107 protein-coding genes, 1 tRNA gene, 1 pseudogene and 1 riboswitch (1 of these 110 only partly in view) are annotated in these 114,213 nt (G+C 64.4%); of the genes and pseudogenes, 58 read left to right on the forward strand and 51 right to left on the reverse strand.

Annotated features, from left to right (window positions below):
* The 3 genes and pseudogenes from BKY27_RS19830 to BKY27_RS00010 form a co-directional block, all read left to right on the forward strand.
* Positions 1–113, forward strand: a pseudogene (locus BKY27_RS19830) (IS481 family transposase); the annotation flags it as partial.
* Positions 114–366: 253 nt separating this feature from the next.
* Positions 367–609, forward strand: coding sequence for a DUF3489 domain-containing protein (locus tag BKY27_RS00005; protein ID WP_071672373.1), 243 nt, complete (start codon positions 367–369; stop codon positions 607–609).
* Complete coding sequence (locus BKY27_RS00010; RefSeq protein ID WP_071672374.1) at positions 606–1,154, forward strand: hypothetical protein; 549 nt, start codon at positions 606–608, stop codon at positions 1,152–1,154. Before BKY27_RS00005 ends, BKY27_RS00010 begins: the two co-directional genes overlap by 4 nt.
* 378 nt (positions 1,155–1,532) lie before the next feature.
* Here the strand turns inward: BKY27_RS00010 and BKY27_RS00015 are convergent.
* Positions 1,533–1,622: transfer RNA gene (locus BKY27_RS00015), tRNA-Ser, on the reverse strand.
* Between the two features lie 224 nt (positions 1,623–1,846).
* Between BKY27_RS00015 and BKY27_RS00020 the strand changes: the two genes are divergently transcribed.
* From BKY27_RS00020 to BKY27_RS20315, 11 genes are all read left to right on the forward strand, one after another.
* Positions 1,847–2,701 carry an SPOR domain-containing protein gene (locus tag BKY27_RS00020; RefSeq protein WP_071672375.1) on the forward strand — a complete coding sequence of 285 codons (855 nt, stop codon included), beginning with the start codon at positions 1,847–1,849 and terminating at the stop codon, positions 2,699–2,701.
* Positions 2,702–2,717: 16 nt separating this feature from the next.
* Positions 2,718–3,884, forward strand: coding sequence for a D-alanyl-D-alanine carboxypeptidase family protein (locus tag BKY27_RS00025; protein ID WP_071672376.1), 1,167 nt, complete (start codon positions 2,718–2,720; stop codon positions 3,882–3,884).
* On the forward strand, positions 3,884–4,495 hold the full coding sequence (tmk, locus tag BKY27_RS00030) for a dTMP kinase (protein WP_071672377.1): 612 nt from the start codon (positions 3,884–3,886) through the stop codon (positions 4,493–4,495). Before BKY27_RS00025 ends, tmk begins: the two co-directional genes overlap by 1 nt.
* Positions 4,492–5,625, forward strand: coding sequence for a DNA polymerase III subunit delta' (locus BKY27_RS00035; protein ID WP_071672378.1), 1,134 nt, complete (start codon positions 4,492–4,494; stop codon positions 5,623–5,625). The genes tmk and BKY27_RS00035 overlap by 4 nt, the downstream gene beginning before the upstream one ends.
* A gap of 33 nt (positions 5,626–5,658) precedes the next feature.
* Positions 5,659–6,465, forward strand: coding sequence for a TatD family hydrolase (locus BKY27_RS00040; RefSeq protein ID WP_071672379.1), 807 nt, complete (start codon positions 5,659–5,661; stop codon positions 6,463–6,465).
* A complete protein-coding gene (locus BKY27_RS00045; protein ID WP_071672380.1) occupies positions 6,465–7,262 on the forward strand; it encodes an MBL fold metallo-hydrolase in 798 nt (265 codons plus the stop codon). The genes BKY27_RS00040 and BKY27_RS00045 overlap by 1 nt, the downstream gene beginning before the upstream one ends.
* A complete protein-coding gene (locus BKY27_RS00050; RefSeq protein ID WP_071672381.1) occupies positions 7,263–8,195 on the forward strand; it encodes an AEC family transporter in 933 nt (310 codons plus the stop codon).
* A 58-nt stretch (positions 8,196–8,253) separates the two neighbouring features.
* A complete protein-coding gene (locus tag BKY27_RS00055) occupies positions 8,254–8,964 on the forward strand; it encodes a tyrosine-protein phosphatase (protein WP_084667782.1) in 711 nt (236 codons plus the stop codon).
* A complete protein-coding gene (locus BKY27_RS00060) occupies positions 8,957–10,705 on the forward strand; it encodes an ABC transporter ATP-binding protein (RefSeq protein ID WP_233491742.1) in 1,749 nt (582 codons plus the stop codon). The genes BKY27_RS00055 and BKY27_RS00060 overlap by 8 nt, the downstream gene beginning before the upstream one ends.
* A gap of 99 nt (positions 10,706–10,804) precedes the next feature.
* On the forward strand, positions 10,805–11,746 hold the full coding sequence (locus tag BKY27_RS00065) for a DUF2927 domain-containing protein (protein ID WP_071672382.1): 942 nt from the start codon (positions 10,805–10,807) through the stop codon (positions 11,744–11,746).
* 398 nt (positions 11,747–12,144) lie between these two features.
* Entirely contained in the window at positions 12,145–14,526 is a 2,382-nt protein-coding gene (locus BKY27_RS20315) for a glycosyltransferase family 2 protein (RefSeq protein ID WP_233491743.1), read from the forward strand.
* Here the strand turns inward: BKY27_RS20315 and BKY27_RS00080 are convergent.
* The 3 genes from BKY27_RS00080 to BKY27_RS00090 are packed head-to-tail and all read right to left on the reverse strand — an operon-like array spanning position 14,520 to position 16,098.
* Positions 14,520–15,155, reverse strand: a complete 636-nt coding sequence (locus tag BKY27_RS00080; protein WP_071672383.1) for an SDR family NAD(P)-dependent oxidoreductase — start codon at positions 15,153–15,155, stop codon at positions 14,520–14,522. The two genes, BKY27_RS20315 and BKY27_RS00080, sit on opposite strands and share 7 nt — an antisense overlap.
* 3 nt (positions 15,156–15,158) lie before the next feature.
* Positions 15,159–15,599: a DUF1178 family protein gene (locus BKY27_RS00085; RefSeq protein ID WP_071672384.1), complete on the reverse strand. Its 441-nt coding sequence runs from the start codon at positions 15,597–15,599 to the stop codon at positions 15,159–15,161.
* A gap of 55 nt (positions 15,600–15,654) precedes the next feature.
* Entirely contained in the window at positions 15,655–16,098 is a 444-nt protein-coding gene (locus BKY27_RS00090) for an NUDIX hydrolase (protein WP_233491744.1), read from the reverse strand.
* Between the two features lie 178 nt (positions 16,099–16,276).
* Between BKY27_RS00090 and BKY27_RS00095 the strand changes: the two genes are divergently transcribed.
* Together BKY27_RS00095 and hemP are read left to right on the forward strand one after the other, a co-directional pair.
* Positions 16,277–17,434: an acetoin utilization protein AcuC gene (locus BKY27_RS00095; protein WP_071672386.1), complete on the forward strand. Its 1,158-nt coding sequence runs from the start codon at positions 16,277–16,279 to the stop codon at positions 17,432–17,434.
* Positions 17,435–17,513: 79 nt separating this feature from the next.
* Positions 17,514–17,690: a hemin uptake protein HemP gene (gene hemP / locus BKY27_RS00100; protein ID WP_199559059.1), complete on the forward strand. Its 177-nt coding sequence runs from the start codon at positions 17,514–17,516 to the stop codon at positions 17,688–17,690.
* A 70-nt stretch (positions 17,691–17,760) separates the two neighbouring features.
* Here hemP and BKY27_RS00105 read toward each other — a convergent pair whose 3' ends face one another.
* Complete coding sequence (locus BKY27_RS00105; protein WP_071672387.1) at positions 17,761–19,194, reverse strand: NAD(P)(+) transhydrogenase (Re/Si-specific) subunit beta; 1,434 nt, start codon at positions 19,192–19,194, stop codon at positions 17,761–17,763.
* A 13-nt stretch (positions 19,195–19,207) separates the two neighbouring features.
* Complete coding sequence (locus BKY27_RS00110; protein ID WP_071672388.1) at positions 19,208–20,782, reverse strand: Re/Si-specific NAD(P)(+) transhydrogenase subunit alpha; 1,575 nt, start codon at positions 20,780–20,782, stop codon at positions 19,208–19,210.
* Positions 20,783–21,097: 315 nt separating this feature from the next.
* Here BKY27_RS00110 and BKY27_RS00115 point away from each other — a divergent pair, with 315 nt between their 5' ends.
* The gene (locus tag BKY27_RS00115; RefSeq protein WP_071672389.1) at positions 21,098–22,381 is read left to right on the forward strand and encodes a DUF3422 family protein; all 1,284 of its coding nucleotides are present in this window, start codon (positions 21,098–21,100) and stop codon (positions 22,379–22,381) included.
* Positions 22,382–22,400: 19 nt separating this feature from the next.
* On the opposite strand, the gene BKY27_RS00120 is transcribed toward BKY27_RS00115, so the two are convergent.
* From BKY27_RS00120 to BKY27_RS00130, 3 genes are all read right to left on the reverse strand, one after another.
* Positions 22,401–23,531 (reverse strand): aminotransferase class V-fold PLP-dependent enzyme, encoded by a 1,131-nt coding sequence (locus BKY27_RS00120; RefSeq protein ID WP_071672390.1) that lies wholly within the window; start codon positions 23,529–23,531, stop codon positions 22,401–22,403.
* Between the two features lie 144 nt (positions 23,532–23,675).
* Positions 23,676–24,134: an Lrp/AsnC family transcriptional regulator gene (locus BKY27_RS00125; RefSeq protein ID WP_071672391.1), complete on the reverse strand. Its 459-nt coding sequence runs from the start codon at positions 24,132–24,134 to the stop codon at positions 23,676–23,678.
* Positions 24,131–24,586 (reverse strand): Lrp/AsnC family transcriptional regulator, encoded by a 456-nt coding sequence (locus BKY27_RS00130; RefSeq protein ID WP_071672392.1) that lies wholly within the window; start codon positions 24,584–24,586, stop codon positions 24,131–24,133. The genes BKY27_RS00125 and BKY27_RS00130 overlap by 4 nt, the downstream gene beginning before the upstream one ends.
* A gap of 131 nt (positions 24,587–24,717) precedes the next feature.
* On the opposite strand from BKY27_RS00130, the gene ilvC reads away from it, so the two are divergent.
* Positions 24,718–25,740: a ketol-acid reductoisomerase gene (gene ilvC, locus BKY27_RS00135; RefSeq protein WP_071672393.1), complete on the forward strand. Its 1,023-nt coding sequence runs from the start codon at positions 24,718–24,720 to the stop codon at positions 25,738–25,740.
* A 71-nt stretch (positions 25,741–25,811) separates the two neighbouring features.
* Here ilvC and BKY27_RS00140 read toward each other — a convergent pair whose 3' ends face one another.
* On the reverse strand, positions 25,812–26,399 hold the full coding sequence (locus BKY27_RS00140) for a hypothetical protein (protein WP_233491745.1): 588 nt from the start codon (positions 26,397–26,399) through the stop codon (positions 25,812–25,814).
* A gap of 114 nt (positions 26,400–26,513) precedes the next feature.
* On the opposite strand from BKY27_RS00140, the gene BKY27_RS00145 reads away from it, so the two are divergent.
* The 6 genes from BKY27_RS00145 (at position 26,514) to BKY27_RS00170 (ending at position 33,295) form a co-directional block, all read left to right on the forward strand.
* Positions 26,514–27,077 carry a hemerythrin domain-containing protein gene (locus tag BKY27_RS00145; RefSeq protein ID WP_071672394.1) on the forward strand — a complete coding sequence of 188 codons (564 nt, stop codon included), beginning with the start codon at positions 26,514–26,516 and terminating at the stop codon, positions 27,075–27,077.
* An 89-nt stretch (positions 27,078–27,166) separates the two neighbouring features.
* Positions 27,167–28,798 carry a 5-guanidino-2-oxopentanoate decarboxylase gene (locus BKY27_RS00150; protein ID WP_071672395.1) on the forward strand — a complete coding sequence of 544 codons (1,632 nt, stop codon included), beginning with the start codon at positions 27,167–27,169 and terminating at the stop codon, positions 28,796–28,798.
* 121 nt (positions 28,799–28,919) lie between these two features.
* Positions 28,920–29,381, forward strand: a complete 462-nt coding sequence (locus BKY27_RS00155) for a (2Fe-2S)-binding protein (RefSeq protein WP_071672396.1) — start codon at positions 28,920–28,922, stop codon at positions 29,379–29,381.
* 3 nt (positions 29,382–29,384) lie between these two features.
* Entirely contained in the window at positions 29,385–31,619 is a 2,235-nt protein-coding gene (locus tag BKY27_RS00160) for a xanthine dehydrogenase family protein molybdopterin-binding subunit (protein ID WP_071672397.1), read from the forward strand.
* An 83-nt stretch (positions 31,620–31,702) separates the two neighbouring features.
* On the forward strand, positions 31,703–32,611 hold the full coding sequence (locus tag BKY27_RS00165) for a DMT family transporter (protein WP_071672398.1): 909 nt from the start codon (positions 31,703–31,705) through the stop codon (positions 32,609–32,611).
* Positions 32,612–32,692: 81 nt separating this feature from the next.
* Positions 32,693–33,295 (forward strand): type II and III secretion system protein, encoded by a 603-nt coding sequence (locus tag BKY27_RS00170; RefSeq protein WP_146636130.1) that lies wholly within the window; start codon positions 32,693–32,695, stop codon positions 33,293–33,295.
* An 11-nt stretch (positions 33,296–33,306) separates the two neighbouring features.
* Here BKY27_RS00170 and glmM read toward each other — a convergent pair whose 3' ends face one another.
* The 6 genes from glmM to dtd form a co-directional block, all read right to left on the reverse strand.
* Positions 33,307–34,650 carry a phosphoglucosamine mutase gene (glmM, locus tag BKY27_RS00175; protein WP_071672400.1) on the reverse strand — a complete coding sequence of 448 codons (1,344 nt, stop codon included), beginning with the start codon at positions 34,648–34,650 and terminating at the stop codon, positions 33,307–33,309.
* Positions 34,647–35,660: a dihydropteroate synthase gene (folP, locus tag BKY27_RS00180; RefSeq protein ID WP_071672401.1), complete on the reverse strand. Its 1,014-nt coding sequence runs from the start codon at positions 35,658–35,660 to the stop codon at positions 34,647–34,649. Before folP ends, glmM begins: the two co-directional genes overlap by 4 nt.
* 139 nt (positions 35,661–35,799) lie before the next feature.
* Positions 35,800–36,723: a dihydroneopterin aldolase gene (locus BKY27_RS00185; RefSeq protein ID WP_071672402.1), complete on the reverse strand. Its 924-nt coding sequence runs from the start codon at positions 36,721–36,723 to the stop codon at positions 35,800–35,802.
* Positions 36,724–36,830: 107 nt separating this feature from the next.
* A complete protein-coding gene (locus tag BKY27_RS00190) occupies positions 36,831–37,508 on the reverse strand; it encodes a cell wall hydrolase (protein WP_233491746.1) in 678 nt (225 codons plus the stop codon).
* Between the two features lie 179 nt (positions 37,509–37,687).
* Positions 37,688–40,210: a putative PEP-binding protein gene (locus BKY27_RS00195; RefSeq protein WP_071672403.1), complete on the reverse strand. Its 2,523-nt coding sequence runs from the start codon at positions 40,208–40,210 to the stop codon at positions 37,688–37,690.
* A gap of 78 nt (positions 40,211–40,288) precedes the next feature.
* Positions 40,289–40,726, reverse strand: coding sequence for a D-aminoacyl-tRNA deacylase (gene dtd, locus BKY27_RS00200; protein WP_071672404.1), 438 nt, complete (start codon positions 40,724–40,726; stop codon positions 40,289–40,291).
* A 113-nt stretch (positions 40,727–40,839) separates the two neighbouring features.
* On the opposite strand from dtd, the gene BKY27_RS00205 reads away from it, so the two are divergent.
* Positions 40,840–41,256: an Hsp20/alpha crystallin family protein gene (locus BKY27_RS00205; protein ID WP_071672405.1), complete on the forward strand. Its 417-nt coding sequence runs from the start codon at positions 40,840–40,842 to the stop codon at positions 41,254–41,256.
* Positions 41,257–41,259: 3 nt separating this feature from the next.
* Here BKY27_RS00205 and BKY27_RS00210 read toward each other — a convergent pair whose 3' ends face one another.
* From BKY27_RS00210 to BKY27_RS00250, 9 genes are all read right to left on the reverse strand, one after another.
* Entirely contained in the window at positions 41,260–41,931 is a 672-nt protein-coding gene (locus BKY27_RS00210; protein WP_071672406.1) for a nitroreductase, read from the reverse strand.
* Positions 41,928–43,094 carry a TFIIB-type zinc finger domain-containing protein gene (locus tag BKY27_RS00215; RefSeq protein ID WP_084667784.1) on the reverse strand — a complete coding sequence of 389 codons (1,167 nt, stop codon included), beginning with the start codon at positions 43,092–43,094 and terminating at the stop codon, positions 41,928–41,930. Before BKY27_RS00215 ends, BKY27_RS00210 begins: the two co-directional genes overlap by 4 nt.
* 95 nt (positions 43,095–43,189) lie before the next feature.
* Positions 43,190–43,678: a cytochrome b gene (locus BKY27_RS00220; protein WP_071672407.1), complete on the reverse strand. Its 489-nt coding sequence runs from the start codon at positions 43,676–43,678 to the stop codon at positions 43,190–43,192.
* Positions 43,679–43,747: 69 nt separating this feature from the next.
* The gene (locus tag BKY27_RS00225) at positions 43,748–44,884 is read right to left on the reverse strand and encodes an SPFH domain-containing protein (protein ID WP_071672408.1); all 1,137 of its coding nucleotides are present in this window, start codon (positions 44,882–44,884) and stop codon (positions 43,748–43,750) included.
* Positions 44,885–44,913: 29 nt separating this feature from the next.
* On the reverse strand, positions 44,914–45,855 hold the full coding sequence (locus BKY27_RS00230) for a DUF2927 domain-containing protein (protein WP_146636131.1): 942 nt from the start codon (positions 45,853–45,855) through the stop codon (positions 44,914–44,916).
* A gap of 24 nt (positions 45,856–45,879) precedes the next feature.
* Entirely contained in the window at positions 45,880–47,073 is a 1,194-nt protein-coding gene (locus tag BKY27_RS00235) for a toxic anion resistance protein (RefSeq protein ID WP_071672410.1), read from the reverse strand.
* Between the two features lie 12 nt (positions 47,074–47,085).
* Positions 47,086–47,988, reverse strand: a complete 903-nt coding sequence (locus tag BKY27_RS00240) for a 5-bromo-4-chloroindolyl phosphate hydrolysis family protein (protein ID WP_071672411.1) — start codon at positions 47,986–47,988, stop codon at positions 47,086–47,088.
* A 146-nt stretch (positions 47,989–48,134) separates the two neighbouring features.
* The gene (locus BKY27_RS00245) at positions 48,135–48,986 is read right to left on the reverse strand and encodes a TerC family protein (RefSeq protein WP_071672412.1); all 852 of its coding nucleotides are present in this window, start codon (positions 48,984–48,986) and stop codon (positions 48,135–48,137) included.
* A gap of 110 nt (positions 48,987–49,096) precedes the next feature.
* Positions 49,097–49,993 carry an alpha/beta hydrolase gene (locus BKY27_RS00250; protein WP_071672413.1) on the reverse strand — a complete coding sequence of 299 codons (897 nt, stop codon included), beginning with the start codon at positions 49,991–49,993 and terminating at the stop codon, positions 49,097–49,099.
* Positions 49,994–50,143: 150 nt separating this feature from the next.
* Positions 50,144–50,222, forward strand: a riboswitch (SAM riboswitch).
* A gap of 68 nt (positions 50,223–50,290) precedes the next feature.
* Between BKY27_RS00250 and metZ the strand changes: the two genes are divergently transcribed.
* The 5 genes from metZ (at position 50,291) to BKY27_RS00275 (ending at position 55,560) form a co-directional block, all read left to right on the forward strand.
* The gene (gene metZ, locus BKY27_RS00255) at positions 50,291–51,508 is read left to right on the forward strand and encodes an O-succinylhomoserine sulfhydrylase (RefSeq protein WP_071672414.1); all 1,218 of its coding nucleotides are present in this window, start codon (positions 50,291–50,293) and stop codon (positions 51,506–51,508) included.
* An 81-nt stretch (positions 51,509–51,589) separates the two neighbouring features.
* Entirely contained in the window at positions 51,590–52,330 is a 741-nt protein-coding gene (locus BKY27_RS00260; protein ID WP_071672415.1) for a glutamine amidotransferase, read from the forward strand.
* A 227-nt stretch (positions 52,331–52,557) separates the two neighbouring features.
* Complete coding sequence (folE2, locus tag BKY27_RS00265) at positions 52,558–53,655, forward strand: GTP cyclohydrolase FolE2 (RefSeq protein WP_071672416.1); 1,098 nt, start codon at positions 52,558–52,560, stop codon at positions 53,653–53,655.
* Positions 53,656–53,770: 115 nt separating this feature from the next.
* On the forward strand, positions 53,771–53,989 hold the full coding sequence (locus tag BKY27_RS00270; protein ID WP_071672417.1) for a hypothetical protein: 219 nt from the start codon (positions 53,771–53,773) through the stop codon (positions 53,987–53,989).
* Positions 53,990–54,111: 122 nt separating this feature from the next.
* Positions 54,112–55,560 carry a TrkH family potassium uptake protein gene (locus BKY27_RS00275; RefSeq protein WP_071672418.1) on the forward strand — a complete coding sequence of 483 codons (1,449 nt, stop codon included), beginning with the start codon at positions 54,112–54,114 and terminating at the stop codon, positions 55,558–55,560.
* 168 nt (positions 55,561–55,728) lie between these two features.
* On the opposite strand, the gene BKY27_RS00280 is transcribed toward BKY27_RS00275, so the two are convergent.
* Positions 55,729–57,432 carry a serine protease gene (locus tag BKY27_RS00280; protein ID WP_158514945.1) on the reverse strand — a complete coding sequence of 568 codons (1,704 nt, stop codon included), beginning with the start codon at positions 57,430–57,432 and terminating at the stop codon, positions 55,729–55,731.
* A gap of 202 nt (positions 57,433–57,634) precedes the next feature.
* On the opposite strand from BKY27_RS00280, the gene BKY27_RS00285 reads away from it, so the two are divergent.
* Genes BKY27_RS00285 through glyS form a run of 3 tightly spaced genes read left to right on the forward strand, consistent with a single transcriptional unit; the run spans position 57,635 to position 61,321 of the window.
* On the forward strand, positions 57,635–58,582 hold the full coding sequence (locus BKY27_RS00285) for a glycine--tRNA ligase subunit alpha (RefSeq protein WP_071672650.1): 948 nt from the start codon (positions 57,635–57,637) through the stop codon (positions 58,580–58,582).
* Entirely contained in the window at positions 58,579–59,103 is a 525-nt protein-coding gene (locus BKY27_RS00290; RefSeq protein WP_071672420.1) for a DUF6446 family protein, read from the forward strand. Before BKY27_RS00285 ends, BKY27_RS00290 begins: the two co-directional genes overlap by 4 nt.
* 1 nt (position 59,104) lies before the next feature.
* Complete coding sequence (gene glyS / locus BKY27_RS00295) at positions 59,105–61,321, forward strand: glycine--tRNA ligase subunit beta (RefSeq protein WP_071672421.1); 2,217 nt, start codon at positions 59,105–59,107, stop codon at positions 61,319–61,321.
* A 178-nt stretch (positions 61,322–61,499) separates the two neighbouring features.
* Here glyS and BKY27_RS00300 read toward each other — a convergent pair whose 3' ends face one another.
* The 10 genes from BKY27_RS00300 to BKY27_RS00340 form a co-directional block, all read right to left on the reverse strand.
* Complete coding sequence (locus BKY27_RS00300; RefSeq protein WP_071672422.1) at positions 61,500–62,270, reverse strand: citryl-CoA lyase; 771 nt, start codon at positions 62,268–62,270, stop codon at positions 61,500–61,502.
* On the reverse strand, positions 62,267–63,466 hold the full coding sequence (locus BKY27_RS00305) for a CaiB/BaiF CoA transferase family protein (protein ID WP_071672423.1): 1,200 nt from the start codon (positions 63,464–63,466) through the stop codon (positions 62,267–62,269). The genes BKY27_RS00300 and BKY27_RS00305 overlap by 4 nt, the downstream gene beginning before the upstream one ends.
* A complete protein-coding gene (locus BKY27_RS00310) occupies positions 63,463–64,506 on the reverse strand; it encodes an AbrB family transcriptional regulator (protein ID WP_071672424.1) in 1,044 nt (347 codons plus the stop codon). The genes BKY27_RS00305 and BKY27_RS00310 overlap by 4 nt, the downstream gene beginning before the upstream one ends.
* A 165-nt stretch (positions 64,507–64,671) precedes the next feature.
* Positions 64,672–64,863, reverse strand: a complete 192-nt coding sequence (locus BKY27_RS00315; RefSeq protein ID WP_158514946.1) for a hypothetical protein — start codon at positions 64,861–64,863, stop codon at positions 64,672–64,674.
* Between the two features lie 264 nt (positions 64,864–65,127).
* Positions 65,128–65,301 carry a hypothetical protein gene (locus BKY27_RS20075; protein WP_158514947.1) on the reverse strand — a complete coding sequence of 58 codons (174 nt, stop codon included), beginning with the start codon at positions 65,299–65,301 and terminating at the stop codon, positions 65,128–65,130.
* A 251-nt stretch (positions 65,302–65,552) separates the two neighbouring features.
* Entirely contained in the window at positions 65,553–66,803 is a 1,251-nt protein-coding gene (locus BKY27_RS00320; RefSeq protein WP_071672426.1) for a S8 family serine peptidase, read from the reverse strand.
* A 22-nt stretch (positions 66,804–66,825) separates the two neighbouring features.
* Entirely contained in the window at positions 66,826–67,461 is a 636-nt protein-coding gene (locus BKY27_RS00325) for a hypothetical protein (RefSeq protein WP_071672427.1), read from the reverse strand.
* On the reverse strand, positions 67,458–68,009 hold the full coding sequence (locus tag BKY27_RS00330; protein WP_071672428.1) for an RNA polymerase sigma factor: 552 nt from the start codon (positions 68,007–68,009) through the stop codon (positions 67,458–67,460). The genes BKY27_RS00325 and BKY27_RS00330 overlap by 4 nt, the downstream gene beginning before the upstream one ends.
* Before the next feature lie 156 nt (positions 68,010–68,165).
* Positions 68,166–68,930, reverse strand: coding sequence for a class II aldolase and adducin N-terminal domain-containing protein (locus BKY27_RS00335; RefSeq protein ID WP_071672429.1), 765 nt, complete (start codon positions 68,928–68,930; stop codon positions 68,166–68,168).
* Positions 68,931–68,987: 57 nt separating this feature from the next.
* On the reverse strand, positions 68,988–70,157 hold the full coding sequence (locus BKY27_RS00340; protein WP_071672430.1) for a cytochrome P450: 1,170 nt from the start codon (positions 70,155–70,157) through the stop codon (positions 68,988–68,990).
* A 60-nt stretch (positions 70,158–70,217) separates the two neighbouring features.
* On the opposite strand from BKY27_RS00340, the gene BKY27_RS00345 reads away from it, so the two are divergent.
* Complete coding sequence (locus BKY27_RS00345; protein ID WP_071672431.1) at positions 70,218–70,808, forward strand: thymidine kinase; 591 nt, start codon at positions 70,218–70,220, stop codon at positions 70,806–70,808.
* A gap of 548 nt (positions 70,809–71,356) precedes the next feature.
* Here BKY27_RS00345 and BKY27_RS00350 read toward each other — a convergent pair.
* The 4 genes from BKY27_RS00350 to BKY27_RS00365 all read right to left on the reverse strand — a co-directional run bounded on the left by BKY27_RS00350 (position 71,357) and on the right by BKY27_RS00365 (position 74,017).
* The gene (locus BKY27_RS00350) at positions 71,357–72,304 is read right to left on the reverse strand and encodes a 2-hydroxyacid dehydrogenase (protein ID WP_071672432.1); all 948 of its coding nucleotides are present in this window, start codon (positions 72,302–72,304) and stop codon (positions 71,357–71,359) included.
* Positions 72,301–72,642: a tRNA-binding protein gene (locus tag BKY27_RS00355; protein WP_071672433.1), complete on the reverse strand. Its 342-nt coding sequence runs from the start codon at positions 72,640–72,642 to the stop codon at positions 72,301–72,303. Before BKY27_RS00355 ends, BKY27_RS00350 begins: the two co-directional genes overlap by 4 nt.
* Positions 72,639–73,451, reverse strand: coding sequence for a pyrroline-5-carboxylate reductase (proC, locus tag BKY27_RS00360; RefSeq protein WP_071672434.1), 813 nt, complete (start codon positions 73,449–73,451; stop codon positions 72,639–72,641). The genes BKY27_RS00355 and proC overlap by 4 nt, the downstream gene beginning before the upstream one ends.
* Before the next feature lie 62 nt (positions 73,452–73,513).
* Entirely contained in the window at positions 73,514–74,017 is a 504-nt protein-coding gene (locus tag BKY27_RS00365) for a type III secretion system chaperone family protein (protein WP_071672435.1), read from the reverse strand.
* A gap of 347 nt (positions 74,018–74,364) precedes the next feature.
* Here BKY27_RS00365 and BKY27_RS00370 point away from each other — a divergent pair, with 347 nt between their 5' ends.
* Complete coding sequence (locus BKY27_RS00370) at positions 74,365–74,775, forward strand: group III truncated hemoglobin (RefSeq protein ID WP_071672436.1); 411 nt, start codon at positions 74,365–74,367, stop codon at positions 74,773–74,775.
* Between the two features lie 84 nt (positions 74,776–74,859).
* The gene (locus BKY27_RS00375; RefSeq protein ID WP_071672437.1) at positions 74,860–77,169 is read left to right on the forward strand and encodes a Tex family protein; all 2,310 of its coding nucleotides are present in this window, start codon (positions 74,860–74,862) and stop codon (positions 77,167–77,169) included.
* A 9-nt stretch (positions 77,170–77,178) separates the two neighbouring features.
* On the opposite strand, the gene BKY27_RS00380 is transcribed toward BKY27_RS00375, so the two are convergent.
* Positions 77,179–77,751 (reverse strand): glutathione peroxidase, encoded by a 573-nt coding sequence (locus BKY27_RS00380; protein ID WP_233491747.1) that lies wholly within the window; start codon positions 77,749–77,751, stop codon positions 77,179–77,181.
* Positions 77,752–77,922: 171 nt separating this feature from the next.
* Between BKY27_RS00380 and BKY27_RS00385 the strand changes: the two genes are divergently transcribed.
* The 4 genes from BKY27_RS00385 to BKY27_RS00405 all read left to right on the forward strand — a co-directional run bounded on the left by BKY27_RS00385 (position 77,923) and on the right by BKY27_RS00405 (position 82,491).
* A complete protein-coding gene (locus BKY27_RS00385; protein ID WP_071672438.1) occupies positions 77,923–78,843 on the forward strand; it encodes a lipid A-modifier LpxR family protein in 921 nt (306 codons plus the stop codon).
* A gap of 115 nt (positions 78,844–78,958) precedes the next feature.
* On the forward strand, positions 78,959–80,029 hold the full coding sequence (locus BKY27_RS00390; protein WP_071672439.1) for a Hint domain-containing protein: 1,071 nt from the start codon (positions 78,959–78,961) through the stop codon (positions 80,027–80,029).
* A 338-nt stretch (positions 80,030–80,367) separates the two neighbouring features.
* Positions 80,368–80,988: a 30S ribosomal protein S4 gene (gene rpsD, locus BKY27_RS00400; RefSeq protein WP_071672441.1), complete on the forward strand. Its 621-nt coding sequence runs from the start codon at positions 80,368–80,370 to the stop codon at positions 80,986–80,988.
* A gap of 87 nt (positions 80,989–81,075) precedes the next feature.
* Positions 81,076–82,491: a homospermidine synthase gene (locus BKY27_RS00405; RefSeq protein ID WP_071672442.1), complete on the forward strand. Its 1,416-nt coding sequence runs from the start codon at positions 81,076–81,078 to the stop codon at positions 82,489–82,491.
* Positions 82,492–82,537: 46 nt separating this feature from the next.
* Here BKY27_RS00405 and BKY27_RS00410 read toward each other — a convergent pair whose 3' ends face one another.
* On the reverse strand, positions 82,538–83,602 hold the full coding sequence (locus tag BKY27_RS00410; RefSeq protein ID WP_071672443.1) for a YeeE/YedE family protein: 1,065 nt from the start codon (positions 83,600–83,602) through the stop codon (positions 82,538–82,540).
* A gap of 133 nt (positions 83,603–83,735) precedes the next feature.
* On the opposite strand from BKY27_RS00410, the gene BKY27_RS00415 reads away from it, so the two are divergent.
* Positions 83,736–84,983, forward strand: coding sequence for an MFS transporter (locus tag BKY27_RS00415; RefSeq protein WP_071672444.1), 1,248 nt, complete (start codon positions 83,736–83,738; stop codon positions 84,981–84,983).
* Positions 84,984–85,051: 68 nt separating this feature from the next.
* On the opposite strand, the gene dnaE is transcribed toward BKY27_RS00415, so the two are convergent.
* The gene (gene dnaE / locus BKY27_RS00420) at positions 85,052–88,549 is read right to left on the reverse strand and encodes a DNA polymerase III subunit alpha (RefSeq protein ID WP_071672445.1); all 3,498 of its coding nucleotides are present in this window, start codon (positions 88,547–88,549) and stop codon (positions 85,052–85,054) included.
* Positions 88,550–88,743: 194 nt separating this feature from the next.
* On the opposite strand from dnaE, the gene BKY27_RS00425 reads away from it, so the two are divergent.
* The 12 genes from BKY27_RS00425 (at position 88,744) to BKY27_RS00480 (ending at position 102,194) form a co-directional block, all read left to right on the forward strand.
* Positions 88,744–89,658, forward strand: a complete 915-nt coding sequence (locus BKY27_RS00425; RefSeq protein ID WP_146636132.1) for an alpha/beta fold hydrolase — start codon at positions 88,744–88,746, stop codon at positions 89,656–89,658.
* 231 nt (positions 89,659–89,889) lie between these two features.
* Entirely contained in the window at positions 89,890–91,269 is a 1,380-nt protein-coding gene (gene xdhA, locus BKY27_RS00430; protein WP_071672447.1) for a xanthine dehydrogenase small subunit, read from the forward strand.
* Entirely contained in the window at positions 91,266–93,674 is a 2,409-nt protein-coding gene (xdhB, locus tag BKY27_RS00435) for a xanthine dehydrogenase molybdopterin binding subunit (protein WP_071672448.1), read from the forward strand. The genes xdhA and xdhB overlap by 4 nt, the downstream gene beginning before the upstream one ends.
* Entirely contained in the window at positions 93,671–94,639 is a 969-nt protein-coding gene (xdhC, locus tag BKY27_RS00440) for a xanthine dehydrogenase accessory protein XdhC (protein WP_071672449.1), read from the forward strand. The genes xdhB and xdhC overlap by 4 nt, the downstream gene beginning before the upstream one ends.
* A gap of 36 nt (positions 94,640–94,675) precedes the next feature.
* Positions 94,676–96,217, forward strand: coding sequence for an ABC transporter ATP-binding protein (locus BKY27_RS00445; RefSeq protein WP_071672450.1), 1,542 nt, complete (start codon positions 94,676–94,678; stop codon positions 96,215–96,217).
* Positions 96,204–97,289: an ABC transporter permease gene (locus BKY27_RS00450; protein WP_071672451.1), complete on the forward strand. Its 1,086-nt coding sequence runs from the start codon at positions 96,204–96,206 to the stop codon at positions 97,287–97,289. The genes BKY27_RS00445 and BKY27_RS00450 overlap by 14 nt, the downstream gene beginning before the upstream one ends.
* Positions 97,289–98,212: an ABC transporter permease gene (locus BKY27_RS00455; RefSeq protein ID WP_071672452.1), complete on the forward strand. Its 924-nt coding sequence runs from the start codon at positions 97,289–97,291 to the stop codon at positions 98,210–98,212. Before BKY27_RS00450 ends, BKY27_RS00455 begins: the two co-directional genes overlap by 1 nt.
* A 53-nt stretch (positions 98,213–98,265) precedes the next feature.
* Positions 98,266–99,345: a BMP family ABC transporter substrate-binding protein gene (locus BKY27_RS00460; protein ID WP_071672652.1), complete on the forward strand. Its 1,080-nt coding sequence runs from the start codon at positions 98,266–98,268 to the stop codon at positions 99,343–99,345.
* A 156-nt stretch (positions 99,346–99,501) separates the two neighbouring features.
* Positions 99,502–100,581, forward strand: coding sequence for an NAD(P)/FAD-dependent oxidoreductase (locus tag BKY27_RS00465; RefSeq protein WP_071672653.1), 1,080 nt, complete (start codon positions 99,502–99,504; stop codon positions 100,579–100,581).
* On the forward strand, positions 100,578–101,219 hold the full coding sequence (locus BKY27_RS00470) for a DUF938 domain-containing protein (protein ID WP_071672453.1): 642 nt from the start codon (positions 100,578–100,580) through the stop codon (positions 101,217–101,219). The genes BKY27_RS00465 and BKY27_RS00470 overlap by 4 nt, the downstream gene beginning before the upstream one ends.
* A gap of 72 nt (positions 101,220–101,291) precedes the next feature.
* Positions 101,292–101,651 carry a carboxymuconolactone decarboxylase family protein gene (locus BKY27_RS00475; protein WP_071672454.1) on the forward strand — a complete coding sequence of 120 codons (360 nt, stop codon included), beginning with the start codon at positions 101,292–101,294 and terminating at the stop codon, positions 101,649–101,651.
* 90 nt (positions 101,652–101,741) lie between these two features.
* A complete protein-coding gene (locus BKY27_RS00480) occupies positions 101,742–102,194 on the forward strand; it encodes an EF-hand domain-containing protein (protein WP_071672455.1) in 453 nt (150 codons plus the stop codon).
* 154 nt (positions 102,195–102,348) lie between these two features.
* Here BKY27_RS00480 and BKY27_RS00485 read toward each other — a convergent pair whose 3' ends face one another.
* On the reverse strand, positions 102,349–104,853 hold the full coding sequence (locus BKY27_RS00485) for a GcvT family protein (RefSeq protein ID WP_071672456.1): 2,505 nt from the start codon (positions 104,851–104,853) through the stop codon (positions 102,349–102,351).
* A gap of 340 nt (positions 104,854–105,193) precedes the next feature.
* Positions 105,194–106,180 carry a 2-hydroxyacid dehydrogenase gene (locus BKY27_RS00490; RefSeq protein ID WP_071672457.1) on the reverse strand — a complete coding sequence of 329 codons (987 nt, stop codon included), beginning with the start codon at positions 106,178–106,180 and terminating at the stop codon, positions 105,194–105,196.
* Between the two features lie 145 nt (positions 106,181–106,325).
* Here BKY27_RS00490 and BKY27_RS00495 point away from each other — a divergent pair, with 145 nt between their 5' ends.
* Positions 106,326–106,838 carry an SH3 domain-containing protein gene (locus BKY27_RS00495; protein ID WP_084667788.1) on the forward strand — a complete coding sequence of 171 codons (513 nt, stop codon included), beginning with the start codon at positions 106,326–106,328 and terminating at the stop codon, positions 106,836–106,838.
* Here the strand turns inward: BKY27_RS00495 and BKY27_RS00500 are convergent.
* The gene (locus BKY27_RS00500; protein ID WP_071672459.1) at positions 106,835–107,974 is read right to left on the reverse strand and encodes an MFS transporter; all 1,140 of its coding nucleotides are present in this window, start codon (positions 107,972–107,974) and stop codon (positions 106,835–106,837) included. The two genes, BKY27_RS00495 and BKY27_RS00500, sit on opposite strands and share 4 nt — an antisense overlap.
* A gap of 160 nt (positions 107,975–108,134) precedes the next feature.
* Here BKY27_RS00500 and BKY27_RS00505 point away from each other — a divergent pair, with 160 nt between their 5' ends.
* Complete coding sequence (locus BKY27_RS00505) at positions 108,135–108,782, forward strand: 50S ribosomal protein L25/general stress protein Ctc (RefSeq protein ID WP_071672460.1); 648 nt, start codon at positions 108,135–108,137, stop codon at positions 108,780–108,782.
* Between the two features lie 72 nt (positions 108,783–108,854).
* On the opposite strand, the gene BKY27_RS00510 is transcribed toward BKY27_RS00505, so the two are convergent.
* Positions 108,855–109,559, reverse strand: a complete 705-nt coding sequence (locus BKY27_RS00510) for an FkbM family methyltransferase (protein ID WP_233491748.1) — start codon at positions 109,557–109,559, stop codon at positions 108,855–108,857.
* A 70-nt stretch (positions 109,560–109,629) separates the two neighbouring features.
* Here BKY27_RS00510 and pth point away from each other — a divergent pair, with 70 nt between their 5' ends.
* From pth to BKY27_RS00525, 3 genes are all read left to right on the forward strand, one after another.
* Complete coding sequence (gene pth, locus BKY27_RS00515) at positions 109,630–110,310, forward strand: aminoacyl-tRNA hydrolase (protein ID WP_071672654.1); 681 nt, start codon at positions 109,630–109,632, stop codon at positions 110,308–110,310.
* Positions 110,311–110,402: 92 nt separating this feature from the next.
* Positions 110,403–111,566: a serine hydrolase domain-containing protein gene (locus BKY27_RS00520; RefSeq protein ID WP_071672462.1), complete on the forward strand. Its 1,164-nt coding sequence runs from the start codon at positions 110,403–110,405 to the stop codon at positions 111,564–111,566.
* A gap of 27 nt (positions 111,567–111,593) precedes the next feature.
* The gene (locus BKY27_RS00525; RefSeq protein ID WP_071672463.1) at positions 111,594–111,968 is read left to right on the forward strand and encodes a DUF2237 family protein; all 375 of its coding nucleotides are present in this window, start codon (positions 111,594–111,596) and stop codon (positions 111,966–111,968) included.
* Here BKY27_RS00525 and BKY27_RS00530 read toward each other — a convergent pair whose 3' ends face one another.
* The 4 genes from BKY27_RS00530 to BKY27_RS00545 form a co-directional block, all read right to left on the reverse strand.
* Positions 111,969–112,475: a helix-turn-helix transcriptional regulator gene (locus tag BKY27_RS00530; RefSeq protein WP_071672464.1), complete on the reverse strand. Its 507-nt coding sequence runs from the start codon at positions 112,473–112,475 to the stop codon at positions 111,969–111,971.
* Positions 112,476–112,508: 33 nt separating this feature from the next.
* Positions 112,509–112,973, reverse strand: coding sequence for a hypothetical protein (locus BKY27_RS20215; protein WP_071672465.1), 465 nt, complete (start codon positions 112,971–112,973; stop codon positions 112,509–112,511).
* Positions 112,974–113,106: 133 nt separating this feature from the next.
* Positions 113,107–113,670, reverse strand: a complete 564-nt coding sequence (locus BKY27_RS00540; protein ID WP_071672466.1) for a hypothetical protein — start codon at positions 113,668–113,670, stop codon at positions 113,107–113,109.
* 225 nt (positions 113,671–113,895) lie between these two features.
* Positions 113,896–114,213 carry the final stretch of a slipin family protein gene (locus BKY27_RS00545; protein ID WP_071672467.1) on the reverse strand. Its footprint extends 816 nt past the window's final position, so 318 of the gene's 1,134 nt are visible here — the last part of the coding sequence; the start codon falls outside the window, past its right edge — the gene reads right to left on this strand; it ends in the stop codon at positions 113,896–113,898.

Here is a 114,213-nt window from a genome sequence, read left to right on the forward strand (position 1 = left end):
CCGTATGGACGCATCTCTACAATTGGCACCGTCCGCACTCGGCGCTAAAGTCAAAACCACCAATCAGCCGATTAGGATTGGATCGGAACAACCTGTTGACGTTCCACAGCTAGTGGGTTCGGAAGCCTCCTGCTCCGATGTCTCCATACTATGATTCGGGTCGAATCCCGTCAACACAAAATTCATGTAAAGTATTGATTTGGTTGACAAACGCGAAGGCGGGGGCTTTAATTCCTCGTATCCCATGACATTCGACTGGACTTGGCTGGCGAACAGAGCGTCAGTGGTCACACGCCCGGCCGCACCCCGGGCTCCGCTCGGTGACGGGGCTGCCTTATGCCGCCTCGCAAGACACAGGAGACTGTCATGACGACATCGAGCCAGACCAAGCCGCGCGAGACCAAGATCGCCACCGTGCAGAGATTGCTCGGGCGCAAATCAGGCGCTGATATTGCCGCCCTGCAAAACGCCACGGGGTGGCAGGCGCATTCCGTGCGGGCCGCCCTGAGCGGGCTGCGCAAGGCGGGGTTCCAGATCGAGAAGCACCCGTCGCCCAGGGAGGGCGGAGCCCCGGTCTACCGCCTGGCCAGAGATACGGCTCAAGCATGAGGCGACTTTCTCTGTCGGATCTGGAGGACATGGACCGGGCGGCGCTCCTCGCCGCCTGGTCCAAGGACAGGGACCTCATCAGATCCCTCCTTGTGTCCGGAAGGCTCACACCCAGCGGATCGATCGACCTTGTCCTGGACCCAGCAACCCTCGCGCAGGAGCTCGATCTCCCTGCCAACGCGCTGCATCCCGATCTGGCCACGCTCTCGACCCGGTTCGACCGCCGGCGCCGCGGGCAGGAGGCCAAGCTGATCGTCGGCACGCCCACACCCGCTCCCGATGCAAGACTGCTGCGCACCCTCTCCAGGGCCCTGACCTGGGCAGAGGCGATCCGGTCCGGGACCTCTCTCGGAACGATCGCCGCGGCAGAACAGCAGCAGATAGTCTTCATCCGGAACCGCCTGAAGATGGCCTTCCTGTCCCCAAGGATCCAGTGCGCCCTTCGCGATGGAACCCAGCCGCCAGAGCTGTGTCTTGAGCGGATCATCCGCGACCAGGTTCCACTGAATTGGGACGAGCAGGAGCGCCGCTACGGCTTCGCCTGATCGGTTCATTGAAGGATGATGACCACGCTAGTCAGGACCGCTGTACAACGTTCAGGGCCGCTCGTGCGAATTCCCTGCACATTCCCTGCTCGATCCAGTAGGGAAATCTCCTCCAAGGCATTGTAACTGCAGGAGTAAATTCGGCGGGAACCTCAGAAAACCTCCCAAATCCGAAAAAATTCCCTGCAAATTCCCTGCGAGCAGGGAAATCACCCCCGAAAACTGACCCGCGGGTTGCTTGCAACAGAGACTCGCAGGCGAAATGCGCCGGGTCCCGCCCCGGAGACGCGTCTCTACCAGCACCAAACAGGCCTAACCCGCGGGAATTCCGAGAGGGATTCGCGGGTATTTTACATTAATATCAATGGGTTATGTGGTTGGCGGAGGAGGTGGGATTCGAACCCACGGTACGCTTTCACGCACGCCGGTTTTCAAGACCGGTGCATTCGACCACTCTGCCACTCCTCCGGGTCGGTCCCCTGCCTTAGACCGGGTTTTGCGATTCTGAAAGACGCTCTGCGCGGGCGGGGGATGCAAGTTGTCGCCGATGGCCACGGGATGGGTTTGCACCGGGCGGGTGAAGCTGTATCCTCGCGCCAACGCGATGGGCACGCGGGCTGGCTGACCGGACCGTGAACCGAGCGCACAGCGTCTGCAAAAGACGCGTGGGGCGGCAGAGCAGGGGAAAGACGATGAGCTTCCGAACGGTTTCCAGACACCCGGCGCGATTGGCCGGGGCACTCGTGTTGGTGCTGGCCCTTGCGGCTTGCGAAGACGGGTTCCAGATGCCTTTCGGTCAGGGTGGTGGCGGAGGCGGCAACTCGTCAGAAGCCGTAGCACAATCCGGCTCCACCCGGCTGGTGGATCGGGACGTTGAAGCGCCCGAGGTGTTTCAGGTGACGGATCAGGGTCTTTGGGACGGACGGCCATCGCTTGGCGGTGTTTGGGTCGCCCACCCCGACGCCACCGATCCCGAACGGGTGATCATCCGCAACGAGGAAAACGGCCGGTTCGTGATCGGTGCCCTGTTCCGGCGCGAGCGGGCCAACCCCGGCCCGTTGCTCCAGGTGTCGTCCGACGCGGCGGCCGCGCTTGGCCTTGTCGCGGGCGCGCCGACCAACCTGAATGTAACGGCGCTGCGCCGCGAAGAGGTGCCCGAGGAAACCCCGGCTGCCGACATGCCGGATTCGGCCGCGCCCGAAGGCGCCATCCAGACCAGCGAAATCGACCCGATCGCCGCCGCCAGCGCCGCCATTGACGAGGCCGAGGCGCGGACTCCCCCCGCCCCGTCCCCGGCGCCGCAGGCGACCACGCTTGACCGTCCCTATATCCAGATCGGCATTTTCAGCGTCGAAGCCAATGCCGACCGCACCGCCGACATGATGCGCGAAGCCGGTCTCGTGCCAACCACCCATCGGCAGACCAGCAGCGGGCGTCCCTTCTGGCGCGTCGTCGTCGGCCCTGCCGCCAACAGCTCGGAGCGTGCCCGGCTTCTGGAAACCGTGCGCGACCTTGGCTTCGCCGATGCCTATTTTGTAGAAAACTGACGCCAGAAGGGGAAATATGATCGCCCGGTTCCGCCTCGTCCTCGCCCTGCTTTGCAGCCTGTTGGCCCTGCCCGCCGCCGCCTTCGAGACGGATGCCACGGCGGCCTATGTGATCGACCACAACACCGGTCAGGTGTTGCTGGACATAAATGCCGATGTGCCCTTGCCGCCGGCCTCGATGTCAAAGCTGATGACCCTGAACATGGTGTTCGAGGCGTTGGAGGACGGGCGGCTCACGCTTGATACCGTCCTGCCAGTCAGCCAGCACGCCATGGACTATGGCGGGTCCACAATGTTCCTCAACACCCGCGACCGGGTGCGCGTCGAGGACCTTATCCTCGGGGTGATCGTGCTGTCGGGCAACGATGCCACCGCGGTTCTGGCCGAGGCGTTGTCGCCCGATGGCACCGAAGACGGCTTTGCCGATCTGATGACCGCGCGCGCGCAGCAGCTTGGCATGACCCATTCAACCTTTCGCAACTCGAACGGCTGGCCTGTTCCCGGCCATGTCATGTCGGTGCACGATCTGGGTATTCTGGCCGAGCGACTGATCACCGAGTTCCCGCAATACTATCACTATTTCGGTGTCGAGGAGTTTCCCTTCGATGACCGTGCGCCCGACAACCGCCACAACCGCAACCCGCTGCTTGGTATGGGGATCGGCGCAGATGGCCTGAAGACCGGGCATACGGAAGAGGCGGGTTATGGCCTTGTCGGGTCGGCGGTTCAGGGCGGTCGGCGCGTGACCTTCGTGATTTCCGGCCTCGACAGTGCCGCGGCACGGGCACGAGAGGCCGAGCGGATCGCCAATTGGGCCTTCCGCCAATTCGCCGAGCAGGAAGTCGTCGCGCAAGGCACCGAAGTAGCGCAGGCCGAGGTGTTCCTTGGCGACTCCGCCACCGTGGGCATGGCGGCGGCCGAAGGGGTGACGATGCTGCTGCCCGCGCTGCTTGACAGCAATATCGAGGCTGAAGTGGTCTATCAGGGCCCCATTCAAGCCCCGATCGTAGCTGGTCAGGAAATCGGGGAATTGGTGATCCGCGCCGAGGGCTTCGACGAGCGGCGCGTGCCGCTGGTCGCAACCGGGGATGTGGGCACCGCCGGATTGGTGCCGCGCTTGCGAACGGCGGCGGGCGTGGTGCTGCAAATGATCCTTGGCAACGGCGATCAATTGGCCGGCTGATGTTCATCTCGCTTGAGGGGATCGACGGATCGGGCAAGAGCACGCAGGCCCGGCTGCTGGCGGAGGCACTGCGCGACGCGGGCCGCGAGGTTGTGCTGACCCGCGAACCCGGAGGATCCCCGGGGGCCGAGGAAATCCGATCTCTGGTGCTGGAAGGCGACCCGGACCGCTGGTCGGCGGAAACAGAGATCCTGCTGTTCACCGCCGCCCGCCGCGACCATCTGGAACGCACCATCCGCCCGGCGCTGGACGCCGGCAAGGTCGTCATCTGCGACCGCTTTGCCGACAGCACCCGTATGTATCAGGGCCTGTCGCGCGGTGATCTTCGCGCACAGGTGGACGCGCTGCACGATCTGATGATCGGGCGCGAACCCGACCTGACCCTCCTGATCGACATGGACCCGGAAAAGGGCCTCGCCCGCGCCAAGGGGCGCAAGGGCACCGAAGAGCGGTTCGAGGATTTCGGCCTGGAATTGCAAAGGCAGATGCGGAACGGGTTTCTCGCCCTTTCCCGCGAATTTTCCGACCGGTTCCGTGTGATCGACGGCGACCGCCCGCCCGAAGAGGTGGCGGCGGACGTGTTCACGACGGTGCAGCAGGCATTGGTATGAGCACGCTTGGCGAAGCCGAAGACCTGCCCGAGGCCGACCGCGCCGAAGGGGCGCCGCATCCGCGCGAAACCCTTGAACTTTATGGGCACGAGGCTGCCGAGGCCGCCTTTCTGGACGCGTTCACCTCTGGCCGGATGCATCATGGCTGGCTGGTCACCGGCCCCAAGGGCGTCGGCAAGGCGACGCTGGCTTGGCGCATCGCACGATTTCTGTTGGCCACCCCGATGGAGGAAGCCGACGCGCTCTTTGCCGCGCCAAGGCCCGAAAGCCTGGCCATATCCCCCGATCACCCCGTCGCGCATCATGTGCACGCCCTGTCCGAGCCGGGGCTCTTTCTGCTGCGCCGCCCATGGGATTTCGAGAGGAAGCGTCTCAAGACGGTGATCACGGTCGAAGAGGTGCGCAAACTCAAAGAGTTTTTCGGGCTGTCGGCCTCGGGCAACGGACGCCGGGTGGTGATTGTCGATGCCGCCGAAGAGATGAACGCCAACGCGGCCAACGCCATCCTCAAGATGCTGGAAGAGCCGCCCAGAAACGCCATCCTGTTGCTGGTGTCGCATCAACCCTCGCGCCTGCTGCCCACGATCAGGTCGCGGTGCCGCACGCTGACGCTCGGCACCCTTGGCCCCGAGGATATGGGCCGCGCCCTCACCGAAGCCGGGATCGAGGTGGAAAACAGCATCGCTCTGGCCGAGCTTGCCGCGGGGTCCGTCGGCGAAGCCGTGGCACTGGTGCAGCAGGAGGGGTTGACCCTCTACGCGGAACTGTTGGAATTGTTTGCCTCGCTTCCCCACATGGACCGACCGCGCGCGATGAAACTGGCCGAAGGCGGCGGCGCCAAGGGGGCCGAGGCGCGGTTTGACCTGACGCTCGACATGATCGACCGGCTCCTGTCCCGGCTGGCGCGAACGGGGGCAACGGGCCAGGCCCCGGCGGAAATCCTGCCCGGCGAGTCCGAGGTTCTGAGGCGTCTTTCGCCAGATTTGCGGACAGGTCGGGCATGGGCCGACCTCTCGGCAGACCTCACCGCACGCGCCCGGCGCGGCAAGGCGGTCAACCTTGACCCTGCCGCGCTTCTCCTTGATATGTGTCTCAGGATTGGCAGCACCGCCGAGCGCCTGCCCCTCTGACCCATCCAAAGACGGCGCGAAGGACGACGCTTGATGAGTGACCTGCCGGATATTGTCGACAGCCATTGCCACCTCGATTTCCCGGATTTCGCCGAAGAACTGCCGCAGGTGATAAACCGCGCCGTCGATCAGGGCGTGACCCGGATGGTGACGATTTGCACCAAGCTCCGGAATGTCGCGCAGGTGCGCGCTATTGCCGAGGCACATGACCCAGTGTTCTGGGCCGCCGGCACCCACCCGATGAGTGCGGCGGATGAACCCTTGGCCACGGTCGAAGGGCTGGTCGCCTTGGCCGAGCACCCGAAATTCGTCGGGATTGGCGAAACCGGGCTAGACTATCACTACACCGCCGACAGTGCAGAGGTGCAGCAGGTCAGCCTGCGAATGCATATCGAGGCGGCCCGCCAGACCGGTCTGCCGCTGATCATCCACTCTCGCGATGCAGATGACGACATGGCCCGCATCCTGACGGAAGAACACGCCAAGGGGCCTTTCCCCTGCGTGATGCACTGCTTTACCTCGTCACGCGCTTTGGCGGAAACCGCGCTCGGGCTTGGCTGTTACCTGTCCATGTCCGGGATCACGGCCTTCCCGCGGTCGTCAGAATTGCGCGATATTTTCGCGGCAGCGCCGCTCGACCGCATCCTTGTGGAAACCGATTCTCCCTATCTTGCGCCGCCGCCCTATCGCGGCAAGCGGAACGAACCGGCCTACACGCTGCACACCGCCAAGCGCGCGGCCGAGACCTTCGACCTGTCCGAGGCCGAATTCTTCGCCCAGACCACGGAAAATTTCGACCGCCTGTTCTGGAAGGCCAAGGCATGGAAGGACGCCGCCTGATGGCCGAATTGCGTTTCACGATCCTTGGCTGCGGGTCGTCCGGTGGCGTGCCCCGGCTTGGCGGGCATTGGGGCGATTGCGACCCCGACAACCCCAAGAATACGCGCCGTCGTTGCTCGATGCTGATCGAACGCGAGAACAATGACGGCATCACCCGCGTCCTGATCGACACCTCGCCCGATCTGCGCGCACAGTTGCTGGATGCCGACGTGGGTGTCCTGCACGGGGTCGTCTACACCCATTCCCATGCAGATCATGTGCATGGGCTCGACGATCTGCGGATGGTGGTCTTCAACATGCGCCAGAGGGTCGATGTCTGGGCCGATGGGGCCACGCAAAACGATCTGCTCAGCCGTTTCGGTTATGCTTTCGTGCAGCCGGACGGGTCGGACTATCCGCCGATCCTGAACCTGCACACGATCAAGGGCGATGTCACCATCGACGGCCCCGGCGGCGCGATCGTGCTGACCCCATTCAAGGTGCAGCACGGCACGATCGACAGCCTTGGATTTCGGATTGAAGATCTGGCCTACCTGCCGGACGTGTCCGAAATCTACGATGCCGCGTGGAAAACGCTCGACGGGCTGGATTGCTGGATCGTCGATGCGCTGCGCCGCACACCACACCCGTCCCACGCGCATCTGTCCAAGACGCTGGAGTGGATCGACCGCGCCGCCCCCGCCCGCGCGGTGCTGACCAATATGCATATCGACCTCGATCACCAGACGGTGGCCGAGGAAACCCCTGATCACATCACGCCCGCCCATGACGGGATGGTGATCCGATACGAGGTCTGAATGACGGCCCTTCTCGACGTTGTCCTTCCGGTCTTCCTTGTGCTGGGGGCCGGATATCTCGCCGTGTGGCGGGGGCTGTTTTCCGACAGCGGCGTCGACGGGTTGATGGTCTTCACCCAGAAATTCGCCATTCCTTGCCTGCTGTTCCGGGCCATTTCAACGCTGGACCTTGGCCACAGCTTCGACTGGCGGTTGCTGCTGGCCTATTACACAGGCTCGGCCACCTGCTTTGTTCTGGGCATCCTCGGCGCACGCAAGCTGTTCGGGCGGGCATGGCCGGACAGTATTGCAATCGGTTTCGTGGCCCTGTTCGCAAACTCCGTCCTGCTTGGCCTGCCGATCATGGAACGCGCCTATGGGGCGGACGCATTGGTTCCGAACTACGCCATCATCTCGATCCACGCGGCGTTTTGCTACCTGCTTGGCATCACCACCATGGAAATCGTCATTGCCCAGACCCGTCAGCCGATGCGGTTGGTGTCCATTGTCGGCAGGGCGATGTTCCGCAATTCGCTGATGATCGGGATTGCGCTTGGCTTTGTCGTGAACCTGACCGGACTGGCGTTGCCCGGCGTGGTCAGCGAGGCGATCGACCTGATGATCCGCGCCGCCCTGCCCGCCGCCCTGTTCGGCCTCGGCGGGGTGCTGTACCGGTATCGCCCCGAAGGCGATGCCAAGGAAATCGCTTATGTCTGCGTGCTGTCGCTAATGGTTCATCCCGCGATTGCCTATGGCATGGGCCATTATGTCACCGGGCTGCAAGAAGGCCAGTTGCGGGCGGCCGTGGTCACCGGCGCGATGGCGCCGGGTGTGAACGCCTATCTTTTCGCAAACATGTATGGCGCAGCGCGGCGCGTGGCGGCGTCATCCGTCCTGATCGGAACAGCGCTGACCGTTCTCACGGCGTCGGGATGGCTGCTGATCCTGCCATAGACTTGTGAAACGCGGCCTGTCCGCGTAATCACCCACCCTGAACCACGCGAGAGGGCAGATGTCGCGACTGAGAGATGCATGGCGGGCCTTCGACGCCCGTTGGCGCGCAACATGGGCGCATGACCTGAACGCGCCGGGCGCGCGGGCGCGGGCGCGTTACGACATGAATGTCAACGATCACGGTTTCCTGCGCCGCTTCTGGACCAACCGGGAGGAATTCGCCCCCGGTGCATGGCGGTCCAACCAGCCTTCGCCCCGGCAGGTCGCCGAGATTGCAGACCTTGGGATCAAGGGTATCCTCAACTTTCGCGGTCCGAGCGATTGGGGCTCCTACCTGCTCGAACAAGAGGCCTGCGACGAACATGGGATCGAGCTGGTCAACGTGCGGCTCTACTCGCGCAAGGCGCCCCATGCCTACGAGATCCACAACCTGATCGAGGCGTTCGAGCGCGTCCCTCGCCCGTTCCTGCTGCATTGCAAATCGGGTGCCGATCGCGCGGGCCTTGGCGCGGCGGTCTACTTGCTGCATATCGGCCGCCCCCCGGAACAGGCGGCAGAGCAACTGTCGATGCGGTACCTGCATGTGAGCAGATCCAAGACCGGCATCCTGGATGCCTTCATCGAGGCATATCGCATGGCCCACGCTGAAACCGGCATCGGCTTTCTTGATTGGGTGGACAACGTCTATGACCCGGTCGCCCTGAAGGCCGCGTTCCAGCCAAGCAGCGCGGGCAACATCCTGGTCGACTGGATTTTGCGCCGTGAATGAGCGCCGGGCCGAAAACCTGATCCTGCGCCTGTGGCGCGATCACGTGGTGGGCTTCTGGCCCATTCTGATCGTGGCCCTTGGGTTGATGGTGCTTGAAGGCGGCACTCTTGGGGTCATCTCGTACCTCATCCAACCGCTTTTCGACGACGTGTTCGTCGCAGGGGATACCAGCGCGGTGACATGGGTGGCGCTGTCGATTTCCGGCGTGTTCCTGTTGCGCGCGGTCTCGGGCTATGGCCAGCGCGTCCTGATCGTGTCGGTCGGTCTGAAAGTGACCACCGCACTACAGGCGCGGCTGGTGGCCCATCTGCTTGGCCTCGACGCACGCTATTTTCAGGACAACGCCCCCGGCGCCCTGATCGAACGGGTGCGCGGCGACACATTGGCCCTGCAAGGGCTGGCCAGCGCCACGCTGATGACCCTTGGACGCGATACCATCTCGGTCATTTCATTGTTGTCGGTGATGATCTGGACCGACTGGCAGTGGGCGTTGATGGCCTTGGCTGGCGTGCCGATCCTGATCGTTCCGCTTGGCCTTTTGCAGGGCGTGATCCGTACCACGACCCGCGCCGCCCGCGAAGCGGCCTCGCGCTTGTCGACACAGCTTGACGAGATCTTTCACGGCATTGTCTCGATCAAGGTCAACCGACTGGAAGAACATGAATCGCACCGCTTCGACAAGGAAGTGGACGGGTTCCTCGCCGCGCAGCTGCGCTCGGAACGTGGCAAGGCCGCCAACCCGGCCATCATCGACGTGATTGCCGCCATCGGGTTTCTGGCAGTCCTGATCTTTGGTGGGCGGCAGATCATGGACGGCACCAAGACGGTGGGCGAATTCATGTCGTTCTTCACCGCCCTTGCCCTCGTCTTTGACCCGTTGCGCCGGCTGTCGGCCGTGGCAGGCAATATTCAGGCCGCGATGGCGTCGCTCGAACGGCTTTACAGCGTGCTGGAAGCCAAGGCGACGATCCTGCCCCCGGCCAGCCCAAAGCCGATTACCCCCGGCGACGTGGTGTTTGAGGACGTGAGTTTTGCCTACGGTGACACGCCGGTGTTGCAAGGGCTGAACTTTACCGCGACTCAAGGCAGGACCACGGCCCTTGTGGGCCCCTCCGGCGCAGGTAAGAGTACTGTGTTTTCCCTGCTGTCGCGGCTGGTCGATCCGGTGTCGGGCCAGATCACCATCGGCGGCACCGCGACAGGACAGGCCGATCTGAATGCCTTGCGCGACTCGCTGGCGCTGGTCGGGCAGGACTCGGCCCTTTTCGACGAAACCATCGCCCAGAACATCCGCCTCGGGCGGCTTGATGCCAGCGACGCCCAGATTCGGGCCGCCGCGGAAGCCGCGTCGGTGCTCGATTTCGCCAACACCCTGCCCCTCGGCCTCGACACCCCGGTAGGGCCGCGCGGCTCGGGCCTGTCCGGCGGGCAACGTCAGCGTGTCACCATTGCCCGCGCCATGCTGCGCGATGCGCCCATCTTGCTGTTGGACGAACCAACCTCGGCCCTCGACGCACGGTCCGAGCAACTGGTGACCGAAGCACTTGCGCGGCTGTCCAAGGGGCGCACGACACTGGTCATCGCGCATCGCCTGTCAACCATTCGGGATGCTGACCTGATCGTGGTGATGGACAAGGGCCGGGCCATCGAACAAGGCAGCCATGACGAATTGATGGCCAAACGCGGCGCCTACGCCCGATTGCAGCAATTGCAGAGCGCGGGCCTGTCTGCCCCGCTCTGACGCCGTGCGCCGATCACAATTCTCGCCTGCACGTTGACAGAAGCGATTCGACTCCGAAGACTGCCGCAGTCCCGTCTGCCCGCTTTACCGGAGGAATTCATGGCCGCTCTGACCGTGTCCAAGACCCGCATACCTTGCCTGTGCCTTGCCATGGTCTTGTGGATTGCCGCTGGCCTTGGCCACGCCATGGCGCAACAGGTCACCCGGAGCAGCGCGTCAACCGGAGGACAGATTGTCCCCGATCCGCAAAGCAGCGACCTTGGGCTGTACTATCGGCAGATGGAACAAAGGCTGCTGGCAGAGGGGCGGCTGCGACAGGACCGGGCCGCCCGTGGGCTGGACGCGCCAACGCTGGCCCGCAACTTCATGGCCATCGCCCTACGGTCGGAATACAGCCTGCGCGGCGGCGCGGCGAGCCACGGAGGCACCGCCATCCCCCTGCGCAGGTGGGAGGTTCCGATCCGCCTTGGCGTCAGCTTCGGCCCCTCGGTAACCGCAGGCCAGCGGCAGCATGACCTAGGCGCCATCCGCGGCGTCGCGCGGCGCTTGCAACGCGCCAGCGGCCATCCGATCCAGATCGTCAGTGACCGTCCGAATTTTCATGTGCTGGTGCTCAGCGACGAAGAGCGTGCCAATGCCCGCCGCACCTTGCAACAGATCGCTCCGGAAATGAGCCGCGCGGCGCAAAATGCCATCGTGCGGATGCGCCCCGACACCCTGTGTATGGTCGTCGCCCTGCCTGCCAGCGATCCAGCCGCAGGCTACGCGCAGGCGGTGGCCATCGTTCGGGCAGAGCATCCGTCGCTCATGCGCCAGTCCTGCATGGAAGAAGAGCTTGCCCAAGGGATGGGCCTGCCCAATGACAGCGACCTCGCCCGCCCTTCGATCTTCAACGATGACGAGGAATACGGCGTCTTGACCCGTCAGGACGAACTGATGCTGCGAATGCTCTACGATGACAGTTTGCGCTGCGGCATGCAGGCCGGAAACGTGCGGAACAATATCCTGACACTTGCACAGGCGGCCCTCGCACAAGGCTGACCCGCCCGTCAAAAAAGACCGGCCCCCGCGATTTCTCTCGGGGACCGGCCTCTCTCGCACCGCATCCGGGGAATGACCCTCCTTGGGCGGGAGGGCCGGGAACAGGGGGGACGGGATGCCGGTGCGGGTGGCGACGTTCCGCCATGCACAAGAAATGGGGGCTGCCCCACGTCGACAAAACCGACCGAACGGCACAAGCGGCTGCGCGTCTGGGCACGCAATTTGCCGTGAGCGAGTCTTGAAGGCCGCAGGCCGCGATCATTTTAACGCGGTCTCAACCGCTGCCCTCGCAATTTTGCCGGGATTCAGGTTTACTCTGCCCAAAGACAGCGGTCGGGCACCCATCAACCCGACCCGAGGACACGAGCAACGGGGCACCGACCCCAAGGGGGCATTTCATGCCGAAACACAGGTATACGATCCTGTCGATGATGAAGGACGAGGGGCACTGCCTGTTGGAGTGGGTCGCCTATCACCATCTTATCGGCTTCGACAATATCTGCGTCTACACCAACAACTGTCAGGACGGCACCGACCAGATGCTGATGCGCCTGCAGGAAATGGGCTATTGCCAGCACTTCCGCAATGACGTGCCCAAGGGCAAGAAACCCCAACCCCATGCGCTGTGGCTGGCCGGAAAGAACAAGCAAATCACCGACTCCGAATGGATCCTGACCATGGATGCCGACGAGTTCGTGAACATCAAGGTCGGCAACGGCCATGTACAAGAGCTGATCGACGCGGTGCCGGAGGACAGCGAAGGCATCATGATCACGTGGCGCTTCTACGGCTCGAACGATGTGCTGGACTGGCGCCCCGGTCTGGTCACCGAAAGCTATACCCGAGGTGCGCCCGACAAGTTCCGCAAGGGCTGGGGCGTCAAGTCGATGGTGCGCCCCTTTGACGACATGAAATTCGGTATCCACCGCCCCTCGATCAAGCACAAGGCCTCGAAAGAGGGACAAGTCGAGAAACTGCTGGCCCTGAAATGGGTCAATGGCGGCGGGCAACCGATGACCGAAAGCTTCAAAAAAAGCGGCTGGCGCTCGACTGGACCGACGCTGTCCTATGACTTCGTGGAAATGAACCACTACGCGGTAAAAAGCTACGAGGCCTACCTGCTGCGCCGGTTGCGCGGCAACGTGAACAACAAGGAGGACAAATACAATGCCTCCTATTTCTCGATTTTCGACCGCAATGAACAGGAACCGACCGTCAGCGCCGCGCGCCACGCGCCCAAGGTCAAGGCGCTGATGGAAGAGATGCTGAAAGACGCGACACTGGCAGAGTTGCAGGACAGGGCGCTCGCCTATCACGCCACCCGCGTCGAGCAGTTGCGCCATACCGGCGAATATGACGAATGGGTCGACAGTTTGCGCCAGGCCGGTGCGGTCCGCATCGACCAGTTGGACGAAGTTCTGTTCACCCAGCATTTGCCCAAGGAAACGCAGGCGCTGGTCAGGAAGATGCAGGACGACGGCGTGCCCAACAAGACCATCGCCAAGATGATCGCGCGCTCGACCGGCATTCGGAATGCCGAAAAGCGGCAAGACGCGACAGATGCCGAGGAGCTGTCCAAGATCACCGGGATCGAGCTGGACAGCGCCCCCCCAGAGGCGGACGCCCCCCCCGCACCGCCAGAGCTAAAGCCCGAGACCCGCGAAAAGCTGCTGCACCTGATCGCCAAGGCGCGCAAGACCGGCCAGACGCTGGATGAAAAGGGCAACCCCGTCGAGCCACCGAAAAAAGACGAATTGGCGATGCGGCCGCGGCTGAAACCTCCTTTTGCCGGGAACGGCCGCAAGATCCTCGTCTCGACCTTGAAGAACGAAGGCCCTTACCTGCTGGAATGGATCGCCCATTACCGCAACCTCGGTTTCGACGATTTCGTGCTGTTCTCGAACGACTGCACCGACGGCACCAACCTGTTGCTCAACCGGCTGGACGCGATGGGAATCGTTCACCACTTCGACAATCCGATCAGCGGTCGGATGGACCCGCAGCGCCGCGCCTATTCCCGCGCGAACCAGATGGACGTGGTGCGCGATGCGTCATGGGTGCTGATCGCCGATGCAGATGAATTCCTGAACATTCACGCGGGCGACGGCAGCATCGACGCGCTGATTGATGCCTGCCCGGACGAGACCGAGGCCGTCTCGATCTGCTGGCGGATCTTCGGGTCCGGTGGCGAACGCCACCTGCTGCCCGACCCCGTAACCAAGCGCTTCACCCGCGCCTGCAACGTGGTAGAGCCGGAAAATGGCCTTGTCTGGGGCTTCAAGACATTGTTCCGCCCCGCCAGCTTCGACTATTTCGGCGTCCACCGGCCCCGGTTCGAAAAAAAGCGCGACATTCACCCCGATCAGGTGCACTGGGTCAACGCCAGCGGCGCTTTGATGGGCGAGAAATACATGCGTTCCGGCTGGCGGGCGAACAAGAATATCGTGTCATACGAGTTCGCACAGATGAACCACTATGCCATCAAGAGCCGGGAAGAATTCCTGCTCAAACGCCTGCGCGGAACCGCCAATTCCAAGGATGAAAGCCGCATCGACCTCGGCTATTGGGACAAGTTTGACCTCAACGCCTGTGAAGACAGTTCGATCCGGTCGGGCGACCTGCAAGGCCGCCTTGATGAGATGTTGGAAGATATGGAGTTGAACGCCCTCTACAAAGCGACGCTGGACAACGCGTTGCGCACCATTGAAATGCAGTTGGAAGACCCCGAGCTGCGCGCCTTTGTCGAGGCCGAGAGCCCGCAGGATGTCGCTGCTCAATAAGGGTGTTCGCGTCCGTCCCAGCACAGAAAACATCCGGTGCTGTCCATCGACAGCGCGTCGAAGCGCTCGATCAGCCCGGCGGCGGAGTCTGCCACCGTGATGTCTGCGGCGGCGCCCCCCATATCCGTCTGCACCCAGCCGGGATGATAGATCCCGACGGAAATGCCGTCGGCCCGCAAATCGGTGGCAAGGTTACGCCCAAGGTTCAGCGCAGCGGCCTTTGACGCGCGGTAGATAAACGACCCGCCCGGCGCCTTGGTGTCGCTGCCCATTTGCGAGCCGATGATAGCGATCTTGCCTGGCTGCCCGGCCCGCAATTGCGGCAACAGCGCCTGCACCCCCAGAAAGACACCGGTGACATTCACTGCAAAGGTCTCGGCCCACATTGCCGCAGGATAGCCTTTGTCGAGGTCTTGCAGCTTGTCGAGATAGACCCCCGCATTGCACACCAAGAGGTCGAGCGGTTCGGGATGGGCCGCCGAGAACGCGCCGACAGAAACCGGGTCGGTCACGTCCAGCCCGGCCTTGCCTTCGCGTTCGGTGCCAATGACATCATCGCCGCGCGCCTGTAGCCGCGCCGCGAGTTCCTGACCGATCCCACGGGACGCCCCGATAACAATGGCTCGCATAACTTACGTGCTCCGGTTCTTGGGAAGAAAGGGCAGCGGTGCGACTGCGATCCCATCCTCAAGGAGTTGCTGCGCCTCTTCAGGCTTGGCTTCACCATGAATCATCTGCTCGGGCGCATCGCCCAGATGGATCGCCCGCGCTTCCTTGGCGAAATTGCCACCAACATAGGTCGAGTTCTCGTCAAGGTGCTTGCGCAGGGCCTGAAGGGCCTTTTCAACCTTGTTGGCGGGCTCTGACAGCTTGGGAGTCGCGGGCTCGGCGGCGGCCTCTTTCGGGGTGGCCTTGGACACGCGCGGCGCCATCAGCGCCTTTTTCACGTCGCTGCCGCCACAGATGGCACAAGCCACCAAGCCCCGCGTTTCGAGTGCCTCGAAGGCCTCGGCGGATTTGAACCAGCTTTCAAAGCTGTGTCCCTGGCTGCATGTCAAACTGTAACGGATCATGATGGAGCAAGGGTAACCTTCGCAGGCGCAGAATCAAGCCCCGCCCGCTGCCGCCTTACAGATACTTGCCGGGCGAAAAGTTGCGAAGGATTTTTTGCAGCTCCGGCTCTTCCAGCCGGGCCGAGGCCTTGGTCTGCGAAAACCACTTGATCTTGCGATCACCGGATTCCGGGAAATCACGCTCAAGCTTGTGCACCTCCAGCGGGAACACGGCGACCACGACGGGCACCTGACGCTTGTCCGGCATGGATTTGTGATAGGAAAAGAACCCGGCGCAGGTTTCGCTGACCACTCCGGTAATCCCGGCTTCTTCCCACGCCTCTTGCGCGGCGGCGGCGGCCGGTGTCATGTCATGGATGGGCCAGCCCTTGGGAATGATCCAACGGCCGGTGTCGAGGCTTGAAATCAGCAGGATCTCCAGTCCCGACTTGCGGCGGCGAAACGGCAACGCCGCGAATTGCGAGCGAATGTCGCGCTTGCCCGCCCCATCCAGCCGCATGGGCGATTGGTATGTCCGAAAATTGCCCATTCCCGGGGGATTCTCCTCCTCGCATCTATGACTCTACTAGAGCCGGTCTGGAGCGATTTTTCCAGCCCCCCGCTCTCGGACTTGAAATCAGGCTGCCCCGGACGACACTTTCAGGGGATGGTGTAGACAACGAGGATCTGGCGGGCCATTGCACAGCAGACAGCCACATAGCCCGGCGGCCGCTCCGCTGTTTCTGGGCTCGGAAATCTACCGCCATTCCTCTTACGGGGCGCATCACCCGTTGAGGGTGCCGCGTGTCTCGACCGTCATGGACCTGTCCCGCGCCCTTGGATGGTTGCCATTCGAGCGCTATCGCCCCAGCCCCCGCGCCAAGCCCGCCGCCCTCGGGGTCTGGCACACCGCCGAATATATCGACGCCTTGCAACAGGCCGAGGCCCGACAAGAAGTGAGCGAGGACATCCGAGCGCGTCACGGCCTCGGGACGGTGTCGAACCCGGTCTACCCGGAAATGTTCCGCCGCCCGTCGACCGCCGCTGGCGCGTCGCTTCTGGCGGGGGAACTCCTGACCCATGGCGGGGTGATCTACCATCCTGGCGGCGGCACCCATCACGGGTTTCCCGACCGCGCCGGCGGGTTCTGCTATCTCAACGACCCGGTGTTGGCGATGCTGTCGCTGCGGCGCGCGGGGGCACAGCGCATCGCCTATGTGGATATCGACGCCCATCACTGCGACGGGGTTCAGTACGGGTTCGCGGGCGATCCCGATGCGCTGCTGATCTCGGTTCATGAAGACCGGCGTTGGCCCTTTACCGGAGCGCTATCGGATGATGGCGGCGGCAATTGCCTGAACCTGCCGGTGCCGCGCGGGCTGAACGATAGCGAAATGTCCCTGATCCGCGACAGGCTGATCCTGCCTGCCGTGGACCGCTTTCGCCCTGACGCCATCGTCCTGCAATGCGGCGCCGATGCGGTCGAAGAAGACCCGCTCTCTCGCCTGACCTTGTCCAACAACGCCCATTGGGCCGTGGTCTCCGGGCTGATGGCCTTGAACGCACCGCGCCTTCTGGTGCTTGGCGGCGGCGGCTACAACCCGTGGTCGGTCGGACGGCTTTGGACCGGGGTCTGGGCCACCCTCACGGGGCAAGAAATTCCCGACCGCCTGCCCCCCGAGGCCGAGGCCGTGCTAAGGGCGCTGGTCTGGGAAAAGGCCCGCCAAGGCCGCACGCCGCCAGAGCACTGGTTCACAACCCTGCGCGACGCCCCCCGTGATGGGCCGGTGCGGGATACTCTGCGCGCGGCCCTTGACCAGTTGTGTCGACGTCCCGCGGCCAAAGGTATATTCTGATCGAAAAACTCAGGATTGACTCTATCTGATATTTTTTGTCAGGTATTGGTGGAAGACATACAGACAGGAGACGCCCCCAATGTCCTTTCATGACACAGTGATCCGATCAGAACCCACGTCCGACCTGCCCGCGTCAAGCCCGCACCACGAGGCCCGCGCCCTTGTCGGACGGGACGGCACCGGGGTCATCACCCTTGACGACAAGGTCTACATCCTTCGCATCACCAAGGCGGGCAAGTTGATCCTGACCAAGTAAGACGTCCCAGTCATGCGAAAGGGGCGGCCCCGCAAGACCGCCCCTTTGGGTGTGCCGAATTGGCCCGGCCTCAGCCGATCTTCGGCAGCAGGGAGTCGATGGACGCCTTGGCATCGCCGTAGAACATGCGCGTGTTCTCTTTGTAGAAGAGCGGGTTCTCGATCCCGGAATAGCCCGTGCCTTGCCCGCGCTTCGACACGAAGACCTGCTTGGCTTTCCAGACTTCCAGCACCGGCATTCCGGCGATGGGGCTGTTCGGGTCCTCTTGAGCCGCCGGGTTCACGATGTCGTTGGACCCGATCACGATGACCACATCCGTATCCGGGAAGTCGTCGTTGATCTCGTCCATTTCCATCACGATGTCATAGGGCACCTTGGCCTCGGCCAAGAGCACGTTCATGTGCCCCGGCAGACGACCGGCGACCGGATGGATCGCGAACCGCACGTTCTTGCCCTGCGCCCGCAGCTTCTTGGTCAGTTCGCTGACCGATTGCTGCGCCTGCGCCACCGCCATGCCATAGCCCGGCACGATGATGATGCTGTCGGCCTCGTTCAAGGCCGTCGCCACGCCGTCTGCATCAATGGCGATCTGCTCGCCCTCGATCTCCATCGCCGGGCCCGCGCTGCCGCCGAAGCCGCCGAGGATCACCGAGATGAACGAGCGGTTCATGGCCTTGCACATGATGTAGGACAGGATTGCACCGGAGGAGCCCACCAGCGCACCGACCACGATCAGCAGGTCATTGCCGAGCGAGAAGCCGATCGCCGCCGCGGCCCAGCCCGAGTAGCTGTTCAGCATCGACACCACCACCGGCATATCGGCGCCGCCGATGCCCATGATCAGGTGAAAACCGATGAAGAGCGCGGCCAGCGTCATCAGGAACAGCGGAAAGAAGCCGCCGGTGTTGAAATACCAGATAAGGCAGATCACCGAGAGCGCCGCCGCACCTGCGTTCAGCATGTGCCCGCCGGGCAACTTGGTCGCCGCCGAGCCGACCTTGCCCGCCAGCTTGCCATAGGCCACGACCGACCCGGTAAAGGTCACGGCCCCGATGAAGATGCCAAGGAACAGTTCCACCCGCAGGATGTTCTGTTCCACCACCGTCTTGTGGGCAAGAATCTGGGCAAAGCCGTGCAGCGCCTCGCGCGTCGTGGCGTCCATTGCCAGAACGCGGCCCAGTTCGAAATGGGCGTTGAAGCCGACAAAGACAGCAGCAAGGCCAACCAGCGAGTGCATCGCAGCCACAAGCTGTGGCATCTCGGTCATCTCGACCTTGGTGGCCACATACCAACCGATAATTCCACCTGCCGCGATCAGGATGATCGACAACAGCCACAGGCCCGAGCCGGGGCCGATGAGCGTGGCGAACACCGCCAGCCCCATGCCGACAATGCCATACCAGACCGCGCGCTTTGCGCTTTCCTGCCCGGACAACCCGCCGAGCGAGAGGATGAAGAGGACAGCCGCGACCACATAGGCCGCCGTGGTGAATCCGAATTCCATTATCCCCAACTCCTTACGATTTCTGGAACATGGCGAGCATGCGCCGGGTCACGAGGAAGCCGCCGAAGATATTGATTCCGGCCATGAAGACCGACACGGCAGCGAGGATGATCACCAGCCACGAGCCCGACCCGATCTGCATCAGGGCGCCGAGGATGATGATCGACGAGATGGCGTTCGTGACGGCCATCAGCGGGGTGTGCAGCGAGTGGCTGACATTCCAGATCACCTGGAAGCCAACGAAGACCGACAACACGAAGACGATGAAGTGCTGCATGAAGCTGGCCGGGGCGACAAGGCCCACCCCCAGCAACAGCACCGCACCAATCCCCAGCAGGGTCACCTGCTGGCGAGTCTGCGCCTTGAAGGCGGCAATCTCCTGCGCGCGGCGTTCTTCCGGCGTCAACTCTCGGGGCGCTTCCTTCTTGGGCTGCGCGGCGATGGCCTGCACCTTGGGTGGCGGCGGCGGGAAAGTGATCTCGCCCTGGTGGGTGACGGTCGCGCCACGGATCACGTCATCGTCCATGTTGTGCACGACCTGTCCGTCTTTCTCGGGGGTCAGGTCGGTCATCATGTGCCGGATGTTGGTGGCGTAAAGCGTCGAGGCCTGGCTGGCCATCCGGCTGGGGAAATCGGTGTAGCCAACGATGATGACGCCGTTGTCGGTGACAACCCGCTCATCCTTGACCGTGCCTTCGACGTTGCCGCCCCGCTCGGCTGCAAGGTCAATGATCACCGACCCCGGCTTCATCGACGCAACCATGTCCTCAAGCCACAGTTTGGGGGCCTCGCGGTTCGGGATCAGCGCCGTGGTGATAACGATATCCATCTCGGGGGCCAGCTCGCGGAACTTGGCCAGCTGCGCCTCCCGGAACTCGGGGCTGGAGACCGACGCGTAGCCGCCGCTCGACGAGCCATCCTTTTGCTCTTCTTCGAAGTCGAGATACACGAATTCCGCGCCCATCGATTCGACCTGTTCAGCCACTTCCGGCCGCACATCGAAGGCGTAGGTGATCGCGCCGAGGCTGGTCGAGGTGCCGATCGCGGCCAGACCGGCAACGCCCGCACCGACCACCAACACCTTCGCCGGGGGCACCTTGCCCGCCGCCGTGATTTGCCCGGTGAAGAAACGTCCGTAGTTGTTGCCCGCCTCGATCACGGCCCTGTAGCCCGCGATATTGGCCATCGAGGACAGCGCGTCCATCTTCTGCGCCCGGCTGATCCGCGGCACCATTTCCATGGCGATCACGCTGGCACCCTTGGACTTGGCCAACTCCATACCCTCTTCATTCCCCGCCGGATTGAAGAAGGAAATCAGGGTCTTGTCCGCCGTCAGGCGCTTTAGCTCCGTCGAAGTCGGTATCCGCACCTTGGCGATGATGTCCGCTTCTTTCCACAGGCTGGCCGCTGTTTTCACAACGGTTACACCGGCTGCCTCGTAGTCGGCATCGGCAAAACCGGCATTCGCGCCGGCGCCAGCCTCGATCAGGCACTCATAGCCCAGCTTTTGCAGCTGGACCGCACTGTCCGGTGTCATCGCCACGCGATTTTCGCCGGATTCAATCTCCTTCGGAGCCCCTATCTTCACACTGTTCCCCTTTGTCCCGTACTTCCAGTTCGCTCGGGTTCGTCGCGCTGTTTACCTTGCGAGTGCAGAATCTACAACGGAATGGACGCGCCATGTGGCGATAACGACACGCCCCCGTTGTCGATGGCAAGCCCGTTAGCGCGACCATCTGCCCCTACGTCAACCGATTTTCCGGCGATTTTGCCCGCCAAACCGTGACTTAGCCAATTCAGTATACCATTGCACACGCCCAACCCTCTCATTTCATTGTATTTTTCGTTCCAATCGCGCTGCTTTGCCGCTATGCGTTCAGGATTGATTTCCCAAGGACCGACCATGACAGCCTTTCCGGACCACCCCCTGCGCTACGACCTGGCAAACGAGCTTCATGCCCGCCCTTTCCCGACCATGGCCCATGGCAGCCAGGCGGCAATCCTCGCGCTCAAACCCGAGAGCAACGCAGCCGGGCGCGACCGGTCCGCCGACCGCGATCATCTCAAGGCCCTGCTCGACCGTCATGGCGCGCAGCACCCCAAACCGGATGCCACGCATTTTTCCGGCCAGATCGGGCGCTACCACCTGAAATGGGAACAACATACCGAATTCGTCACCTACATGGTCTTCACTGACGGGCTCAGCGACCGGCCTTTCGATCCGTCGATCTGGGAAATCTTCCCCAAGGACTGGATCGCCGCCGCGCCCGGCGTGCGGGTGACCTCGGCCCATATTCGCATCACCGACGCAACGGACGACAATACCGAGATCACCCGTGCCATCGAAGAATGGTTCGTTCCCGAAAGCCTCGCCGCCAGCAGCGTGCTCGATGACAACGCCGTGCTTGCCAGCGATTTTCGCATCGACCCCGCGGGCCACATGCGCTTTGCCGTGTTTCCAAGGCCCGACACCGGCCCCGCCCGTATCGGCCGGATCGTCCAGCGCCTGTCCGAGATCGAAACCTACAAGGCGATGGCGATGCTCGGCTTCCCGCGCGCGGGCAAACTGAATGCCCGAATGGCCGAGATCGACGCCGGCCTGTCAGAGCTGTTGCAAGACATGACCGGCGGCACAACCGCCCCCGCCGAACAGCTCGACCACCTGCTTGGTTACGCGACCGAGTTGGAAACTCTGATGTCGCGCAGCGCCTTCCGCTTCGGCGCAACCGGCGCCTACGAAGCCATCGTGCACCAGCGGGTCGAAGTCCTGCGCGAAGAACGCTTCCTTGGCCGCCAGACTTTCGGCGAATTCATGATGCGCCGCTTCGACCCGGCGATGCGCACGGTAAAAAGCACCGAGCGCCGCCTGCAAACCATGACCGACCGCGCCTTCCGGGCCGGGGAGCTGCTGCGCACCAAGGTCGAGGTCGACCGCTCCGCCCAGAACCAGGATCTTCTGGCCAGCATGGACCGCCGCGCCGCCTTGCAACTGCGCCTGCAAGAAACGGTCGAGGGCTTGTCGGTCGTGGCGATCAGTTATTACGCGGTCAGCCTGTTCAGCTATCTTCTGGCCCCGGTGGCCCATGCGGTGCATGTCGAAAAACCGACCCTGACCGCCGCGCTTGTCCTTCCCGTCGCCCTCGGCGTCTGGCTGATGACCCGCCGCATCAGGAAGGCGATGCACTGACACGGCGGGCCGGTGCCATTCAGCCCATGGCGGTGTCCAACGCCGCCTCAAGCCGGGCGACGGTGGCATCAACATCATAAAGCTTGTCCAGCCCGAACAAGCCAAGCCGGAAGGTCGAGAACCCCTGCGGCTCATCCACCTGCAACGGCACTCCTGCCGCGATCTGCACCCCTTGGGCCGAGAACTTCGCACCGTTCTGAACACCGGGATCATCGGTGTAGCTGACCACCACCCCCGGCGCGCCGAACCCTTCGGCGGCAACCGACCCGATCCCGCGTGCCGCCAACAGGGTTCGCACCTTGGTTCCCAGGTCCCACTGGGCGTCGCACAGGGCATCGGTGCCGTAGTCCAGCGTTTCGGTCATGGTATCGCGGAACGCCTTGAGCCCATCGGTCGGCATGGTCGCGTGATAGGCATGTCCGCCATTTTCATAGGCCGCCATGATCGCCCGCCATTTCCTGAGATCCGCCGCGAAAGAGGTGCTCTCGGTCTCTTCCATCCGCGCAAGCGCCCGTTCCGACAACATTACCAGACCGGCACAGGGCGTCGAGGACCAGCCCTTTTGCGGTGCCGAGATCAACACATCCACGCCCGTGGCCTTCATGTCGACCCAGGCACAGCCCGACGCGATGCAATCCAGCACCATCAGGGCGCCAACGTCATGCGCAGCCCCGGCCAACGCCGTCACGTAATCATCCGGCAGGATGATGCCCGAAGATGTCTCTACATGCGGCGCGAACACGACCGCCGGCTTTTCCGCATGTATCCGCGCCACCACCTCGTCGATCGGGGCAGGGGCAAAAGGCGCGGTCGGCTCATTTCCGGTTTGCCGCGCCTTCATCACCACCGTTTCTTCGGCGATCCGACCCGCGTCGATGATCTGGCTCCAGCGGAAAGAGAACCAGCCGTTGCGGACCACCAGCACCTTCTGCCCGGTCGCGAATTGCCGCGCCACCGCCTCCATCCCGAAGGTGCCGCCGCCGGGGACCAGCGCCGTCGCATCAGCATTGTAAACCCGCTTCAACCCGTCATTGATATCCCGCATCACCTGCTGGAACTGCTTCGACATGTGGTTCAGGGACCGGTCGGTGAACACGACCGAAAATTCGAGCAGCCCATCGGGATCGACGGTTTTGAGCAAGGCGGACATGGGATCTCCCTTTCGCGGCTTCATCCTTCTTCTTGGTCCAAATACTCACGATCCGACGCAAAACACCAGCGCGACCTCGCCGGGCATGTCCGCCTTGCGGGAGGGCGGGTGGGGCGAAGCCGCAGGCGAGCGTCACCCCGGCCCCTATCCCAAAGGCCCCGGTCGCCGCTCCTCGCTCAGCACCACGTTGGCCTCGACATTGCCCACACCGGGCAATGTCATGATCCGCCGCCGCAGCACGCGCTCGAAATCGGTCAGGTCGCGCGCCACGACCCGCAGCCGGTAGTCATACAGCCCCAGCACATGCTGCACCGTCTGCACTTCCGGAATCGCCGTCACCGCACGCTCGAAATCCTCAAGGCTTACCCGCCCCTTGGTGGCCAGCTTGACGCCCAGAAAAACCATGACCCCGAAGCCCAGCTTTTCCAGATCCAGATCCAGCCGCCTGCCCCTGATCGCCCCGGCCTCTTCCAGCCGTTTGATCCGCCGCCACGTTGCGGGCTGCGACAGTCCCAGCCGCCGCCCGAGGGTCGAGCTTTTCACCGTGGCATCCGCCACCAGCGCCCGCAAAATCGCGCGGTCGGTCTCGTCCAGCTCGATCATAGCGGCAAGGTCTCGTGATCCTTGATCGTCGCGACATGCATCAGCGCCTCGATATCCGAGATATGCGGCAGCCGCAGGATGCGGTTGCGATAGATTTCCTGGTAATGCGGCATGTCGTGGGCAATCACGGTCAGGCGTGTATCGACCCGGCCAAGAAAGGACTGGATTTCCAGCACCTCGGGAATATCGCGCGCAGCGGCGAGAAACTCCTCGAACGCCCTGTCCTGTGCCTTGTCGAGCGTGATCCGCAGGCTGACCTCGACGGTATAGCCCAGGGCCCGCCAATCGACCACCGCCCGCGTCGCCCGGATCACGCCTGTCGCCTGCAACCTGTCCACACGCTTGTAGCAGGTGGCCGGGGCAATCCCGCTCGCAGCCGCCAGATCGGCCATGCTCAGTCCGGGGTCGGCCTGAAGCTGCCGCAGAATGCGCCGATCGGTGTCGTCGAGCATCAATCTTTCCTGAAATGAAGAATTACGAATGAATTTCTACCATTCAAGCGAAAGATTGCCAAGAGACAGCGGAATCTTCTGCGTCCCAGGCGTAGGGTGCTCGCCAGACACACACCCCGAGAGGAGAGATCATGCGCGTTTATTACGATCGCGATTGCGACATCAACCTGATCAAAGACATGAAGGTGGCCATCCTCGGCTACGGCTCGCAGGGTCACGCCCACGCGCTGAACCTGCGCGATTCCGGTGCCAAGAACGTTGTCGTCGCGCTGCGCGAAGGCTCTCCCTCGGCCAAGAAGGCCGAAGGCGAAGGCCTTCAAGTGATGGGCATCGCCGAGGCAGCTGCCTGGTGCGACCTGATCATGTTCACCATGCCCGATGAGCTTCAGGCCGAAACCTACAAGAAATACGTCCACGACAACCTGCGCGACGGCGCGGCGATTGCCTTTGCCCATGGCCTGAACGTGCATTTCGGCCTGATCGAGCCCAAGCCCGGCGTCGATGTGATCATGATGGCCCCCAAAGGCCCCGGTCACACCGTGCGCGGCGAATACACCAAGGGCGGCGGCGTTCCGTGCCTCGTGGCCGTGAACAACGACGCCTCCGGCAAGGCGTTGGAAATCGGCCTGTCCTATTGCTCTGCCATCGGTGGCGGCCGCTCGGGCATCATCGAAACGAACTTCCGCGAAGAATGTGAAACCGACCTCTTCGGGGAACAGGCCGTTCTCTGCGGTGGCTTGGTCGAGCTGATCCGCATGGGGTTCGAAACCCTCGTGGAAGCCGGCTACGCGCCCGAGATGGCCTATTTCGAGTGCCTGCACGAGGTGAAGCTGATCGTGGACCTGATCTACGAAGGCGGCATTGCCAACATGAACTACTCGATCTCGAACACCGCCGAATATGGTGAATACGTCTCTGGCCCGCGCGTGCTGCCCTATGACGAAACCAAGGCCCGGATGAAGGCGATCCTGCGCGACATCCAGACCGGCAAGTTCGTGCGTGACTTCATGCAGGAAAACACCGTCGGCCAGCCCTTCTTCAAAGGCACCCGCCGCCTGAACGACGAGCATCAGATCGAAGCCACCGGCGAAAAGCTGCGCGGCATGATGCCGTGGATCTCCGCAGGCAAGATGGTCGACAAGGAAAAAAACTGATTTCGGTCAGCCTTTTTCGGACATGATTGGCGCGGGGTGGATCACCATCCCGCGCTTTTCTTTGGGGCCGCTCAGTTCCCCGCCTGTCGCATCATCATTTCATGCACCGCCTGCATGCCCCGGTCGGCCATGTCCGTGACCTCTGCGGCATGGGTGTGCATCGCCTCGACCAACTCCGGGTCGCCCGAGGTCTGGGTCACCACGATCCCTTCATCGGTCAGCGCAATATCCGTTTCCAGCCCCTCGGGGCGCGCAAAGAAGATATCGAGCGTCGGGCTCTGGATGAATATCCGTGGATCGTCCCCCGCCTCGACCCGCGCAATCATTCCCGCAACGTGTCGCCCAAGGGCCGCCATCACCTGCGCGTCGTCCGACCATGTCACGGTCCGGATGCCGTTGGGCAGGGTTTCCACCTCGCGGTAGATCGTCGGAAAGTTGCGGAACATCGTGGCCAGATCCGCGCTTTCCTCTGGCGTGGCGTTCAGCCCCTGAAGCCCCGGCATGTTGACCTCGTCATGTCCGGTCCCATCCGCGCCATGATGCTGCATACCATGGCCCGCCGCTTGGCCTTGCATCATCTGGGCCGACACCAGGGCGGGCTGCATGAACAGGGCCAGCGCGGCACCAACAAGCCTTCCGGCCACTGGAATGATTGTCATTGTCAAGTCCTCCTGACCCGACACTACAGGCTTTGGCGACCTCTGCAATCCGGCCCAGCCCCTGTGCGCCCCCGCAGATTGTCGCGTTACAACATAACACCCACTTGAGATGCCATGACCCACCACATCACGACACGCGAGGGCCTTCCGCCCGAAATGCGGACCCTCATGCGGGACTTGCCACGCGACGGCTGGCCAGCGCATCCCGCTTTCGCCCGCTCTATCCAGAACTGGATGGGCGCCCATCAAATGTTCCGCCAGCTTGGGCAGATCGTGCAAGAAGACAGCGAAACCTTCCTCGACAAGGGGATGGAGGCCGGTCGCTATGCTGGGCGGCTCGCGCATTTCGGCAACCTGCTGGTGCGCAACCTGCACGGGCACCACACGTGGGAAGACCGCAAGTTCTTCCCCGAACTGGACAGCGCCGATCCCCGCTTTTCCGACGGGTTGGAAATGCTGGAAGGCGATCATGTGGCGCTGGACGACCTGCTCGACCGCTTTACGCGCGGCGCGAACCGGGTTGTGCAACTGGCAACGCTGGCCCCGGACCAGATGACCGACGAGGCCGGCCCGGTGCGCGACATGGCCGAGCAGCTTGGAGGGTTCCTCACCCGGCACCTGACCGATGAGGAAGACCTCGTGGTGCCGATCCTGCTGCACCACAGGCTGCGTGGCTAAGACCTGACCAAACCCTGCCGGGCGCGATCTGCTTGCGCCCGGCCCCAAGCTCTGGAACTGTCCGACGGACAGCCAAAAAGGAGCGTGACATGACAGATGTGACCGGGATCACTGCGGGAATGTACCTGACCCGTCTTCTCGCCCTCTATGGGGTCGATACGGTGTTCGGCATACCGGGGGTGCACACGGTCGAACTGTATCGCGGACTGCCCGGCTCTGGCATCCGCCACGTCACGCCGCGCCACGAACAGGGCGCGGGCTTCATGGCCGATGGCTATGCCCGCGTCGGCGGCAAGCCCGGTGTCTGCTTCATCATCTCCGGTCCCGGCATGACCAATATCGCCACGGCCATGGGGCAGGCCTACGGCGATTCCATCCCCATGCTTGTGATTTCGGCGGTAAACGCGCATGGCCGCATGGGCTCGGGCGAGGGCTGGCTGCACGAATTGCCCAACCAGCAGGCGCTGGTGTCGGGCGTGGCGGCGTTCAGCCGGACGATCAACACGGTCGAGGAACTGGCCCCCGCACTGGCGCAGGCCTTTGCCATTTTCGACGGGGCGCGCGCCCGCCCGGTCCATCTCGAAATTCCGATCAACATCATGACGGCCTCGGCCGACCACCTGCCATTGCCCAAAGGGCCGATGCGGCTGGCGCGGGCTGCGCCCGACCCGGCGGCCCTGGAAACCGCGGCAAGGAGGCTGTCGGACGCGTCGGCCCCGGTGATCCTTGCCGGCGGCGGCGCCCGCCATGCCATGGGGCTGCGGTCCCTTGCCGAAGCGCTTGACGCGCCCGTCGTGATGACCGCGAATGCAAGGGGCCTGCTGGCGCCGGATCATCCGCTCGGCGTCAGCCTTTCGGCGTCCATGCCGGAAACCCGTGCAATGATCGCGGCGGCAGACGTGGTGCTGGCCCTCGGCACCGAGATGGGGCGCACCGATTACGACATGTTCGAGGACGACGGCTTTACCCTGACCGGCGAGGTCATCCGCGTCGATCTCGACCCGGTGCAACTGGCCCGCAGCGCTGCGCCCGATCCGGGGCCCAACCTGGGGATCGTGGCCGATGCCGCCGCCATGGTCGAGGGGCTGCTGGACCGCTGCCCGCCCGGTGACAGCAAGGATGGCGCAGCGCGCGCGGCAGCGGCCAACGCAGGGCGCACCGCGCTCGATGACGCGATGCGCGGCGATCTGAAGATGCTCGAAGCCACCCGCGACGCCCTGCCCGGCGTAATCTTCATGGGCGACAGTTCGCAGGCAACCTATGCGGGCAACCTTGGATACGCAGCCGCAAGGCCCGGCACCTACCACAGCTCGACCACGGGCTTTGGCACGCTCGGTTACGGCCTGCCTGCCGCCATTGGCGCCAAGCTGACCACCGACTCGCCCGTCGTGGCACTGGCGGGGGATGGTGGCTTTCAGTTCACCGCGCCCGAAATGGCCAGCGCAGTCGAGGCCGGAACACCGGTGATCGTGATGCTCTACGACAATTCCGGCTATGGCGAGATCAAGAGCTTCATGGAAGCCCGAGGCATCGGCACCGTGGGCGTCGATCTCTACACACCCGATCTCCGCGGGCTGGCTGCGGCCTCGGGCTGGAAAGTCGCCGAAGCCGAAACGCCGCAGGGCCTGCGCGACGCTCTCGATGCCGCAAGCAAGGCGCCGACGCCCACGCTGGTTTATTACACCGACCGCCTGCGCACCGCCTTTCAAGCCGAGCTCTGACACCGATCCGCGCGAAAAGTGACGGCAAGGAAAGCAGGGGATTTGGCGGGATCTGCAAGTGACAGACCCCATCTGCCGCCCTACCTTTGGACCAGGCGGACACCAAAGGACGAGGACGCATATGCAATTCACGGTGAACGGAACGCCCCACGAAGTGGATGTCGAAGAGGACATGCCGCTTTTGTGGGTGCTGAGAGACGAGCTTGGCCTGAAGAGCGTGAAATATGGCTGCGGCATCGCCCAATGCGGGGCCTGCACGGTGCATATCGACGGTTTCGCCACCCGTTCTTGCCAAGTGCCCGCCAGCACGCTGGAGGGGGCCGAGATCACCACGCTGGAAGGGCTCGCCCCCGGTGATACGCTGCACGCCGTGCAAGAGGCGTGGATTGCGCATCAGGTTGCCCAGTGCGGCTATTGCCAATCGGGGCAGATGATGCAGGCCGCCGATCTGCTGGCCGGAACACCGGATCCGACCGACGAGGATATCGACTCGATCATGGGCGGCAACCTGTGTCGCTGTGGCACCTATCCCCGCATTCGCGCCGCCATCCACGACGCCGCCGCCCGCCTGAGAGAGGGGTAAGCCATGAGCAAACTCGGAAAAATCGCCCGGCGCAGCTTCCTTGTCGGGGCCGCCGCATTTGCAGGCGGCATCGCGTTCGGTACCTACATGGTGCGCCGTCCCCACGCCAACCCACTGGCGGACGGGTTGGACGCCGGAGAAGTAACCTTCAACCCGTGGGTCTTGATCGGGCCAGAGCGGATCACGCTGATCACCCCCCATGCTGATCTGGGCCAGGGCGCCATGCATATGCAAGCGACCCTTCTGGCCGAAGAGATGGACCTGGAGCCGGGGCAGTTCGACACCGATTTCGGTGCCCCTGCGGCAGCATATTGGAACACCGCGATGGCCGGTGATGCGGCCCCCTTCCGGTCGTCTGATCATGGCCTGATGGCGCGGACAACACGCGGCGCCATGGGGGCGGTCTTCAAGATCATCGGCCTACAGGGCACCGGCGGCTCCAGTTCGACCCCCGACAGCTTTGACAAGCTGCGACAGGCTGGCGCGATGGCCCGCGAAACGCTGAAGCTGGCCGCCGCGCAAGAGACCGGCATTGCCGTGGATCGCCTTGCCACCGATGCTGGCGCGGTCGTTTTGCCCGATGGCACCCGCCTTCCGTATACCGGGCTTGCCGCCACCGCCGCCACGCTGGAACCGGTCGAAGACGCCCCGCTGCGCCAACCCTCGGAATGGCGCCTGATCGGGCAGCCGACCGAACGGATGGATATCGTGGCAAAATCCACCGGCCAGCAACACTACGGCATCGACACCGAGATCGAAGGCATGGTGCACGCCGCCGTGCGCATCAACCCGCGCCGGGGCGCGCTCAATGGCTACGACGCATCGACCGCCGAAACCATGCGCGGGGTGCAAACGGTTTTGGAAGTCACCGATGGCGTGGCCGCTATCGCCGACAACACGTGGCGCGCCTTTCAGGCCGTCAACGCCATCGACTGCGACTGGGGACCGGCCCCCTACCCCGCCGAGATGGATGGCCATTGGGCCGCCGTCGCGTCCAGCTTCACCGACGAGCGCCTCGACAAGGAATGGCGCAATGACGGCGATATCGACGCGGCCCTGACCGGCGATGTCATCGAGGCCGAATACCGCGCGCCCTACGTGGCCCACCAGCCACTGGAGCCGCTGAACGCCGTGGTGCGGGTGACCGAGGCCGGGGTCGAGGTCTGGACCGGCCATCAGATGCCGCGCTTTCTGCAACAGATGGTGGCCGGCGTCACCGGGCACGAGCCCGAACAAGTGACCTTTCACAACCAGTTCGCGGGCGGCAGCTTTGGGCACCGGCTCGAATTCGACCATGTTGTGCAGGCGGCCGAGATTGCCAACCAGATGCGCGGAACGCCAGTGAAACTGACCTATCAGCGGGAAGAGGATTTCGCCCATGATTTCCCGCGCCAGATCGGCATGGCCCGTGCAAGGGGCGCAGCGGCGGATGGCCGGGTCGCGGCCACCGATATCCAGATCGCCACGGTCAGCAGCTCGCGCTCGCAAATGGGCCGCCTGGGGCAAAGCGTTCCCGGCCCGGACACGCAAATCCCGGCGGGCGTGTGGAACGCGCCCTATGCCATCCCATCCTATCGCGTCCGCGCCTACGCGGTGCCGGGCCTGGCGCCGACCTCAAGCTGGCGTTCGGTCGGGGCTTCGACCGGCGGCTTCTTCGGCGAAGGGTTTCTCGATGAAGTGATCCACGCCGCCGGGGCGGACCCGTTGCAGGAACGGCTGCGGCTGGCCAGCAATCCCCGCGCGCGGGCGGTGCTGGAGGCGGTAGGAGAGATGTCGGATTGGGGCCGCTCCCTGCCCGAGGGGCGTGGCCTTGGTCTGGCCATGGTGGAAAGCTTCGGCGTGCCGGTCGCGGAAGTGATCGAAGTCGAGGCCACCGACCGGGGCATTCGCATCCACGATGTCTGGGCAGCGGCAGAGGTCGGGACGGTCGTCGACCCGGTGAACTTCGAAAACCATGTGCAAGGGGCCATCGTCTGGGGCCTCGGCCACGCGATCAACTGCGAGATCACCTATTCCGACGGCATGGCCAACCAACTGAACTTCGACCAACACGACGGAATGCGGATATGGCAAGCGCCCCGCATCGCCGTTCGCGCGGTAGAGCTTGGCGGGGACGTGCACGGCATCGGCGAACCGCCCGTGCCGCCAGCCGCCCCTGCACTTGCCAACGCCATCTTTTCCGCCACCGGCCAGCGCCTGCGGGAAATGCCGTTCAGCAAGCTGGTGGATTTCGTGTGAGACTGGCAGGATAGCCCGCGCTGAACGCCCATTGACCTTCCCCGCGCACCGCTGTCTGGTGCGCGGGCAGAAGGAGCCTTCCCATGACACATCCCCAGATCACCCGCTCAAGCTGGCTCATGGTGCTTGCCCTCGGGGTGACGTGGGGCGCGACCTTTATGGTGATCGAGATCGCGCTGCGTGGCATCAGCCCGTTCTGGCTTGCGTCCGGGCGGATCGGCTTTGCCGCCGCGCTTATGGTGGTGGTCTGGGTGGCACGCGGCGCCAAGCTGTTCGTCACCAAAGACCGCGACTGGCCAATGCTGACCATCATCGGCGCGCTCAGCTCCGCCGTGCCGTTCATGCTGCTCAGTTGGGGCCAGCAATACGTGACCTCGGGCTTTGCCGGGGTCTCGATGGCCGCCGTGGCGTTGATGGTGTTGCCGTTGGCTCATTTTCTGGTGCCGGGAGAACAGATCACCCTGCGCCGCGCCATCGGCTTTCTTATCGGGTTCGCCGGGGTCGTGGTGCTGATCGGCACGCAGGCCTTCGCCTCGACCGGGGCGGGGCTGGAGCCCTTCGGTCGCGCCGCCTGTCTCGGGGCGGCGGGGTGTTATGCGGTCAGTTCGGTGTTGATGCGGCGGCTGCCCGCGATTGACCCGATCGGGCTGGCCACGATCCTTCTGGTCATCGGCGCGGCCATTGTCATCCCCGCCGCGTGGGTCGTGGAAGGCCCGCCCCCGATGCCCTCGGGCGAAACCCTCGCGGTTCTGGCCCTGCTCGGCCTTGTGCCGACGGCGGCGGCAAATATCCTGCGCGTCGTGGTCATCCGCAGCGCCGGCCCAACGTTCATGAGCCTCACCAACTACATCGTGCCGGTGAATTCGGTCATCCTTGGCTCGCTCGTCCTGAGCGAACCCTTACCACCCTCGCTGCTGTCGGCGCTTGCCCTGATCCTCGCGGGTGTCTTCCTCAGCCAATGGGGGGCGCTGAAGCGGCTCTTTATCGGCTGATCTCTGACCATTCGGCGATTCTGAAATTCCGTGGTATCCTCTCGCCACGAGGGACTTTACTTTTTTGGGGGAGGACTTGCCGTGGACAGACGTCTGTTCATGTCCGGTCTTGCCGGGAGTGGCCTTGTCACCGGTTTGGTGCCGACACCGGCAATATCGCGATACGCCTTTATTGAAGATGAAGATGACACGGAATTCGATGTCCTCAGACGATTGCGGCTTCCATGGGTTCATCGTCTGGCCGAGGGGCTGCCACAGCTTCTTGGGGGTGCGCCGCGCATCCTGCGTTTGATCGAACTTGCCAACGTGAACGGGGTGGCCCGCCAAGTGCAAAGGGCGGCGCGCATCTCAGTCCTCAGCCAGCCGATGGTCACCATGGACGCCAACAGTGCTGCCGCGCCGCGGGCGAACGGGCCCGGCATGGAATTTCTGTCCAATGTTCGGCTGTCCGGCGATCCTGCCCTTGTGACCCGCGTAGCGGAAACGGATGTGCGAAGCCCCACATCAATCGTGGTCGGCGGGATAATCTACCAAGTCCCCAACCGGAACAACCACCAACAATTGTCTGTGCCCGTGTTGGGGGACCTGCCAGTGGTCGGCCACCTGTTCCGTCGGTCGAGGCCCTCGGAACAAAGCAACCTGATACTTTTCGTAACCGCCCGCGTTATCCAACAAGAGGAGTAAATGCGTCGGGGTCAGACGACCCGTTCGACCGCCGCGACGACCTCGCCCACCACGTTCTGCAACAGGCCCTCGTCCTCGCATTCCGCCATCACGCGGATCAACGGCTCAGTGCCCGATTTACGGATCAACAGTCGCCCGTTGCCCACCAGCCGCGCTTCGGCGGTGGCGATGGCCTGTTGCACCGCGACCTCGTCCAGCGGAGTTTGCCCGGCCGAGAACCTCACGTTTTGCAACAGTTGCGGCACCCGCTCGAAATTGCGGGCCAAATCGCTTGCCCGTTTCCCGGTGCGCACCATCTCGGACAGGAATTGCAGCCCCGCGATCAGCCCGTCGCCAGTGGTGGCATAGTCCGTCATCACGATATGGCCCGATTGCTCGCCGCCAAGGTTCAGCCCTTGCTGGCGCATCGCCTCGACAACGTAGCGGTCGCCGACGGGGGTACGGTGCAACGATATCGCCCGTTCCGCCAGAAACCTCTCCAACCCGAGGTTGGACATGACCGTCGCCGCCAGCGTCTGGCCCTTCAAACGCCCCTCTTCGGCCCACCGGTTCGCGAACAGCGCCATGATCTGGTCACCATCGGCCACCTCGCCATTCTCGTCGATCAAGATCACCCGGTCGGCATCGCCGTCGAGACAAATGCCGACATCGGCACCCACTTCCCGGATCTTGGCCTGCGCCGCCTGCGGCTTGGTTGAGCCGACCCCGTCATTGATGTTGACCCCGTTAGGATCGACCCCGAGCGGGATCACCTCTGCCCCCAGTTCCCACAGCACCTCGGGCGCCGCCCGGTATGCCGCGCCGTTTGCACAGTCGATCACGACCTTCAGCCCATCGAGGTCCAGCCCGTGCGGCACCGTGCCCTTGACCCGCTCGACATAGCGCGCACGGCCATCGTCAATCCGCTTGGCGCGACCGATATTCTCGGATTGCGCCGGTTGCAGATCGGAATGAACCAGGCGCTCGATCTCGGTTTCGGCCTCGTCAGACAGCTTGAAGCCGTCAGGGCCGAAGAACTTGATACCGTTATCCGTAGCCGGGTTGTGGCTGGCGGAAATCATCACCCCCACATCGGCCCGCATCGACGGGGTCAGCATCCCCACGGCAGGCGTCGGCACCGGCCCCAACAGCAGCACGTTCATGCCGGTCGAGGTAAAGCCTGCCGTCAACGCATTCTCGATCATGTAACCCGACAGCCGCGTGTCCTTGCCAATCACCACCCGGTGGCCCGCACTCTGGTCGCGCCGGAAATACCGGCCTGCCGCCGCGCCCAGTTTCAGCGCGAGTTCTGCGGTCATCGGATAGGTGTTGGCGCGCCCACGGACGCCATCGGTGCCAAAGAGTTTTCGAGTCATGCCTGCCCTCGTTCTGCCGCGCTCCAAAGCGCGATCATTTGCCGGTGCACTTCTATATCATGGACCCGTAGCAACTGGACCCCCTGCCCCAAGGCCCATAGGCCAATTGCTGCCGATGCGGGGCCACGCTCGTGAGCGTTGGGGATGTTTCCGATACGCCCGATCGACCCCTTGCGCGACACGCCCAGCAATATCGGACAGCCAAGGCCGTGAAAGACCGAAATCCGCCCGATCAGCGCGAGGTTGTGGGTCTCGCTCTTGCCGAACCCGATGCCGGGGTCAACGATGATGCGGTCGCGGGGAATGCCGGCTTGAACAGCGCAATCGACCGATGTTTCAAGGCTGTCATAAACATCCAGCAACACATCCGCATAGTCGGGATTGTCCTGCATGTCCTCGGGCAGACCTTGGGCGTGCATCAGGCACACGGGCGCACGTGTCTCGGCGGCAACCGTCCGGGTGGCCGGGTCGAAGGTGAAGGCAGAGACATCGTTGATCAGGTCCGCCCCGGCGGCCAGCGCTGCCTGCGCGACAGCGGCCTTGCGGGTGTCGATCGAGATTGGGGTTGTGATGCCTGCGGCCCGGATCGCCTCGATCACCGGGGCGGTGCGGGCGACCTCTTCCATCACTGGCACCTCTTGCGCGCCCGGCCGGGTGCTTTCGCCGCCAAGGTCCAGAATATGCGCGCCCTCGTCCAGCATCCGCCGAACCTGCGCCATCGCGGCCTCGGGATTGTTGAACTTGCCGCCATCCGAGAAACTGTCAGGTGTCAGGTTGAGGATGCCCATGATCCGTGGCATGTCCAACGCAAGCCCGGCAATCGGCGCGCGCGCCGCCGTAAGACGGGCCAGCACGCCGGACGGAACCGCAGCCGCCGGGATCACACGGGGGGCGCATCCGCGCGCCAGTTCCTCGACATGGGTGAACCAGACGCGCGTACCGGCAAGCGCCAGCGCCTCGGGTGGTCGGGCCGGGTCGGCCTGCGGGATCGGGCGGTAGTAGAGCGTCATTCGGGGCCTCGTCCTTGTCGCATCGCATTCGCGCTCGTCCGATCGTGCCCGTGCTCCACCGCAGAGTGAGGTCAAGGAGGCGCGCAACGAGCCGGGCGGTCGCCCTTCCGATAGCCCCGGCAGGTCCGCGCGGCAAGCCTCAGACCTCGGGCATCGCCTCCGGGCCGAGAACCGTCAGTGGCAACGCCGTCTCAGGGGCGTCGCCGCCAAGGAACAACACGTCCCGCGCCTCGAAGCTCTCGGCAAGCCACAGCGCCAGCGGCTCCCCCTCGCGTTCCGATGTCTGCGGGCCATCCACGCTGTCCAGCACCAGCTTGGACGGCGCCCAGACCGAGATCCGGCCGTGCTTCATCGCCCAATCCAGCTCGGTCCGGCTGTCCACCACCACGCAGCGATCATCGCGCGAGGCGAGAATCCATGCGTTTTGTTCGATGGCCAGCAGGTCGATGCGGCGTTGCGGCATCGCATGCGCGGCCTGCGGCACGGTGCCCTCGGGGCGGCCCACACAGAGGATAACGGGCGCCCCCTGCGCTTCCAGCCGGTCCAATAGCGCCGGCATGTCGTCGCGGGCGATAGCGGCATTCGACAAATACACCACCAGCGGATGCGGGGTGCCATCGGTCAGCAAGGACAGGCGCGGGCGGTCCGGCGCGGTGCGCACGATCTCGACCCCAAGGGCGAACGGACCCCGGTCGAGCTTTTCGATCCGCACGAAGCAGCGGGCGGCCAGCGGATGGGCCAGAACCCGCTCGGCGATGCGGGCGGCAAGGGTTTCCAGAAGGTTCAGGCGCTCGGCCTGCAACTCGTGGTCGATGGCCTCGACGATGGTATCATAGGACAGGATGCGGTCGACATCGTCGGCATCGGGATCGGCGGCAGAGCGCACTTCGACCACCACGTTGAACCGCACCCTCTGCAGCAGCCCCCGTTCCTGTTGAAAGGCGCCGATTTCAACGTCACGCTCGTGATCGGACAGGCTGATGCGATCCAGCGGATCGGGGCCGGCGGTCGCCTTGGCCCGTTCTGAAGGATGCGCAAAGGCGAGGCGGGTTTCATCGGACATGGCGCGGCTCCTCTGGGTCGGGCAGGCAAGATCGCATCCTGATAGCAAGCCAAGGGGCGCATTGCACCCCTCGCCAACGTCGCCCCGCGCCGGGAAAGCGACGTGGATCAGTTTTCGCGATAGAACCGATGAACGCCGATTTCGGCGGTCTGCGGAAACACCTGCGCCCAACGAGGATTGACCCAGTTGGCGTGGTAATGGGTTGCACCACCGGTTAGGTTTCTTGGCCCGCCATTGATCATCACACGGGCGATCTTGCCAAGGCGGTCGTAGATCGCGGTCTCGGTAATCGTTTCGGGGCGGCCGTCACAGGTATAGGTGAACTGGCAGGCAAAGCGCCGACCGGTGCCCTGATTGACCACGCCGCAGATCGTGTTGGGATAGTCGGGATTGTCGACGCGGTTCAGGATCACTTCCGCGACCGCGAACTGGCCCTCGACGCTTTCGCCGCGCGCCTCGAAATAGAGGGCTTCTGCCATGCATTGCCACTGGCGCCCGCCATGGGCACGCGGCATCGCATCAAGTTCGGCAGCCGTGTAGGGCGCGGCGCCTCCTGTGGAACTGCGCCGTCCGGTGAAGGGCGATCCGATGCTGGCCAGCCGCAGTGGGCTGACCGAGCGCATTCCGTCATGCTCTTGCCCCATCACCGACGTGAAGAGAGAGCCGAGCGAATGCGTTGGGTCCGTCGACGTGGACGCGGTAACATCTGCGCTTGCCAGACCGGTGGTCAGCAAGAGCGCGGCAGCAGCGGCCATGACGGCGCGCTTGATCTTAAACTGTCCCATTCTGGGCATCCCCAATTGGCCGGTTGCTCCGGCACTGCTTCGACCTCATGTCGTATACCGGATCAGCCCCGATGGGCCAAACCAGCGCTTAATCTAGTGACCATCGCTTAACAAACCCCCAACAGCTAGGCATCCATCCGCAAGGGAATCGTTTAACGACGTCTATTAGTGCGCTGGAATCACGACTCTATTGTGTCAGAAATAGCCAGTTGTGCGGCCGCGAGTTTGGCAACCGGCACCCGGAACGGCGAACAAGAGACATAATCGAACCCCGCCGCCCGGCTGAACGCGATCGAATCGGGGTCACCGCCATGTTCGCCGCAGATCGACAGGGTCACGTCGGGGCGCGCTTGGCGTCCACGTTCCGCCCCCAGCAACAACAGCTCTCCTACCCCGTCGCGATCAAGTCGCTGGAACGGGTCTTCCGGGAACACCCCCTGATTGACATAGACCGACATGAAGCGGCCCGCGTCGTCGCGGCTGAGACCATAGGTCATCTGGGTCAGGTCGTTGGTGCCGAAGGACAGGAAAGCGGCGTGTTCCGCGATTTCGCCCGCGCGCAGTGCTGCGCGCGGCGTTTCCACCATGACCCCAAGCCGATAGGTGAACTGCGTCCCGGTCTCGTTGCGCACGGCGGCGGCGACGGCATCGACGCGATCCTTGATCAACTCGACCTCGCGCTTGGCGCTGACCAGCGGGATCATGATCTCGGGCACAACCGGCTCCTTGCCCTGCGAGGCGACAACGGTGGCCTCGAAGATGGCGCGCGCCTGCATCGAGTAGATGCCGGGCACAGTAATGCCGAGCCGCACGCCCCGCATCCCCAACATGGGGTTGAATTCCTGTAAGTTCTCGATCCGCGCCGCGACGCGGCTGACCGGCAGATCCAGCGCGGCGGCCAAGGCCCGGATGCCGTCGCGGTCGCCGGGCAGAAACTCGTGCAAAGGCGGGTCGAACAGGCGGATGCAGACCGGCTGACCCTCCATCAGCTTGAAAAGCTCGATGAAATCGCCGCGTTGCATCGGCAACAGGCGTTCCAGCGCGGCTTTTCGATCCTCTTGATCCTCGGCGAAGATCATCTCGCGCATCACCGTCAGACGGATCGGATCGAAGAACATGTGCTCGGTCCGGCACAGGCCGATCCCGTCGACGCCAAAGGTTTGGGCCAGTCGGGCATCTTCGGGCGTGTCGGCATTGGCGCGAATACCGATGTCGCGCGCGTCGTCAGCCCATCTCAGCAACGTGGCAAAGGCCCCGCCCATGGCCGGTTCGATCATGGTCGCCGCGCCCACCAGAACCTCGCCCGAGCTGCCATCGACGGTGATCACGTCACCCTCGTGAAAGACCCGGCGGCCCGGCACGGTCAGGGTCTTCTTGCGGTGGTCCAGTTGCAGGTCCGTGGCCCCGGAGACGCAGGGCACACCCAGTCCGCGCGCGATCACGGCGGCATGGCTGGTCATCCCGCCCCGCTCGGTCAAAATCGCGTCGGCGGCATGCATGCCGCGAATATCCTCGGGGCTGGTTTCGCGCCGCACCAGAATACAGGGCTCCCCCTTGGACGAGGCCGATTGCGCTGCAGAAGCGGTGAACACGATCTTGCCCGTGGCCGCCCCCGGCGCGGCAGCGATGCCGCGGGTCAACAGGTCTTTCGGCCCCTCGGGGTTGACTTGCCGGTGCATCAGTTGGTTGAGGGTGAAGGGCGCGACCCGCGTCAACGCGTCGTCCCGAGAGATGACTCCATCCTCGGCCAGATCGACGGCAATCCGCACGTCCCCCCGGGCAGACCGCGGCACGCGCACCGCGTCGAGGATGGCAAGCTTGCCTTCCATGAGCGTGAATTCGATCTGCATCTCTTCGCGCAGCCGCGTGCGAATGAGTTTGCCCGCCTGCCGCAGAGCCTCGACCTGCTTGGGGCAACGGTCTTCCAACGCCACGCCGCGCTCATCGGTCTCGATGAACTGTGCCGCCGCCTCGCTCAGCGCGGCACGGCCCTGGCTTTGCGGCAGATACCGCCCGGTGATCTGCGCAAAACCGCTTTCCGACGAGACGAATTGCACGACACCGGCGCCGGTTTCTTCCTTGCCGATAGACAGCGCCATGCGCTGCACGATCAGCCCCAGCCCCGCATCGGCAGGCGCGCCCTTGGCTTGGCGCAGCAGGCGGGCACTGGTGCCTTCCCAGGCGCGGGCCATGGCGCGCAGCACCTCGGTCAACTGGGTTTCCACGTCCTGCGGGAACGGATCTTCCATCTCGTCTTCGAAATGGGCCAGCGCCAGACGCGGCGTGATCGGGGCGGCGAACAGGTCTTCGTCCAGCCGCAAGACATCGACCGCGTAGGACCGTATGAAGGACAGGTAAAGCGCATCCGCCGCCGCTTGCCCATGTTCCTTTGCAATCCGCGCGGCAACCGCATCGTTCATGCCGATGTTCAGCACGCTGCCCGGCCCACCCCAATCGGGCGCCTGACTGGACGAGCGCACTGAAAGCAGGTCGCCATCGTCGAAGATTCCCGCCAAGGCGGTCATGTCCGGCAAATGACCCAAGGCCAACCCGCGCACCGTGTCGAAAGACAGCGCGACCGACAGTGGCACCGGCAGTTCAAGCCGCACCAGCCGCTGAAGGCACTTGGCCCGGTTGCCGTGCTGGTCCGTCTGGATCGGCGCCGATGGCGTGATCTGCAGCATGTCGGGTGTGTCGGGCATTGCGTTTCGCACTCGCAGAAAAATCCTGCGCTGACCATACAGTCTTCGCGGCGCGGGTCCAGTCCAGCGTCGGGGCGATCACATCTCCATCGAGATCGTCACCGGCCCATCGTTGATCAGCGACACTTTCATATCCGCCCCGAAGCGGCCCGTTTCCACTGGCACCCCAAGCGACGCCAGATGGTTGGCGAAATGGCGGTAGAGCGGTTCACCCAACAATGGATGCGCCGCTGTCGAAAAGCCCGGTCTGTTCCCGCGCGAGGTGTCGGCGGCCAGCGTGAACTGGCTGACCACCAGAGCACCGCCGCCCACATCCAGAACCGAGCGATTCATCTTGCCCGCATCATCCTCGAAAATTCGCAGCTTGGAAATCTTGGCGGCCAAGGCCTCGGCCTGCGTTTCGCCATCGCCCTGCATCGCGCAGACAAGGATCAAAAGGCCCGGCCCGGTCTGGCCGATCACGTCGCCGTCAACACGCACGGCAGCCTCGGAAACACGTTGCAAAAGGGCGCGCATAAGATACCTCGCAGGCTGAATTTGACGCCGGTCAAAGCGAATCCGGCTTGGATGAGACACTCTTTCTGCATCGGGCCAAGGCCCTTCAGCAATATGGAAGGAGGATGATCGTTATGGTCGAAACGTCCCACACCTCCGGCGGCTGGCCGGCAATGTTCCAACCTTTCCGCAATATCGGGCATCAGGTTGCCGACTGGTTCGCCCCCGCGTCCGAGGCCGCCGTTGACGCGCACGCCTATCGCATCGTGATGGAACTGCCCGGAGTCGAGGACAAGGATATCGACGTCAGCGTGCATGACGGTGTCGTCACCGTGCAGGGCGAAAAGAAGTCGACCCGCGAGGAAAAAGGCGAGACGTGGTATTTCAGCGAACGGCAATACGGCGCGTTCTCGCGCAGTTTCCGCCTGCCGCCCGATGCCGATGCCGAACAGATCGGTGCCGACCTGAAAGACGGGGTCTTGACCCTGAGCATCGCCAAGAAAGGCCCGGAAACACCGCAGGCCAAGAAGGTGGCGATAAACCGGGGCTGAGCGTCAGCCCTGCCAGCGCAGCGCCTCGGTCAGCGGCGCGCGCGTGGTGCGAAATCCGTTGGCCGGGTGATCGCTATCCTCCCGGCCGATGGAAACCGCGCAAACCACCTGCCGCGTCTCGGGCAAGTCGAAAAAGCGGTGCAGGAACGGCGCATAGCTGGCCAACGCGGCCTGCGGGATCGTGGCAACGCCGCGCGCGGCGGCGGCCAGCGTGAACCCGGTCAAAAACCCGCCGCAATCGACCAAGGCATAGGGTCCAAGCTCGGCCGCGCTGGTCAGGATGGCCACATGGGGCGCGCCGAAGAAGCGGAAATTCTCCATCATCTGCCGGGTAGAACCATCGCGGTCGCCCTTCTCGACGCCTACAGCGCCGTAAAGCTGCCAGCCACAGACCGAGCGCCGCTCTTTATAAGGGCCGGAATAGCGTTCGGGGAACGGAATGTCGGGCGAATGGCTGGCGCGCGCCATGTCCTCGGCCAACGCCGCCCGCAGGCGGTCGGTTTCCGCCGGACGCGTGACGACCAATTCCCACGGCTGCGCGTTGCACCAGCTTGGCACTTTCTGCGCCTCGGCCACGATCTCTTCTATCAGGTCTTCAGGCAACGGATCGGGGTTGAACCCGCGGCAGGAATATCGCGAGTCCAGGATGCGCGACAGCGCGTCGGCATCGCTCATTTGTTCATCGCGTAGAGATAGCCGATTCCGGCGGCGACAATCAGGCCTAGGATCACCGCGATGGCGATCTTGATGGCCGACCAGGGCCGTTCGCCCTGCACCCGGCCGGATTGACCGTTGACCACGAAGCGATAACTTTTGCCTTTGTATTTATAGGCCGCCATCCAGACCGGCAGCAGGATATGCTTGAAGGTGACGCCCGACACGTCCGTATCGACATGGGTAATCCGCTGGCGGTCGCCGCCGATGTCGAAACGGATATCGCGGCGGATCTGGGCATCCATGATCTCGCGCGCCTCGTCAAATCCTTCTGACAGATCGACCGTATAACCCTCGGCCCGGAACCCGGCGAGGAAATGCGGCGTATATGGTTCCAGCGCGTTCAGGTTCCACGGCGCAAGGTTGTCGGTGTATTTCTTGGGAAGCGAGCGAGAGGCCAGCACCAGCACATCGTCGAAGAAGCGCTGCACCCGGCCCCGGACATTGCGCCACCGGATACGCTGTTCGCGTACCGTGGTGGGCTTGCCGTTCCGGGTGACGGTGCGGGTGACATAGTAGACCGTGCCGCGCTGCCCCTGATAGGCGCTTCGGGTCTGTGCGTCATAGGTCCAGAAGGGCACATAGATGCCGTTCATCTTGCGCCCCTTGCGGGCATATTCCTTGAGCCCGTTGGGTGCGAACCACAGCTTGCCCAGCCACTCGGTCATGGCCTTGTGCGCGGCGCGTTCATCCAGTTGGAAGGGCAACACCCCTTTGGGTTTGATATGCCGATGGGTGCCGGTATCCGTCACCACCGGCGTCGCGCAGAACGGGCATTCCGAAGAGTGAACGTCCGCGCTGAATTCGACCTGCGCCCCGCAATTGGGGCAAGAGGAAACGCGGGTTTCCTCCATCTCTGCATCGGGCAATTGCGCCCCGAGCGCGGCCTCGAAATCCAACTCGCGGATCGCGGGAACGTCCTCGCCCCCCTCGAAATCCTCGACATTGCCGCAATGGTCGCAGATCAGCTTGCCCGCCACCGGATCGAACCGGAAATCGGCACCGCATTGGGTGCAGGGAAAGCGGTGTTCTTCGCTGCCCGAGGGCGCGGCCACCTCTTGCTCGTCATCGTCAGACGACGGGGGTGGGGCGGAACCGGGCGGCGGCGGGGGCGTGTCGGACATGAGCTATCAATAATCTGCTTTGGAATGGGAAGGACTCGACCGCATCATCAGGCGCAGCCGAGCGCATTTCAAGGCCCCTGACACGGCAAGCTCGATCAGCCCCGAGGCCGGACCATCCGGGTCAGCGTGCCGTCCTTCAGCACCACCTGATGCAGGATCGCCGCCGCCGCATGGGCCAACGCCACGAAGAACAGCGCATTGCCGATCAGCGCGTGAATCTCGCCCGCCGACTCGATCCCGACAAACCACGTCACCACGCCGCCAAGCGGGGCGAGGATCATCAGCAGGTAAAGAACCCGGTGCCCCCAGACCGCTGCCGCATCCATCAGGGCCGAACCGCCATGGGCCGCCGCGGGGGCGCCCTGCATCAGCCGCACAAGAATGCGGATCGCGATCAGCGCAAAGATGCCGACCCCCAGCCACACATGAACCGTTGCATCGCTAAAGCCGGTGGAGCCAGCCTGCAAACGGTCATGCAGCGCGCGCCCCATGCCCTCACCGGTGAACCACCCGGCGAAGATCAACAACGCGATCAGCCAGTGCAGGCCGATCTGAAGACGGGAATACCCGGAACGTGACGACATAGAGATCCCTTTCTCTTTCACTCTTTCAACACCTTTCACGCGGGACCGACAAGGTTCCGTCGGCGGATATCAGACACCCGGCGGGGGCGGTGGCGGCATGACGGTGAAGAGCTGCGCCAGCTCTGCCACATCCTCTGCCTTCTTCCAGCCATCTTGCCCCGCGGTCCAGACAAAGGTCTGTCGCGTCAGTTCTCCGCGGGTCGCCATCTGGCCCATTGTCGCACGCGAAAACGGCCCCTTGGTCTGGCCGTTTTCGGCGACGTGCCAGACATGTTCGACCGGCGGCGGCGGCGGGGCGGCGGCGGCTTGGGGCTGTGCCTGTTGTTGTGGCGCGGCGCCCCACGGCCCTTGGTTCATCGCACCCGCCATCTGGTTGGCCATCGCCATGCCCATGCCCAACCCCATGCCGGTGGCGGCCCCGCCGCCATTCGGGTTCTGCGCGGCGGCGGTCATCGCCTCGGCCGCCGAAAACTGGGTATAGCGGTTCAGATCGCCCACGACCCCCATCGACGTGCGCTTGTCCAGCGCGGCCTCGACCGCCGGCGGCAGGCTGATGTTCTCGATGTATAGTTCGGGCAGGTCCAGCCCGTATTGCGCGATGGTGCCGGAAATGGCCTCGGCCATCATGCGCCCCACCTCGCCGGTATTTCCCGCCATGTCGAGCACCGGGATCCCCGCCGATCCGATCACGCGGGAAAATTCCTGCACGATGATATTGCGGATCTGAAAGGTCACCTCGTCTGTGGTAAATTCCCCATCCGTGCCGACGATCTCGGTCATGAACGTGCCCGGATCCTTCACCTTCACCGTATAGGTGCCATAGGCGCGGATGCGGGTCGGCCCGAATTCCGGGTCGCGCAGCATGATCGGGTTCTTGGTGCCCCATTTCAGGTCGGTGAAGCGGTTGGTGTTGACGAAATAGATCTCGGATTTGAACGGCGACTGAAAGCCGTGCGACCAGTGCTGAAGGCTGGTCATGATCGGCATGTTGTTGGTCTCCAACATGTAAAGGCCCGGCGTGAACACATCCGCCATCTGCCCTTCATGGACAAAGACCGCCGCCTGCCCTTCGCGCACTGTCAGCTTGGCGCCGTATTTGATCTCGTGGCCCTGACGCTCGAAGCGCCAGACCATGGTATCGCGGGTGTCGTCGGTCCAGTGAATGACATCAATGAACTGGCCGGACAGGAAATCGAAAATGGACATGTGGTCCTCCTGTGAAAGTCTCTCTTGGCTCAGCTTGGCCCGCCGACCAATTCGTCCGCAAGCTCGCGCAGATAGGGGCGGGCCTGGTCCGGGGTCATGCCGGGCTGCAAACGGGGGTCGTAAAGCATGTGCAAGAGCATCTCGTCATGGGTCGTCAAAAGCGCGAATTCCTCGTCATCGTTGAAGATCGAGGGCCGCACTGTGGGGCTGTCATTGGGCAGGCCAAGCGCCTGCGCCACCTCTTCGTGGATGCAGGACCGGCGCAGCAGGTCGGGGTGTTCGGTTCGGATAAAGGCGATGGCCGCGACATAGACCGAGGGGGCGTCGGCCTCGGACACGGCATAGACCGAGCAGAAATTATAGCGCGGCAGCGTGGTGATCTCGCGGACCGTGGCGTCGCTGATCTCGGGCATGATCCGGCGCAAGAGCGGCCCCGCCGCCACCTGCTCATCGCGGTTGAGGAAGAGCACGTGGAAATTCCCGCCAGAGCCGACGGCGCGGATCGAATGGCCCGTGGCCCCGGCCAGCCGGTCGGCGTAGCGGGCCAGCGTGCCCCGGTCCTGATCGCGCATCTCCTCGGGAACTGACGCACCGAAATGGGCCTGAATGCGCACCGGGCGTTCCCACCGGCGCAGCACCGACGGCGTCTGTTGCGCAACGAACCGCCCCCCCGACAGGGTGTATTCGTCGTAAAGCGCGATGCGTTCGAAATTCGCCACCAGATTGCGCGCCAGAATGGGCGTATCCGGCCCGCCCCCATCGGTGCGCAACAGGCCATGCGTCAGCAGCCGTTGCTGCACCCCTTGGTAATAGCGGGCATAGGCCAGGCTTTCCTCGGACGGTTCGACGGATGGCGGCGCGACCTCTGGCGCGGTTGGTTGCGGGGGGGATTGCGGGGCCGGTGCGTCATCGCATCCCGCCAGCACCGCCAAGGCGGTGACGGCAAGAGGCGTGATCCAACGAACTGTCATTCCCGGCCCCATCCCTGTCCGCACTCAGCCCTGCGGCACAGAGGTGCCGACATTGTCGCCGGTCCCGTTGCGGCGCGCCGTGGCCGACGCCAGCGTGTCGCGCAGATCGTGTTCCATCTTCTTCATATCGGCTTCGGCCTCGGCCCGGCGGCGCTTGCCCTCGTCCGCGATCTGAAGGCTTTCCTCGATGGTGGCGATCAGGTCGGCATTGGCCTGTTTGACCGCCTCGATATCGAACACGCCACGTTCCATCTCCTGGCGTACCATCTTGTTGGATTCGCGCAGGTTGGCGGCATTCGAGGTCAGCAATTCGTTGGTCAGGTCATTGGCCTCGCGCACCGCGCGGGCAGCCTCGGTCGAGCGCTGGATGGTCAGCGCCTGCGCCAGCTGGGTTTCCCAGAGCGGCACGGTGTTGACGAGGGTCGAGTTGATCTTGGTGACCAGCGACTTGTCGTTTTCCTGCACCAAACGGATCGAGGGCAGCGACTGCATGGTCACCTGGCGGGTCAGCTTGAGGTCATGCACCCGGCGTTCCAGATCGTCCCGCGCAGCGCGCAGATCACGCAGTTCCTGCGCCTTCATGACCTGTTCGTTTTCGGGCGCCGCTGCGACCTCGGCCTCTTTTGCCGGAATGGTTTCCTCGTCCAGTTCCTTCAGCTTTTCCTCGCCCGCCGCGATGTAAAGCGCCAGTTCGTCATAGAAGGCCAGCGTCTTGTCATAAAGCATGTCGAGCGACTTGATGTCCTTCATGAGCATGTGCTCATGGCTCAGAAGCTCATCGGTGATGCGGTCGATCTGGCCCTGTACATCTTCGTACCGCGCCATGAAGTCATGCAGCGGCTTGGCCTTGCCAAACAGCTTTTCCCACCAGGACCGCTTGCGGCCCGGATCCAGTTCATCCACCGAAAAGCCGCGAATGGTGCCCACGATTTCGCGCAAGGAGTCGCCCGCCGGGCCCACGTCCTTGTTCTTCACCCCGTCCAGCATCGCCTGCGAAATAGTTTGCAGTTCTTCCTGCGCGGACGAACCGAAGGTCACGATGGAATTGGTGTCGCCCATGTCGAGCTGCGCCATGCGGGTGCGGATTTCCTCGGCCGTGGGCGCGGGCGCTTCCGACAGCGGCACAAGATCTCCGGCCGGTTCTTGCAACACGACAGCATTGATTTCATCGACCAGCTGCGCAGCGGCCTCGGCCTGTTGGCGGGTTTGATCACTCATGGTTTTTGGTCCTTATGTCTCAATATGCAGGTTGTCCCGGCTCAGCCGGTCGCGGAGAACCTCGATTTCAACGTCGAGGTCACCACGGTCCGAGACCAGCATTTTCTGGGTCCGGGCCGCGAAATTGGTTTCAAGGTCGTTCAAGAGCTCAAGATAATCGGACCGCGCCGAGTAATCGCGCGCGGTGCCGTGAAGATCGGCATATTTGGTCGTCGCATCCCGGGCCCCCTGCAAATAGACGGTCAGGTACTTGCGCGCCTGCGTCAGGTCGCGGGGGTCATCCTCGACGGTGCGGAACATCTGGCGCGCGGTCGCCTGAAACGCATCGACCCGGCTGACCAACTGGCGGTCCCCGGTCCGGTCGATGGCCGCGCGCATGCTTTCCAGCATCTCTTCGGCGGCGTCCACCTTGCGCGCCACGCGGTCGGACTGAAAGCGGTCGACACCTTCGAGTCCCTTGTCCCGCAGCGGGTCGAGACCGAAGGAAAACAGATGCAGACCCGCCGCCACAACCCCGATCAACCCTGCCGTAAACGGGTTCCATTGCCCGCCAAAGATCACCAGCGCCACGCCCAGCCCGGTCAGGACCGAGGCAAACATCTTGCGCGGGATCGCCGGACGACGGGCCACCTTGCGCTCGTTATATGCGTCTTCGGCCCGAACCCCGTCGCGCAGCAGCCACGCCGCCAGCAGCATCACCGCCCCGCCCGCAAGATCGGTCACCATGCCGGTCACCGGCTGCCAGAAGGCCGTCAGGAAGATGAAGAGCGGCGCAATGAACAAGATGTTGATCCTGGCGCCGAACCGCGCCGGGCTGCGCCCGCGAAAGCTGGCCTCAAGGGGCCGTGGCTCGGGCGCGTGACTTTCATTGGACGCAGGATCGGGGCTGAATTTCCCGCCATATCGCTGTGCCATCTCAGAGCCCCCCGAAGCCGCCGAAGATCGCCATCATGATGATGACCATCAAAGCCACGAAGGCCACGCCCTGCAATGCGTTGGAACTCATACCAATGCCCCTTTCAACCCATACGATAAGCACGTGCGGCCCATAAAAAAAGATATCAATGCTGCGATTCCGATACTGGAATGGCTTGGGTCTGTTGACCTTGCGTCGCCCGCTTGGCTTCCAGCTTGCGCTGATAGCCCGACTGGATGAATTCCACGAGGAACAGGACCACAACCGCGAAATAGAAGGTGGTCTTGGACATCGGCACCACCGCATACCCAAAGAAATGCAGGGCCATCGCCGGATCGTGGGTGGCATGCTCGGCGGCCACTCCGGCCTCGCCCAACAGCACAACGCCGACGATCAGCAGGATGAACAGGCCCAGAACCTCGTACATGCGGTTTTTCTGAAGAAAGCGCGTCACGCCATCGGCCAACAGCAGCATGGCAAGACCCGACACCAGAATCGCCACCGCCAGAACTGCAAAGACCTTGGTGATCGCCAGCGCCGACAGGATCGAGTCGAAGCTGAAGATCAGGTTCATCGAAACGATCATGATCACCACCTGCGTGGCCGATTTGCCAGAGGTATTCCCCATGGCATGGCCCAGATCGTCCATCGACAGCATATGGCTGATTTCCTTGACCGCCGTGTAGATGATGAACACGCCACCGAAAATGAAGACGCAGGTCGCGAAGTTCACTCCGCCTTCAAGGATGCCGGTCCAGTTCAGCACAAGGAACGGCTCGGCCAGCAGGTCGATCAACTTGACCATCGCGAAGAGCAGGACGATCCGCAACACAACGGCAAGGATGATGCCCCAGAACCGCACCGCGCGCTGGTGGCGCTGCGGGGCGCGTTGGCTCTCGATCGAGATATACAGCAGGTTGTCGAACCCCAGAACAGCTTGCAAAAAGCACAGCATCACGAGGTTGCCAAGGTTTTCGAGGGTCAAGAGATCGGTCATGTCAAATCGCCTTCGGGCAGTGTCGCCAGCCAAAGGACCGGCGCAGAATTGTCCCGTTTTGAATAATCGTTTTGCGCGGGAAATGTCACGCCTTTCCCAGAGGCACGCCCTCAGATCCGCCGGGGCTGCGGGCCGGTCGCAAATTCGGGGCGAGGCGTCCCCTCCGACTGACCGTCGGGCAGGGCCGCACCGAGACGCGCCAGCGCCGTCGCGCCGTCGGGGCCAAGAACGGCCCGGTAAAGCGCGAACACACCGGGGCGCATGTAACCTGACCAATGGCAAAAGCGGGTTCGGGGCGGACGCATGGGAAAGCCGCATTGACGCAAGGCCGCGTGGTGCCGGGGGCAGTCGATCGAGAGGTTTAGCCAGTTGCGGCGCGGGTCCTGCAACCCGGCGCCGATCGGCCAGTCGGCCCAGCCATCCGGCCGGATCAGCAGCCGGAACGCAGCGTCAAAGGGGGCGTTTTCGCCGCTGGTGACATTCAGCACCCGCACCGCGTGGCCTGCCGGGCTGTCCATCGCCATCGCCGCGCGCTGCCGGTATTCCGCCCCCGACAGCAACACCATTCGGGCGATATCCCCAGCCCCCACCAGCGGCAACGCCGCCAGCGCCACCCGCGCGCCAAGGGAATGGGCCATGACCGTCAGCCGCATCGTGGGCCGTTCCTGCCGCACGATCCGCGCAATCCGCGCCAACGCCGCGCCGGTTTCGCCCGCGCGCCGATAGGCCCCGGCCAGCGTGCCCTGCGCTGGCCATCCAAGCGCGATGCCCAAACCGCCGCGATCCATGTGCAGGTGGCGCGGCCAACTCACCGCTTTCCAGCAGTCGCGGACCGGATCGAGCGACAGGATATGACGGTGCGGGTTGTCCCGGTCCGGACCGTCGGGACAAAAGCGGTAACCATGGATCATGACCGTGGCGACGGCGGCGGGCGAGGCGCGCAAGGCCGCCCGCAGACGCGCCTCGCCCTCCAACCTGTCTGCCCGCGCCGTCAAAGCCACCAGCATCCATTCCGTCCCCACCGAACATGCCTGCCCTTTCCTACCCGCCCAAGGCAACGCCAAGGTGACGGCGGTGTTTCGGCTTCGTGACAAGCGCCGCGTCTCGGCAACCTGAACGCGAAATCCCCTTGCTCCTCGTCGCCCAAGAGCGTATGCGAAGCGCACCGTGGCGATTTGTTAACCGGATTGCGGGCCACGTTAAACAAGCCGCTAAAGAGGTCGAGCGTCACCTGTCATGGCAGATGCCCCGACCGTTCACCGGTTCGGGGCTTTCTTGTTCCGGACCTGCAGGAGACCGAAGATATGAGCCAGGGCAAACGACCCCTCCCCGCCGATATCCACCCCCGCACCCAAGCCGTTCATAGTGGAACCCGCCGCAGCCAGTATGGTGAAGTGAGCGAGGCGATCTTCCTCACCCAAGGGTTCGTCTATGACAGCGCCGAGCAGGCCGAAGCCCGCTTTATCGAGACCGGAGATGACGAGTTCATCTATGCCCGCTACGGCAACCCCACCGTGCGCATGTTCGAAGACCGCATCGCGGCATTGGAAGGCACCGAAGATGCCTTTGCCACCGCCAGCGGCATGGCCGCCGTCAATGGTGCGCTGACCGCGTTGCTGAAGGCGGGCGACCACGTGGTGTCGGCCAAGGCGCTGTTTGGCTCCTGCCTCTATATCCTCGAAGAAATCCTCACCCGCTACGGGGTGGAGGTCACCTTTGTCGACGGCACCGATCTGGACCAGTGGCGCGCGGCGATCCGCCCCGACACCAAGGCGGTGTTCTTCGAGTCCATGTCGAACCCGACGCTGGAAGTGATCGACATCCGTGCGGTCAGCGATCTGGCCCACGCGGTCGGTGCGCTGGTAATCGTCGACAATGTCTTCGCAACGCCGGTGCTGCAACGCTCGGGCGATCTGGGGGCCGACGTGATCGTCTATTCCGCGACCAAGCATATAGACGGACAAGGCCGCTGCCTTGGTGGCGTTATCTGCGGCACCCGGCAATTCGTGCGCAAGGTGGCCGAACCCTATCTCAAGCACACCGGCGGCTCGCTGTCGCCGTTCAACGCGTGGGTCATGCTGAAAGCCCTTGAAACCATGGACCTGCGGGTGCGAGCGCAGGCCGATTCCGCGTTGAAAGTGGCCCAGGCGTTGCAGGGCCTGCCCGGCCTGTCCCGCGTGATCCACCCGTTCCTGACCGATCACCCGCAGCACGATCTGGCCCGCGCGCAGATGGACGCGGGCGGCACCATGATCGCGCTTGATGTCGCGGGCGGCAAAGAGGCGGCGTTCAAGCTGCTTAATGCGTTGCAGATCATCGTGATCTCGAACAACCTCGGCGACGCCAAGTCGATCATCACCCATCCCGCGACCACGACCCACCAGCGCCTGACGCCGGAACAACGGGCCGGGCTGGGGATCAGCGACGGGCTGCTCAGACTGTCGATCGGTCTGGAAGATGCGGGCGACCTGATTGCCGATCTCACGCAGGCGCTCGCGGCGGCACAAGGACCGGGATCGTGATCCGTCGTCTCAACGACGCATGGGCAACGCTGCACAATTACCGCATGGAGAAGGCGCCGCCCCCGCGCTAAGAAACCGCCCATGAAACCGTTTCTGATCCTGCAATTGCGCCCCGAAGACGAGGCCGCCGACGAGGAATTCGCCAGTTTCCTCGCCAAGGGCGGCCTCTCGGAAGGCGAGGTGCACCGTCTCCGCCTTGACCAGCGCGACCTGCCCGGCGGGTTGGTGCTGGCCGATTATTCCGGCGTGATCGTTGGGGGCGGTCCCGGCTGCGTTTCCGACAAACCCGAGGACAAGACCCCGCAGGAAGCCAAGATCGAGGCCGAGATCCTTGGCCTGATGCCGCGGATCACCGAGGCAGACGTGCCGTTCATGGGCTGCTGCTATGGCCTTGGTATCCTGGCCCACCATCTGGGCGGCACGGTCAGCAAGGCGCAGTATGGCGAGGCAATCGGCGGCGTCGAGTGCACCCTGTCCGAGGACGGCGCATCTGATCCGTTGTTCGACGGGCTGCCGCGCAGTTTCCGCGCCCTCGTCGGCCACAAGGAGGCCGTGCAAGACCTGCCCCCCGGCGCCGTGCATCTGGCTGCGGCAGCAAACTGCCCGTTCCAGATGATCCGCTATCGCCAGAACGTCTATGCCACCCAGTTTCACCCCGAAGCAGATGGCCAGAGTTTTGCCACCCGCATCCGCATTTACCGCAACAAGGGGTATTTCCACCCCGATGAGGCCGACGCGCTGACCGCGCGATGCCTGGCCGAAGAGATCACCGTGCCCGAGCGGATCCTTGCCAATTTCGTCGCCCGCTATCGCGCACCCTGAGCGCTTGTCTGCAAAAAATCTCGCAGCGCCGGGGGCGGACTGCCCCCCAGTAAATCAACGCCACCGGCCACCCGGCACCGGGCGATCTGGCGCCAGATTGGCGAATGGTGCCGTTTTGATGTGATCCGCCCGCCGCGAAGCGCCGTATTGATTTCAGTGAACAAGCTTGGAATGGGCCAGCGACTGGACCATATTGTCAGTCTCGACAGACCGGGGAAGGGAGTGTCATGAACCTCCAGATCAATAATATCTCGACCGCGCCCGACAGCGACGAGGCCCGTCAGGCCATCAAGGTTCTGAAGGCATGGGCCCGCACCGCGTCAGCGGAAGAGCTGCGCGCGCTCAATGCATCGGTGTCCGGTTATCTGCCCAACCGTCCCGACTATCCGGAGTTCAACCGCGACTACCCGCACGATTTCAAGGTGGACGCGGACTACAAGGACAGCCTGCCCGACCTGCAAAACGGTCCCGCCTCGCTGATCAAGGGGCAAAAGCGCGTCATCCAGCATGTGGGCATTTCCAACTTCCGCCTGCCGATCCGCTATCACACGCGCGATAACGGCGATCTGACATTGGAAACCTCGGTCACCGGCACCGTCAGCCTGGAGGCCGAGAAGAAGGGCATCAACATGTCCCGCATCATGCGCAGCTTTTACAAGCACGCAGAGCGGACCTTCAGCTTCGAGGTGATGGAAGCCGCGCTCGACGCCTACAAGGCCGACCTCGACAGCTTCGACGCGCGCCTCCAGATGCGCTTTTCCTTCCCGATGAAAATCGAAAGCCTGCGCTCGGGTCTGTCGGGATACCAGTATTATGATATTGCGCTGGAACTGATCGAGCAGGCCGGACAGCGCAAGAAGATCCTGCACCTGGATTTCGTCTACAGCTCGACCTGCCCCTGCTCGCTGGAACTCAGCGAACATGCCCGCGAATATCGCGGTCAACTGGCGACACCGCATTCACAGCGCTCGGTGGCGCGCATTTCAGTGGAACTGGCCCCCGGCGGCGGCTGCCTGTGGTTCGAGGATCTGATCGACCTCGCCCGCTCGGGCGTGCCCACGGAAACGCAGGTTATGGTCAAACGCGAGGATGAACAGGCTTTTGCCGAACTCAACGCCGCCAACCCGATCTTTGTGGAAGACGCCGCGCGCCTCTTTGCCGAGGCCTTGCATGGCGAACCGCGCATCGGCGATTTCCGCGTTGTGGCCAGCCATCAGGAAAGCCTGCACAGCCACGATGCCGTCAGCATGTTGACCGAGGGCGAAACCTTCGCGGCGCAAAGCCTCGACCCCAAGCTGTTTTCGACCCTTTTCCACGTCGGCTGAGCCCTGCGCCCCGCGCATTGCGGGGTTTCGGGATCGGCAGTGGCGATAAAGGTCAGGACATCCTACCTTTTTCAACAAGGGAGGGAACCAACCTTGTCCTGAAAGGGGTTTCCAAATGGCTTCCATCGACTACGCACACTCCGGTACCCATACCTCGATTTTCGCGCGCATCGGCGCGGCCATCGCGCGGGCGGCCACCAACTATGTCGAGGCGCGCTCCCGCGCGGGCGAAATCTCCAGGCTGCAATCCATGTCCGACGCCGAGCTTGCCCGCATGGGCCTGAAACGCGACGACATCGCGCGCCACGTCTTCCGCGACATTCTCTACATCTGAGCCGCGGGGGCGATCCACGCAGAAGGGGCGGCCGCGCCCCTTCGTCGGCCATCCGCGCGTCCGGCGCACCCAAGGCGATGAGCAGTTGACAGCCGCAGCTATCGCGGCCAACCGTGCACGCCATGTATGATCTGCGGCCCGTCGGCTATGTTATCGGTTTGTTACTGCTTGTGCTGGGGTCGACCATGCTGGTGCCCCTTGTCACAGATGTCTATTTCACCAACGGACACTGGCCCGCCTTTGCCCAAAGCGCGGTGCTGACCGCCCTGCCCGGCGCGCTTCTGGCGCTGTCCTGCGCCAACGGGGTCAAACCCCGCCTCACGATCCAGCAAACCTTTCTCCTGACCAGCACCGTCTGGCTGGTGCTGCCGCTGTTCGGGGCGCTGCCCTTCATGATCGGCGCCACCAGCGCCCGCGCTGTCGATGCGGTGTTCGAGGCGATGTCGGGCATGACCACCACTGGCGCCACCGTGTTCACGGGGTTGCAAGACCTGCCGCAGGGCCTGCTGCTCTGGCGCGGCATGATGCAGTGGTTTGGCGGCGTGGGCATCATTGTCGTGGCAATGGTCTTCCTGCCCGAATTGCGGGTCGGGGGGATGCAGATCTTCCGTTCGGAAGCCTTCGACACCATGGGCAAGATCCTGCCCCGCGCCAGCGAAATCGCCAAGCAGATCTCGGTGATCTACGTGGCCCTCACTCTGGCCTGTGCGCTGAGCTACATCGCCCTCGGCATGGGCCAGTTCGAGGCGATCGTGCACGCAATGACAACGCTGTCGACCGGGGGTTTTTCCACCTCGGACGCCTCCTTCGGGGCCTATCAGGGGCCGATGGAATACGTGGCCGCCCTGTTCATGATCCTCGCCAGCCTGCCCTTCGTGCGCTATGTCCAGATCCTCGCGGGCAGCGCCCGGCCGTTCGTTCTGGACACGCAGGTGCGCGCCTACCTTGGCACCATCCTTGCCCTGACGGTGTTCTTCGCGGTCTACCGCCTGCTCGTGAACGGCGACCATTTCGAACACGGCATCCGCGAGGCGCTGTTCAACGTGACCTCGATCATTTCGGGCACCGGCTACGCCAGCGTCGATTACCAGCTTTGGGGTGGGGTCGCAGTGGTGTTGTTCTTCTTCATCGGCCTGATCGGGGGCTGCGCGGGGTCCACGGCCTGTTCGATCAAGATTTTCCGCTACCAGCTTCTGCTCGCCTCGATCGCCACGCAGCTGCGCCGTCTCTATGCCCCGCATGGCGTGTTCGAGCCGCGCTACGAGGGCCGCAAGGTGTCCGAGGAGGTGCTGTCCTCGGTCATGGCGTTTTTCATGCTGTTCTTCGTCAGTCTCGGGGTGGTGTCGATCCTGCTCGGGCTGACCGGGCTGGATTTCATCACCTCGGTCTCGGGCGCCGCGACGGCGCTGGCCAATATCGGCCCCGGTCTGGGGGATGAGATCGGCCCGGCGGGCACCTTCACACATCTGGGCGACACCGCGAAATGGATCTTGTCGGTCGCGATGCTGGTCGGGCGGCTGGAACTGATGGCGGTGTTCGTTCTGTTCACCACCCGGTTCTGGCGCGGCTGAGGCCTCATCGGCAGATGGGGGGCCCTATCGGGACAGGTCCGTGCCAGTCGGCATCCGTCGGATTTGGGTATTTTTTGCAAAGAAGAAGGCCGGGCATTTGCGCCCATGAAATAGGGCGACCCCGGTGGAAGAGCCGCCCCCTTTTCATGTTTCACAAGGCCACAAGGCTCAGTTCCAGCAGGTCACCAGAACCGCGAGGTTGGCGCCATACCGGGCCAGCGCGTTGCGCGACATCGGCTGCGGATCGACCGGCGCCCGCCGCGCGGTCACACCGGCTTGGTCCAGGATGCCGGCCAGTTGGTCACCACGCAGGGCGAAGCTGACGCCATCGGGCAGTGCGCGGCCGGTTTGCGGCGCGGGCAACGCCATGCCGACAACCGCGCCGGTGGCGTCCAGCACCGGGGCCCCGGCTTCCGACGGCTCAAGCGACACGTCCAGCCGCGCGATGCGTTCATCGCCATCCAGCCCCTGCATGTCGGCCACCGTTCCGAAATTGAGCGAGGCCGCGTCCAGAACCCCGTCATAGGGGAATCCCGCCACCGCCACATCGGCACGAATGCGCACCGGCACCGTCGGGAAGCCCGCAACGGTCGAGGGCGCAAGCGCCTGCGTTGGTTGCAGCACCGCCACGTTCAGGCCCGGATCGCTAAAGGAGACGGCCATCTCGTATCGGCCATCGACCATCACGCGGGTGCAGGATTGCACCGCTTCGGCGGTGGTCAGCACCCGGCCCGATCCGTCGATATAAAAGCCCGAGCGCGCGCGGTCCGGCTGGCGCACATCCAGACCGGCCATCAAGTCGACCCCCTGGTCGAGGCCCGGATCGACCGCACCGGGGTCAAGCGTGCCGCCAAAGGTCTGGAAGCTGCTTTCCATCATGTCCAGAACCCGCGCCATCTGGGAATCGCGCTCCGGGGTCCAGACCAGCGTAAAGCCCTTGATCTGCCCGTCTTCGAGACGCGCGACAGTATGGCTGCGCAGCCGGTCATTCTGCCCGGTCAGCACGAAGCTGTTCTGGCGCCGGGTGCGCTCGCCTTCCAGCGGCACGATTTCCAGCGTCTGCATGATCTCGTAAAGCCCGCCCAGCGTCGCCGCAGTGCCTTCCTGGCTGATGAGCAAAACCTGAATGCCCGAGCCTCCGACCGCTTCATATTGCGCGAAGGGGTATTCGTAGCGGGTGAATTCGACCATCGCCAGCGGCAGGTCGATCTCGATCCCGGCGCGTTCGTCCCGCACACGCTGCATCCCCAGGGCGTCCAGCGCGGCCTGATAGTCGGCCATCAGCCGGGCGCGCTGTCCCGTGGTCAGGATGCCGGTCGGCTCCAGCCCCTGGGCCTCTTGCCACGAGGTCATACCCGCGCGGGTGCCGGGGCCAAAGGCACCGTCGATGCCGGAATTGTAGTGCCCGAACCATTGTAGCGCGATTTGCAGGGCTTCGCGTTCCTCGCGGCTGAGCAGGCGCTCGCTCTGGCGGGCCTCGGCCACGGTTTCCCGCGCCGGGGCAACGGGGGTCACGGGCTGGGTGATGGTCGGCGCAGTGGTGTCGCCGCCCTGTTCCAGCGTTGTCGCCCCGATGGGGAAGAACTGCTGTTGGTAAATTTCTCGGTCCGACAGGTAGGCATCTTGCGGAATGGCCCCCTGCGCCCGCAACTGCGCCAGAACGGCGGCCCCGTCGGTTTCGGAATAGGGCCCAAGCGCGATTGCGTACCATCCGGTGCGCAACCGGTACCCGTTCACGTCCGGCAACACCCGCGCATAGGCCCGAACCCGTCGGTCGGCAGTCTGAAGGTCGGGATGCGCCTCAAGCTGAACCCAGACCCGGTCTTGCTGTGCATAGGCGTCTCCGGCCCCGAATACGGCCAGTCCCAACACAACGGCTATACAAAAAATAAAACGGCTTGCAGCCACCCTCATACCGCTATCCCCATGTTTCCGTCCGGCAAAAACCGGTCCTTATCTGCGGCAACCTACCAGAGTGAAGTTCCGATGCACCATAAATATGAGGATGGGGCCGATTGACCATGGGCAGGGGGACAACTATCACACCCCTGCCTTTCAACACCCGGGGAACCAGATGGCCGAGACCAGCACCGCGCCGCGCAGTTTTCAGGAAATCATCCTGAGACTTCAGAGCTATTGGGCCAGCAAGGGCTGCGCCATCATGCAACCCTATGACATGGAAGTGGGCGCCGGCACCTTCCACCCGGCCACCACCCTGCGCAGCCTCGGCACGCAGCCCTGGGCCGCCGCCTATGTGCAGCCCTCGCGCCGCCCGACAGATGGCCGCTACGGCGAAAACCCGAACCGTCTGCAGCACTATTACCAGTACCAGGTGCTGATCAAACCCAGCCCGCCGGATCTGCAGGCGCTCTATCTGGGCAGCCTGGAGGCTATCGGCATCGACATGGCCCTGCACGACATCCGCTTCGTCGAGGATGACTGGGAAAGCCCGACGCTCGGCGCGTGGGGCCTGGGATGGGAGGTCTGGTGCGACGGCATGGAAGTCAGCCAGTTCACCTATTTCCAGCAGGTCGGCGGCCATGACTGCAAGCCGGTCTCGGGCGAGCTGACCTACGGGCTGGAACGGCTGGCGATCTACATCCTCGGCGTCGATCACGTGATGGACATGCCCTTCAACGACCCCGACGCGCCGATTCCGTTGACCTATGGCGACGTGTTCCGCCAGACGGAAGAGGAATACAGCCGCTTCAACTTCGACACCGCCGAGACCGAGATCCTGCTGCGTCATTTCGAGGATGCGGAGCGCGAATGCGAGGCGATCCTCAGCCATCCGGCAGAAGACCCCAAGACCGGCAAGCGCATCATCATGGCGCACCCCGCCTATGACCAGTGCATCAAGGCCAGCCACCTGTTCAACCTGCTCGACGCGCGGGGCGTGATCTCGGTCACGGAACGGCAGGCCTATATCGGCCGGGTCCGTGCCCTGGCCAAGCAATGCGCCGATGCTTTCGTGCAGACCGAGGCGGGCGGCTTCATCGCGCCGACCGGTGACGCGGCATGAACCGGGCAAGATGGGTTATTACCGGAATGTTAAGCTTTGCCGCCGTCTTCGGCGCGGTCCTGTGGTATGTCCAGACCCGCGCCTATTACACCCCGGTCTCGGTCGAGGACGTTTCCATCATCGCAACCCGGTTTGACGGCACCGCCGAGCCTCTGCCGATCTCTGATTTTCAGGGCATTGACGCCGACACCTCGCCCCTGCGCTTCCGGGCCTGTTTCTCGACGCCGCTGACACTGGCCATGATGACCGAAACCTACCGGCCCTACGGGGATGCAACGCCCCTGATCGCGCCCGACTGGTTCGACTGTTTCGACGCGGGCGCGCTGACCGGTGCACTGGAAGACGGCACCGCGCTCGCCTTTCTGGGCGAGGGCAATTTCATCTACGGGTTCGACAGTGTCGTGATGCTTACCGAATCCGGCCGGGGCTATGCCTGGCACCAGATCAACAGCTGTGGCGAGGCCGCCTATAATGGCCGCCCGGTCCCCGCCGACTGCCCGCCCGCACCGGAGTTAAACTGATATGCCCGATTTTCTGCTGGAACTCTTCTCCGAGGAAATCCCCGCGCGGATGCAGGCCAAAGCCGCGGCCGACCTCAAGAAACTGGTCACCGACGGTCTGGTCGAGGCCGGTCTGACCTATGCCAGCGCAGGCGCTTTCTCGACCCCGCGCCGCCTGACCCTGACCGTCGAAGGGCTGACGTCCGACAGCCCCGACGTGACCGAAGAACGCAAGGGCCCGCGCACCGATGCGCCCGAAAAGGCGCTGGACGGGTTTCTGCGCGCGACAGGGCTGACCAAGGACCAGCTTGAAATCCGCGACGACAAGAAGGGCCAGACCTATTTCGCCCGGATCGTAAAGCCCGGCCGCCCCGCCGAGGATATCCTGGCCACGCTGATCCCCGCCACGATCCGCGCCTTCCCGTGGCCCAAGTCGATGCGGTGGGGCGCGGGCTCGCTGCGATGGGTCCGCCCGCTGCATTCGATCCTGTGCATCCTGTCCGATGAAAACGGCGCCAGCGTCGTGCCGTTCGACGTGGACGGTCTGGCCGCAGGCGACACCACCGAAGGCCATCGCTTCATGGCACCGGGCCGCTTCACCGTGACCTCCTTCGACGACTACGCCGCCAAGCTCAAGCGCGCCAGGGTGCTGCTCTCGTCCGAAGATCGCGCCGATCATATCTGGCACGACGCAACCAACATGGCCTTCGCCGCCGGGTTGGAGGTCGTGGACGACAAGGGGCTTCTGGCCGAGGTCGCCGGGCTGGTCGAATACCCGGTCGTCCTGATGGGCGAGATCGGGACAGAGTTTCTCGACCTCCCGCCCGAGGTGCTGCAAACCTCGATGAAGGAACACCAGAAGTTCTTTTCGATCAAAAATCCCAAGACGGGCCGCATCGAACGCTTTATCACTGTCGCCAACCGCGAAACCGCGGACCACGGCGCAACGATCCTTGCTGGCAATGGCAAGGTGCTGGCCGCGCGCCTGTCGGACGCCAAGTTCTTCTGGGAAAACGACCTGCGCATCGCCAAGGCGGATATGTCCGACTGGACCCGCGCGCTGGAAAACGTGACCTTCCACAACCGCCTTGGCACGCAGGCCGCGCGCATCGACCGCATCGCGGCGCTGGCCCGCGATCTGGCCCCGGCGGTCGGCGCCGATCCCGAAAAGGCCGAGGCCGCCGCGCGCATCGCCAAGGCCGACCTCAGCTCGGAAATGGTTTACGAGTTCCCCGAGCTTCAGGGCCTCATGGGCCGCTACTACGCCGAAGCCGCTGGCTACCCCTCCGACGTCGCCGTCGCCTGCCAAGAACATTACTCGCCGCTCGGCCCATCGGATGACGTGCCGACCGCCCCGGTCTCGGTCGCCGTGGCCTTGGCTGACAAGCTCGACACCCTGACGGGCTTCTGGGCGATCGCCGAAAAGCCCACCGGCTCGAAAGACCCCTACGCCCTGCGCCGCGCCGCGCTCGGCGTGATCCGGCTAGTGCTGGTCAACGGGTTGCGCCTCAACCTCGACCGCTACATCGACGCCCAACTGGTCCGTAGCGAGGCCGCCCTGCATGACGCCCTCGGTGGCCGCGCAACCGAGGAATTGCTGGCCGAAATCGCCGAACACGGCGTCTTCGGCGCGGCCTTCCACGCGGTCAGGGATCGGCTCGACGACCTGCACGACGCCTTCCTCGAACTGGCCGACCGGGTGCCCGATGCCTCGGACGACCTGCTGCGCTTCATCCATGACCGGCTCAAGGTCCACCTGCGAGAAGAAGGCATCCGCCACGACGTGATTGACGCCTGCCTTGCCATGCCGGGCAGCGACGACCTTGCGCTGCTGGTCAACCGGGCCACTGCGCTGGCGGGCTTCCTCGCGTCTGACGACGGGGAAAATCTCGTGCAGGGATACAAGCGTGCCGCCAATATCCTGTCTCAAGCCGAAGAAAAGGACGGCGTCGAATACCGCTTTGGTGCCGACGCGAAATTCGCGGAAACCGATGAAGAAAAGGCCCTCTTCGCCGCGCTCGCAACCGCCGAGTCCGCCGTTGCCCCGGCGCTGGAAGCAGACGATTTCCCCGCCGCCATGGCGGCCATGGCCGATCTCCGCGCGCCCATCGACGCCTTTTTCGAGACCGTGCAGGTCAACGCGGAAAACGAGATCCTGCGCCGCAACCGCCTCAACCTCCTGCACGAGATCACCGCAAGCTGCGCGAAAATCGCCGACCTCTCGCGCATCGAAGGATAAGGCCAGTCCCCTTTCCTTCTTCTTGGGTGAAATACTCCGGGGGAGCGCGAGGGGGCTGGCCCCCTCGCCCCACGGGCGTCCGGCCAGGACAAACAACACCGCTTCCTAGGGTCCGTGGCAACGCGGCACGGGTGAGGCCCCCGCGCAAGTGGGGGGTGAACCGGGCCGCTCCGCGCTCCTACTTGCCGGTATATGTCCAGCGATAGTGCGGCGGCGTCGGCCCCTTGTTGCGCCCGCCCTGCTCCATCTGCTCCCACGCATGGGCGAGGATGCCGACTGATCGCGATAACAGGAACAGCCCGCGCGCCAGTGGTGCGGGAAAGCCCAGTTCGGCATAGATCACCGCCGTCGCGCCGTCGATATTCATCGGCAGTGCCCGACCCGAGACCTCGGCCAGATGCGCCTCCAACGCCTGCCCGATCTCGGCGAACCGCCCGTCGCAAACCCCGGCCTCGACCGCCTTGGCAACCTCAGCCATCAAGGCAGGCGCACGCGGATCGACCGGATTGTGGAACCGGTGGCCGAAGCCCGGAACGTATTTTCCCCGTTCCTCGCGCCAATCGGCCACGACCTGCGGCAACGCCGCCAGCCCCGCCGCGTCAATCCGGCTGTAAAGCGCCACCGCCTGCTCGCCCGCGCCGCCATGCACGTCGTCGAGCATGTTGACCGCGCTCGCCAGCGCGCCGTTCAAAGGCAACCCGCACGTCACCGCCATCCGGCCCGCCGCAATCGAGGGCGCCTGCGGCCCGTGATCCACTGCCGCGACCAGCGCCGCCTCCAACAGCCGCGCCTGCCCGTCGCTCGGCAGGTCGCCGCGCAGCATCAGCCAGATCATCTGCGGAAAGCTCACCTGCCCGATCAGGTCCTGGATTTCATGGCCGCGCAGCGCGATCCGCCCCGGCTCCATGTCGATGATCGCGGTGCGCCACCAATCCGATACGTCGCTCATATCACCCCCTCCTCGGCCAGAGCCGCCAGTTCCTCTGCCCCAATCCCGATCTCGCCCAGAACCCCTGCCGCATCGGCCCCAAGCACGGGCGGCCCCGCGTCAACCGCAGGCGCGGCCCCGTCCAGTTTCACGCCGGGGCGCAGCACCCGCACCGGGCGGTCGATCCCCGGCACATCCTCGAACGCTGCGACCAACCCGCGATCCGCCACCTGGGGATGCGCCAACACCTCGGGCACACTCATCACCGCGCCCGCTGGGACGCCGAGCGCGTTCAACTCGCGCGCCCAGTCCTGCGGGGCTTTGTCAGCCAGCCGCGCCTCGATCAGAGTGCGCAGCGCAAAGCGGTTGCGTTTCCGATCCTCGCGCGTGGCAAATTCGGGGTCGTCCAGCAGCGCCGCCAACCCCAGATGCCGCGCCAGTATCTTCCATTGCTCATCCTTGTTGGCGGCGATGTTCACCAGTCCGCCCTTGCACTGAAACGCACCCGAAGGGGCCGAGGTGGTGTTCTCGTTGCCATGTGCCCCCGGCTCCACCCCTGCGATCAGGTAGTTCGACACCGCCCACCCCATGGTGGCCAGCACCGCCTCCAGCATCGACACGTCGATGACGCAGCCGCGTTCCGGCGCGTTCAGCGCCGAGGCAATCGCCATCGCCGCCGTCAGCCCGCCGATGGTGTCGGCAATCGGGTAGCCCACGCGCAGCGGCGCGCTGTCGGCATCGCCGGTGATCGACATAACGCCCGAAAGGCCCTGCACGATCTGGTCATAGGCGGGCCGATCCACCCACGGCCCGTCCTGCCCGAAGCCCGAAATCGCGCAGTAGATCAGCCGGGGGTTCTCGGCCCGCAGCACCGCAGGCCCCAGCCCCAGCCGATCCATCACGCCGGGGCGAAAATTTTCCACCAGCACATCGGCCCCGCGCACCAGTGCCTTCAGAATCTCCTGGCCGCGCGGATGCTTCAAGTTCAGTGCAACCGATTTCTTGCCCGCGTTCTGCGCCAGGAAAGACACGCCCATATTGCGCTTGTTCAACTCCGGGTCGGCCCCCAACTGCCGCGCCAGATCGCCCCGCCCCGGTGCCTCGACCTTGATCACCTCGGCGCCCATATGGGCCAGTTGATGGCAGGCGAAGGGACCGGCCAGCACGTTGGTCAGGTCCAGCACGCGAATGCCCGTCAGCGGCTTTGGGGCCGTCATGTCTGCGGCTCTGTTCTGGGAAGGAAGGCGGGCACGAGGAAGGTCAGCATCAAAACGCGGAACGCGTGGTGAAAGGCGACAAAGGCCGGGTCGGCATCCAGCATCACCGAAATCGCGGCCATGGTTTCCAACCCCCCCGGTGCATAGGCGATCAGCAGGCTGGTCAGCGGAATTCCCAAGGCCCAGTGCATCACCACCGCCGCCGCCACCGTCGCCACCAGCGCGAACCCGGTCAGGATCAGCGCCGCCGCCAAGGCGCGCACGATCATCGACCACGTGACCCCGGAAAACCGGGTGCCGATAAGCGTGCCCATGATCACGAAGCTCGGAACCGCCAGCCAGACCGGCACGATCCCCGCCAGCACCCCGGTCCCGTGCGAGACCGCCGACAACACCAGCCCGCCCATCAGGAAGGCCGCCGGCAGCTTCAACCGCTTGAAAACCAAGCCAAGCCCCGCCGACACCACCGCCAGCCCGGCCAGGGGCAACAGGTCCATCGGCGTGCCGGGGCGCGAGGACATGCTCAGATCAGCGTTGGTGACCAGCGCCACAACCAACGGCACCAGCAGGGTCAGCGTCAGCACCCGCAACGATTGAACCACCGCCAGCAGCGCAACGTCGGCCCGTGTTTCGGTGGACAGCGACAGGATATAGCTCAGATGCCCCGGCGAGGCCGCCAGCCGCGCGGTGATCCGGTCCAGCCCCAGCCAGCGCTGCAACGCCTCGGCGCCGCCAAGGAAGATGAAGACCAGCGCCGCCGCCAGCGCCACAAGGCTCATCGGCCACGCCGCCGCCGCTGACAGGATTTCAGGGTTGATTCCGGTGCCCATCGACAGGCCGATGACCAAAAAACACAGATCCCGCAGCCCCAGAGGAATGCGTGTTGACAGGCCAAAGACGCTGGCAAAAGACACCACCGCCGCCGGGCCGGTCAGAAACGGGGCGGGAATATGCAGGGCCATGGCCGTCGCGGCCCCGGCCCCGCCAAGGGCAAGGGTCAGCAGAACGCTTGGCAGATCGGGGGGAAACCATCGTGTCATGGGCCGAGTGATACGCCTGCCGCGCGCCGCCGCAAAGCCCCACGCGCCCGCCGTTGCACGATGCGCAACACCGCGCGCCCCATCTTGACAGGTCAGGAAAGAGGATGCCCGGCCCTGGGCGAAGGACCGGGCATCAGGGCACCGAACAGAGAGGGACGGGGAAGGTCAGTGCCGAAGAGATGCCGCATGAATGTGAACGGCAAGGCTTTGGTGATGGAAAAGGGTTTCGTCATCGCCGCTGATCACCCGGCCATAACAGGCGGGCAGCGGTTGCCAGAAATCCAAGGCAAAAGAGGAGGAAGCGTTGGACAAGGTGACAGACAAAAACGTCACAATGGACTGGATCATTCGTGACATGTCCGAAACTCCCTCATGCGTGGCGCCGGTATTGGCGCGTTACGTTGGTAGGTCGTGAAGCCACCCCTTCGGGTTCAAAGTTTTTTGCGTTTATTTGCGGTTTCCTGTCGGCCATGGGCGGCGGCCCGTCAGCCAACGAAAAAACCGGCCCGCGCCGGGGCAGGCGGGGCCGGGACAGGGGCCGGTGGTCAAGAGAGGGCGACACAACCGGTGGGACAGGAAGACAGGGCGGCAAGGGAGCGGCGGCCGCCCGCGCCGATGCGGTCAGCCGTGGATGGCACGGCGAAAATTGCTCAGACGGGCGCGAGTAACGCGGGCGCACGGCGCGTCCGCGACACAATCGGCGCGGCGCGCATCGTGGCTTCGGATCTCGGAACTGTGGCCGCCCTTGCGGGCATGGCGGGCAGCGGGGTCTGTGGCGAAGAGCAGGCGGGTCATGGCTGCGGTCCTTCCGGGGATCTGGATCAATGGCTTTGATATTGGTATGTCGCCCGGCCCGGCGGGATGGTTCAAAGAAACCCGACCGAAGGCCAAACCGTCACCGCCGCGCTTTACCGTTACCTCGCGCTGGCCTGTTGTCCCCGCGAAAGCGGGGACCACTGCCGTCTCCAGTCATACTGTGAACCCCCGAAATCGGGAGATCCCCGCCTTTGGGGCGATGACGCTCCGGCGAGACGCCGCAAACGGCGTCAACACCCGCCGCGCACCAGGCCCCAGCCAAAGTGGTCATCGAACCCGTCTGGCCCCAGATCCACCGCCGTGCCGCGCAGGCGGGCGCGCAGGGCATCGGTGCTCAGCCCGCCACCGGCCCCAAGACGCGCGGCCAGCGCCGTCACGATGGGCGCGGCATAGGACGTGCCCGACGCATAGCTGCCGCCCCGGTTGGAGGCGACATAAAGGTCCACGCCGGGCGCGGCGAACTCGATATGGTCGCCATAATTGGCATCGCGGTAGCGCCGGAACGACGCATCGACCGCCGTCACCGCAATCACCGCCGGATGTGCCGCCGGATACGCGGCGCGGTCTTGCCCGTCATTGCCCGCAGCGGCCACCATCACCGCACCGTTCGCGGCGGCACGGTCCAGCACATTGGCCAGCGCTTCATTTTGCGGTCCGGCGAAGGACATGTTGATCAGCCGCACGCCCTGCTCCAGCAGCCATTCAATGCCAGTGGCAATCCGGTCGATATCGGCGACCGGATTGCCACTGGCATCGGTAAAGGCCGACGCAGCGTAAAGATCGGCCCCGGCCGCAAAGCCACGCAACGCCCCCTCGGGGTCATCCCCCACCAAAAGCGCGGCGACGGCGGTGCCATGCGCGCCCCTGGGCGGCCGTTCATCCTGCGCCAGGAAACTGCGCGACACCACCTCGGCCCCGGCCAGCGCCGGATGGGTGGCATCGACCGGCCCGTCGATCAACCCGATTGCGTGCCGTGGCCCAACCCGGCACGCGCCGGGGGCACCGTCACCGATCATCTGCGCCGCGTAGAGCCGGGCGCGCCCTTGCGACAGGTCATAAAGGCTGTGCCGCCCGATCACCGTGTCCAGACCGGCCTGCGCCAAGGCGGCCCGAACCTGTGTCAGGTCCGCGCCCTGCAAATCGAACACCGCCACGCGGATGCCAAGCACCGGCAAGTCGCGATAGCGATAGACCTGCGCCCCGAGCGAGGACAGCAGCGCATTGACCGCTTCGAACTCTTCGATCGGTCCCGAGGTCACGAATTCGGGGCGCCCATTGGCAAGATAGGCAGCGGTCGGCGCCGGGATGGCCGGTTGTCCGTTGTCGTCGTTATCCGCGTCGTGATTGCCGATGCCGTTGATGGGCCCGCCGCATTGCGTCTCGCAGCCAACGGCAGGTTCGGTAATGGTCTGTGCCATCGCGCCATGCCCCGTTACGCTGACAAGGCACAGTACCAGAAGGCAGCCAAACAAACGTCCCATCACAACCGGTCCCTTCCAACGCCTACTGCAGGTCATCGACGATCTCGGCAGACGCCAGCGCCGCGCGGGCGGTGTCTGCGTCTTCGCCCTCCAGCACGCTCAGCCCATAAAGGCCCAGCGCCGAAGGGCCGCTGACGATCTCGACCCCGGCCCCCACCAGAAGCGACCGGATTTCGGCCTCGGTCGCGTCGGAGGCAAAGGCCACCGTGAACATCGCATCGGAATCGCCGCCCGCCAGAGAATACCCTGCCGGGGCCTGTTCTGCCAAGGGATCGGCCATTTGCGGGGCGGTCGCGGTCGGACCAAGCGGCATCTGCACAAGGTTCCAGCCAAGGCCGGCGGCCAGCACCACGGCGGCGGCGACCTGCCAGAGGCGCAGTCGGGTGATCGAGACCACGTTCGACGGCGTCTCTGCCGGGGCGGCGGGCGCGACGCGGCCCTCGGCCTCGACATCGCGCATCAGCCGGGCCAGGCCAAACGCGCCGGGGCTTTGCACCTCGTCGGCCTGCATGGTGGCCCGGATCGCACGCAGCGTCTCCAATTCCGCCCGCAACGCGGCATCGTCAGCCAGCGCCGCCTCGACCGTGGCGCGTTCCGTTTCGTCCAGCGTGCCATTGGCATGGAACACCAGCAATTCATGAATCGTTTCAGAGGTCACGCCACCCCCCTTTCCACGCGGCCCGACAGGCAGCGCATCAACAATTTCTTGGCGTGAAAGATGCGGGTCTTGATCGTGCCCTCGGGCACGCCGGACACCTCGGCAATCTCGCCATAGGTCATGTCCTGAAAGAACGCGAGTGTAATGGCCGACCGGTGGTCATCCTTGAGCGTCTCAAGGCAGTGGCGCACATGCGCGGCTTCTTCGCCCGCCGCAAGGCAGGTTTCCTGATCGGGGCCGTCATCGGCCAGATCGGGGGTCTCATCCGTCAGGTCTGTCCGGCCCCGGCGGCGCATCGCGTCGATGCTTTTTCTGTAGGCTATGCCAAATATCCAGGTTTGCACTTTAGATCTCCCTTCAAAGCGCCCGGCGGACCGCCAGACATCCATGAACACGTCATGGAGTATGTCGTTCGCCTCGAAGGGATCGTTCAATCTGGACACGATAAACTTGTAGACCGGGCGCTCCAACGCCCGATAGAGCGCCGCCAAGGCCTGCTTGTCGCCCTGCGCGATCTGCTCGATCAGGAACTTGTGCTCTGCATCCATACAAAAAAGCCCGTCCTGCCTACAAGCGCCAGACTTACCCGGTTTGACGGCCCGCGCCAAGTGTGCGTGGCGCAGGGCTTGCCGACTTGCACAACGTCCACCGGGCAACGGCCCATGGGATTCACATCCCGCGTCCTGCCCTTGGCTGCGTTCCGGTCAGGCCGCGTAATCTGACCCTTCCGCATCGAGGATCGCCATCAGTTCCGACAAATGCCGCTCCGCCTGATCGGGGTAGCCGTCCAACTCCTCGGCGGTCTTGGCGGCGACCTCGTGGCTCAGCACCCGCAGCGGCTGCCCGGTTTGCAACGCGCGAATATAGGTCTCGGCGGCGCGCTCGAAATAGAACATCCGGTTGAACGTGTCGGCGACGCTGTCACCCAGCACCAGCACGCCATGATTGCCCATGATCATCACCTTCTTCTTCGGGTCGGTCAGCTGCGACGCGCAGCGTTCGCCCTCTTCCTCGAAGGCCAACCCGCCGAAATGGCTGTCGACCACGTAACGCTCGTAAAAGGTCGCGGTGTTCTGGTCGATCGGCGGCAAGGTGCTGTCGGCAAGGCACGCCAGCACAGTGGCGTGGATCGAATGCACATGCATCACGCAGCGCGCGTGCGGCACCCGCCGGTGGATCGAGCCATGCAGGCCCCATGCCGTCGGATCGGGTGCGTCGGGCTGGTCCATCGTCGCCGTGTCATTGGCATCCAGCAACAGCAGGTCCGACGCCTTGATCCGCGCGAAATGCCGCTGGTTCGGGTTCATCAGGAACCGCGTGCCATCTTCGTTCACCGCAAGGCTGAAATGGTTGGCCACTGCTTCGTGCATGTTCAGCCGGGCCGTCCAGCGGAACGCGGCGGCCATTTCCACCCGCTCTTGCCAATGGGACATGTTGGGATGGCGGGTGATATCTGCGCTCAGGCTCATCGGGGGGCTCCTTGTGGCTGGGTGTCGCTCATATCCTGCGCCAGCCGGCCCCTGCCGTCAAATCGCCCACGCCACCGGCATCGCCAGTGGCCCACGGAACGCCCAGCCGCCAAACCGGGTGCCCTCCGCCGGGTCGAGCCGCAGCCCCCCAAGGCGCTCGAACAGCATCGGCAGCGCCACCTCGCCGATCAACGCCCGCGACGCCCATGCCCCGGCACAGAAATGCGGCCCCGCGCCAAACGCGAGCGACGCGCTCACATCCTGCGTCAGGTCAAACGCGTCAGGCCGCGCAAACACCGCCTCGTCCCGATTGCCAGAGCCGAACATCAGGAACACCCGGTCGTCGGGGGCAAAGGTCACCCCGTTTACCACGTCCCTCTGGGCCACCCGGCGCGGCGACATGCCGATGGGCGACATCCAGCGCGCATATTCCTCGAAGGCCTGCAGCCACGTCGCCTCGCCAGCCCGCACCATCTCCAACTGGTCCGGATGCGTCAGCAGCGCCCAGGCCGTGCCCGCAATCGCATCTCGCGGCTCGTTCTGGCCCCCGGAAATCGCCAGCTTCACATTCGCCCGGATCTGGCGCTCCGGCAGCCCTGCCTGCATCTGCACCGACAACAGCGAATGATCGGGCGCGGCGCGCAACGCGGGCATCCGCGCGTCGATATGGGCGTCGATCGAAGCGGTGCAGTCATGGCAATGCGCCTCGACCCCCGCATCGCCCGCGTAATTGGCACAGCCGTCGATCATCCCCTGGCTGACGCGGTCCATTTCCTGATAGCTCATGTTGCTCAGCCCGCTGATCGCCTTCAGCGCCTCGCCCGCGACCGGCAGCGCGAAATCCTTGACCAGATCACAGGCCCCCTTGGGCGCGATCCGCTCCAGCACGTCGCCCGTGCGCGCCCGGAACTGCGCCGTCCAGACGTCGCGCACCGTCTTGGGCGAGACCGTCGGAAACACCGCCTTGCGCTCTGCCGCATGATCCGCCCCGTCCTTGCGCATCATGTTCTGCCCCATCAGCACCGTCATCAGGCCCTCGGGCTGGTCCGAGGAAAACACCTCGACCCGCTTTTCCTCGCGGAAAATGTCGTCGCGCCGGGTGATCAGCGTGGCCCCCAGCTGCGGCACATAGGCAATCGGCGCCTCGGCCCGCATCCGCTTCAGGTCCGGGTAGGGATCGGCCCAGAACCCGGTCGGGTCGATCTCGTATACGGGGGCATCGGACATCGGCTCTCCTCCTCAGGTCACGCTTGCACCGGCGCCCCGCTTGGGGCAAATCCCGTTTCCATGGCCAAGCTCTATTTCAATTACTCCACCATGAACGCGGGAAAATCGACCCTGCTCCTGCAAGCGTCCTACAACTACATCGAACGCGGTATGCAGACCTACCTGCTGACCGCGAATTTCGATGACCGGGCGGGTATGGGCAAGATCGGAAGCCGCATCGGGATCGAGGCCGAGGCCGACACCTACACCCAATCCGACGATCTCTTCGCCCGGATCGAGGCGCGGCTGGCGCAAGGCCCCTGCGCCTGCGTGCTGGTGGATGAGGCCCAGTGGATGACCCGAGAACAGGTCTGGCAACTGGCCCGCGTGGTTGACGATCTGGGCGTGCCGGTCATGTGCTACGGTCTGCGCGTCGATTTCCGAGGAGAGCTCTTCCCCGGCTCCGCCGCTCTCCTCGCGCTGGCCGACGAGATGCGCGAAGTGCGCACCATCTGCCATTGCGGAAAAAAGGCCACGATGGTGATCCGCGTCGATGAAAACGGCGAGGCCGTGCGCGAAGGCGCCCAGATCGAGGTGGGCGGCAATGACCGCTACGTCTCGCTCTGCCGCCGCCATTTCCGGCAAGCGGTCGGAGATGGCGCGCCGGGCTGACGCCCGTCAATTCGCCACGCCCTTGCAGCATCCAGCGTCTACGCTGCCTCGTCCGATTCCGTAGAGACCTTTGTTTTCGCACCGTTCTTCGTGAAAATCCGGTATCCACTCTTTCGCACAGCGCTTTAACCCCGTCTTAACCCGCGCCTGCCATGCTGCCCCGCAGGTATACCGATTCCCACGCGTGGCTCCGGTCTGCCGTCTGTCCCGAGACCACCCGATGAGGGTGCAGGACAGGGCGGCTCCCGAAGGCTTTCGCAAACGACCACTGCCGCGCGCCCACTCCTGGGCGGCGCCGCCCTCTCCCCATGCGGGATCGCCACGGCCCACCGGCCCACCGCCCCCGCATTACGCCAAAATCGAGACACGGCATCCCCCGGGCAAACCAATGCGCGCTCGGGACCAAGTGCCCGTGCGCCCTGCCCTTCTTCCTTGTTCGAATACCCCCCGGGGGGGCGTCCCTTGGGCGCCATTGGGTCTCGCCCAACGGACGACGGGGCTGGCCCCGGTGGATCGCCGCCAAAGGTGGCGACACCGCAAAGGGCCCGTCAGACCGGGTTCGGCACCGGGCGCCCCTCGGCAAAGGCGATGACGTTGTCCAACGCCATCCGCCCCATATCCTCCCGCACCTCCAGCGCGGCAGTGCCCAGATGCGGCAGCAGGGTCACGTTTTCCAAGGCCCGCAGCGCTTGCGGCACCTCCGGCTCGAACTCGTAGACATCCAAGCCCGCCCCGGCGATCTGCCCGGCCTCCAGCGCCGCGATCAACGCCGCTTCATCCACCACGTCCCCGCGTGCGATATTGATCAGGATCGCGTGCGGCTGCATCGCCGCAAGCTCTGCCGCGCCGACCAGATGGTGGGTCTCGGGGCTGGCGGGGACCGCCAGCACCACCACGTCGCAGGCCCCCATCAGCGCGGGCAATTCCATGCGCTCGGCGGGAAACTCCATGTCCTTGTCGCTGCGCGCCGCGTAGGCCACGGACATGCCAAAGCCGAAATGACAGCGCCGGGCAATCGCCTGCCCGATCCGGCCCATGCCGATCACGCCAAGCCGTTTGCCGGTCACGTGCATCCCCAGCATCTGCACCGGGTGCCAGCCTTTCCAGCCGGACTCGCGCACCAATCGCTCGCCCTCGCCCGCGCGACGCGCGGTCATCAGCATCAGCGTCATGGCGATATCCGCCGTGGCGTCGGTCACCGCGCCGGGCGTGTTGGTGACCCGGACGCCACATGCCTTGGCCGCGTCCACGTCGATATGGTTGTAGCCCACACCGAAATTCGCCAGCAGCCGGACGCGCGGCTGTCCCGCGGCGGCAAAGGCTGCCTCGCGGAAGGCATCGCCAAGCGTCGGCAGGACCACGTCATACTCTGCCAGTGCCGCAACGCATTCGTCATGATCCATCGGCTGGGTCGTCGCCCGGCAGGTCACCTCGAACCGGGCCTCGGCTGCGGCCATCACGCTGTCCGGCAGCCGACGCGAAATCAGCAGTTTCAATGCATCCTCCCGCCAACGGGCACCTGTTGATCGGGGCCGATCAACACGATCTCTCCGCTGTCATCCGGCAGGCCCAGCACAAGAATTTCGGACCGCATCGGCCCGATCTGGCGGGCGGGAAAATTCACCACCGCCATCACCTGTTTTCCGATCAGGGTCTCGGGATCGTAATGCGCGGTGATCTGGGCCGAGCTTTTCTTGACACCCAGATCGCCTCCGAAATCCACCCACAGCTTGATAGCGGGCTTGCGCGCCTCGGGGAAGGGTTCGGCGCGCACGACCTCGCCGACCCGGATATCGACCTTCAGGAAATCGTCGAAGCTGATCTCGTCGCTCATCCCTTCAACTCCCGCGCCCGGCCCGCCGCCGCGCCCACGGTGGCGCGGATCAGCGGCGCAAGGCCGTCGGTCTCGTCCATCAGCACGCCCAGTCCGGCCTGCGTGGTGCCATTCGGCGAGGTCACGTTGATCCGCAATTGTTCCGGCGTCTCGCTGGCCGTTTCCGCCAGCGCGCCTGCCCCTGCCACGGTGGCCTTGGCCAGCTGCATCGCCATCTCGTCGGGCAATCCCTCGGCCCGCGCAGCCGCCGCCATCGCGTCGATCATGTAAAAGACATAGGCCGGGCCAGAGCCGGAAACGCCCGTCACTGCGTCGATCTGGTCTTCATCCGACAGGCGCACCACCTGCCCCACGGCTGACAAGAGCGCTTCGGCCAGATCGGCGTCGGCCTCGGTCGCGGCGCTGTTGCCGATGATCGCGGTGATGCCCTTGCCGATGGCGGCGGGCGTGTTGGGCATCGCCCGCACGACGCGGGTGCCCGTGCCCAGAACCGACTCGTAATAAGCAATCGAGGTGCCCGCCGCGACCGATACGAACAGCGTGCCACCGCCGCCAAGGGGCAGCAATTGCGGCAACGCCGCCTCCATATATTGCGGTTTGACGGCGATAAGGGCCACGGCAGGCTCTGCGGGCAGGTCTGCGTTCAGATGCAGCCCCTGCGCCTTGACCCAATCCGAGGGATGCGGGTCGATCACCCAGACCGAGCTTGGCGGCAGCCCCCCGGCCAGCCAGCCCTCCAGCATCGCCTGTCCCATCTTGCCACAGCCCAGCAACACCAGCCCACGGCGCGAGATATCGTCAAAAGTCATCGTCTCTCCCGGCGTTGGAACGCGGGGACGCCCCCCCGCATTCGCGTCATTCGCCGGAAAGGTTAGGCGCGCCCGTAGCTCTCTGCAATGGCGACCTGCATCGCCTGCACCGGCGTCTTGTCCGACCAGCAGGCCAGTTGGAACGCCGGATAGTAGCGCTCGGCGGCCAACACGGCGGTTTCGACCATGCAGACGATCTGTTCCGGCGTGGCCATCTGTTCCCCCGCCAGAACCAGCCCGTAGCGGTAAACCATCAGCCGCTGTGCATGCCAATAGCTGAACGCCCCCGCCCAACACTTGTCATTGGCAAGGTTCAGCGTCTCGTAGAGGGCTGGCATCGCCTCTTCGGGCGGCTCCATGTCGAAAGTGCAGATCATGCGCAGGGTCTCGTCGTGGGACGACCACGCAAGGGTGATGGAATAGGTCCGCCACTGGCCTTCGATCGCCATGGCGATCTGGTCATCGGCGACGCGGTCGAAATCCCATTCATGATGCGTCGCCAGCGTTTCCACGATGTCGATGGGATGGAGGTCGTCGACCTCAAAGTATTGCTCGGATAGCGACATTGCCCAGGCCTCTTATGGTTATGGCAGCTTCGGAATCGCTTGGTTCAAGGAACCCAATCGACCCACTAGAAGCTGGGTGTCTGACTATGGGTCGCCGGGGCAGGCCCGACCCCATACCAGATATGGTGGAGCCAATACCGGAGTCTGTAAAGGATAAACTTGGGGAGTCGAGACGGGATTCCGTGGCGCGGCAGCACTATCCACAAGTTTTTGCGTCCACGCGGAAGTTATTCACAATTCGGTAAGATTTCTATGGTTTAGGCGCGCGGGCTGTGGCGGTCGCAAACGCAGCCCGCGCGACCAGATGGCCTCTGGACCTGTGGTCGGCCTGTCCCCATATCCCGTGCATGAGCATCCCGTCCCTCGCCAGATTTGACATCACCCGCCCGGAAATCGAGCGCGTCGTGGCCCGGTTTTACGCCGGGGTCCGGGCGCATCCGACCTTGGGGCCGGTCTTTGCCGCCCATGTCACGGACTGGCCCGCGCACGAGGAAAAGATCGCCCGGTTCTGGGCCAATGCGATCTTGCTGGAACGTGGCTATGATGGCAGCCCGATGGCGGCCCATATGCGCGCGGGCAATGTGCGGCCGGGCATGTTCGACCCGTGGCTGCGGCTCTTCGATGCGACGCTGGCGGACGCGTTGCGGCCCGAGCAGGCCGCTGCGTGGTCGGCGCTGGCGCATCGCATCGGGCGCAGCCTGCGCGCGGGCGTGGTGGACAAGGACAGGCTGCCGGGCGGCATTCCGAACCTGCGCTGACCGCCTGCCGCAATCGGCCCCTTGGCGCGGTCGCGTGCGGCGGCTATCACCGGGTGCCGCCCAGTTACCAAAAGGACCGTGCCCTTGACCCAGACCGCCCCCCGCATAGCCCGTACCATCGCCACCGAGATCGCCGCCACGCCTGCACAGGTGAGTGCCGCCGTGGACCTGCTGGATGGCGGCGCGACGGTGCCTTTCGTGGCGCGCTACCGCAAGGAGGCGACGGGTGGTCTGGACGACACGCAGTTGCGGACGCTGGCCGACCGGCTGTCTTACCTGCGCGAGCTGGAGGCGCGGCGCGCGACGATCCTGCAATCCATCACCGATCAGGGCAAACTGACCGACGATCTGGCCCGCGCAATTGCCGGGGCCGACACCAAGGCGACGCTGGAAGACATCTACCTGCCCTACAAGCCCAAACGCCGCACCAAGGCGATGATCGCACGGGAAAACGGGCTGGAACCGTTGTTGCGCGCCATCGAGGCGGATCGCGGCGCGGTGCCGGAACAACTGGCCGAGGGCTATGTAACCGAGGCCGTGCCCGGCGTGAAAGAGGCGCTGACAGGCGCGCGCGACATTCTGGCCGAAGAGCTGAGCGAGAACGCCGTCCTTCTGGGGCGCCTGCGAGAGTTCATGCGCACGGAGGCGTTCATTGCCGCCAAGGTGATGGACGGCAAGGAGCAAGAGGGCGCCAAGTTCTCGGATTATTTCGACCACCGCGAGAAATGGGCGACGATCCCGTCGCACCGGGCGCTGGCAATTCTACGGGCCTCGAAAGAAGAGATCGTGACCATCGAGATCGCGCCCGACCCCGAAACCGGCCCGGCGCGGGCCACGGGCATCGTCGCTTCGGCCATCGGCATTCGGGGCGACGGGCCGGGGGACGCGTGGCTGCGCGGCGTGGCGGGCTGGACATGGCGGATCAAGCTGAGCCTTTCGATGTATGTCGACCTGTTGGGCGAGTTGCGCAAACGCGCGCATGAAGAGGCGATTGCGGTATTCGCACGGAACCTGAAGGATCTGCTGCTGGCCGCGCCTGCGGGCGCGCGGCCGACGATGGGAATCGACCCTGGCCTTCGTACCGGGTGCAAGGTCGCTGTCGTTGATGCGACGGGAAAGCTTGTAGCGACCGACACGGTTTATCCTCTCAGGGATGGCGGGCGGGTGGTTCGCGCGACTCTCGGTGCGCTTTGCAAGCGCCATGATGTCGAGTTGATTGCCATCGGGAACGGTACAGCGAGCCGCGAGACTGAAAAGCTGGTCCACGAGATGCTCTCCCATTATTCAGCAGAACCCAAACCCACCAAGGTGGTGGTCAGCGAAGCCGGGGCCTCGGTCTATTCGGCGTCGGAACTGGCGGCGCGGGAATTTCCCGGTCTCGACGTCAGCTTGCGCGGCGCGGTGTCCATCGCGCGGCGCTTGCAGGACCCGCTGGCCGAGCTGGTCAAGATCGAGCCGCAATCCATCGGGGTCGGGCAATACCAGCATGACGTGGATCAGCGACGCTTGGCGCAGACGCTGGCGGCGGTGGTGGAAGACGCGGTGAACGCCGTGGGCGTCGATCTGAACATGGCGTCGGCACCGCTGTTGGCGCATGTGGCAGGCTTGGGCAAATCGCTGGCCGAGGCGGTGGTGGCGCACCGCGACGCACATGGGGCGTTTCCCTCGCGCAAGGCGCTGCTGAAAGTGACCGGGCTGGGACCGAAAGCCTTTGAACAATGCGCGGGGTTTCTGCGCATCCGCGAGGGTGCGGAACCGCTCGATGCCTCGTCCGTTCACCCCGAGGCGTATGGCGTGGCGCGGCGGATCGTATCGGCCTGCGGGCGCGATATTCGTGACATCATGGGCAAGCCCGAGGCGCTGAAAGGGCTGCGGGCGGAACAGTTCGTCGATGACAGTTTCGGCTTGCCCACGGTGCGCGACATCCTGAGCGAGTTGGAAAAGCCGGGCCGCGATCCGCGCCCGGGCTTCGTCACGGCGAGCTTCGCTGACGGGGTGGAAGGAATCACCGACCTGCGCCCCGGTATGAAACTGGAAGGCACGGTAACGAACGTGGCGGCCTTCGGGGCCTTCGTCGATATCGGCGTGCATCAGGACGGGCTGGTTCATATCAGCCAGTTGGCCGACCGCTTCGTCAAGGATCCGCATGAGGTGGTCAAGGCGGGCGACGTGGTGAGCGTGCGCGTGGTCGAGGTGGATGTGCCGCGCAAGCGGATCGGTCTGACCATGCGCAAGGATGGCGGCACGGCACAGGGGGCCAAGCCCGAGAGGCAGGAAAAGCGCGGCGGCGGGCAGCCAAAGCGGGGCAAACCGGGGCCGAAAGCCGCCCCCGCGACACAGGACCAGACCGGCGCGCTTGGCGCGGCGCTGAAGGATGCGATGAAGCGGAAATAGAGGGGGCAGTCAGGCCCCCAGATCCGCCTCGATCAGTGACAGGATACGGGGGTCGTTCGGCTCGACCCGCGACCCCCAAGTGCCCAGAACGGACCCGTCCGCGCCGATCAAGACCTTGTTGAAGTTCCAGCGCGGGGCCCAGTTCTGGCTGGCCTGCATCCATTGATAGAACGGATGCGCCTCGGGGCCGCGCACATGGGTGATGTCGGTCATGGGCAGGGTCAGGCCAAAGGTGATCTCGCAGAAATTGCGCACCTCCTCGGCGTTGTCATATTCCTGCCGGAAGTCATCGGACGGCACGGCCAGAACGATCAGCCCGCGATCGCCATAGGCTTCGTGCAGATCCTGCATCGCCTCGTATTGCGGGGTGTAGCCGCACATCGAGGCGGAATTGATCACCAGAACCGGATGCCCCGCCCAATCGGCGCTGTCATGGGTGCCGCCGTCGATATTGGAAAACACCACATGCGGCAGCGTTTCCGCCATCGTTGCCTCGGTCGCGGCGGGGGCGGTGTGCGGCAGGGCCACGACGGCAAGACCGGCCAGACCGGCGGCAAACAGGGCAGCTGAGATATGGCGCATGGGTCCGACCTTTCACATTCCTTGCTTGCTGGTCAGCTAGACCGCGACCTTTCCGCGACAAGGGGAATTCTTTTGAGCAAAGTTTTGCCTATTCCACACCCGCGTGATAATTTGACCTTAATTCAATAACAGGCTGCGAAAAAAGCAGACCGTATGAACGAGGCATAGCAGATGAAGCAGGCGCTTGGCCCGATCGGGCTTTTCCTGTGCGTATTGGCATTTGGGGCACCCGGTGCGGCGGCACAAGGTGTGCGTCCCGAACTGGGGCAGGCACGGCTTTTCACCAACGACCTGATCGGCGACGGGCATGACCGTTGGCGCACCGGCGCCTACTGGGTCAGCAGCGTGCGTGGGGCGGGCTGGGACGGCGTCTTGCCGACCCGGATGGGCGACGTGATGGAATACCGCTTTCGCGGGGAGGTGCTGTCCCCGGCCAACCTGAACCGCCCCGCCGCCGGCGACCGGCTGTATGCCGGGGTGCTGTCGGTCGGCGCGCATAGCCATTTCCAATGGTCGGGGTTCGAGATGGCGGTCGGCGCCGATATCGTCGCCATGGGCGAACAGACCGGCGTGCGGCGGCTGCAAGCGGGCGTGCACGACCTGCTCAGCCTGCAATCCAGCAATGTCAGTAATTTCCAGGTCGACAACGGCATCTTCCTGCATGGCACGGTCGAGATCGGTCGCGAGATGAATGTCGGCCCCGCCCGCGTGCGCCCGTTTGTCGAGCTTCAGGCCGGGGTGGAAACCATGGCCCGCGTCGGGATGGATGTGACCTTTGGCAACTACGGCGAAGGCGGATTGCGGCTGCGCGACGTGACCACTGGCCAGCGCATCAGTGCCATCGACAGCGAATCCGATTTCGGCCTGTCATGGGTGTTGGGGGGCGATGTGGCCTATGTCGACAGCTCGCATTACCTGCCCTCTGATCGCGGCTACGTCCTGGAAGATACGCGATACCGTCTGCGGGCCGGAATGAACTACGCATTCGGCTATTCCAACGTCTTCTACGGGCTGACCTACCTGTCCGAGGAATTTGTCGGGCAAAGCAGCGGCCAGACGGTCGGGTCGCTGACGGTCGCGCTGGAATTCTGATCCTCCCACGACTTTTTTCGAATCGGAAGCGAATCACCCCCTTCTCAAGGTGATTCGCGTCTGTTAGGCTTTCCTTACTGGGCAAGAAAACAATTAAAAAACGGGCGGTAACACCATGAGCACGGGCTTTCAGGGCCTGTCCATGATCGCATGGACTCAAACTCTGATCGAGGGCGTTCCGGCAGAGAAAAATAATGAACTGGCCGAAGGGATGACCTGGCGCTGGCATGGCCGCGCTCTTCCTCTGGAAGGCGATGGCGCCGCGCTTCTCCTGGGAGTCAGCCAGGATCACGCCGAGCTCCGTGCCCGGGCCGCGCGGGTGGTGCGCAAACTGCTGCACCACCCCGCGCCCACCCCGCAACAGGACGCCGCCCTTGATGCGGACCCGTTGTTTGCCGATGCCTTTGTCGTTGCCGATGGCGCGCGGTTCTATTCCGTGGTGCCGATTGCGGGCGACGGCGGGCGGTTGCCCCTGTTGATCTTTCCCGACGCAACCCCCCCGGCGGGCCGAGATCTGAGCATCGTGCGCGTGAACCAGCCGCGCCCGATGGATCAGCCGGAACCCGCCTCGATCATCTGTTTTACCCCCGGCACGCGCCTGCGCACCGAGCATGGCGATATGCCGATCGAGGATCTGGGCCCCGATGACAAGGTGCTGACCCGCGACGACGGCCCGCAACCGGTGGTCTGGACGGGCCAAAGCCGCATGTCCGGCGCGCGCCTGTTCGCGATGCCCGACCTGCGGCCTGTCCGCATCCGTGGCGGGGCGCTTGGGCTCTACCGGCCTGACGGCGATCTTGTGGTGTCGCCCGAGCACCGGGTTCTGGTCAAAGGCGCCGCGGCGCGCGACCTGTGGGGCGAGGCGGAAGTGCTGGTTGCCGCGCGCGATCTGGTCGGGGATCGGGGGATCACCGTTGACCACTCGATGCGCGAAACATGGTATGTGCACCTGATGCTGGAACGCCACCAGGTGATCTGGGCCAACGGGCTGGAGGTCGAGACCTTCCACCCCGGCTTCATGGGGCTGGACAATCTGGCGGGCGGACAGCGCCGGTCGCTGTTGGCGGTGATGCCGCATCTGGAAGGCGATGCCTTTCGCTTCGGCGCCCCCGCGCGGCGGATGCTGGACAGCGCCGAGGCCGCGATCCTGAAACACGGGTTGCACGGCGCGCGGGCCCTGCATTAGAGCGTGTTGCGGTCTTTCCCAATAACGCCCTCCGCTCAAACCTTTTGATGTCGCATGTCCGAGGAGTGCAAAGCCGGTTCCCGCTTTTGCGCGACATGCTCCAAGCCACCATCGACCGCATTTTTCGCCGGGGCACGCCGGAACCGGTGCAATTTGCCCGAGCGGTCCTTGACTCCCCCGATGCAGGCTGTAAAAGCCGCCCATCCCGGCAAGCGATTGCCGGGGTTTTTCATTGGTGTTGGTGGCCCCCGCAAGGGGATCCCTGTCAGGCGCAAGCCAGAGGACAACGCCCTTCATGGCCTCCGCTTTGGAGGTGCCCGAAAGAAGGAGATCAGACGGTGACCAAACGCACCTCTGCCAAGTACAAGATCGACCGCCGTATGGGCGAAAACATCTGGGGACGTCCGAAATCCCCGGTCAACCGCCGCGAATACGGCCCCGGCCAGCACGGTCAGCGCCGCAAGGGCAAGCTGTCGGACTTCGGTCTGCAACTGCGCGCCAAGCAGAAGCTGAAAGGCTACTACGGCGACCTGACCGAAAAGCAATTCCGCCGCATCTTCGCCGATGCCGAGCGTCGCAAGGGCGATACCGGTGAAAACCTGATCGGCCTGCTGGAACAGCGTCTTGACGCCGTCGTTTACCGCGCCAAGTTCGTCGCCACCGTCTTTGCGGCCCGCCAGTTCGTGAACCACGGCCATGTGACCGTGAACGGCAAGCGCGTGAACATCCCCTCCTACCGTGTTCAGGAAGGTGACGTGATCGAGGTCCGCGAGAAATCCAAGCAGATGGCCGCCCTTCTGGAAGCGACCCAACTGGCCGAGCGTGACGTGCCCGACTACGTCGAGGCGGATCATTCCAAGATGACCGCGACCTTCGTGCGCATCCCCGGCCTTGGCGACGTTCCCTATGCCGTGCAGATGGAACCGAATCTCGTCATCGAATATTACGCACAGAACTAAGGGGCTGGCGCTTCGACATCATGGGGCCGCGCCGATCCGGCGCGGCCCTTTTTTGTTTCGAACTGCCCGCAACAGGAGGAAACGGCCATGTCTCACCCGGTTTACGCTCGCATCGACGGACCCATCGTGATGATCGGCTTCGGCTCGATCGGAAAAGGCACATGGCCTTTGATCGAGCGGCATTTCGACTATGACGCCGACAAGTTCACCGTGATCGACCCGGACGAGAGCCACGCCAATTTCCTGCGCCAGCACAAGCTGACCCATGTGCAAGAGGCGCTGACGCCCGAGAATTACCGCGACGTTCTGGGCCGCCTGCTGGAGCCGGGCAAAGGCTTTTGCGTCAATCTCAGCGTCGATACCTCGTCGCTGGACCTGATGACATTCTGCCGCGAGATCGGGGTGCCCTATATCGACACCGTGGTCGAACCCTGGGCGGGCTATTACTTCGGCACCACCGACAACGCGGCGCGCACCAATTACGCGCTGCGCCAGAAGGTGCGGGACGAAAAAGCCGCCAACCCCGGCGGCACCACCGCCGTCAGTTGCTGCGGCGCCAATCCCGGCATGGTCAGCTGGTTCGTGAAAGAGGCGCTCTTGACGCTGGCCAAGGATACCGGCCGCGAGGTCGGGACACCCGCCACCCGCGCGGGCTGGGGCAACCTGATGCGCGACCTTGGCGTCAAGGGCGTGCATATCGCCGAGCGCGACACTCAGGCCCGCCGCCTGCCCCGCCCGCGTGGCGTCTTCGTCAACACATGGTCGGTCGAGGGCTTTATCTCGGAAGGGTTCCAACCCGCTGAACTGGGCTGGGGCACGCATGAGCCGTGGTTCCCGGAAAACGGCCACAGCCACGACACCGGCTGCATGGCGGGCATCTGGCTGGACCGGCCCGGCGCGATCACCCGTGTGCACACTTGGTGCCCAACCCCCGGCCCCCAGTTCGGCTTTCTCGTGACCCATAACGAGGCGATCTCGATCTCGGACTATTTCACCGTCGGCGATGCCTCCGCGCCCGAGTTCCGCCCGACTTGCCACTATGCCTATCACCCGTCCGACGATGCAGTGCTGAGCTTGCACGAAATGTTCGGCTCGGGCCGCCAGCAGACCAAGCACCACATCCTGACCGAGGACGAGATCGTCGAGGGGATCGACGAACTTGGCGTGCTGCTCTACGGGCACGAAAAGAACGCGCTTTGGTTCGGGTCGCGCCTGTCGAACGAGGAAACCCGCGATCTGGCCCCCTACCAGAACGCGACCGGTCTTCAGGTGACATCCGCTGTTCTGGCCGGGATGGTCTGGGCGTTGGAAAACCCCAATGCGGGGATCGTCGAAGCCGACGAGATGGACCATGCCCGCTGCCTTGAAGTGCAGCGCCCCTATCTGGGCCCGGTCGAGGCGCATTACACCGACTGGACCCCGTTGCAAGACCGGTGGGACCTGTTCCCCGAAGATATCGACGAAAGCGAGCCCTGGGCCTTCCGCAACGTGTTGGCCAGCTGACGCAGAAGGAAAACGCCACCCGACCGGGGTGGCGTTTTTCGGTTGGTCAGGCCGGTTGCGGCGCGCCTTCCCACGCTTGCAGAAGGCGGTCGGTCGCCATGCCGCCCAGCCACATGCAAAAGAGCGCCAGCCAGGCGGTGCCCACGAAGATCGAGCCGCCGGTGACGCCCGCGCCGACGGCGCAGCCACCTGCAAGCATACCGCCCATGCCCATGAAGGTCGCGCCCAGAAGGGCCCGGCGCATGGCGGTGGGGCCGTCAAAGCCCTGAAATTTCAGCTCGCGCACCACAGCGGCAGACAGGAACGCCCCGATGAAGACGCCGGGGACCAGACCGATATCGAAATTGAGCACCGGGTTCGGTGTCAGGAAGAACATCAGCACATTGGCCGAGGGGCCGGTAAAGGTTGCGCTTTGCACCTGAACCGGATCGAAGGCCACTTGGCTGAGGGCAAAGGTCAGCACCCAGCCGAGCGCCACGGCAAAGCCCACGCCCGAGGCGAAGATCAGCACCCGTGGCCCAACGGTGTTGCGCCATGCCAGCACCAGCGCGGCAATGGCAAACAGCAGGCCGATCCCCATCCCGGCCTGCTGCGGCAGGTGCAGGGCCGTCAGCAGGTTGAAATTGGTGCCCCCCGGCGTGACCCACAGCGCCGCCAACCAGTTGCGCAGGGGCGACAGCCACCCCACCAGCGACATCTGCGCCACCACGGCAAAGACCAGACCGGACATCAGCGAACGCAGGTTGCCCGTGGCCGCCAGCACCAGAAGCCGCCCCGAACAGCCGCGCGCAAGGATCATCCCCGCGCCGAACAGAAGCCCGCCGACGATTGCGCCAGAGATCGACCCCGGCACCGCCATCATCCGCGCCTGTTCGGGCCGCAACAGGCCCGCCATCTCGGCGCCTTGGGTCCAGACCAGCGCGGTGGAAAAGGCCAGCAGCCAGACCGCCATGCGCCGCCCAAGACCACCGCGCCCGAATTCCACGACAGACGCGCGCAGGCAAAAGGCCGACCGCTGCGCGGCGACGCCGAACACAAGGCCGGTGATCAGGCCAAAGAGGGCGGCTGTTTCCGGCTCTCCCAGCCAATCGACAAGGGGCACGATATCCATGGGCAGACTCCCGTTTTTCGTGACCCCATGTGCGTCAGTCGCGGGGGGACGACCTTGACCCATGTCATATTCACAGGGTGGAATGCGATTTTTTCCCTCGCCAGCCCCCGAAAAACGCCCTAATCGGGACCGCATGTCGCAAAATCGTCTTTTCCGCACCGTCTCGCTCGACGAGGCCAAGGCCCTGCCCCGATGGCGTCAGCCGATAGGGTTGCTCTTCGTCATGGCGCTGGCGATGCCGATCGCCTTTTCCACATGGTCGGCGCTGCTCAACAACTTCGTGATCGAGGTGGCGCAGTTCGACGGGTCGGATATCGGCTGGCTGCACACCATCCGTGAGATCCCCGGTTTCCTGGCCATCGGGGTGATCCTGCTGATCATGGTGATCCGAGAGCAAGTGCTGGGGCTGATATCGCTGACCCTGTTGGGGGTGGCGACGGCGGTGACCGCGCAGTTCCCCACCTTCGGCGGGATCATGGTGATCACGCTGCTCAGTTCCATCGGGTTCCACTACTACGAAACGGTGAACCAGTCGCTGCAACTGCAATGGCTGGACCGCAAGCGCGCGCCGCAAACGCTGGGCTGGATCATGGCCGCCGGGTCGGGCGCCACGCTGGTGGCCTATGCGCTGATCATCCTGACATGGCGGGCCTATGACCTGAGCTTTTCGGTGGTCTACTGGTCGGCGGGCGGGTTCACGGCGGCGGTCGCCCTGTTTTGCCTTGTCGCCTACCCGCAATTCGAGGCCCCTAATCCGCAGCGCAAGACCTTCGTCCTGCGGCGGCGCTACTGGCTGTATTACGCGCTGCAATTCATGGCCGGGGCGCGGCGGCAGATCTTCACCGTCTTCGCAGGCTTCATGATGGTCGAGCATTTCGGCTTTGACGTGCATGACATCGCCGGGCTGTTCATGGTCACGCTGGTGCTGAACATGATCTGTGCGCCGCTGCTGGGGCGGCTGGTGACGGTGTTCGGCGAACGCGCGGCGCTGGTGTTCGAATATGTCGGGCTGATCACCGTCTTCCTGCTCTATGCCGGGATCTACTATTTCGGCTGGGGGGTGACGCTGGCGCTGATCCTGTACGTGGTCGATCACCTGTTCTTCTCGCTGGCGCTGGCGATCAAGACCTATTTCCACAAGATCGCCGACCCGGGCGACATCGCCCCCACGGCGGCGGTGGCCTTTACCATCAACCATATCGCGGCGGTCGTGCTGCCTGCCGCGCTCGGTTATCTGTGGCTGGTCTATCCCGGTTCGGTCTTCCTGCTGGCTGCGGGCATGGCGGTGGTGTCGCTGGTTCTGGCGCTGCTGGTGCCGCGCCATCCGCAACCGGGCGGCGAGACGGTGATCCAGGCCGCGATGCCCGCCCCGGCAGAATAGGCAGGCGCGCGTCCGCCCTACAGGCGGCGTCATCGCAAGGAGGCCCCAAAGCGGCTGAGGAGCCGCCCCTACACCTCCTCGACCAGCACCACGCCATCAAGGCTCTTGAGTGCGCCCTTGATTTGCGGGTTCACCGGGTAGTCCTCGCCCAACAGCACCTCGACCTCGCCGGGCAAGCCGGGGTTCATCAGGCACATATGCACCGGCCCGCGCCCGCGCAGTTTCGGCTCGCTCTTGGCCCGTTCCAACAGGCCCGCGACACCGGGGATGGCCTGCGGTTCCTCGATGAAGATGCGCAGGCCCGAGCCGCCCGCATCGGCCACCGCGCCGTCGATGGGCTGCACCGCGCGGGCCAGCAGCTTGAGCTGCTCGCCCTCGTAGGTCGCTTCGACCGTCAGCACCACGTTGGAGCCCGACTCGAGGAAATCGCGGCTGGTCTCCAGCACGTCCGAGAACATGGTGACCTCGTAAAGCCCGGTCGGGTCGGACAGCGACACGAAGGCAAAGCGATTGCCGCGCTGGCTCTTGCGTTCCTGCCGCGAGGATACGGCCCCCGCCATCCTGGCGACGAAGGCGCCGCCCTGCACCTTTCGGCTGACCTCTTCCAGCGTCATGCATTTCTTGCGCTTGAGCGCGGGCATGTAATCGTCCAGCGGGTGGCCCGACAGATAGAAGCCGATGGCCTTGTGCTCTTCCGCCAGCCGCTCGTTGGGCAGCCAGTCCGACGGGTTCGGCAGGCGTGGTTCCGGCAGGTCGTCGCCCGCCTCGCCAAACAGGGACACCTGGTTGGAATTGCGCTGCTCATGGATCGCGGCGGAATAGCCCACCAGCGCATCCAGACCTTCGAACACCCGGCGGCGGTTGCGGTCAAGCTCATCAAACGCCCCGGCGCGGGCCAGCATTTCCAGCGAGCGTTTGCCGACCCTTTTCAGATCCACCCGGCGGGCGACATCGAAGAGCGTGGCAAAGGGCCGCCCGTCGCGGCCCTCGACGATCAGGCCCATGGCATCGACACCGACGTTTTTCAGCCCGCCAAGCGCGTAGACGACCTTGCCATCCTTGACCGTGAAACTGGCGGCAGAGCGGTTGACGCAGGGCGGAATGGTCTCGATCCCCAGCCGGTCGACCTCTTGCTTGTAGATGTTCAGCTTGTCGGTCAGGTGGATATCGCAGTTCATGACGGCGGCCATGAATTCCACCGTGTGGTTCGCTTTCAGCCATGCCGTCTGGTAGCTGACCACAGCGTAGGCCGCCGCGTGGGATTTGTTGAAGCCGTAGTTGGCGAATTTCTCCAACAGGTCAAAGACCTCGCTCGCCTTCTTCTTGTCGACCCCGTTCCTGGCCGCGCCGTCTTCGAATTTCGGGCGTTCGGCGTCCATCGCCTCCTTGATCTTCTTGCCCATGGCGCGACGCAACAGGTCGGCACCGCCCAGGCTGTAGCCCGCCATGACCTGCGCGATCTGCATCACCTGTTCCTGGTAGACGATGATGCCCTGCGTTTCCTCAAGGATATGGTCGATCAGCGGATGGACCGAGGCGCGTTCCTTGACCCCGTTCTTCACCTCGCAGTAGGTGGGGATGTTTTCCATCGGGCCGGGCCGGTAGAGCGCCACAAGCGCCACGATATCCTCGATACAGGTGGGTTTCATGCGCCGCAGCGCATCCATCATGCCCGAGCTTTCCACCTGGAACACGGCCACCGTCTTGGCGCTGGCATAGAGGTCGTAGGTCGGTTTGTCGTCGAGCGGGATCGCGTTGATCTGGTTCTCGGCGCCGTCGGGCGGATCATAGATCTGCACACCATCGGCCCCGGTATGCAGGTCGCGGCCCTGCCCGTGGATCAGGTCAATGGCGTTCTGGATGACCGTCAGGGTCTTGAGGCCGAGGAAGTCGAACTTGACCAAACCTGCCGGTTCCACCCATTTCATGTTGAACTGCGTCGCGGGCATGTCAGAGCGCGGATCCTGGTAGAGCGGCACAAGCTCATCCAGCGGACGGTCGCCGATCACCACCCCGGCAGCGTGGGTCGAGGCATTGCGCAACAGCCCCTCGACCTGCTGGCCATAGGTCAGCAGCCGCTCCACCACTTCTTCATCCCGCGCGGCCTCGCGCAGGCGGGGTTCCTGCACCAGCGCCTCGCTGATCGAAACGGGTTTGACCCCCTCGACCGGGATCATCTTGGAAAGCTTGTCGACCTGCATGAAGGGCATCTGCAAGACACGGCCCACGTCGCGCACGGCAGCCTTGGACAGCAGCGCGCCAAAGGTGATGATCTGGCCCACCTTCTCGCGCCCGTATTTTTCCTGCACGTAGCGGATCACCTCTTCGCGGCGATCCATGCAGAAGTCGATGTCGAAGTCGGGCATCGACACCCGTTCGGGGTTCAGGAAGCGTTCGAACAGCAGGCTGTAACGCAGCGGATCAAGGTCGGTGATGGTCAAGGCGTAGGCCACGAGGCTGCCCGCGCCCGAGCCGCGCCCCGGCCCCACCGGAATGTTGTGGTCCTTGGCCCATTGGATGAAATCGGCAACGATCAGGAAGTAGCCGGGAAAGCCCATGCCCTCGATGATATCCAGCTCGAAATCCAGACGCTTCTGGTAGTCTTCCGGGCTGACCGCATGGGGGATCACGGCCAGGCGCGCCTGAAGCCCCTCGTTGGCCTGACGGCGCAATTCGCTGACCTCGTCCTCGGCGAAATTCGGCAAGATCGGCGGATGCGTCCGCGCCCGAAAGGCACAGCGGCGGGCAATCTCGACGGTGTTTTCCAACGCCTCGGGCAGGTCGGCGAACAGGGCGGCCATTTCCTCGGGCGTCTTGAAATAATGCTGCGGCGTCAGGCGGCGGCGCGGTTCCTGCTGGTCCACGTAGGCCCCGTCCGCGATGCAGAGCAGCGCGTCATGCGCCTCGTACATCTCGGGCTTGGGGAAATAGACATCGTTGGTGGCGACCAGCGGCAGCTCCATCGCATAGGCCATTTCGATATGGCCGCGTTCCGACAGCTTTTCGGCCTCGGGCAGACCGTCCTCGCCCGGGTGGCGCTGCAACTCGACATAGAGCCGGTCGGGATAAATCGCCTTGAGCCGCGCCATCAGCGCCTCGGCCTTGGGCCGTTGGTGGTTGCGCAGGTGGCGTCCGATGGGGCCATCCGGGCCGCCGCTCAGGCAAATGATCCCCTCGCAATGCGCGGCCAGCTCGTCGATGGTGACGTGGGGCAGCGTCCCGTCCCCGCGCAGATAGAGGCAGGTGTTCAGCTTCATCAGGTGCTTGTAGCCGGTCTGGTTCTGGGCCAGCAGCACGATGGGCGCGGCGCGGCGCGGCTTTTCCCCCGGCGCGGGCGGATCATAGTCCAGATCGACCTGACAGCCGACAATGGGCTGCACCCCCGCCCCTGCCGCCGTTTCCGAGAATTGCAACGCCGAGAACATGTTGTTGGTCTCGGTTACTGCGACGGCGGGCATCCCCGCGGCGGCACACATGCCCGGCAATTTCTTGACCGGGACGGCCCCTTCCAGAAGGGAATATTCGGTGTGAAGGCGGAGATGAATGAATCGGGGGGCGCTGTTCATGCCATCCAGTGTAGCGCGGCTCGCAGGGCGAGGGAATTGACGGACGGCCCCGTCGCGCAAAAACCGGCGGGCGCGGCGGGATGTCGCCGGAGCGAGCGAAATCCGCGCAGGAAATCACCACGGTTGCCGCATTGGAAACCCAGAGGTCTGTGTTCTTGCCCTGGCGTCATCAGGGTGCTTTCATACCGCGCATCATGTCGGACCCCTATCCTGCCTCTGTGGACCTTGCCGATCCGCCCCCGGTCGAGCCTGCGGCGCCCCTGCCGCCGGTTCCCGCCCCCGCGACCCTGCGTCGGCGGGTGTTGCGGGGGGCGATCCTGCTGTTTCCGGGCGCGACGGCGCGGGTTCTGGCCCGCCGCTACCTGCGCACCGAGGCAGCCATCGACCGCACCCGCCTTGCCGCCACGCCCGGGGTAACGCTGACCCAACTGGATGACGGCGCGGCGCTGTTGCACTATCCCGCCAAGGCGCCGGATCGGCCGCATCCCCGCATTCTGCTGGCTCATGGCCATGACGGCCACCCCCGGCAATTCGCCCGCGTCCTGCAAAGCCTGCGCGCCAAGGGGGCCGCCGTCGATCTGCTGGTGCTGCCCGGCCATCGTGACCCGGCGCCAGAGGTCTGCGGCGTCAATCGCATCTTCAAGGCCATGCAAACGGCGCTGGACAGCTTCGGCCCGTATGATGCCGCCGCCACCCATTGCGTTACCGGCAACGCCCTGCTGCAAAGCCTCGATAGCGGGCGCACCGTGGGGCGCGTGGCCTTGGTATCGGCGGCGCTCGACCTGCCCTACCTGATCCGCACCAGCGGGCGGCTCTACGGGCTGACCGGGCGTGCGCTGGACCGGTTTGTCGCGCATGTGGCCCGGATGAGCGCCCCGTGCCCGCTGGAAATTCCGTGGCGCGAGATGGCCAGCCGCCGCAGCGAACCGGTGATGATCGTTCACGCGGCAGGCGATTGGGCGGCCCCTGTCGAGAATGCCGAAACACTGGCCTCGGTCTGGCCGGGGGCCGATCTGCGCGTCTACGACCGCGGCGATCACAACACGATTCTCAGCGTCACCCCTGCCATTGCCACGCTGGCCCAGTTCCTGACAGCCACGCCCCTGTGACGGCGCCGTCCGGACAGGTTAATTTTCACTCACCACCCAACAATCCTGCCTATTATGCAGGATTCCCTGAAAGTCCTTTCGCCTTGGGCGAAGCGTGGCACCTTGCCACAACGGGGAAAAATCGCTTTGCTGTCAGGCGCAGGGAAAAAGGCGCTCTTGGCTTTACGTCGCATCGGGCCAGCGCATCTGAGGGCAGCGCCCCTCCGACCAGACCGCGACACGAGATTCTGAATGACTGACGAGGTGAGTTTCCTCCTCAACGGCGTGCCGGTCCGGGTTTCGGATCAGCCCGCAACCCGGACCCTATTGGATTGGCTGCGCGACGACCGGGGCCTGACCGGCACCAAGGAAGGCTGTAACGAAGGCGACTGTGGCGCGTGCACCGTGGTTGTCACAGATGCGGACGGGTCCAGGGCGGTCAATGGCTGCATCCTGTTCCTGCCGCAACTGAACGGCAAGGCGGTGCGCACGGTCGAGGGCCTTTCCGGCCCCGACGGCGAAATGCACCCTGTTCAGGCCGCAATGGTGGACCATCACGGGTCGCAATGCGGGTTCTGCACGCCGGGGATCGTGGCCTCGCTTGCCGCCGCCCATACCAATGGCGAAACGGCGTTCGACGACGTGCTGGCGGGCAACCTGTGCCGCTGCACCGGCTATGCGCCGATTATTCGCGCGGCCGAGGCCGCCGCGTCTGAACCAGTTCCGGACTGGATGCAGACCGATCGTGCGGCGGTGACCGCATTGGACGCCGCCCCCCTGCCCTTCGCCCCCTCCAGCAGTGATGACCTGGCGACGTGGTATGCCGCAAACCCCGATGCGACGCTGATTGCCGGGGCCACGGATGTGGGTCTGTGGGTCACCAAGATGCTGCGCGATCTTGCGCCTGTTGCCTTCCTTGGCGGTTGCGCCGACCTGAAAACCATCTCGGCGGATGCCGCGGGCCTGCATGTGGGCGCGATGGTGACACTCGCGGATCTTTTGCCTGCCATCGCGCCCCGCCATCCCTCCTTCGCGGAAATGCTGCGCCGGTTTGCGTCTACTCAGGTGCGCAACGCCGCCACCATCGGCGGCAATATCGCCAATGGATCGCCCATCGGGGACGCGCCACCCGCACTGATTGCGCTCGGGGCGGAGTTGCATCTTCGCAAGGGTGACACAAGCCGCACGATCCCGCTGGAAAGCTTCTTCCTCGACTACGGCAAGCAGGACCGCGCGTCGGGCGAATTCGTAGAAGGCATCACCATCCCCGCGCAAGCAGACCGGCTGCGCTGTTACAAGCTGTCGAAGCGCTTCGATCAGGATATTTCCGCCGTTTGTGGCTGCCTGTCGGTGACCGTCGAAAACGGCACGGTGACCGGCGCGAAACTGGCCTATGGCGGCATGGCGGGCACCCCCAAACGGGCCGCGAACGCCGAGACCGTCCTGATCGGCCAGCCCTGGACGGAAACCACCGTCCGCGACGCCATGGCCGCCTACGGGCAGGACTTCACCCCGCTCACTGACATGCGCGCCTCTGCCGCTTATCGCTTGGAAACCGCCGCCAACATGCTGCTGCGCTATTTCCACGAGGATCAGGGCGTTGCGTCAAACGTGCTGGAGGTGTCGGCATGAGCGTTCGAAAACCCCTGCCCCATGACGCGGCCCCGCTGCATGTGACAGGCCAGGCCCGCTATGTCGATGACATCCCGGTGCCCGCCAACTGCCTGCATCTGGCCTTCGGCATGTCCGAGATCGCCCATGGCCGGATCACGTCGATGGATTTGGATGCCGTGCGCGCCGCGCCGGGTGTGGTGGTTGTGGTCGCGGGCGGCGATCTGGATGAGATCCCGGACTGTTCGCCCTCGGCCCATGACGAGCCGCTGCTGTCTGATGGCTCCATCCATTACCTCGGCCAGCCGCTGTTTCTGGTCGCCGCCACCAGCCACCTTGCGGCGCGCAAGGCCGCTCGTCTGGCAAAAGTCGAATACGAGGAACTGGAACCGATCCTGACCATCGGGCAGGCGCTCGCCGCCAATGCCCGGTTCGAGGACGGCCCCCGCATCTACGAAAAGGGCGATATCGACACCGCCCTGTCGCGCGCCACCCATATCGTCGAAGGCCGGATCGAGATGGGCGGGCAGGAGCATTTCTACCTGGAAGGTCAGGCCGCGCTGGTCCTGCCGCAGGAAGGCGGCGACATGGTGGTGCATTGTTCCACCCAGCATCCGTCCGAGATTCAGCACAAGGTGGCCCACGCCCTGCACCGCCCGATGAACGCGGTCCGGGTCGAGGTGCGCCGCATGGGCGGTGGCTTTGGCGGCAAGGAAAGTCAGGGCAACCATCTGGCGATTGCCTGCGCCATGGTCGCGGACAGGACCGGCCGCCCCGCCAAGATGCGCTATGACCGCGACGATGACATGATGATCACCGGCAAGCGGCACGATTTCCGCATCGACTACCGCGCCGGGGTCGATATGCATGGCCGCCTGACGGGGGTCGAGTTCAACCAGATGACGCGCTGCGGTTGGGCAATGGACTTGTCCCTGCCCGTGGCCGACCGCGCCATGCTGCATGCCGACAACGCCTATCACCTGCCCGCCGCGCGCATCACCTCGCACCGGCTGCGCACCAATACCCAAAGCGCCACCGCCTATCGCGGCTTCGGCGGCCCGCAGGGGGTTCTGGGGATTGAGCGGGTGATGGACCATATCGCGCATGTTCTGGGGCTGGACCCGCTGGAGGTGCGGAAGGCGAACTATTACGCCGAGATGGGCGGCAAACCGGGCGTGAATGTCGAAGAAGGCGTCGCGGCGACCGGGGCCGGAACCGCGCACAAGATCAGCTCGGGCACCGGACAAGCCACCCGGTTTGGCGGCGCGCATTCGCCCGAACCGATGGAGCAAGGCCAGCAGACCACGCCCTATCACATGCCGGTCACCGATTTCCTGCTGACCGGGCTGACCGAGCGATTGGCGGAGAGCTGTGACTACGCGGGCCGCCGCACGGCGATTGCCGCGTGGAACGCCAGCCAGCCGGTGCTGAAACGCGGGATCGCGCTGACGCCGGTGAAATTCGGGATTTCCTTCACGCTCACCCACCTCAACCAGGCGGGCGCGCTGGTGCATGTGTATCAGGATGGCTCGATCCACCTGAACCATGGCGGCACCGAGATGGGACAAGGCCTGTTCCAGAAGGTGGCGCAGGTGGCGGCCAGCCGTTTCGGCGTGTCGCCCGAGAAGGTGAAGATCACCGCAACGGATACAGGCAAGGTGCCCAACACCTCGGCGACGGCGGCCTCTTCCGGCTCGGACCTGAACGGGATGGCGGCCAAGGCCGCCTGCGACACGATCCGCGATCGGATGGCCGCATTCCTGGCCATGGAACATCAGGCCGAACCAGCAAGCGTGCGTTTCGTCGATGGGCAGGTGCATGTGGGGGCGGAGGCGATTCCCTTCGAGGAGGCCGCCGCGCGCGCCTATGCGGGGCGGGTCAGCCTGTCGGCAACCGGGTTTTACAAGACGCCGGATATCGAGTGGGACCGGATCGCCGGGCGCGGGCGACCGTTTTTCTACTTCGCGCAAGGCGCGGCCTGTTCCGAGGTGGTCATCGACACGCTGACCGGCGAAAACCGCATCCTGCGCACGGATATCCTGCACGATTGCGGCAGCAGCCTGAACCCAAGCCTCGATATCGGCCAGATCGAAGGCGGCTTCGTGCAGGGCGCGGGCTGGCTGACCACGGAAGAGTTGGTCTGGGACGACAAGGGACGGCTTCGCACCCATGCGCCCTCGACCTACAAGATCCCGGCCTGTTCGGACCGGCCCCGCGTGTTCAACGTGGCGCTCTGGGATGCCCCGAACCCGGCGGAAACGATCTATCGCTCCAAGGCCGTTGGGGAACCGCCGTTCATGCTGGGGATCAGCGTCTTTTCGGCCCTGTCAGAGGCCGTTGCGGCCTGCGGGCCGAATTATGCCGACCTTCAGGCCCCCGCCACGGCCGAGGCGGTGCTGGCGGCGGTCAAGAGGGCGCGGGGATGAGCCTGGACCGCGACAGCCTTGCCGATGCCATCTTAGCCCACGGTCGGGTGGCCCGTGTCGTCGTGGTGGCGACGGCGGGGTCGGTCCCGCGCAGCGCAGGCACGGCGATGCTGGTCTGGAAGACCGGGCAATCGGGCACCATCGGCGGCGGCGCGTTGGAGTTTCAGGCGGTGGCGCGGGCGCGGGCCGCGCTGGCCGGGGGCGACCGCTTCGACAAGGTGCCGCTCGGGCCGGGGCTGGGCCAATGCTGCGGCGGCGCGGTGCAGCTATTGACCGAGGTCTGGGATGCTGACCGCCTGTCGCAGGTAACAGGAGAGGCCATCGCACGCCCCCTGCCCGGCACACCCGGCGAGATGCCCCTGAAACTGGCCGCGGCAATGAAAGCCGCGCGGGCAGGCCATCAGCCGGTCACGCCGCGGCTTGTGCAGGGCTGGGTCGTCGAGCCGGTCCGGTCCGCAACCACGCCTCTATGGGTCTGGGGCGGCGGCCATGTGGGGCGCGCCATCGTGGCAACATTGGCCCCCCTGCCCGATCTCCGCATCACTTGGATCGACAGCGCGCCCGACCGCTTCCCCAACGACATCCCGGAGCGTGTCGTCGCTCTGCCCGCGCCCGACATGGCCGCCGCTATGCGGCTGGCGCCCGCCGACGCGCGGCACCTGATCCTGACCTATAGCCACGAGATCGACCTTGCGCTGTGCCATGCCGCGCTGGCCCACGGGTTCAAGGACTGCGGCCTGATCGGCTCGGCCACCAAATGGGCGCGGTTCCGCACCCGGCTGCGGCAGCTTGGCCACGGGGACGCACAAATTTCACGCATTGCCTGCCCGATAGGCGATACTTCCCTAGGCAAGCACCCTCAGGCCATTGCGGTCGGGGTGGCGGCTGGCCTATTGAAAGACGCTGCCGGAAAAGCGTCGCACCAAGAACCAGACTGCACAAGAGTGCGGCACTCAGGGGGATGACATGACCAGACCAGTGGGCACCCAAGGGGGTGCGACGTGAGCCAGACCGCGCTTTTGTCCATCAAGGGCATCACCAAGGCCTATCCCGGCGTCGTCGCCAACAGCGACGTGTCCTTCGACATCCTGCCGGGCGAGGTGCACGCGCTGCTCGGCGAGAACGGCGCGGGGAAATCCACGCTGGTCAAGATGATCTACGGGCTGGTGCGGCCCGACAGCGGCACCATGGAGATGAACGGCACGCCCTACACACCCACCGAGCCGCGCGCGGCGCGGGCTTCGGGCGTGGCGATGGTGTTCCAGCATTTCTCGCTGTTCGAGGCGCTGAACGTGGCCGAGAACATCTCGCTCGGGATGGAAAACCCGCCCGCGCAGCGCGACCTGGCCCGCCAGATCCGCGAGGTGAGCGAGGCGTATGGCCTGCCGCTCGACCCTGACAGGCTGGTCGGCGATCTGTCGGCGGGCGAACGCCAGCGGGTCGAGATCATCCGCTGCCTGCTGCAAGATCCCAAGCTGCTCGTCATGGACGAACCCACCAGCGTGCTGACCCCGCAAGAGGTGGAGATCCTGTTCCACACCCTGCGCAAACTATCTTCGGAAGGCACCTCGATCCTCTATATCTCTCACAAGCTGGAGGAAATCCGCGCGCTCTGCGACGAGGCGACGATCCTGCGGCTTGGCAAGGTGGTCGGAAAATGCACCCCGCGCGACACGTCGGCTGCCGAGATGGCCGAGATGATGGTGGGCAAATCGCTGGCGTCGCCTGCGCGGGTCAATGCCGACATGGGCGAGGTGGTGCTCAAGGTCGCAGGGCTGTCGGTGGAGCCTGCGACCCCGTTCGGCACGCCGCTGCGCCATGTCGGGATCGAATTGCACGCGGGTGAAGTGCTGGGCATCGGCGGCGTCGCCGGCAACGGGCAAGATGAATTGCTGGCCGCCCTGTCGGGCGAGGTCACGACCGCGCCGGGCACGGTGGTGCTGAACAGGGTGCCCATCGGCGACACGGGCCCGAACGACCGCCGCGCGCTTGGCCTGCTCTGCGCGCCCGAGGAACGGCTTGGCCACGCCGCCGCCCCGGATATGAGCCTGATCGAAAACGCCCTGCTGACCGCGCGCCAGCGCAAGGGGCTGGACCGGTCGGGCTTCGTCGACTGGCGCGCCACCCGCGCCTATGCCGAAGAGGTCATCCAAGCCTTCGACGTGCGCACGCCGGGGCCGGACAACGCCGCGCGGGCGCTATCGGGCGGCAACCTGCAAAAATTCGTTATCGGACGGGAAATCCTGCAAGACCCCAAGGTTCTGGTGGTCAATCAGCCGACATGGGGCGTCGATGCCTCGGCGGCGGCGGCGATCCGGCAGGCGATCCTCGATCTTGCCGGGCAGGGCGCGGGGGTGATCGTGATCAGCCAGGATCTCGACGAGTTGCTGGAGGTGGCCGACAATTTCTGCGCCCTCAACGAAGGGCGGCTCAGCAACCTGCGCGCCACCAAGGGTCTGACGATGGAAACCATCGGCCTGATGCTGGGCGGCGCGCATGACATGCATGATCTGGACGAGGAGGCGCTCCATGCTGACGCTTGAAAAACGCCCGACCCCGTCCAGGGGCTGGACGCTGGCCACCCCGGTTCTGGCCGTGGTGCTGACCATGATCGCCGGCGGGCTGATGTTCGCGCTTCTGGGCAAGAACCCGGTCGAGGCGATCCGTATCATCTTCTGGGATCCAGTCTTCAATACGCAATTCGCGTCCTATACGCGGCCGCAATTGCTGGTGAAGGCCGGGCCGCTGATCCTCATCGCCATCGGCCTCAGCCTCGGGTTCCGGGCCGGGATCTGGAATATCGGGGCCGAGGGGCAATACATCATGGGCGCCATCGCGGGGGCGGGCTTCGGCCTTGCCTTCTACCCGTCGGACAGCCCGCTGATCTTCCCCGGTATGATCGTCGCGGGCGCGCTTGGCGGATGGGCATGGGCGATGATCCCGGCGATCCTCAAGACCCGGTTCCGAACCAATGAAATCCTCGTCTCGCTCTTGCTGGTCTACGTTGCTGAAAAGATCCTCGCCTCGGCGGCGACCAAGTTCCTGCGCAACCCCGAGGGGCACGGCTTTCCCGGATCGCGCAACCTTGCCCGCATCGACTCGATGAACAACCCAGAACTCATTTCCGGCACCGGGATGCACTGGGGCGTGGTGCTGGCCTTCATCGCCGTGATCGCGGCCTATGTGCTGCTCAACCGGCACCTTTTGGGCTACCAGATCAAGCTGGCGGGCCAAGCCCCACGCGCCGCGCGCTTTGCCGGGGTGAACCCGAACAGGCTGGTGGTCATGTGCCTTGGCGCCTCGGGCGCGCTGGCCGGTCTGGCGGGCCTCTTTGAAGTGACCGGCCCCGCTGGCCAGATCAGCATCGACTTCAACGTGGGCTACGGCTTTACCGCGATCATCGTGGCCTTCCTTGGCCGCCTGCACCCCATCGGCATCCTGCTGGCGGGGCTGATCATGGCGCTGACCTATATCGGCGGCGAACTGGCCCAGTTGATGCTGCAAATCCCCGCCCCGGCCATTCAGGCCTTCCAGGGAATGCTGCTGTTCTTCCTGCTGGCGCTCGACGTGCTGTCGAACTACCGCATCCGCATCAAGTCCGAGGGGGTCGCCTGATGGGTATTGATCCAGTCACCGTCATCGCCGCGCTGATCGTGGCCTCGACCCCGATCCTGCTGGCGGCCATCGGGGAAATGGTGGTCGAGAAAACCGGCGTCCTCAACCTCGGGGTCGAGGGCATGATGGTCACCGGCGCCGTCATGGGCTTTGTCACCACGGTTGAAACCGGCTCGCCCACGCTCGGCTTTGTCGCGGGGATGGCCAGCGGCATGGCGCTCTCGCTGATATTCGGCCTGCTCACGCAACTCTTGCTGTCCAACCAGGTGGCGACCGGTCTGGCGCTGACGCTGTTCGGCCTCGGCCTGTCGGCGCTGCTCGGGGTGGGCTATCCCGGCGCGACCCTGCCGCCGGTGGCCGATCCGTTCCCGGCGGCCATGGCCGATATCCCGGTGCTGGGACCGATCCTGTTCGGGCATTCGCTGGTCACCTACCTGTCGGTCGTGCTGGTGGCTGCCGTCTGGTTCGTGCTCGGCTTTACCCGCACCGGCCTGATCATCCGCGCCGTGGGCGAGAATCACGACGCCGCGCACGCGCTTGGCTACAAGGTGATCCGCATTCGCCTGATGGCGATCATGTTCGGCGGCGCCTGCGCGGGCCTTGGCGGCGCGTTCCTGTCCATCGTCCGCGTCCAGAACTGGGTCGACGGGATGACGGCGGGCGCGGGTTGGATCGCGCTTGCGCTGGTGGTGTTCGCCAGTTGGAAGCCGTGGCGCGTGTTGCTTGGCGCCTACCTGTTCGGCGGCATCACCGCGCTGCAATTGCGTCTTCAGGCGGCGGGGATCAGTATTCCGGTCGAGATCCTGTCGATGTCGCCCTATGTCATCACCATCCTCGTGCTGGTGATCATGTCCTCGGACCGCAGCCGCGCGGCGTTGAATGCGCCCGCTGCCCTTGGCAAGGTGTTCCACGCAACCGGGTGAATGCCCTGCCCCAATCGAGAAAAAACCTGAAGACCAACAAGGAGACCTATGGGATGAAAACCTTTACGAAACTGATGACAAGCGGCCTGCTGGCGCTCGGCCTTGCCGCGCCCGCCGTCGCACAGGACGACCCGCTTCAGGTGGGCTTTGTCTATGTCGGCTCGATCGGCGACCTCGGCTGGACGCATGAGCACGACCAGTCCCGCCTCGCCATGCAAGAGCATTTCGGCGATGCGGTCGAAACCACCTATGTCGAAAACGTGCCCGAGGGCGCGGATGCCGAGCGGGTGCTGACCCAGATGGCGCTGTCGGGCGCCGACCTGATCTTCACCACCTCGTTTGGTTACATGGACCCGACCAACAACGTCGCGGCCCGGTTCCCCAATGTCATGTTCGAACACGCCACCGGCTATCGCCGCGACACGCCGAACATGTCCACCTATTCCGCGCGCTTCTACGAAGGCCGCGCCGTGATGGGCCATATCGCGGGCAACATGACCGAGTCCAACATCGTCGGCTACATCGGCTCTTACCCGATCCCGGAAGTGATCCGCGGCATCAACTCGGCCTTCATCCACGCCCGTGCGGTGAACCCGGATGTCGAATTCCGCGTGGTCTGGGCCTACACCTGGTTCGACCCGGCGGTTGAAGCCGAGGCCGCGCAGGCCCTGATCGACCAAGGCGCAGACGTGATCCTGCAACACACCGATTCCACCGCGCCGATGACCGTCATGCAGGACGCGGGCGTGATCGGCTTCGGTCAGGCCTCCGACATGGGCCAGTTCGCCCCGACTCCGCGCGTGTCTGCCATCATCGACAACTGGGCGCCCTACTACATCGCCCGCACACAGGCCGTCATGGACGGCACCTGGGAAAGCATGGACACCTGGGGCGGCATCGGCTCCGGCATGGTGCGGATCGGTGAAATGACCGACGCGATCCCGGCAGAGGTGCGCGCCTCGGCTCAGGCATTGGCCGATTCCATCGCGTCCGGCGAACATCACCCCTTCACCGGCCCGCTGAACCGTCAGGACGGCACCCCGTGGCTGGCCGAGGGCGAAGTGGCCGACGATGGCACGCTGGCCGGCATGGATTTCTACGTTGAAGGCATCACCGCCGAGATCCCGAACTGATCGCCGCAGACCAAGACACGGAAAAGGCCCGCCCCACCCGGCGGGCCTTTTTCGTGGGCACAACCTGACCGGTCGACCGGTCGCACCCCGCCCGGCTCGACGCCCCGCCCCAGCCCCTTGCCGCCCCCGGCTATCCGTGCGACCCATGGCGCCATGATTTATGATTTTCTCGTCATCGGCGGCGGCATCGCCGGCACATCGGCAGGCGCACGCCTGTCTCATCTGGGAACCGTCTTGCTGCTGGAAGGGGAAACCGGGCTGGCCTACCACGCCTCTGGCCGGTCTGCCGCCCTGTTCGAGGCGCAGTATGGCCTGCCCAGCACGGTCGCGCTCAACCTCGCCTCGCAGGAGTATCACATGACCGCCAATGGCGGCGTGCTCAGCCCCCGCGGGCTGCTGTTCCTGTCGGGCCCCGGCGAAGAAGAGGCGCTGGCCGCCGACGTGGCCGAAATGGGCCTGACCCCGATTTCGGTCGAGGATGCGGTGGCCCGCGTCCCTGCGATCAACGCCGATTACGTGACCGGCGCCGCCTATCACGACCAGGCTTGGGATCTGGACACGGACCTGCTGGTCGGCAATTTCGTCAAGGAACTGCGCGCCAATTCCGGCACCGTGAAAACCGGCCACCCCGTTACCGCGATCAGCCGTCAGGGTGGCCTCTGGCAGGTCACGACAGCCGACCAGACCTACGAGGCGCTGCAACTGGTCAATGCCGCGGGCGCTTGGGTGGACGAGGTCGCCAAGATGGCCGGGATTGCTCCGCTTGGGTTTACGCCGCTGCGCCGCTCGATGGCGCGGATGCCGGCCCCCGGCGGTCACGATCCGTCAAGCTGGCCGATGCTGATCGGCGCTGGCGAGACATGGTATGCCAAGCCAGACGCGGGCAAGTGGATCGTTTCGCCCGCCGAGGAAGACCCCATCGAGACGCCCCATGACGCGTGGGCCGATGACATGGTATTGGCCGAGGGCATCGCCCGCTACCAACCGTTTGTGACCGAAGAGGTCACCCGCGTCGAAAGCACATGGGCGGGCCTGCGCACCTTCGCCCCGGACCGCACCCTCGTGCTTGGGCGCGACGCCGAGGTGCCGGAATTCATCTGGGTCGCGGGGCAAGGCGGCTACGGCTTCCAGACCGCGCCCGCCGCCAGCCAGCTGGTGGCCGATCTGGTCGCGAACCGCCCGCCCGATCTGCCGCCAGAAATCGTTGCTGCCCTCAGCCCGGCCCGCTTCGCATGAGCCGCAAACTGACCCTGCCCGACGCGCCCAAGCCGATGCCCGATCGTCGGATGTCCGCGCCCTCGGCCCTGCGCAACGCTTGGCCCATTCTGGAAGTGTTGGAGGCGCACGCCCCGCAAACCGGTCGCGTGCTTGAAATCGCCGCTGGCACGGGCGAGCACGCGGTGCGCTTCGCCAAGGCCATGCGCGGCCTTGACTGGCAGCCCACAGATGTGGACCCCGAGCGCCTCGCCTCGATCGACGCATGGCGCATTGCCGAAGGGCCGGCCAACCTGTTCACGCCGATTGCGCTTGATGCGACGCAACCGGGCTGGGCCGCCACCCATGGCCCGGTCGAGATGATCCTGCTGGTCAACCTGCTCCACCTCATCTCGTCCCCCGAGGCCGAGGCGGTTCTTTCCGGCATCGCCGCCGCCCTCGCCCCCGGCGGCGTGGCCTTCGTCTACGGGCCTTTCCTGCGCGACGGTCAGGCCACCAGTCAGGGCGACGCCAGTTTCCACGCCAGCCTTCAGGCGCAAGACCCCGAAATCGGCTACAAGGACGTGGCCTGGGTCAAGGCCCGTCTTGCGCCGTTGTCGGTCTCGATCCTTGAGCGGCCCGCCAACAACCTGATGCTCATCGCCCGCGCCCCGGTTTGATCCCGGTCAAGGCGCGGGCGCGCTGGCTCTGGTCTGACAAGGGAAACTTGACCAGGACAATGAGGTTTCCCGATGAGCTGGATGGACAAGCGCGAGGACATGCGCGGCCAATTGCGCAAACTGAACAAGGCAATCCCGACCGTCACCAGGGCCTTTGCAGGGGTCAGCGCCGCCGTGAAGACCGACGGCGCGCTGGACGTGAAAACCAAGGAACTGATCGCGGTGGCCATCGCTGTCGCTGACAGTTGCGAGCCGTGCATGAATTTCCATGTCGAGGTGCTGATCAATGCCGGTGGCAGCCGCGAGGAACTGGCCGAGGCGCTTGGCATGGCCGTGCAGATGGGTGGCGGCCCGGCCCTGATGTATGCGGCCAAGGCGCTCGATTCCTATGATGAACTGAGCGAAGCGCTGGCCCCCAAGGCTGCGGAATAAGCCCGCCAGTTTGTCGCAGGGCGGGCGACGACGGATATCCTTTATTGGCGCGTGTAACTATCTGCAAAGCCAATAAAGGATGCGTTCCAAATGCAACGATTTCTCGCCGCCCTCGCCCTGACCGCCCTGCCCACCCTTGCCGCCGCCCAAGGTATGCCGGGACAACATTTCATCGACAACTGGGATCTCGATGCCGATGGGCAGGTGACGCTCGAGGAACTCCAGATGCGCCGCAGCGATATCTTCTACATGTTCGACGTCAATGGCGACGGGCTGTTGCAGGGTGACGAGTATGACCTCTTCGACGAAACCCGCGCCGCCGACATCGCCAATATGGGCGGCCATCAGGGCAACGCCATGCAGCCCGTGAACCAGGGCATGATGCGCGGCGCGAATGACGCGAATGGCGACGGCATCGTCAGCGAAGAGGAATTCGTCAGCGCCTCGCCTGCGTGGTTCGCACAGATGGACAGCAACGGCGATGGCGTCGTGACCACCGACGATTTCGGACGTGGGCAGGGCATGGGTAACGGCAACGGATAGCCACGAAAAAGGCCCGCCGGATCTGGCGGGCCTTTCCTGTTCATGACCGCGCCTCGCGCCCGTTAACGGTTCTGCCCGATACGCCCCGCATATGCACAGGGGGTGTACGGGGGGTGCACAGGGGGTGTACGCATGGCACCCCCCTGTTTTGTCGTTAACCGTCCTTGCGGATGGTCTCGTTTTTCGGGTCGTAGGGGCTGTCGCAGGTCACGACAGCATCCCACAGCTTGTCCTGCATCTTGACCTTCAGCTTGGTGCCTTCAACGGCCAGGTCGGGCTTGACGTAGCCCATGCCGATGGACTTGCCGAACGCCACCGAGTACCCACCCGAGGTCAGACGGCCGACCCGTTCGCCCTCGGGCGTATAGAGCACTTCACGGCCCCAGGGATCGGCATCGGACGGTCCGTCGATCAAGACGGTGCAGCACTTCGAGCGGATGCCCTTGGCTTCCATCGGGGCCTTGCCGTTGAACTCTTTGGACAGGTCCACGAAGCGCGGCAGGTCGGCCTCCAGCGGGGTTGCATCGCGGCCCAGTTCGTTGCCGAACGCACGGTAGGATTTCTCCTGCCGCAGCCAGTTCTGGGCGCGGGCACCGACCAGCTTCATCCCATGCTTTTCCCCTGCTTTTTCAAGCAGATCGAACAGGTAGTTCTGCATCTCGATCGGGTGATGCAATTCCCACCCCAACTCGCCGGTATAGGCCACGCGGATCGCGTTGACCGGGCACATGCCCAGTTCGATCTGGCGTGCAGACAGCCACGGGAAGCGCTTGTTCGACAGCGCGGTCGAGGGGTCGGCATCCTTGATAACCTCGGCCAGAACGTCACGCGATTTTGGCCCGGCAATGGCGAAGACACCCCACTGGGTGGTCACGTTCTGGATCTCGATATAGCCCAACTCGGGCGCCTTGTCGGCGGCTGCCTTGCGCAGGAAATCGGCGTCGTAATCGGTCCATGCCCCGGCGGAAACGAGGTAATATTCATCTTCGGCTAACCGCACGATGGTATATTCCGTCCGCGTCGTGCCCGCATCGGTCAGCGCGTAGGTCAGGTTGATCCGGCCCACTTTGGGCAGCTTGTTGCAGGTGAACCAGTCGAGGAACGCGGTCGCGCCGGGGCCTTTGACCATGTGCTTGGTAAAGGCGGTCGCGTCGATCAGGCCCACGCCGTCGCGCACGGCCTTGGCTTCCTCGACCGCATATTGCCACCAATCGCCCCGGCGGAAGCTGCGGGCGTCGTGATCGAAGTTTTCGGGCGCATCCAGCGGGCCGAAATAGTTGGGCCGCTCGAACCCGTTGACGCAGCCGAACTGCGCGCCACGGGCCTTTTGCCGGTCATAGGCCGGGGCGGTGCGCAACGGGCGGCAGGCGGCGCGTTCTTCATCCGGGTGGTGCAGGATGTAGACGTGCTCGTAGCATTCCTCGTTCTTGCGCGCGGCATACTCGGTCGTCACCCAGTCGCCGTAGCGCTTGGGGTCGAGCGACGCCATGTCGATCTCGGCCTCGCCATCGACCATCAGCTGCGCGAGGTAATAACCTGTGCCGCCAGCGGCGGTGATCCCGAAGGAGAAGCCCTCGGCCAGCCACATGTTGCGCAGGCCCGGCGCCGGACCGACCAGCGGGTTGCCGTCGGGGGTGTAGCAGATCGGGCCGTTGAAATCGTCTTTCAGACCAGACTCGGCGCAGGAGGGCACGCGTTCGGCCATCGCCATGTATTGATCGGCGATGCGGTCCAGATCCAGCGGGAACAGATCCGCGCGGAAACTGTCGGGCACACCGTATTCGAACCGCGCGGGCGCGCCGTGTTCGTAGATGCCAAGGATCCAGCCGCCACGTTCCTCGCGGGCGTAGGATTCGTTGTCGGCGTCCCGGATAACCGGGTGTTCCGGGTTGCCCGCTTCGCGCCATTTGACCAGCTCGGGGTCTTTGTCCATGACGATGAAGGTGTGCTCGACCGGGATTGCGGGCATCTTGATGCCCAGCATCTTGGCCGTGCGCTGCGCGTGGTTGCCGGATGCGGTCACCACATGCTCGGCGGTGATCACAACCTGTTCGTCGGACGCCACGAGGTTGCCGCCCTTTTCCACCATCTTGGTGCAGGTCACTTCCCAGTGGCTGCCGGTCCAATGGAACGCATCGGCCTGCATCTTGCGCACGATATCTACACCGCGTTGGCGGGCGCCCTTAGCCATCGCCTGCGTGACGTCGGCCGGGTTAATATAGCCGTCCTCGGTGTGATAGATCGCGCCCTTCAGGTCAGAGGTCTCGATCAGCGGCCAGCGTTCCTTGATCTGGTCCGGGGTCAGCCATTCATATTTCACGTCACAGGTTTCCGCGGTCGACGCGTAAAGCATGTATTCGTCCATGCGATCCTGCGTCTGCGCCATGCGCAGGTTTCCCACCACGGCAAAGCCCGCGTTCAGCCCGGTTTCCTCTTCCAGCGTCTTGTAAAAGTCGACGGAGTATTTGTGGATATGGGTCGTTGCGTAGCTCATGTTGAACAGCGGCAACAGACCGGCGGCGTGCCAGGTAGAGCCGGAGGTCAGCTCGTCGCGTTCGAGCAGCATGACATCTGACCAGCCCGCTTTGGCGAGGTGATAGGCGATCGAAGTGCCGACGGCACCGCCGCCGACGACAAGGGCTTTGACTTGGGTTTTCATTGGGCACGACTCCGGGCCAGAATTTCTGGGGGTAATTTGCCGAAATGCGCCGCTTGGGGCCATGGACAGCCGACTATTATCGGCCCGAAACCGACAGGCCCGTGCCGGAAATGCTCAGCCCCCGTTATCGCCCAGGCGGATGGACCGGCTCAGGTCGAGACTCTGGCTGGCGCATCCCGCTGGACCCGACCTGCGCAAACAGACCGGACACCAATGAACACACCCCTTTCAACACCCTGTGGGGGAAAATCCTTCTGGAAGAATTGTCCGTTGCCCAAAAGCCTTCCAGAAGGCTTTTGGAGACCGAAGAAAATTTGGGAATTTTCTTCGGCGATCCGCGTCACAACATGCTCGGAACAACCAGATCAGGCGGGCGGTGGCCATCGTCGAAGGTCTTGACGTTGATGATCACCTTCTCGCCCATCTCGACCCGGCCCTCGACGGTGGCGGACCCCATGTGCGGCAGCAGCACCACGTTATCCAGTTCGCGCAGGCGCGGGTTCACGTCCTTGCCATGCTCGAACACATCCAGACCAGCCCCCGCGATTTCCTTGGTGCGCAGCATCCGGGTCAGGGCGTTCTCGTCGATAACCTCGCCGCGCGAAGTGTTCACGATGACCGCAGAGGGTTTCATCAGCTTCAGCCGGCGGGCGTTCAGCAGATGGAAGGTCGAGGGCGTATGCGGACAATTGATCGACAGGATATCGACCCGCGCGATCATCTGGTCGAGGCTTTCCCAATAGGTCGCCTCCAACTCGGTCTCGATATCGTCATGCAAGCGGCGGCGATTGTGGTAATGCACCTGCATCCCGAAGACTGCCGCGCGCCGTGCCACGGCCTGTCCGATCCGGCCCATGCCCAGAATGCCAAGCCGCTTGCCGCCGATACGCCCCCCCATGAACGCGGTGGGCGCCCAGCCATCCCATCGGCCAGCCTGCATCACGGCCAGCCCTTCGGGGATACGGCGGGTGACCGAGAGGATCAGCGCCAGCGTCATGTCGGCGGTATCCTCGGTCACGACACCGGGCGTGTTGGATACGAGGATGCCGCGCTGCCGGGCTGTCTGTACGTCGATATGGTCAACGCCTGCGCCGTAATTGGCGATCAGTTTCAGCTTTTCGCCCGCCTGCGCCAGCAGGCCTGCGTCGATCTGGTCGGTCACGCAAGGCACCAGCACATCGGCCCGCGACATGGCCGACACCAGCTCGGATCGGGTCATGGGGCGGTCTTCGTCGCGCAGTTCGACATCGAACAGTTCCGACATCCGGGTTTCGACCGCTTCGGGCAACCGTCGCGTTACGACAACACTCAGCTTCTGACCTGGCATTCCCTGCTTCCCTCTTCTGGCATTTCAGCCCTTGCCGTGACACTCTCTCATCCTAGGCAGGGGTGCAAGTGCGCCTCTTGAAAGAGCGACAAAAACACCGCCAAGACCGCGCAAGATCGGCATCGGTGCAAACGGGCAGAAAAACATGGTGCGATTTCTGGCAGGCGTGGTTCTGGCGGCGCTTCTGGTGCTTTCCCCAATCGCCATGCGTGCACAGGAACCCGGCGGTGATATTGGCCCGGTAACGGGGTTCCCGCTGCCGCGTTACGTATCGATTCAGGCATCCGAGGCCTATGCCCGCCGCGGCCCGTCGCGCAGCCACCGCATCGACTGGGTCTATGAGCGGCGCAACATGCCGGTGCGGATCGTGGCAGAATACGGTCATTGGCGTCGGATCGTGGACCGCGATGGTGCGGGGGGCTGGATGCACTATTCCTTGCTGTCCGGCACGCGCACTGTGATCGTCGAAACCGACATGCTGGAGTTGCGCCAACGCCCCGACACGGAGGCCCCTGTGGTGGCGCAGGCCGAGCTTGGCGTGATCGCTTTTCTCGATGAATGCACCGGCACATGGTGCCGGATCAGTTCCGGCGGCCATCGCGGGTGGGTGCCGGAAGAGGCGCTCTGGGGGGTCGATCCCGACGAGGTGGTGGATTAACCGGCGCGGCGCATCAGCACCAGGAACCCCGGCACCAGCGCCAGCAACAGCGCGACCATGCCAAAGGAGGCCCGCAGGCTAAGCGCGCCCGCGACAAAGCCCATGATCGGCGGGCCGATGAAAAAGCCCATGTAGCCAATCACCGTGACCCGAGAGATAACACGCGCGCGGGCCTCGTCACTGGCCATGCGGCCCGCCAGCGCCAACAGCATCGGCGCGATGATCGACACGCCGAGCCCCAGAATGGCAAACCCCAGATAGGCCACCAGCGGCACCGGGGCGACCGCCGCCAGCAGCGCACCCGCCGAGGTAATGAGCGCGCCCCAGAAGATCACCCGCACTTCGCTGAGCCGCCCGACAACGAGTTGCCCTAGGAACCGACCCACCCCCATGGTCAGCCCCAGCATCGCAGGTCCAAGCGCGCCCTCGGTCGCCCCGCCGCCAAGGGTGCGTTCCACATGCAGGGCCGACCAGCCCTCGGTCGCGTTCTCGGCAAGAAAGGCCACCAGCACGATCAAGCCGCCCCACAGGATCAGCCCGCCGAACGCCCCCTTGGGGGCCGGGGTGTCGCCGCGGTCTGGCATCGGCTCCATCCGTTCGGCCATGAAGATGGCGGCGACCAGCGTCAACCCGGCAAGCCCGGCAAAGACGACGCCAGGCGGCCAGCCCGCTTCGCGCGCAAGGCCAGCCGAGATGGCCGACGCCGCATAGGCAAAGGAATAGATCGCGTGGTTGAGGTTCATCAGCGACGCGCCCTTGCGCGCCTCGGTCTGCGACAGGCGCGCGTTCATCACCACGTCGAGCAGGCCCGACCCGGCCCCGGCAAAGAACATGGTCGCCGCAAAGGCGAGCACGCCAGGCACCCACATCGGGGCCTGGAAACTGGCCGCCAGCAGCAGGGCGGCCAAGGGCACCGCCATACGGCCCAGCCGGGCCGCAAAGAGCGGCGCCAGCAACATCGACAGCACAGCACCGGTAGCGGCCACCAGCAACGCCAGCCCGAACGCACTGTCCGAGGCCTCGATATGCGCCTTGATCCATGGCACGTAGGCGGCGAATCCCCCCCAATAAATTCCTTGCACGGCAAAGGCCGGCAGGGCATGGCGAGACAGGCGAATGGCGGAGATCAGTGACATGATCCGCGATTGTCACGGGGTTTCAACGCTGGCAAGCCCGAACGCTGTGGTTTCGCGGCCAATTCGCCCTTTCCAAGCCGGACGATCTGCACTAAAGGCACAGGCTCTAACCCGGGCGGACACCCTTGGAGGCCGCCCCTTTATTATATGGAGAATAGCTATGGCTGGTGAGATTCCTGATCTCGTAGCTGAGGCACGGACGGGGACAGGCAAGGGGGCCGCTCGTCAAGCACGCCGTGAAGGCAAAGTGCCCGGTATCGTTTATGGTGGCGGTCTTGATCCGCTCGCGATCCAGATTCCCTTTAACGAACTGGTGAAAAAGCTCAAGGCAGGCCGCTTCCTGTCGACGCTGTTCAACCTGAAGGTCGATGGCGAGGACGACGTGCGCGTGATCTGCCGCAGCGTTCAGCGTGACGTGGTGAAAGACCTGCCGACGCATGTGGACTTCATGCGCCTGCGCCGCACCAGCCGCATCAACCTGTTCATTCCGGTCGAATTCCTGAACGAAGAAGAGGCCCCCGGCATCAAGCGCGGTGGTGTTCTGAACGCGGTGCGCCCGGAAGTCGAACTGATGGTCACCGCAGGCGATATCCCTGAAAAACTGACCGTGGACCTCTCGGGGCTCAAGATCGGCGACACCGTGAACATCGAGGACATCACCCTGCCCGCAGGCACCCGTCCGACGATCGACCGGAACTTCGTGATCGCCAATATCAGCGCGCCGTCGGGCCTCGCCGCGTCCGACGAGGATGAAGACGAAGTCGCCGCTGATGAAGTGGAAGTGGTCGGCGAAGACGCCGAGGATTGATCCTCATTCGCTGACGACAAACCTGATCACGGCCCGCCCCGACAGGAGCGGGCCGTGTTGCTTTTGGGGGTCTCAGTCCCGATCCCAAACCTTGCGAAAGCCCAGAACCCGCCCGCGCGAGGTGGCGGGATCATAGGTCAGCCCGGTGGCGGACATGCAATCGACGATCGTCTTGATGGTGCGCACCGCATAGCGGTCGGGGTGCAGCTCCAGCACCAGAAAGCGCAGTTGCGAATTCCATGGTTCGTCAAAGAGATGCGCCTCGGCCCCTTCCACATCCATCATCACCACATTGGGACGATGTTTCCGCAACAGGGCGCGCAGCCCGATCGCCGGCACATCGACCAGATTGGTGGGTGCCGAATCCTCGGTCGCCAATCGCCCGCCCAGAAACGCCGGCGACGCGTGAAAAAGCATCCCTTCACCGTCGGATGGGTCCGCGTCCGGCACGATGGCGCCATGCAGCACTTCGACCGCGCCCTGCCCGTTGCGCGCCAGATTGGCCTTGAGGATCGGCACCATAATCGGGTTGGCCTCGACGCTGATCACGTTCTCGGCCCCCGCCAGCCTGGCGCAGACAGTGCTGACATAGCCAAGCCCCGCCCCCAATTCCAGGACGCGCATTCCCGGCTTGATCCGGGCGCGCGCGGCGTTGGCCTCGTCCTCTTCGTAGGTTCCGGCGCTCAAGCCCTTCAAAAGGCCGGGCTTGGCGATGCTGTCGGGAACTTCCAGCGACACGTCGTTGAGGGCGATCAGCGGCATGGGGACTCGTTTCATTGATCCTGTTTCGCGTGCGGCCTATAGCACAGGGCAGAGACGGCAATTGCAAGGCGAGAGCGAGGCGGGCATGAAACTCTGGGTCGGACTGGGAAACCCCGGCGCGAAATATGCGGGCAACCGGCACAATATCGGCTTCATGGCCGTGGACAGGATCGCCGAGGATCACGGCTTTGCCCCTTGGCGTGGCAAGTTTCAGGGCAGCCTGACCGAGGGCAAGCTGGGATCGGAAAAGGTGCTGCTGCTCAAGCCCGAGACCTTCATGAACCTGTCGGGGCAATCGGTGGGCGAGGCGATGCGCTTCTACAAGCTCGACTCGACCGACATAACCGTCTTCCATGACGATTTGGACCTCGCCCCCGGCAAGGTCCGCGTCAAGGCCGGCGGCGGTCACGCGGGCCATAACGGCCTGCGCTCGATCCACCAGCATATCGGGCCCCATTACGACCGCGTCCGGCTTGGCATCGGCCATCCGGGCCACAAGGACAAGGTCGCGCCCTATGTGTTGTCGGATTTCGCCAAGGCCGAGCAGGAGTGGCTGGACGACCTGATGCGCGGGATTTCCGATGGTGCGGCAGAGCTGGCCAAGGGCGACACCGGTCGGTTCCTGAACGCCGTTGCCCTGCGCACCGCACCGCCACGCTCTTCGACCTCGACGACCCCGCCCAAGGCCAAGCCCGCCGCAGCGCCGGACCAAACGCCAGGGGACGACCGCAGCCCGTTGCAAAAACTGGTTGATCGCTTCAAGTGACCGGCCGGCGCCCCTGCGGTTGACGCCGCGTCGGGATTGTCGCCGCGCAGCCCCTCTGCTGTGCTACACCCGACGACAGCGAGGATTTGCCGATGCGACGCGCACTCAGGATCGGACTTCGCGGCTTTTTGCTGATCTTGGTGCTTGCCCTTGCGGCAGGCATATGGAAACGCGAAGAGATCGAGCGGCTTCTGGCGGTGAACAGCCTGTTCGACGCCGACCGCATCGTGCAGAACTTCTCGCACATGGACCGCGCGTTTCTGACCGCGCCGGTGCCGCGCGGCGATGGTCCGATCAGCCCCCTGCCCCAAGGCACGCCCGCCGACCTGCCGCCCGAGGTCGCCGCGTGGATCGAAGAGCGGGCGATCACCGGACTCGTGGTGTTGCAAGATGGCGAGATCCGTTACGAGGACTATTTCCTCGGCACAGGGGCAGAAGACCGGCGGATTTCATGGTCGATGGCAAAAAGCTTCCTCTCGGCGCTTCTGGGCACGCTGGTGGCAGACGGCACGATTGCCGATCTGGACACACAGGTCACGGAATACGCCCCGCTGCTGTCTGGCAGCGCCTATGACGGGGCCACGATCCGCAACGTGTTGAACATGGCCTCGGGCGTGCGCTTCGACGAAGATTACCTCGACTACAATTCCGATATCAACCGCATGGGCCGGGTCGTCGCACTCGGCGGCGCGCTTGACCAGTTCGCGGCAGACCTGCAAGTCCGGGACCATGCCCCCGGCGAGGTCTGGCAATATGTCTCGATCGACACCCATGTTCTGGGCATGGTGATCCGGGGGGCGACGGGCCGCTCGATCCCCGACCTTCTGTCAGAGCGGATCATTCAGCCGATGGGGTTGGAGAGTCAGCCCTACTACATCACCGATGGCGACGGCGTGGCCTTCGTGCTCGGCGGACTCAACATGATGACGCGCGATTATGCCCGGATGGGGCAGGCCTTCTTGCAAAACGGCCGTTACAACGACCAGCAGATCGTGCCCACCGACTGGGTGGCCGAGTCGACAGCGCCCTCGGCCCCGACCGCGCCGGGCCAGACCCGCTATGGCTACCAATGGTGGATTCCAGTCGGGGCTGAGCCGGGGCAATTCATGGCACAGGGCGTCTATGGGCAGTATATCTATGTCGATCAGGTCAACGATGTCGTCATCGCGGTGAATGCCGCTGACCGCGGGTTCCGCGAAGAGGGTGTCGGTGCCGGGAACCTGCGGATCTTCCGGGCCATCGCCGAAAGCCTCTGATCCACCGCAACAGACGAGGAGACGCATATGGTTGAAATGGACGCCTCGATCAACGTTCTGGGCGGGGCGTTGCAGCCCTGTTCCCTTGATCCGATGACCGGTTTTTTCCGCGATGGCGCCTGCAACACCTGTTCCGAGGATCAGGGAAGCCACACGGTTTGCGCGCAGATGACCGCCGAATTCCTCGCCTATTCCAAATATGTTGGCAACGACCTGTCCACGCCCCGGCCCGAGTTCGGCTTTGCCGGGCTGAAACCGGGCGACCTGTGGTGCCTTTGCGCCGCGCGGTTTCTGCAAGCCCACGAAGAGGGCTGCGCGCCATGGGTCAACCTGGAAGCGACCCACCACCGCGCGCTGGATATCGTGCCCTTGTCCGTGTTGCAGGAAATGGCCGCGAGCTGACTATTCGGCAGCCGTCTTCAACCGATCGTCGCCATCCAGCAAGTCTTCGATGAAGAGGCTCAGCAGTTGCGGCCGCCCGCTGACGCCAGCCTTGCGATAGATTGCATTGCTTTGCGCCTTGACTGTGCCTTCCGAGGTTTCGCGCAGGGCGGCAATCTCTTGGATCGACAGGCCCTTGAGCGCGAACAGCGCCACGTCGCGTTCGGCCGGTGTCAGGCCCCAGTCATCGAAGCGCTCGGCCATGACCTCCATGAAGGCACCGGAGGCGGCCTTCAGTTTCATCTCGGCAGCGGCCGTGCGCTTGAGAGAGGCCATCAGGTGCATCCCACCAATGATCGAGCCAAGAATCAGGCCGATGATGGCCCCGATCTCGGTCAACTCCCGCGTGTGCCAACTGATCGGCTCGGCCCGGATGTTCAGGATCGTCAGAACGATTTCTGACACGAAGAAGGTCGAGCAGACCACCTGCACCAACAGGACGAGGGTGAAAATCACTTTGCTGCGCATCGTGCCTCCCCGTTCGATCGGGGCAGGGGCACCTCAGTCATCGTCGCCGCCATCGTCATCGCCGTGATCCCCCCCGTCATCGCCGCCGTCATCGCCGCCGTCATCGCCGCCGCCGCCGCTGTCGCTGTCACCGCCATCGTCCGAACTGCTGCTGTCATCGAACGAGGCGTCTTGGCTGCCGCCATCGTCGGATGTACCGAGGTCGGATGTATCGGGGCCCGCCGAGAAAAGGCCGACCGAGTTGCTGCCGTCGTCGCTGCGCAAGTAGTCGCGCAGGATTTCGCCGGTGCGCGGGTTGACGACGATTTCCCGATGCATGCCACCACCTTCCGCCTCGATGCGGATGCGGCCCAGCCATGTGCGGAAGACGTCGACCTGGTTGAAATCTTGGTTGTGCAGTTGCCCGACAAGGCTGTCTGCAACGGTCTGGGACCACACCGGCAGGGCCGTCAGGATGGCGACCACTGCCGCCGAAAAAATGATGCGAGGAACCGGCATAAGCAGACCTCCTGTTGACGGGGAATGCCCTGCCCCCAAGGCGTTGTAGCCGAAGGAACAGGGCGTGATTTGTTGCCACTGTCGCACTCTACGTCAGGGCGGCGCGATACTGAACGCCCTGTGTTGCGGGGCCTCAGTCGTCGTTGTCGCCGCCACCGTTGTCGTCGCCGCCGCCGTTGCCGTGGTCGTTGTCGCCACCGTTGCCATGGTCGTCGCCGCCACCGTTGCCGTTGCCGTGGTCGTTGTCGCCGCCGTTGCCGTGGTCGTTGTCGCCGCCGTTGCCATGGTCGTCATTGCCACCGTTGCCGCCGTCGTCATTGCCACCGTTGGCACGATCGTCGTCGTTGTCGCCACCGGCGCCGTGATCATCATCGCCGTCGCCATCGCCGCCCTGGATGCCGGTACCTGTTCCGGTGACCGATGCGGTCGCGCCCGAGCCGATGCCATTGTCGCCGCCGCTGGTCGAGGAAATCAGGGTGCCATTCGCGTCATACTGCTGGTGAACCGAACCGGCCCCGCCGCTTGCTTCGATTTGGTAGCCGTTGTTGCCCACGCGGACTTCGATACGGGAATAGCCCTGCGACTGGAGGTCCGCGATCGCCGTGTTGACCGAGTCGTTTGCGGTTTGTGCGCTGGCGGCGGTGGTGGCCAACAGGGCAGCGGCAAGGGTCATCGCGAAGAATTTGGTCGGTTTCATGTCGTGTCTCCTCAAGAGATGTGGTTGATCCAAGGTGGCGAGCTTCGGTGCGTTAAAGCGCCCGCTGTCCTGAAGAGACCCATTGCCGCCGCACAAATCTATTGCACCGGTGTTTATCCAAAGGTCCATAAACCCATGACCCGTGGCCATAAACTTGCGTTTATGCGGCGTGATCCGCCCGGTGAAGCACCGGACGGACCATTGATATGAGGGTTTAGACCCGAGTCAGCCCCGCAACTTCACGACATCGCTCAAGAGCCCCTCGGTTCCGTTGTGGACCGTGAGTTGATCCACCTTGGAGGCGATCGTTTCCAACGCTTCGAGCTCTTTCAACCGAAGCATGACGGGGTTATCCGCCAAAACCTTGGCCGTGTTGAGCAAAGACCGAGTCGCATTGGTCTCTTCCCGGCGTCGGATCACGTTGGCTTCGGCCTCTTTCTGGGCCGCCACCACCTTGTTGAGGATATCGCGCATCTCGCCGGGCAAGATCACATCCTTGAGCGCGATCTCTCCAAGCTCGATCCCGATCCCCTCCATGTCCTG

The organism is Nioella nitratireducens, assembly GCF_001879715.1.
GTDB lineage: Bacteria > Pseudomonadota > Alphaproteobacteria > Rhodobacterales > Rhodobacteraceae > Nioella > Nioella nitratireducens.

Bases quoted from the DNA above. Each gene is read 5' to 3' on its own strand.
- BKY27_RS00005 (WP_071672373.1), top strand. From the start codon at position 367: ATGACGACATCGAGCCAGACCAAGCCGCGCGAGACCAAGATCGCCACC.
- BKY27_RS00010 (WP_071672374.1), top strand. From the start codon at position 606: ATGAGGCGACTTTCTCTGTCGGATCTGGAGGACATGGACCGGGCGGCG.
- BKY27_RS00020 (WP_071672375.1), top strand. From the start codon at position 1,847: ATGAGCTTCCGAACGGTTTCCAGACACCCGGCGCGATTGGCCGGGGCA.
- BKY27_RS00025 (WP_071672376.1), top strand. From the start codon at position 2,718: ATGATCGCCCGGTTCCGCCTCGTCCTCGCCCTGCTTTGCAGCCTGTTG.
- tmk (WP_071672377.1), top strand. From the start codon at position 3,884: ATGTTCATCTCGCTTGAGGGGATCGACGGATCGGGCAAGAGCACGCAG.
- BKY27_RS00035 (WP_071672378.1), top strand. From the start codon at position 4,492: ATGAGCACGCTTGGCGAAGCCGAAGACCTGCCCGAGGCCGACCGCGCC.
- BKY27_RS00040 (WP_071672379.1), top strand. From the start codon at position 5,659: ATGAGTGACCTGCCGGATATTGTCGACAGCCATTGCCACCTCGATTTC.
- BKY27_RS00045 (WP_071672380.1), top strand. From the start codon at position 6,465: ATGGCCGAATTGCGTTTCACGATCCTTGGCTGCGGGTCGTCCGGTGGC.
- BKY27_RS00050 (WP_071672381.1), top strand. From the start codon at position 7,263: ATGACGGCCCTTCTCGACGTTGTCCTTCCGGTCTTCCTTGTGCTGGGG.
- BKY27_RS00055 (WP_084667782.1), top strand. From the start codon at position 8,254: ATGTCGCGACTGAGAGATGCATGGCGGGCCTTCGACGCCCGTTGGCGC.
- BKY27_RS00065 (WP_071672382.1), top strand. From the start codon at position 10,805: ATGGCCGCTCTGACCGTGTCCAAGACCCGCATACCTTGCCTGTGCCTT.
- BKY27_RS20315 (WP_233491743.1), top strand. From the start codon at position 12,145: ATGCCGAAACACAGGTATACGATCCTGTCGATGATGAAGGACGAGGGG.
- BKY27_RS00080 (WP_071672383.1), bottom strand. From the start codon at position 15,155: ATGCGAGCCATTGTTATCGGGGCGTCCCGTGGGATCGGTCAGGAACTC.
- BKY27_RS00085 (WP_071672384.1), bottom strand. From the start codon at position 15,599: ATGATCCGTTACAGTTTGACATGCAGCCAGGGACACAGCTTTGAAAGC.
- BKY27_RS00090 (WP_233491744.1), bottom strand. From the start codon at position 16,098: ATGCGGCTGGATGGGGCGGGCAAGCGCGACATTCGCTCGCAATTCGCG.
- hemP (WP_199559059.1), top strand. From the start codon at position 17,514: ATGTCCTTTCATGACACAGTGATCCGATCAGAACCCACGTCCGACCTG.
- BKY27_RS00105 (WP_071672387.1), bottom strand. From the start codon at position 19,194: ATGGAATTCGGATTCACCACGGCGGCCTATGTGGTCGCGGCTGTCCTC.
- BKY27_RS00115 (WP_071672389.1), top strand. From the start codon at position 21,098: ATGACAGCCTTTCCGGACCACCCCCTGCGCTACGACCTGGCAAACGAG.
- BKY27_RS00120 (WP_071672390.1), bottom strand. From the start codon at position 23,531: ATGTCCGCCTTGCTCAAAACCGTCGATCCCGATGGGCTGCTCGAATTT.
- BKY27_RS00125 (WP_071672391.1), bottom strand. From the start codon at position 24,134: ATGATCGAGCTGGACGAGACCGACCGCGCGATTTTGCGGGCGCTGGTG.
- BKY27_RS00130 (WP_071672392.1), bottom strand. From the start codon at position 24,586: ATGCTCGACGACACCGATCGGCGCATTCTGCGGCAGCTTCAGGCCGAC.
- ilvC (WP_071672393.1), top strand. From the start codon at position 24,718: ATGCGCGTTTATTACGATCGCGATTGCGACATCAACCTGATCAAAGAC.
- BKY27_RS00140 (WP_233491745.1), bottom strand. From the start codon at position 26,399: ATGACAATCATTCCAGTGGCCGGAAGGCTTGTTGGTGCCGCGCTGGCC.
- BKY27_RS00145 (WP_071672394.1), top strand. From the start codon at position 26,514: ATGACCCACCACATCACGACACGCGAGGGCCTTCCGCCCGAAATGCGG.
- BKY27_RS00150 (WP_071672395.1), top strand. From the start codon at position 27,167: ATGACAGATGTGACCGGGATCACTGCGGGAATGTACCTGACCCGTCTT.
- BKY27_RS00155 (WP_071672396.1), top strand. From the start codon at position 28,920: ATGCAATTCACGGTGAACGGAACGCCCCACGAAGTGGATGTCGAAGAG.
- BKY27_RS00160 (WP_071672397.1), top strand. From the start codon at position 29,385: ATGAGCAAACTCGGAAAAATCGCCCGGCGCAGCTTCCTTGTCGGGGCC.
- BKY27_RS00165 (WP_071672398.1), top strand. From the start codon at position 31,703: ATGACACATCCCCAGATCACCCGCTCAAGCTGGCTCATGGTGCTTGCC.
- glmM (WP_071672400.1), bottom strand. From the start codon at position 34,650: ATGACTCGAAAACTCTTTGGCACCGATGGCGTCCGTGGGCGCGCCAAC.
- folP (WP_071672401.1), bottom strand. From the start codon at position 35,660: ATGACGCTCTACTACCGCCCGATCCCGCAGGCCGACCCGGCCCGACCA.
- BKY27_RS00185 (WP_071672402.1), bottom strand. From the start codon at position 36,723: ATGTCCGATGAAACCCGCCTCGCCTTTGCGCATCCTTCAGAACGGGCC.
- BKY27_RS00190 (WP_233491746.1), bottom strand. From the start codon at position 37,508: ATGGGACAGTTTAAGATCAAGCGCGCCGTCATGGCCGCTGCTGCCGCG.
- BKY27_RS00195 (WP_071672403.1), bottom strand. From the start codon at position 40,210: ATGCCCGACACACCCGACATGCTGCAGATCACGCCATCGGCGCCGATC.
- dtd (WP_071672404.1), bottom strand. From the start codon at position 40,726: ATGCGCGCCCTTTTGCAACGTGTTTCCGAGGCTGCCGTGCGTGTTGAC.
- BKY27_RS00205 (WP_071672405.1), top strand. From the start codon at position 40,840: ATGGTCGAAACGTCCCACACCTCCGGCGGCTGGCCGGCAATGTTCCAA.
- BKY27_RS00210 (WP_071672406.1), bottom strand. From the start codon at position 41,931: ATGAGCGATGCCGACGCGCTGTCGCGCATCCTGGACTCGCGATATTCC.
- BKY27_RS00215 (WP_084667784.1), bottom strand. From the start codon at position 43,094: ATGTCCGACACGCCCCCGCCGCCGCCCGGTTCCGCCCCACCCCCGTCG.
- BKY27_RS00220 (WP_071672407.1), bottom strand. From the start codon at position 43,678: ATGTCGTCACGTTCCGGGTATTCCCGTCTTCAGATCGGCCTGCACTGG.
- BKY27_RS00225 (WP_071672408.1), bottom strand. From the start codon at position 44,884: ATGTCCATTTTCGATTTCCTGTCCGGCCAGTTCATTGATGTCATTCAC.
- BKY27_RS00230 (WP_146636131.1), bottom strand. From the start codon at position 45,855: ATGACAGTTCGTTGGATCACGCCTCTTGCCGTCACCGCCTTGGCGGTG.
- BKY27_RS00235 (WP_071672410.1), bottom strand. From the start codon at position 47,073: ATGAGTGATCAAACCCGCCAACAGGCCGAGGCCGCTGCGCAGCTGGTC.
- BKY27_RS00240 (WP_071672411.1), bottom strand. From the start codon at position 47,988: ATGGCACAGCGATATGGCGGGAAATTCAGCCCCGATCCTGCGTCCAAT.
- BKY27_RS00245 (WP_071672412.1), bottom strand. From the start codon at position 48,986: ATGACCGATCTCTTGACCCTCGAAAACCTTGGCAACCTCGTGATGCTG.
- BKY27_RS00250 (WP_071672413.1), bottom strand. From the start codon at position 49,993: ATGCTGGTGGCTTTGACGGCGCGGGCAGACAGGTTGGAGGGCGAGGCG.
- metZ (WP_071672414.1), top strand. From the start codon at position 50,291: ATGAGCCAGGGCAAACGACCCCTCCCCGCCGATATCCACCCCCGCACC.
- BKY27_RS00260 (WP_071672415.1), top strand. From the start codon at position 51,590: ATGAAACCGTTTCTGATCCTGCAATTGCGCCCCGAAGACGAGGCCGCC.
- folE2 (WP_071672416.1), top strand. From the start codon at position 52,558: ATGAACCTCCAGATCAATAATATCTCGACCGCGCCCGACAGCGACGAG.
- BKY27_RS00270 (WP_071672417.1), top strand. From the start codon at position 53,771: ATGGCTTCCATCGACTACGCACACTCCGGTACCCATACCTCGATTTTC.
- BKY27_RS00275 (WP_071672418.1), top strand. From the start codon at position 54,112: ATGTATGATCTGCGGCCCGTCGGCTATGTTATCGGTTTGTTACTGCTT.
- BKY27_RS00285 (WP_071672650.1), top strand. From the start codon at position 57,635: ATGGCCGAGACCAGCACCGCGCCGCGCAGTTTTCAGGAAATCATCCTG.
- BKY27_RS00290 (WP_071672420.1), top strand. From the start codon at position 58,579: ATGAACCGGGCAAGATGGGTTATTACCGGAATGTTAAGCTTTGCCGCC.
- glyS (WP_071672421.1), top strand. From the start codon at position 59,105: ATGCCCGATTTTCTGCTGGAACTCTTCTCCGAGGAAATCCCCGCGCGG.
- BKY27_RS00300 (WP_071672422.1), bottom strand. From the start codon at position 62,270: ATGAGCGACGTATCGGATTGGTGGCGCACCGCGATCATCGACATGGAG.
- BKY27_RS00305 (WP_071672423.1), bottom strand. From the start codon at position 63,466: ATGACGGCCCCAAAGCCGCTGACGGGCATTCGCGTGCTGGACCTGACC.
- BKY27_RS00310 (WP_071672424.1), bottom strand. From the start codon at position 64,506: ATGACACGATGGTTTCCCCCCGATCTGCCAAGCGTTCTGCTGACCCTT.
- BKY27_RS00315 (WP_158514946.1), bottom strand. From the start codon at position 64,863: ATGTCACGAATGATCCAGTCCATTGTGACGTTTTTGTCTGTCACCTTG.
- BKY27_RS20075 (WP_158514947.1), bottom strand. From the start codon at position 65,301: ATGACCCGCCTGCTCTTCGCCACAGACCCCGCTGCCCGCCATGCCCGC.
- BKY27_RS00320 (WP_071672426.1), bottom strand. From the start codon at position 66,803: ATGGGACGTTTGTTTGGCTGCCTTCTGGTACTGTGCCTTGTCAGCGTA.
- BKY27_RS00330 (WP_071672428.1), bottom strand. From the start codon at position 68,009: ATGGATGCAGAGCACAAGTTCCTGATCGAGCAGATCGCGCAGGGCGAC.
- BKY27_RS00335 (WP_071672429.1), bottom strand. From the start codon at position 68,930: ATGAGCCTGAGCGCAGATATCACCCGCCATCCCAACATGTCCCATTGG.
- BKY27_RS00340 (WP_071672430.1), bottom strand. From the start codon at position 70,157: ATGTCCGATGCCCCCGTATACGAGATCGACCCGACCGGGTTCTGGGCC.
- BKY27_RS00345 (WP_071672431.1), top strand. From the start codon at position 70,218: ATGGCCAAGCTCTATTTCAATTACTCCACCATGAACGCGGGAAAATCG.
- BKY27_RS00355 (WP_071672433.1), bottom strand. From the start codon at position 72,642: ATGAGCGACGAGATCAGCTTCGACGATTTCCTGAAGGTCGATATCCGG.
- proC (WP_071672434.1), bottom strand. From the start codon at position 73,451: ATGACTTTTGACGATATCTCGCGCCGTGGGCTGGTGTTGCTGGGCTGT.
- BKY27_RS00365 (WP_071672435.1), bottom strand. From the start codon at position 74,017: ATGTCGCTATCCGAGCAATACTTTGAGGTCGACGACCTCCATCCCATC.
- BKY27_RS00370 (WP_071672436.1), top strand. From the start codon at position 74,365: ATGAGCATCCCGTCCCTCGCCAGATTTGACATCACCCGCCCGGAAATC.
- BKY27_RS00380 (WP_233491747.1), bottom strand. From the start codon at position 77,751: ATGCGCCATATCTCAGCTGCCCTGTTTGCCGCCGGTCTGGCCGGTCTT.
- BKY27_RS00385 (WP_071672438.1), top strand. From the start codon at position 77,923: ATGAAGCAGGCGCTTGGCCCGATCGGGCTTTTCCTGTGCGTATTGGCA.
- BKY27_RS00390 (WP_071672439.1), top strand. From the start codon at position 78,959: ATGAGCACGGGCTTTCAGGGCCTGTCCATGATCGCATGGACTCAAACT.
- BKY27_RS00405 (WP_071672442.1), top strand. From the start codon at position 81,076: ATGTCTCACCCGGTTTACGCTCGCATCGACGGACCCATCGTGATGATC.
- BKY27_RS00410 (WP_071672443.1), bottom strand. From the start codon at position 83,602: ATGGATATCGTGCCCCTTGTCGATTGGCTGGGAGAGCCGGAAACAGCC.
- BKY27_RS00415 (WP_071672444.1), top strand. From the start codon at position 83,736: ATGTCGCAAAATCGTCTTTTCCGCACCGTCTCGCTCGACGAGGCCAAG.
- dnaE (WP_071672445.1), bottom strand. From the start codon at position 88,549: ATGAACAGCGCCCCCCGATTCATTCATCTCCGCCTTCACACCGAATAT.
- BKY27_RS00425 (WP_146636132.1), top strand. From the start codon at position 88,744: ATGTCGGACCCCTATCCTGCCTCTGTGGACCTTGCCGATCCGCCCCCG.
- xdhA (WP_071672447.1), top strand. From the start codon at position 89,890: ATGACTGACGAGGTGAGTTTCCTCCTCAACGGCGTGCCGGTCCGGGTT.
- xdhB (WP_071672448.1), top strand. From the start codon at position 91,266: ATGAGCGTTCGAAAACCCCTGCCCCATGACGCGGCCCCGCTGCATGTG.
- xdhC (WP_071672449.1), top strand. From the start codon at position 93,671: ATGAGCCTGGACCGCGACAGCCTTGCCGATGCCATCTTAGCCCACGGT.
- BKY27_RS00450 (WP_071672451.1), top strand. From the start codon at position 96,204: ATGCTGACGCTTGAAAAACGCCCGACCCCGTCCAGGGGCTGGACGCTG.
- BKY27_RS00455 (WP_071672452.1), top strand. From the start codon at position 97,289: ATGGGTATTGATCCAGTCACCGTCATCGCCGCGCTGATCGTGGCCTCG.
- BKY27_RS00460 (WP_071672652.1), top strand. From the start codon at position 98,266: ATGAAAACCTTTACGAAACTGATGACAAGCGGCCTGCTGGCGCTCGGC.
- BKY27_RS00470 (WP_071672453.1), top strand. From the start codon at position 100,578: ATGAGCCGCAAACTGACCCTGCCCGACGCGCCCAAGCCGATGCCCGAT.
- BKY27_RS00475 (WP_071672454.1), top strand. From the start codon at position 101,292: ATGAGCTGGATGGACAAGCGCGAGGACATGCGCGGCCAATTGCGCAAA.
- BKY27_RS00480 (WP_071672455.1), top strand. From the start codon at position 101,742: ATGCAACGATTTCTCGCCGCCCTCGCCCTGACCGCCCTGCCCACCCTT.
- BKY27_RS00485 (WP_071672456.1), bottom strand. From the start codon at position 104,853: ATGAAAACCCAAGTCAAAGCCCTTGTCGTCGGCGGCGGTGCCGTCGGC.
- BKY27_RS00490 (WP_071672457.1), bottom strand. From the start codon at position 106,180: ATGCCAGGTCAGAAGCTGAGTGTTGTCGTAACGCGACGGTTGCCCGAA.
- BKY27_RS00495 (WP_084667788.1), top strand. From the start codon at position 106,326: ATGGTGCGATTTCTGGCAGGCGTGGTTCTGGCGGCGCTTCTGGTGCTT.
- BKY27_RS00500 (WP_071672459.1), bottom strand. From the start codon at position 107,974: ATGTCACTGATCTCCGCCATTCGCCTGTCTCGCCATGCCCTGCCGGCC.
- BKY27_RS00505 (WP_071672460.1), top strand. From the start codon at position 108,135: ATGGCTGGTGAGATTCCTGATCTCGTAGCTGAGGCACGGACGGGGACA.
- BKY27_RS00510 (WP_233491748.1), bottom strand. From the start codon at position 109,559: ATGAAACGAGTCCCCATGCCGCTGATCGCCCTCAACGACGTGTCGCTG.
- pth (WP_071672654.1), top strand. From the start codon at position 109,630: ATGAAACTCTGGGTCGGACTGGGAAACCCCGGCGCGAAATATGCGGGC.
- BKY27_RS00520 (WP_071672462.1), top strand. From the start codon at position 110,403: ATGCGACGCGCACTCAGGATCGGACTTCGCGGCTTTTTGCTGATCTTG.
- BKY27_RS00525 (WP_071672463.1), top strand. From the start codon at position 111,594: ATGGTTGAAATGGACGCCTCGATCAACGTTCTGGGCGGGGCGTTGCAG.
- BKY27_RS00530 (WP_071672464.1), bottom strand. From the start codon at position 112,475: ATGCGCAGCAAAGTGATTTTCACCCTCGTCCTGTTGGTGCAGGTGGTC.
- BKY27_RS20215 (WP_071672465.1), bottom strand. From the start codon at position 112,973: ATGCCGGTTCCTCGCATCATTTTTTCGGCGGCAGTGGTCGCCATCCTG.
- BKY27_RS00540 (WP_071672466.1), bottom strand. From the start codon at position 113,670: ATGAAACCGACCAAATTCTTCGCGATGACCCTTGCCGCTGCCCTGTTG.